This is a genomic window from Variovorax sp. PBL-E5, from assembly GCF_901827185.1.
GTDB lineage: Bacteria > Pseudomonadota > Gammaproteobacteria > Burkholderiales > Burkholderiaceae_C > Variovorax.
In genome coordinates this window covers 4,507,492-4,614,428 of the sequence record NZ_LR594671.1, presented here as the reverse complement: position 1 = coordinate 4,614,428, position 106,937 = coordinate 4,507,492, and the positions used below count along the sequence as shown (strand labels likewise).

Here is a 106,937-nt window from a genome sequence, read left to right as displayed (position 1 = left end):
CCGGATCGGGCGCGGGAACACTTCGGTCAGCATCACGATGGCCGGCACGGCCTGCAGCACGACCAGGAAGGAGAGCACCGCGACCACGCCGATCAGCACGGGGATGGACCGGTAGGCGTCCAGCAGCATGAAGCCCGGCAAGACCAGCACGGCGAGCGCCGACCGCGACCATGCGATCACGGGCTTGCGGCCGACCCGGTCCGACAGCGTGCCCGCATAGGTCGATGCCAGGACGATCACGAGCGAGGCGGTCAGGCTCGCCCACAGCGTCAGCGACAGCGGCATCTTGAGAAACTGGGTCGCGTAGGTGGCGAGGTAGAAGATCACCACATAGGTCGCCACCGTGCCGCCCAGGATCATCAGCACGCCCGACCAGACCAGCCCTGCATGGTTTCGAAAGACCTCTCCCAGTTTGCTCATCGGGCTCGATGTGTGCGCCTGCGGCCCCAGCGTCTCGTCGAGATGGCGCCGGATGTAGACCCCGAGCGGCACCATCAGCACGCCGATGGCAAACGGAATGCGCCAGCCCCAGGCATAGAGCTGGTCGTGCGACAGGGTGTTGGTCAGCAGCGTCGCGACGGCCGCACCCAGCAGCGAACTCAGGCCCTGGCTGAAGAATTGCCAGCTGCCGAAGTAGCCGCGGCTGTGGTCATCGGCGTACTCCAGCAACAGCGAGGTCGAAGCCCCGACCTCGCCGCCGAGCGCGAAGCCCTGCATGAGACGCGCCAGAACGAGCCAGATCGGCGCGAGCACGCCGATCTGCGCATGGGTGGGCGCCACGGCCACCCCGAGGGAGCCGGCCGCCATGAGGATGAGGGTCAGGGTCATGGCCGGCTTGCGGCCGGCCCGGTCGGCGTACAGGCCGAGCACCACGCCGCCGATGGGCCGCGCCAGGAAGGCGATGCCGTAGCTGCCCACGGCCAGCATCAGGCTGTCGATCGCGTCCTTGGCGGGAAAGAAGACGCTGCCGATCAGCACCGCGAAGAACGAGTAGACCGTGAAGTCGAAGAACTCGAGACCATTGCCCACCGTGATGGCCGCAATGGTGGTGAACGTTGCCTTGGGACGCGCGGCGGACGGGAGCGTCGTCATGGTGGCAGTCATGAAACTCCTTCGGGTGGGCTCGTCTCGAGGAATCATGCAGCAAATCCCGGCCGGCAGGGAAGAGGATCGCTATGAACGGGGCGCCGCTTCCTTCCGATGCCTATTGACCTTGGCGTTGGACGAGCCAGGGACCGCGCCTTAGGATGCCATTTCGTTCACCCCACGCGAGCCGTCCCATGACCGCTGAAGACACGCTGCAAGCCCTGCGTCCCCACGCCGAGGAATTCATCGGCATCCGGCGCGACATCCACCACAACCCCGAGCTGTCCTTCAAGGAGCAGCGCACCAGCGACCTGGTGGCCGAGCGCCTGCAGGACTGGGGCTACCACGTCACGCGCGGACTGGGCGACACCGGACTCGTCGGCCAGTTGCGGCGCGGCAGCGGCACGCGCGCGGTGGGCCTGCGCGCCGACATGGACGCGCTGCCGATCAAGGAAGAAACCGGGCTGAAGTACGCCAGCCGCCAGAGCGGCGTGATGCACGCCTGCGGCCACGATGGCCACACCGCGATGCTGCTCGGGGCCGCCAAGGCGCTGGCCGAGCGCGGCCGCTTCTCGGGCACGCTGAACCTGATCTTCCAGCCGGCAGAGGAATACGGCACGCGCGAAAGCGGCGCCATGCGCATGATGGAAGACGGCCTGTTCGACAACTTTCCGTGCGACGCCATCTTCGGCATGCACAACATGCCCGGCTGGCCCCAGGGCAAGCTGGTGTTTCGCGAAGGGCCGATGATGGCTTCGTCGGACAAGGTCTTCATCACCCTGAACGGGCGTGGCGGCCACGCGGCCATGCCGCATCGCGCGGCCGACCCGCTGGTGGCGGCGGCCAGCCTGGTGATGGCCTTGCAGACCGTGGTGTCGCGCAACGTCGACCCGCTGCAGACCGCGGTGGTCACGGTGGGCATGATGCAGTCGGGCATCGCCAACAACGTGATCCCGCAAAGCGCGAAGCTGGCATTGAGCGTGCGCGCGCTGGAGCAAAGCGTGCGCGACCTGCTCCAGAAGCGCATCAGCGAACTGGTCCACGCGCAGGCGCAGAGCTTCAACGTGACGGCCGAGGTCGACTATCAGCGCGGCTACTCGGCGCTGGTCAACAGCAGCGCGGAAACCGAGTTTGCGCGCCGCATCGGCATCGAGCTGGTGGGGGCCGATCAGGTCGTGCTGCAAGGCCCGGCACTGACCGGCAGCGAGGACTTCGCCTTCATGCTCGAAAAGCGCCCCGGCTGCTACCTGTTGATCGGCAACGGCGATGGCGACAGCGCGGGCGCCTGCATGGTCCACAACCCGAGCTACGACTTCAACGACGACAACGTCGTGATCGGTGCGGCCTACTGGACGCGGCTGGCCGAGCGCTATCTGAGCGAGGCGCCGTTGGCGGGCTGAAGGCGCGGGTCGGTCTTTGTCGTTGCATCCGGAATCCGGCTGGACCAGACCTGCGCCGGCAGCGCATGGCGCTTCTCTTCCTCGAAACGATCGGCCAGTGCCTCGCGCTGTCTTTCGGGGAACTCGACGACGCGCCAGGGATGGAGCCCGCCATGAAACATAACGAAGAGTGCCCGGGACAGCCCGGCCAGCCCGATCGAATGTGCATGTCTTTCAGGGTCTTTGCAGTTGCTCGGCGGCGATTCCGCAATGCCGTGCGAAAGCCCTGAGCGGGCCCGACAGCGCTTTGCGCCGGTGGTGCACGAGCGAGAAGCGCCGCGTGATCCTCGGCAAGGTGGAGGACACCACCACCAGCCGTTTTGCGCGGATCAGGTCCTGCACGACGCACAGCGACAGGCAGCTCAGGCCCATGCCTTCGGCGACGGCGTTCTTGATGGCCTCCGAACTGCCGAGCGTCATGACTTCGGACAACTGATGCAGATGGGGCAGCAGCGCATGCTCCACGGTTTCGCGCGTGCCGGAGCCCGGTTCGCGCAGCAGCCAGCGTGCCTGCCGCAACTGCCGCACGCCGAGCCGGCCGCCTTCCGCCTGTGTCAGGAGCGGGTGACGGGGCGCGGCGACGACCACCATCTCATCGTCCATCCACGGCAAGACCATGAGATCGGCGTCATGGCAGGGGCCTTCGATCAGCCCGAGGTCGGCGGCCAGCGACACCGCCTGCGCCATCACGTCCTGCGTGTTGCCGATCTGCAGTTCGACGCGCGCCTGCGGCCACGCGCGCTGGAAGCCGGCCAGCAGCGACGGCATCAGGTAGTTGCCGATGGTGGTGCTCGCCGCCAGCCGCAGGTGGATCGACGCCGCCTCGCCGGCCTGAAAGTTCTGCTCGATTTCCTCGGCGGCGTCGAGCAGCGCGCGCGCCATCGGCATCAGCATCCGGCCGTTGTCGTTGAGCATCAGGCGCTTGCCGATGCGGTCGAACAGCTGCACGTCGAGCACGCCTTCGAGTTCGCCCAATGCCGAGCTGATCGCCGACTGCGACAGCGCAACGCGCTCGGCCGCCGCAGTGGTGCTGTGGGTCTCGGCAATGGCATGGAACAGCTGGAGCTGGCGTAGCGTGAGGCGCATGGCTTATCGATCAGATAGTTCGAAGATATCAATATAACCAGTTTTACATATGAGTGCGGTGCATGCACAGTGCGGTACCTGCAAGGAGCCACCCGTGTCGTCGATGCCGCCCATTCTCCAATCCGTGCCACCTGTCCGATGGGCGCCGGCTGCCGCGCTGCGCGCCCGGCTGAGCCCGGTGCGCGCACTGCTGCCGGGGCTGCTGCTCACCGGCGCGCTGGCTGCCGCAGCGATGGGATTCGCGCAGCTCGGGTGGCTCGATCGGCATGGCATCAGCGCGCTGACGCTGGCGATCGTTCTCGGCATGGTGGTGGGCAACACCCGGCTCGGGCAGGCGATCGAGCCCGCCAGGGCAGGCGTCGATTTCTCCCGGCAGCGGCTGCTGCGCCTGGGCATCGTGCTGTACGGCATCCGGCTCACGGTGCAGGACATGGCACATGTCGGTCTGGAGGCCGTGCTGGTCGACGCGTTGATGCTGTCGAGCACTTTCGCGCTCGCGCTGCTGGCCGGCGTGCGCCTCTTGCGCATCGATCGCGACACGGCGATCCTGATCGGTGCCGGCAGCTCGATCTGCGGTGCGGCCGCGGTGATGGCCACGCAGCCGGTGCTGCGCGCGCGCGCGCAGCAGGTGGCGGTCGCAGTGGCCACGGTGGTGGTGTTCGGCACCGCGGGCCTGTTCCTCTATCCGTTGATCTACGACGCCTTGGCCTCGCTGCCGGCGCTTGCGATGTCGCCGCAGCAATACGGGGTGTTCGCCGGATCGACGATCCACGAGGTGGCCCAGGTGGTCGCGGCGGGCCGCGCCATCAGTGCCCAGGCGGCCGACACGGCCGTGGTCGCCAAGATGGGCCGCGTGATGATGCTGGCGCCTTTTCTGCTGATGCTGTCGGCGTGGCTGGCGCGCGGCTCGCGCAAGGGGCAGGCGGCCTCGGCCGCGCTCGGCTCAGGCGTCGCCGTGCCCTGGTTCGCGCTGGGCTTCGTTGCGGTCATGCTGTTCCACAGCGCGGTCGCACTGCCGCCGTCCTGGGTCGCCTTCGTCAACGCCTTCGATACCGGCGTGCTGGCGATGGCCATGGCCGGTCTGGGATTGACGACCCACGCATCGGCGATCCGGCGCGCCGGCGTGCGGCCGCTCGCAATGGCCAGCCTGCTCTTCGTCTGGCTCGTGGTCGGCGGCTTCGCAGTCAATCGATGGCTGATGGGCACGCTCGGGTAGGGCCACGCGCACTACAATTTTCAGCATGGCCACGATGCTGACGCTGAACCTGCTGCTGCGCGGCGGCGCGACGGGCGCGTTGCTGCTGATTGCGGTGGCGTTGTGGCGTGACCATCCGCGGGCGATCGCCGCGCGGCTTGGTTCGGGCTTCGCGATTTCCGTCGTGGCGGCCACGCTGGCTTCGATGCCCGGCTTCACGGTCGGGCCGGGCTTCGGGTCGGTGCTCGTGATCGCACTGGCATCGGGCAGCATGTTCGTGTTCTGGCTCTTCACCTTGGCGCTGTTCGACGACGACTTCCGCTTGCGCACCTGGCACGCAGGGGTCTGGGCCATGCTGGCAGCGGTCGGCATGCTGCACTGCGTCGGGCAAGGCACCGCGCACGCGCAGTGGGAACCTGCTGCGGGACTGGCGCTGAGCCTGATGCCCGTCGCATGGGCGCTGCTGGCAATCGGGCAGGCGGTCGCGAACTGGCGCGAAGACCTGATCGAAGGCCGGCGTCGGTTGCGCTCGCTGATCGTCGCGGCGACGGCCCTCTATACGGTCGCGCAGTTGCTGGTGGCGCTGCTGTCGGCCCTGAGCTTGAGGGAGGTGGTCGAGAGCACCGCGAACGCCGCCGGCATCGCCGGCCTGGCGCTGTTCGTCGCGTGGCGGCTGCTGCGCGAGGGCCACGACGGCCTGTTCGGCTCGGCAGTGGTCGGCGCCGAGCCGATCGAGCACCCGGCCGCGTTCGCTGCCTCTGCGCTGTCTCCGGTCGCCGACACGGCGCCGGCGCCCGACGCTCGGCAGGTCGCCGCGCTCGAGGCGCTCATGGCGGTTGACCATGTCTATCGCGAGGCGAACCTGACGATCGGCGCACTCGCCGAGCGCATGGCCTTGCCCGAGCACAAGTTGCGGCGCCTGATCAACCGGGGCCTGGGCCACCGCAATTTCAGCGCCTTCCTGAACACCTACCGCCTGGCCGACGCGCGCCGCTGGCTCGCGGACCCGGAACAGGCCGACACGCCGATCCTGACGATCGCGATGGATGCCGGCTTCCAGTCGCTCGGGCCCTTCAACCGTGCGTTCAAGGCCGACACCCGCATGACGCCCACCGAGTTTCGGCGGCAAGGCACTGCGACATCGGTCGCGCCATCGCCCCCGGGCCTCGCCGAATCCGAAATCGGCTAGCCGGACGCAGGATTCGGCGAGATCGCAGGCGCCGCAGCGCAGAAAGTGGCGAGGCCCATCCCGGCTGCCACTTCTGAACTGAACCGCCCATGCCACGTCTTCCCATCGCCGCTTCGATCCTTGCCGCCGCCGTGCTGACCGCCTGCGGTCATTTCTCGCCGGGCCGGGCGGCACCGGTCATCAGCGGCTATCTCAGCCATCAGCTCTGTTCTGCGGTGTTCGTTGCCGGCAGGAGTCCCGACCGCTACTACCGCGATGCGATCGAACCGCTCGCCGGGCCGGTCGCGTTCCTCACGCGCTTCACCGTCGACCGCGAGCACGGCGAAGTGCGGGCGACCTTCGCAGGGTTGGCCGAGAGCCGCGCGGTCTACCGGCCGCAGTTCGGATGCGTCAACGCGACCGGTCGCGCATCGGCCAGCGAGCTCTCGCCGCCCGCGCAGTCGGAGGCGACGCCACCGCTGCTCGGCGCCATCGCCGGCGCAGCGCCCGTTCAACCCGCCGAGCCCGCGCTGGTCGCGGCGCTCGATCATGCGTTCGACGAAACGACGCAGGCGCCGCACCGTTTCACCCAGGCCGTGGTGGTGATTCACAAGGATCGGATCGTCGCGGAGCGCTACGCTTCCGATGTCGGCGTGGACACGCCGCTGACCGGCTGGTCCGCGACCAAGTCGGTGACGAACGCACTGATCGGCATCCTGGTGCGGCAAGGCAAGCTCGACATCCACGCCCCCGCGCCGATCATGGCCTGGGCCGATCCCCGGGACCCGCGCCATGCCATCACGATCGACCAGTTGCTGCGCATGAACAGCGGGCTGGACATGGGGCAGTCCCTCACTTCGAGCGTGCTCACCGCATTCGACCCCTCGGCGCAGATGATTTTCGTCGATGCCGACACGGCGGCGATGGCGCAGCGCGCACCGCTGGCGTATCCGCCGGGCACGCACTGGAACTACACCAACGCGAACACACAGCTGCTGTCGCGCATCGTGCGCGACCAGGCCGGCGGCACGGCCGCGGCCACGCTCGGCTTCGCCCGCCGCGAACTGTTCGACAAACTCGGGATGCAGCACGTGACGCTCGAATTCGACGCGGCCGGAACGCCGATCGGCGCGAGCCACATGTGGGCCTCGGCGCGCGACTGGGCGCGCTTCGGTCTGCTCTATCTCCACGACGGCGTGGTCGGCGGGCAGCGCATCCTGCCGGCCGGCTGGGTCGACGACTCGGCCGCGCCGACATCCGGATCGGAGGACTTCGGCTACGGCGCAGGCTTCTGGACCAACCGCGGCCCGGGCGCAGGGGCCCGCTACCGCATCCGGCACGGCATGCCGGCCGATGCGTTCATGGCGCGAGGCAGCAACGGGCAGTACGTGGTGATCATTCCGTCGAAGGATCTGGTCATCGTGCGCCTGGGGCCCGCATGGACGCCGCGCGATGACATGGAACGGGTCGCGCAGTTCACGCGGGAGGTGATCGAGGCGTTGAAGGGCGGATGAGGGCCGTCTGTGGTGCCCTCGACAGGAATCGAACCTGGTACAGGCCTAAATAGGCCGAAATCGACAGATTCCCAGTGAAGCACGCCCCTCTGTGGGCTCTGCAGAACTACGTTGAATTCGGCCCCGCTGTCCCGGTTTTTGTCCCGGTTTCCGCTGTCTGCGCCGCGCCGAGAAATGCATCGAGCTTGCGCCGCTCGGCGCCCTTGTCGGCACCCTCGATCCAACGACTGTAGACGCGGAAGAACATCTCCGGCGCGTGCCCGAGCTGCCGCGCTACCCAGCCAGGCGCGATGCCGGCCATGAGGCAAGTCGTGGCGTAGGTGTGGCGGGTCTGCCGCGCATCGCGTTGGCGAAGGCCCGACAGCTTCATCGCGGGCTTCCACCAGTCGTCGAGCGGGCCGTCCGTGGATTCGAAGGCCGAGCCAGCATCGTTGACGAACACATGGGCACCGGCAAGCTGCGTGATCGGCCGCTGGCGCTCCAGCGCGACGCGCGCGCGGCTGGTGAGCTCCAGGGTGCGCGTTTCGCCGGTCTTCGTCCCCTTTTCCTTGCCGCGGGTGAGCGCTGTGTCCACCAGCACGGTGCCGGCGCGCAGGTCGACGTTGGACCAGCGCAGCGCGATCTGCTCGGAGGGCCGCAGGCCCGTGAAGAAGGCGAACTCGTAGTAGCTGCGCGCGCGGTCGCCCTTGAGCTTGGCCAGTAGCACGCCCGCCTCGTCCAGCGAAAACGGATCCGGCCCTGGGTGTTGCGCTCGCCGCATCTCGACATGCTCGTGCAACGGCTCCCGCAGCAGTTTCGCCTTGTGTGCGTAGGTCAGCATCTGCTTCAGCACCGACGCCACGTTGTTGAAGGTCTTGGCGTTTGCCGGCAGGCCAGCGAGCAGCGCCATCAGCCTGCGATAGTCGAAGTCGGCCATGCGCGTGCTGCGGACGCTGGCGAAGTGCAGGCTGTTGACGGTCTGGTCGTAGTGGTGGGCTGTGCTGTGCTGCACGGTGGGCCGCTTGATCTTCATCCACTCGATCGCCAGCTCGGCGAAGGTCATGCTCGGCGCATCGGTCTTGGCGCGCGGGCTGTCGGGGAAGTAGTCGGCCAGGGCGAAGGTGCCGCGCTCGATCTTGCCCAGGATTTCGTTGCGCAGCTTCTCGGCGTAGCGGATGTTCGTCGGCGTCGGCGCCAGCTCGAGGCGTTCTTTGCCGAAGCCATGCCGGCGCAGATCGATCTGAAGGTGGGCGTCGCGGACGATTACGCCGGTTGATGCTGGGGCTGGTTTTGGCATGGGGGCTCGGCCCGCTTGCGGCCGCGGTTGCTCTGGATGCTGGGACGCTTGTCGATGAAATCGTACAGCGCTTCCAGGTCCACGAGCTTGCGGCCGTCGAACCATTTCCAGACCTTGCCCTCAGGCCAGACACCCGACACGCCAGTGCGCTCGTGAAAGAACGAGGCCGGGAGGCCAGTCTCTTCTGCTGCTTTTTCGATGGTGACCCAGCGCATCATGGGTTGACCTTCCATCTGATGCCAGCGTCGACGGGCTCGGCGGCTGGCGGTTGGTCGCCGCCCATCGCCTTTTCCATCGCGGCCCGGCCGACCAGCAGCGAGCCGTCGCCGCGCCGCGTGTAGGGCACGCCCATGCGCTCAAGAAAACGCGCCTGCGCCGCCGGCTGTCTCTTTCGCGTGATGTGCAGCAGATCGGCATCGTCGAGATCGGGCCCCGCGTGCCGAATCGGCTGCTTGGCCAGCACGGCGGCCTCGATGTCGGCCGCGAACTGAAGGTAGGCCTGGCTTGGTTTCGTCCGTGGTAACGCCCGCCTCATGATCGCCTTGACCTCGTCTTCGCTCAGCAGCATTTCAGGTCTTCCCCGCTTCCGCCATGACGGCGCGGACGATGGTATTCCGGATGCTCACGCGGGCCGCCTTCGGCACTGCCAGCCACATCGCCGGATACATCGTGTCGATGTGCTCCATGACAGTGAAGGCCACCATGTCGGCGTCGATCACGCCGTTCGGCTTGGGCACCAGGCGCAGCACGCGCTTGCGAGCGGCCACGGTGTTCATGACGGTCGCCCTTCGTACCAGGCGCGCAGGCTCCGCAGCGGCGGTCGGCCCATCTCTTCGTCCGAGCCGCCGGCGAGACACATGACGTGATGGACCAGCTCAGACAGCAACTCGATGCGACCCATGATGCCGTTGAAGATGGGCCGGTCTTCTTCACCGTCCATCAGGCGTTTCACTGCTTCCGCCAGTTTGGAAATCTCGTAGTTGGCATCGCAGGCAAGATCTCTGCGAGCCTCCGGGGTATCGTCGATGTCGAAGTCGGCCTTGCGCGGCTGTTCGTGCGTTGTCTCGGGCAACAAGCGCATGAAGTCGCTGCAGCTGTCGAGCTCATCCTGCACGCCATCGATCAGTCCGTATGCTTCGCGCAGATGGTGCTCGAGGATCGAACCGCGCGCGAGGCAGATCGCTCCGTCCAACGCGGCCAATGGCTGGAACAGCTCCAACTGGATCCGTTCAGCCTCCGCTCGTGTAGGGGCGCCCTCCTTTATCAACGGATGCAGCACCTCGGGAAACATCGAGTGGTTGATCATGTCCAGCAGGATCTCGACAGAACTGCCTTCCTCGGAAGCATCGTAGGCGGCTTCAATCAAGCCGTCGGCCGCGCGCAGATCGAGCCGCATGCATTCCAGAAGCTCGGCGAATGGGAGTGATTGCGGGGCCAGCTTTTCGCCGTTGCCCTGGGGCTTGGTGGCGACGGCGCTCATGATGGTGGCCTGCGGGGGTATGGTTGCGCCGGTACGTAGGCGCGTGCTAACCTTTGGCATGTGAAGTCCTTACCTTTTGACTGGGGTGGGTTTTCATAGACGGCGAAGTGGGCTCAATCACTTCGCCGTCACCTTTTGTGCCGCTGGTGCACTCGCCGCGCGAGACGCCTCCAGCCGCACAATCACTTCGCTGGTCAGGCTGCGGCGATTCACGCTCGCTTGCTGCACCAGCCAATCTTTCAAATCCTTCGGCAAGCGAAGATTCGCCTGCTCGTCGTTGCGTGCCATTTGGTTCCTTTTAGTAAAGCACGGTGCTTATTGTAGTACGGTGCTTCATTGATTGCAAGCACGGTGCTGCAATAATCCATGCATGGCTAGAAACGACCCCCAAGTGAATTTGCGGATGTCTGCGGAGATGAAGGACAAGCTTGATGCAGCGGCGGTGAGCAACAAGCGTTCGCTCACCGCCGAGATCGTTGAGCGGCTCGATCGCAGCTTCACCGAAGGCCCGGATCTCACAATGGCGCTGACGGCGGCCCAGCTCGATGCTGCGCACCAGGCCGTGCAGGCCGACTTCCTGAAGCTCGAATTGATCTCCCTGGCGGAGATGGCAGAGGCCATGCTTGAACGCGCGGACCGAGAGAAATTTAAGGTCGTGAACGACGAAGAGCGCGTGCTGTTGTTCGATGCCTTTAAAGAGGCCGCAGAACAAAAGGCCTCCAACGGAGGGCAGATGTCCAAAGAGCTCACAGATCGCTTGCGCAGGGCGGCGGAGGCCGCCAAAGAGGCTCGATACCGATTCCTGGAATCTAGGGGCGTAAAGGGCGTGCGCCAGGCCAAGGTCTGACTTCACGCCGCCCTCCAGAGCGCGCGCAGCTGTGCGAGTAGGAACAGCGGCAACAGCACCGTGTTGACGGCGAGGCGCTTCAAGCGGCCTCCTTCTCGCAGCCCAGCAGCGGCAGCACACTCGGCGACCACTTGATCTGCTGCACCGGCACGCCGCTCCCGTGGCGCTTGCCGGTGTCGTAGATCCGGCAGAACTCCATGCCGGCTTCGGTCGCCTCCCAGGTGTCGCCGCACTTCATCTGCATGCCGGACTCGGCCAGAAGCAGGTTCACGCCGCGGGCGCTGGTGCTGATGCGCTTGCCCAACTCGGTCGGCGTGAAGAACTGCGTGTCCTGCTTCTCCGCAACGAGGTGGATCTGGCCGAGGCCAGCCATGAGGTTCACGTCGGTGAGTTGCCTCACCATCTGGTTGGCGCTAATCGCCGCGGCGTTCTTGTCGCAGCCGAGCAGGCGGGCGACGCGGAACAGCGGCGGAAATGCCTTGGCAGCGTCGTAGGCCAGACGGACAGGCGACGGCGCCGCCTTGGGTGCGGTGTAGCTGCCGGTCTTGCGGATCGAAGGCAGCACTTCGGCTGTGACCCACTTCTTGAACTTCGCCGCCTCGGGCTTGCGGCTACCAAGGATTGCGGAGTACAGGCCAGACTCGTTGATGAGGGTAATGCCTCGCCCGCCGGATGGCGAACCCAAACCGGCAATTTGCCGGTTTTGCTTTTCGTCATCGTCCAAGCGCTTGGTCATTTCGAACGCGTCGGAGTAGTCGAGCACGGCTGCGATCTCCATGGCGACGAACCAGGGCGAGCCCTCCAGATCCAGCAAACGGATCGACGAGCCCTCGAAATCGAAAGGGATTACGTTGCTCATTTCTGTTCCTCGTGCTGTGCAAGCTGCTGGTCGCGCGAATGGTCGAGGCGAAAGACGATCTCATTGGACAGCGTTCGGCGATTGTCGATTGCTTGGTGTTTCAACCAATCCTTGAGCTCACTGGGAAGGCGGATCGGCGTCGCGTTTGGTGGCGGCGCATCGGTTGTGGACATGTAATCAACCCCTTTCTATGTGTTCGGAAATATAGAACGTGTTAACAGTTAGCACAAGCTGTTTTTGTTCGCTGTTGTAGTGTTTGCGTCTAGAATGAGTTTTCTTACATACCGGAGCGGGCATGGTCGAAAAACGCAAGGGGGCGGGCGGCAAGCTGTCTAGAAGCGAGACGGTGACGGTGCGGCTGGATCCCAAGTTGCGTTACCTGGCGGAGCTGGCTGCGCGAAAACAGAGGCGCACCTTGTCGAGCTTCATCGAGTGGGCTATCGAGGACACCTTGAATCGGTTCCCGATCCGGGAGTGGGACGAAGGCGTCACCACCGTGATGAGCCAAAGTGAAAACCTCTGGGACGTTGATGACTCGGATCGCTTCGCAAAACTCGCGTTGGCATACCCTGAGCTGCTCACCCATGACGAGCAGCTCATTTGGAAACTCGTGAAGGAGTGCGGCTACCTTTGGCGCGGTGGCTACTCCAAGTCCAACAAGGAATGGACTTGGACCGTCCGCGAAGAATCTTTCCTGTTCGATCGGTTGCGGGCGCACTGGGCGGCGTTCCAAGCTGTTGCCGCCGGTGAGGTCGAAGCAAGCGCCTTGCCTAAGTGGCCTAAGACGGACCCGAAGGTCAAATCGTCGTCGGGCTTCGACGACATGGATGACGACATCCCTTTCTAGCGAGCGGTGTTTGGGAAGTGACAAGATGCTTGTAGCGATGGCAACGGCCACCGCGTAGTCCTTGATCGGTTCGCTCATTGCGCACAATCCGGCGCAGCACGATCAAGGGTGAGCGCCAGCTGTTCGACCAAGGCTGTCGAAAACGCTTGGTCCGGATGTGTGCCGTCGACGGTGCTACCTTCGACCTCCGGCCAGTTCGCGTAGGCCACGCTTTGCTCGGCAGCGATCGCGCGGATTGTCTCGGCGTAGCCGGCCCAGGCAGCCGGTGGGTTCTCTAGCCGGCTCAGACCGGTGACGATCGCGATCCGTCCTTCACCCTTGGTGATCGCGATCATGTTGCGGTAGGGCGCGTCCACCGGCAGGCCAGCGTTGATGTCGTTCACGCCGGGCTCGAGCACGATCAGCCGGCCGGTGCGCTGTTGGTTGCCGAAGGCTGCGGCGATCGCGGTCGCCGTCGCGCCTGGTACGGAGTGGTCGATCACCGTGTAGGCCGGGCGTAGGCGTTGGAGCGCCGCGGCAGGCGGCTCCTGAAGGCGGTTCAAGCCGACAGCCATGCCGTGCAGGATGCTGTCTCCGTAGAGCTCGATGCTGCAGTCGCGCGGCGCTGGTGGCGGCGCTGACGATGCTGGAGTTCCAGCGACGGGAGTCGGGAGCATCGGCGCACCAGATCCGCCGCCACCACCACCACATGCGGTCAACGTCGCAAGGGCGGACGCCGAGATGAATCGGCGACCGATGCCCGCATCGCCGCGCTCGTCGCGGCCGTGCATGTCGCCGAAGAACCAGCCGAACAGGCGGGACGAGAGGATGAGGTCGAGCATCTCAGTACCCCACCTGGTCGAGATGCGCGGCGCGCAGCTTGTAGGCGTTCCAGACCGCCGGCGAAGCGTCGACCAGGTGGCCGCGGCGGAAGCGTGCCCAGCCTTGGGGGCCGACGTGGAAGCCGGCACGGCGGCCGGTCAGCAGGAATGCGATGAATTCGGCCATCGCTCAGTACCCCAGCCAGCCCAGGACTTCGGCACCCTTGTAGGCGGCGCGGTTGCCGCAGTCCGCATCGAACTCGGCGACCGCCTCAGTGAAGCGCCATGCGTGATGTTTCTCGATCTCGCTGAGCGCCTCTTCGCGCGTCACGGTCGCTTCGATTGCCTCGTCGTAGTTCATCGTTCGCTCCATTGCCCTTGTAGGCGACGGAGCAGAGTTTAAACATCACGTTTATTAATGTCAACATGACGTTTACGACGACGCAGAAGAAGCTGCGCGCTGCACCGGGTAGAGTGCTGACGACGCAACCGCAAAGGAACCGCCATGGCGATCGAGAAGGTCTACTTCGAGGGAAAGGAACTGGTCGAGCACCTGGAGCGGATGCTTGAGCTCGCCAAGGCAGGCGCGGTCAACTGCGTCGCGTACCGCATCTTCAAGGACGATGGCACATGGGAAGACGTAGCTGCCGGCGGCACCGAAGAGCAGCGCGCGGCGATGCTGGCCAAGCTGCGCGAGCAGCATTGAGCAGTCATGAAAAAGCCCGCACGCGGCGGGCCTGGGGGAGAGAGGAGGAGGGCTAGTCTAGAGCCAGTGGAAGCCCTTAGCCATGATGCCAGCCAGCCCCAAGGCAACGACGATTAGGGCACCAAACAAGGCGCGAAAGTCCGTCCGTGCATCGCGCTTGATCTCGCGGATGTCGGTCTTGATCTCGCCGAGGTCGCGCTGGACGTACTCCATTGCGGCTTCGAGCTTGGCTACGCGGGCTTCCATATCACCATTATCAGGGGGCTGCGGCCCACCTTTCAAGGTCCTCTGTTCCAAGCGCTCAAGATATTGCTGGGCGTGGTCGGCGGGCATCCCGTGAACGTTGCCGCTGGTCATGACGCCACCTTGTCTGTCTCGTCCAAGCGCTTGAGCAGGGCTTCGCAGCGGGTTAGCACGACGCTCATGTCTCGCATCATTTGGCTTTGAATCTCAATGGGGAGGGCATCCCTCACCGTCGTCAAGGCTCGATGGGTCGCCAAGAGGGCTCCGATGATGTCGAGGATGTCGTTTCGTTGTTCTAGATTTTTGGGCATCGGGTTTACTCGCACTTGAACAGCACTTCGGCCGTCTGCGGCGTCCACCCCTGTGTTCCCCCAGACGTGGACGATTCGAGAACCATCTCCTTCTTGCCACAGAAGGCTCGGGCGCGGTCCATCAGATCCTGTTTGATCTGGCCGTCCGTCGTGAAGCCGCCGCGCACCGTCGAGGACACCATGAACCGGTCGCGCCCCACTGGCTGGATGGGCGTCATGTTCGTGCAAGCGGAGAGCACGCCGACGCAGAGGAGGGTCGTGATCAGACGCATTTGAACTGCAACTCGACTCTTGGGAAGTTCCCGAAGATGTACGGAGGTTGAGCCTCGGTCATGGAGATCGTCTCCATTTTCTGTTTGGTGGTCGCGCAGTACGTATATGCCTCACGCAAAGCCTCTGGCTTCAGGTTACCGACGCCCGAAAACCCGGACGCCGCTTGCTTCGTTATGAAGAAGGTATCGCCCCCGATCGGGACAACGCCTGAATTCGTAGCGCAGCCAGCAAGCGGCAAAAGGGCGATCAAAAGCAATTTCCTCATCCTCATCTCCTATCGTGTTTCTTGTGAATCTCGTCCATGAATCAGTCCAGCGATCTCGTCGCCGAGCGTCATCACGCACCCGCGCGCGAAGGTCGGATTCCTGAACGCCAGGCCGGCCACGTTCGTGATGTATCGGTTGTGCCGGAGCATGGCGGCGAAGGCGATGCCCTTCACGTCGCCGCTTTTCGCCCCCTCGTAGAGGACGGCGCAAGCCTCGATCACGTCGCGGCTGATGTAGTCGTGCACGAGCTTGTAAGGCATCACGACTCCTTCTTTCCCTTGGCCGGCTTGGCCGACCTCGCGCCTGCGGGATTGAAGGGCACCACGGGCGTCTGCTTCTGGTAGCCAGTCCCGCCGATGGTTGGCCCTGTGATCGGGGACGTGTGCTGACGCTGGAGGCGCTTGACGATGAGCGGCACCATGTCGGTGTTGCCGCTCGGATCGCCGATGAACGTTGCGAGCATCGTTGCCGCGCTATGGCGTGCTCCGGGGTCGCCAACGGATTCGATCGCTTCGCCGAGCTGAAAAAGCAACTGATCGAGGCTCAACGATGCCGGGCTGAGTGTCGCGCTTGCCGAGGATTTCGTGTGCGCGGGGACTGAGATCTTGGAATCGTCGTCGCCCGCACCTGCCAGGAGCCAGTTGACCGAGCAGCCGAACTCAGCTTCTGCAGCGATCGCGGCATCTTTCGACAGGCCGCGCATTTTCCAGTTAGTAAAGGCGCCCGCACTCGCGCCCATCCTCTCCCTAAGCGACGCCTGATCGACGACAGGATGCATCTCGTCGCGCGTTTTCTTGAGCGCGTAGTCGAGGAGACGTTGCATGGACGGGTGCATACGCGAATTCTCCGCTACTAAACGCCGTGTTGGTAAACGTGGTGTTTGACCCGATGATAAACATGGTGTGTAATATCGGGAATCATGAACGACGAAGACCTCATCAAGGAACTTGGCGGCCCCGCGAAGCTGGCTCAGCGTCTCGGGTACGACAAAGCTAAAGGCGGCGTCCAGCGAGTGCAGAACTGGATCACGCGGGGCATTCCCGCTCAGGTGAAGGTCGACCATCCCGACCTTTTCCTCGCAGCGCGACTCAAGACCAGAGTTCGAGCGAGCTCACATGGCCTATCTCCCTGGCCGTGCCGGACGCATTCGCCTCGAAGGCGTCACGTCGGTTGTGTGCGCATGGAAGCGCATGGCGACATCGCCGTCGACCCATCGGATCTCGAGCTTCGTGATGCGCAGCGTCACCGCCGGCCGCGCGCTGGTCGGGTCCGCGTTGGTGCTGAGAAAGGTCTGCGTGCTGGCGTGGATGAGGCCGGTGTCGGCTGGTGTTCGTGAGTTCATGGGAATCAAGTCTCAAGCCGGTGGCCTGGAAGCACCAGCAAGGCAGGCGCGGCTCGCTGCACGATCACTTGCAGCGAGCCGTGCAGATGCAAGCCCTGCAATTCAGGACGGGGCGCCTGCATGACCGAGCAAGACACTCCTGCACTGCGTGCGCGTCGGATCTCGGCCGCCGTGCTTCAGGCAGCGCAACGCGAGTCGACGCAGGCCGCGATAGCTGCGGCCATGGGCGTGTCGGAAAGCACGATCTCGCGACTCCTGAGTGATCACCTCGACAAGTTCGCCAACGTGTTGGCCTACGCGGGGCTGAAGGTCGTTGATTCGAGTTTCCGGTGCGTCGACGCACGCACCTTCCAGGCTTTTGAGGTGTTGTTCGAAAAGGCCATGCGTCAGACGACACCGACCAGGTTGATTTTCGAGGACGCAGATTGATGCGCCGCGCTGTGCTTTGGCTCTACCACTACGCCTATTGGCTCGGCGTTCACCGCAACTTCGGGCGAGCCAGGTTCTGCACTGAACACGAAATGGGAGCTTGGAAATAAGCATGCACTACCAGCAACATCCTTTGTCGGCCGCGTTCCCGTCCATGAGTGAGGCTGAATACGCAGCCTTGATTGATAGCATCACGAACATCGGTGTGCAAAACCCGATCACCATCTTCGAAGGCATGGTCCTCGACGGTTGGAATCGCTACCGTGCAGCAACCGAGCTGGGCCATGAGTGCCCCGAAGTGCTGCTCGGCGACGTGGACCCGCGCGACTTCGTGCTCGCGCAAAACAGTGCCCGGCGCAATCTCACCGCGAGTCAGCGTGCGCTCGCTGCAGCCACTTGCTACCAATGGAAACCGGTGGGCAATCCCCTATTCGGAAATATTTCCGAATTGCCGGCGCAGGGGGCGGTTGCGGCCGCTGCCAAGGTCTCCGATAGGACGTTGCGTCACGCAAAGCACGTTGTCGATCACGGGGTGGATGAAGTTAAGGAGGCTGTGCGATCCGGAGCCATGCCGGTGGACGTTGCGGCCGAGATCTCGCGCTTGCCGACGGAACAACAGGCTGCTGCCGTCGCATCCCCCAAGACCCGGAAGGCCCGCATCCACGGCAAGCCGAAGAAGGGTCCGATGGCCGATGCGCTGCGTACCGCGTTGATTGCGGCCGCCGCGAAGGACGAGGCCGCGGAAGCCGCGCTGAAGATCGCTGCACTCGAGACCGAAGTGTTTGCGCTTCGCGATCAGCTTGCCGAAGTGCAGGGGGATCTCGCTGCCGCAGTGCGAGTGCTTGATGCGAGCGATCAGACGGCGGCGGCGCTGGCCGAAGCGAAGGCTTCGCGCGACATGGTTCGCAGTCTGAAGGACCGGCAGAACAGCATGCAGTCGCAGATCGCAGACCTGACAAGACAGGTGAAGTCCTGGAAGAAGAAAGCCGAGGCCACAGCTTGACCGATCTCTTCGACACTGCCACGGGTGGCAGCTTTCCAGATCCACACCCGTTCCAACAGAGGGCCATGCTTGGGATCGCCGAGGGCATCCTTGCAGGCCACAAGAACCAGGTGGTGATGTCTCCCACCGGTTCGGGCAAGACCTACATCGGTCTGCGAATCGCTCAAAAAGCCCTCAAGCGTGGCAGGCGTGCCACCTTCCTCTGCGACCGCAGGGCCTTGATCGAGCAGACCAGCGCTGTCGCGGATAGCTACGGCTTGCACGAACACGGCGTGATCATGGGCGACCACGAGCGGAAGGACTACAGCAAGCCGCTGCAAATCGCCAGCGTTCAGACGATCGCCAGCCGGGGCTGGCATGACACCGATGTCTTGATCGTCGATGAATGCCATACCCAGCATGATGCGTGGCGCGAGTTCGCGACGAACAGTCCGGCGCACGTCATCGGTCTGTCGGCTACTCCGTTCTCTCGCGGACTGGGAAAGATTTTTAGCAACCACATCAACGCGGCCACGATGCACGACCTGACGCAGGACGGGATCCTGGTTCCGATGCGTGTCCTGTCCTGCCGCAAGCCGGACATGCAGGGCGCAAAGCTCACATCCGATGGCGAATGGTCTCCCACTGATGCAGGCGAGCGCGGGATGGAAATCATCGGTGACGTGGTCTCGGAGTGGCTGCGGCATGGGCAACGCCGCAAGACCATCGTATTTGGCTCTTCTGTCGTTCACTGCGAGGAGTTGTGCAAGCAGTTCAACGAGGTGGGCGTGATGTCCGCTACGTTCACGCACCGCACCCATGAACGGGAGCGGCCAGGCCTCCTGCGCGAGTTCCGTAAGCCCGACTCTTGCATTCGCGTCCTGATCTCGGTGGAAGCCCTGGCCAAGGGATTCGACGTGCCTGACGTGGGCTGCGTGGTCGATTGCCGCCCTCTGCGGAAATCTCTATCCACTGCTATCCAGATGTGGGGCCGCGGTCTCCGCACGTCGGCAGACACCGGCAAGACCGATTGCCTACTGCTCGATCACAGCGGCAACATCGTTCGGTTCGCTGACGACTTCACCGATGTCTTCTTCAACGGCTTGGCCTCGCTCGACAAAGGGGAAGCGCTCGATCGCGCGGTGCGCGCGGAGCCGAAGGAAGAGAGCGAGCGTAGCGGCTGCCCGAAATGCGGCTACAAGCCATTCTGTCAAAGGTGCATGTCCTGCGGGCACGAAGTTGTCAGGCAGGCGCTCGTAGTCGCAGAAGCCGGCGAGATGCACGAGGTAGTACTCAACGGTAGGACTCTGGCCGACGACAAGGTGCACTTGTGGCGCCAACTCTGCACGTTCGCCAGACAGACGGCATGGGTAAAGAGCAAGCCGGGATATGCCTACATGGCGTTCCGCGACATCTGCGGGCATCCGCCGCCAACAGGCCATTCCTTCGAGGATACCCCCAAGGTGCCTGTCTCCGATGCGCTGGCATCACGACTCAAGGGCAAGCGTCAGAGCTTTCGAATCGCTGAGCGCGCGCGCGAACGCAAGGAGGCACTGACCGCATGAACTTCATCGACTTCGCGCGTGCGCACGGGATCGAGATCCGTGACTTGCATCCGATGGACAAGATCCAGCGATGCGGGACCACCGAAAAGCCGCGCAGCAAGAACGGGGCTTACTTCTGGGATGGCCGGCGCGGCTGGGTCTTCGCCTGGGATGGCGAAGGCGTGGCGCATTGGTACGACGATCCGAACGCCGCACCCTGGACCGAAGAGGACAAGAAGGCTTGGCGCGCGCAGAAGGACTCCCAGAAGGCTAAGGCGGCGGATGCGCAGCGCAAAGCCGCGCAGAGAGCTGCGCAGATGCTCCGAACGGCCGTTCCCGGCACGCATGACTATCTCTTCCGCAAGCGCCTTCCTGATGCTCAAGGCCTGGTGTTGCCAGACGGCGGCTTGTTGGTTCCAATGCGCGATTTCTCCACGAACGAGCTGCTTGGTGCTCAAGTCATTCGTTGGACGGACACCGAGGAACAGCCAGGCGTCATGCGTTGGCAGAAGAAGATGACCTATGGCATGCGCGCGACAGGCGCCGTCCTTCGTCTTGGCCCATCAAGCGCCGCAGAAACGGTCTTATGCGAGGGATATGCCACAGGCCTGTCGATTGACGCGGCGCTTCGTCAGATGCGCCTGAATGCTTCGACGTTGGTGTGCTTCAGCGACTTCAATATGACCCATGTCGCAGGAATGCTGAAGTCCGGGCGCCGCTACGTCTTTGCCGACAACGACAAGAGCGGGGCAGGGCAGCGCGCCGCGAAACAGACGGGGCTGCATTACTGCATGTCGCCGGTCCTTGGCGAGGATGCCAACGACCTTCATGCACGCGCCGGCTTGCTCGCGGTCTGCGAGCTCCTGATGCAGGTTCGAAAGGGTGAGTCCGTGACATAGCTGGACACAACTCTGCACTTTGCTGGTGGGACATGGTTTAACCGCAGCGGCAAAGGAAGACGCCCCAACTGTGAGGAAGACGAGGAAGCAGGGGCAAGGGTGGCGAAGTTAGCGCCCGATCGTCGAACGGCTGACGGGTCTCGGTGGCAATTCTGTCCCTGGGTGAAGGCCTCCCTAAGGATGGGCTAGGTCTCTCTCCACAGGGGGAGTTTTAAGGTCTGGGGTACTAATTAGCCATCGTTGTGAATTTGAGATTAATACGGCTGTCATTTAGTTAAAGGCGTGCGAGATGAAATCTATCAATGTCAATTCGGTAAAGGTCGATCAGGTGCAGTACAGCGCCCGCCTCGATGGCGCTGCGCTGCGGCAGGTACTCGCCGAAGCAGTCGCCCGGTCTGCAGGCCTGGATCTGGGCGGGCACAACGTCAAGGTGGCGAAGTGCTTCATTCACAGCGACAACAAATCTGACGCGTTCGCGGAAGTGCTGATCACGATCGACGCGGCTTCGCAAGAGTAAAGACCTGTCTCAGATGTTGACGGAGATCATCCCAGCAGAGCGGAGGCCGAGCGCGCACAAGAAGGGCCTTGTCGAAATGGCCGCCAGCATCATCGCGGCGGCCGAGCTGCGCGCCGCAGAGCCGCCGCCAGTCATCGCTCCGCCGCCCAAAGCCGTCAGGCGAGCGAGGGGAACCGCTCCTATCGACTTCCATGTCGTGCCGTGGCATCAGCGGGACATCGACGACCGGCTGCGCAATTGGGCTGCCTGGTGCAACGGCTCGTCCGCGCCGTCGTCCGCGCCCATGTTCCGCATGGCTCCGCCGCCCACCCGTGCGCGCGCGGCCTACGGGAGCCTCACGGTTCCTCCAGTCGACCGTGCGGACGCGGTCAAGATCGCATCCGCAGTGACGGCGCTGCCCGGCCGGAACAGCGCGGCGATCCATTGGGCATACTGCAAGCCCGTGAGCCCGAACAAGGCTTGCCGGGCCATCGGCACTTCGATGGAGGGCTTGGCCCAACTGTTGCATGACGGGCGTCAGATGCTGATCAATCGAGGGTATTAAATGCGAAAGCTGTACTGTCTTCTGTGCGCGTCCCCGATCGAGGAAAGGACGGGGCGATTCGCTTGCACGGCGCTGCTTGATCCGCTTCAAGTGGAAAGCCACCACTACAGCTCGAAGCTTGGCTATTCGATCCGTCGTGCGGTGTATGGCGTCGACGCACCAACTGCACCGCCGCGAGCGCCCGAAGTCGCGCCGTATCTCTGGTGCCCGAGTTGCACCGGCGAGCTTGAGGACTACGACGACAGGGAGCGCCGGCTTCAGTGCGTGTCATGCGGCCTGCGGCTACCGGCCACCGACCAGATGGAATTGCTGGAAATTCGAAGAGGTGACGCAGATCGATCATCCGATCCGTGGTGAACTGCGACACTTGACGCAACTGGTGCTAACTCCTCTATAATTCTCGCCAACTGCTGAGCAATGGCGTAGGAGCAGCCCGTCCATGTTGGAGGCGGTGCTGCCGGTAAAGCTCAGAGTCTGAGCCCTCTGCAATGGAGGGCTTTTTCATTTCCGCCGGCCTACCCGCACGGGATGCCTCACGCCGGGCGCCGGACTGTGGGTAACCGGCAACTTCTCATAAGTCCAAAACCCCCGAATCCGGTGGAGTTGGCCAGCGGAGTTGATCGCCGCTGCTGTTCCGACCATTGGGGACTCACGCCCGATCAGCGGTTTAACACCGTGGGCGGAGATTGCGTTTCAAACGCGATCTCTCGACCCGTGACATGCAGGGGAAGTGCCTGCCTTCGTTTCCATCCCAACGCATCCCGGCAGCCTCGCCTGGGCGAGCGCGCAGCCGCTCGGGAATCATGACTCACGCACTCTGAGTTCGCGAGGCGCGAGTGCGAACCGCATCGGTCCAGCGCGCAAGCGTCAGCCGGATGGACCGCCTTCGATCTCCTCAGTTCCGAGGACATCTCATCCAGTTTGCTCGAAACCCCGGTTTGCACAAATTCGCAAGTCGGCGTTTGAGCGTCGACGCCAGTCTCCTGATTTCTCAGGACACCCCAGAGCCCGGCTCAAAACTGAGCCCGGCTCCATCGGATAAGCCCAAGGGAGCCCCGAACCATGAACGACGACACCGTACTTCTCATCATTTCGCTCGTGCTGCTTGGCATCTCGTGCTTGCCGTTGCTGTGTATCTTCTGCGACGACCGCCGCACGTCTCGGGCCTATGCCGAATACTTCCGCCAGGAGGAAGCGCGCAAGGCAACCAGAACGCCGGAGCAAAAGCGCGCCGATAAGATGTGCGCCTGCCTCCTGGTCGCTGGATTCATTCCGCAAGCTCTGCTTGAGGAGCAATCCTGATGGCCGTGGCCAAGAAGCCGGCCGCCAAGAAGGGCAGCGCAGCCAAGACGCTCGATGAGCTCGGCATCGACTGGCTCTGCGACCAGATCACCGACGGCAACACGCAGACGGAAATCTGTAGGAAGCTAAAGATCGGGATCGCGAGTCTCGGTCGCTGGGTTGGCGCTGAGCCGGATCGTTCCGCGCGTGTGCGCGAGGCTCGCATTTCTGCTGCCCGCTCGCATGCCGACAAGGCCGAGGCGGTGCTGCGTGGTGCTCGCACGCCGTTCATGCTCGCGAAGGCGAAGGAGTTGGCCCATCACTACCGGTGGCAAGCCGCGAAGGCTGACCCGGGCAGCTTCGGCGAGAAGATCGAGATCGACCAGCGCACGACGCTGACGGATCTGACGGACGAGCAGCTCGACACGAAGATGGCCGCGATCGAGGCGGCAAAGAGTGCTGACGCGCGCCCAAAAGCTTGAATGGCTCGCGCTGCATGCGGAGAAGCAGCGGCGCCGGCGGGAAAACCAGCTCAGGGAATACCGGGCCTACCCGAAACAAGCCGAGTTCCATGCTGCCGGCCGCGAATCCCGCGAGCGGCTGTTGATGGCCGGCAACCAGCTCGGCAAGACATGGAGCGCTGGCTACGAGACTGCGATGCACCTGACCGGGCGCTATCCGGATTGGTGGGTCGGACGAGAGTTCACGAAGCCGATCTCGGCCTGGGCTGCCGGCGTCACGTCCGAGTTGACGCGGGCGACCGTGCAGCGCGTGCTGTGCGGCGAATTCAATGCGATCGGAACCGGCGCGCTGCCGCGCGAGGTGATCACCGAGAAGACGATGAAGCGCGGGCTGGCCAACGCGATCGACACGCTGGTGATTCGCTGGGGCGGCGGAGGCGACATTCAGGCGACCGAGAGCCTCTTGGGCTTCAAGAGCTACGACCAGGGGCGCGAGAAGTTCCAAGGCGAAACGCTTCATTGGGTCTGGCTCGACGAAGAGCCAGATGAGGACATCTATTTCGAGGCGCTGACGCGGACCAACGCAACCGGTGGCAGCCTCGCGATGACCTTCACGCCCTTGAAGGGCATCACAGGCGTGGTCAAGAGGTTCATGATGGAAAAAGCGCCAGGCACTCACGTCACGCGGATGACGATCGACGACGCCGAGCACTACACGCCCGAGAAGCGGGCCGAGATCATTGCAGGCTATCCGGCGCATGAGCTGGAGGCTCGCACGAAGGGCATCCCATCGCTCGGTAGCGGGCGTATCTGGCCGGTCACCGACGAGTCGATCAGCGTCGAGCCGTTCGCCATCCCGGCGCACTGGGCGCAGATCAACGGCATCGATTTCGGATGGGATCACCCGAGCGCCGCCGTCAATCTGGCGTGGGACCGCGACGCCGACATCATCTACGTCACCAAAGCGTACCGGAAGAAAGAGCAGACGCCGGTGCTGTTCGCTGCCAGCGTGAAGCCTTGGGGCGAGTGGGTGCCATGGGCGTGGCCGCATGACGGCCTGCAGCACGACAAGGGCTCTGGCCAGGCGCTGCGCGATCAGTACGCGGATCAGGGCATGAAGATGCTGCCAAACAAGGCGACGCATCCGCCCGAGGCGAACGAAAAGGGCGAGGTGGTCGAAGGCAGCGGTGGCAACGGTGTTGAGGCCGGCGTGGTCGAGATCCTGGACCGCATGCAGACCGGCCGATGGAAGGTGTTTTCGCACCTCACGGAGTGGTTCGAAGAGTGCCGGATGTATCACCGCGAAGACGGAAAGATCGTGAAGCTCGATGACGACTTGCTGTCTGCCTCGCGCTACGCCTACATGATGCGCCGCTTCGCGATCACCAAGCCGGCGCCGTCGAAACCCATTGAATACAAGCGCAAACGACTGGCCTGACGGCCGCGAAAGGAAGAATCATGAATCTCAAGGACGAACTGCACGACCTGTTCAAGCGCGTGATCATGGGCCGCATGGATGCGGTCGAGCGCTTGGTCGAGTTGATCCACCCCGCGGTGCAGCATCACGCCGATCAGGCCGCTGCGGCTGCTGTCGGCGGCACCGCCTATCAGGTGGGTGGCGCGCCCGTGGCGGCGCCCGTCCCGGCGGACCCGGCAACGCATTCGCTGCCGCTGGGACCTGGCGCGATCGAGCCGGGCACCGTCACCAGCGCCACGCCCGCCGTGGTGGCCGAACCCTCCGAAGCGAAGGACTGATCACCATGGCCAAGAACACTCCCGCGGTCGCCGCGGTAGATGAGACGCGCATGGGCGAGACGCACACCTATCCCGATGGCTCGTCTGTCGTCGGCGTGCCGCCGTGGCCCGAGCTGTCGCCCATCCAGCGCGCGCAGCAGCTGTCCGAGGCCAACTCGGCCGAAGGGCCGCGCACCGTGATCCCTGAGGCATAGCAGATGGCCAAGATGGACGACGAGACCCTGCTGGCGCTCTTGATGCGCCAGGAGAGCAGCTCTGCCGATTTCGTGTGGGGCACGCTCGCGCACGAACGCAGGCGAGCCATGCGCGAGTACTTCCGTCGTCCCTACGGCAACGAAGAGGAGGGCTGGTCGCACACCGTCACCTCCGAGGTGCAGGACACCGTCGAGTGGATCCTGCCGGACCTGCTGAAGATGTTCTTGAGCAACGAGCGCGCGGTCGAGTTCGAACCCACGCAGGCCGCCGAGGCCGAAGGCGCCGAGCAGGCGACCGACACCTGCAATTACGTTTTCAAGAAGCAAAACAACGGCTTCTTGGTGCTCTACACCGCGTTCAAGGACGCGCTGACCGTCAAGAACGGGTGCATCCACTGGCGCAAGGAGACGAAGCGCGCGAAGAGTGTCATCCGCCTCGATGGCGTGTCATCGCCCGAGATTCTCCAGATGCTGATGCAGCAGCACGGCGCCGACACCATCGAACGTCAGCAGGCAGTGCAGGGTCCTCTGATCGATCCCGAGAGCGGCCTGCCGGTGATTGATCCAGCGACTGGCCAGCCGGTGATGCAGACGCTGATGAACGTGCGGCTGTCGAAGGTGGTCGAGCGCAAGACGATCAAGGTTGAGGCCTTCGATCCGAACTATCTGCGTGTGCAGCGCAATTGGACGACGCCGCTGCTGGCCGACTGCCCCTACGTGGCGCGCGACATGGAGGTGTCGCTCTCGGACCTGCACGAGATGGGCTTCACCGACGTGACGGCTGAAGAACTGGCCGCGAGTCAGATGCCCGAATCCACGAGCGATGCGGGCGATCAGCGCCATAACCGCCGCGGCGAGACGAACGACACCGATCCGAACAACACGCAGATCGCATCCGACGACGAGACGCTCACCGAAGGGTGGCTGCGCATGGAGTGGGTGCTTGTCGACTACGACGGCGATGGTGTCGCCGAGCGCCGTTGCATCTACCGGCTGAAAGACCTGATCCTCAGCAACGAAGAATGCGACGAGGTGCCGATCGCTACCGGCTCGCCGATCCTGGTGCCGCACACCTTTGATGGCATGAGCGTCGCCGAGATGATGAGCGACCTGCAGAAGATCAAGACTGATCTGACGCGCGCGGTGCTCGACAACGCTACGCTGGCCAACAACCCGCGCAAGACGGTGCTGATGGACGGCGATGAGCCGCTTGCCGACATCGACGACCTGCTCGACGGGCGGCCTGGCGGCCTCATCCGCGTCAAGAATCAGAACGCGCTCGGCGGCGACGCGACGCCATTCGTCGGCGGTCAGATGTTCCCGTTGCTCGAATACATCGACACGATGGGCGAGAAACGCACGGGCGTGAACAAGTCGCAGCAGGGGCAGGACCCGAACGCGCTGCGCCAGGACCGCACCGCCGCCGAGGCTGTGATGCTCAATGGTGCCGCGGCGAAGCGCATCGAATTGATCGGGCGCATCCTCGGCGAGATCCTGGTGGTGCCGACCTTCAAGGGCATCAACCACCTTCTGACCGAAGGCGACATGGAGCCGATCGCGTACCGCCTGCGCGGGAAGTTCGTGGAGTGCGACCCGAACGACTGGCGCGACGGCTACGAAATGACGTGCAACGTCGGCTTGGGCACCGGTGACGAAGAGAAGCTCGTCGCGGTGCTCGGCAGCGTGGCCAACCTGCAGATGCAGCTCGCGCCGTCGCCGCTCGGCGAGATGATGGTCACGCCGCAGCAGATCTACAAGACGCACGCGAAGCTCATCCAGCTGGGCGGCATCAAGAACGTCGACGACTACCTGACTGACCCGGGCAACAAGCCGCTGCCGACGAAGCCGCCGGAGCCGCCGCCCTATCAAGTCACGGTCGAGCAGATGCGGCTGCAGGCTCAGCAGTCGAGCGACCAGCAGAAGCAGGCGCTCGAAGCGCAGCAGGCCCAATTCGAGGCGCAAGCCAAGGAACGCGACCAGCAGAATCAGCTCTCGATCCAGGCGGCGAACGACGCACGCGATGCGCAGCGCGAGGCGCTCGAAGCGCAATACAAGCACGAGCTCGAGGTGCTGAGGCTGCAGCTGCAGGCCTACCAGATCGACGCCGACAACCGCACCTCGATCATCAACACGCGCATCGCGCACCCGGACACGATCCCCGAGGGCTTCGACATTGACGGCCAGACCGGCGACATCTTCGAGAAGCCGGACCCGATCGCACCGGTGATCGACCTGCTGCAGGGGCTCGTCGAGCACCAGCAGGCGCCGAAGACCATCGTGCGCGACCAGCACGGCAACGTCGCCGGCGTGCAGCACGGCAACACCTTCCGCCCCGTGGCGCGTGATCAATCCGGCCAGATCGCCGGTCTGCAATAGGAGCCACCATGGCAAACGTACTTTTCGATCCGGGCCGTGAAGGCTTCGCGGATGGCACGATCAATTGGAGCACCGGCGACATCCGCGTGATGCTGGTCAAGTCGGCCTATACCTTCAGCGCTGCGCACAAATTCCTGTCCGACATCACGTCTGGCAACGACAACGGCCGCAGCGCCTCGCTCGCATCGAAGACGCAGGCCTCTGGGGTGTGCGATGCGAACGACACTACGCTGACGGCGACCGCGGCGGTGGCCTGCAACGCGCTCGTGGTGTTCCAGCACACCGGCACCGACTCGACGGCGCGGGTCATCGCCTACATCGACACGCCGACCAGCGGTCTGCCATTCACGCCGAGCGCGGGCCAGTCTGTGCCGATCACCTGGGACAACGGCGCCAACAAAATCTTCAAGCTGTAGGCACGAGGTGCTGTGAGCGCTTTAGTCGCCGGCCAGTGCGTCGCAAAGAACAGCGGCACCGGCGGCACGACCTTCACTACGGGCGCGATGCTGGCGCCTGGTGGCGGCGCGCACTCCACCACGGCAGGCAATCCCGTCCTCGTTGCGGTCATCACCGGCTCGACCAATACATGCACCGGCATCATCGACAACAAGACCGGGAACACATACGCCGCGCTGCATGCGGCAGAGAGTTGGGCCTATCCGGGTGGTGGCGGCGACAACCAGTGGCTGCAGTTCTTTGGGTGCCCAGGACTGGCCAGCGGAGGCGCCGGGGCCGGCAGCGGTCACACGTTCACAGGCACCTTCTCGGCAGCCGCCCCCTACGCCACGATCATCGCGGTAGAAATCACGGGCGCGGCCGCATCGGCGCCCTTCGATACGGCCTGCTATACCTACGGCCAGATCACGAGCTCGCAGATTCCTGCGCCTCCGCCGTTCCTGATGACCAGCAACGCCTTCGCGCAGGCGGACGAACTGGTCTTTCTGCTCGAAGGCTCGATCGCTTCAGGGACCTCGACCTACGCAGCGACTGGCTTCACCTCCGTCGCGCAAAACGGCGACAACAGCACATGGGCGGCGGGGCTGCTCTCGAAGAACATCAGCAGCACGGCGGCGCTGTCGATCAGCGCGACCGATGGTGTGTCGTCGGCGATGTCGCTCACCGTGATCGCAGTGAAGTCCGCCACGGCGGGCGGCATTACCGGCGCCGGTCAGATTGCGAGCGGGGAGGCGTTCGGGGCTGTCGTCGTCGGAGCTGGTGTTGCGCCGGCTGGAATCGCGAGCGCGCAGGCTTTCGGTGCGCCGGTCATTTCCGCAGGCATTGCGCCTGCAGGCATTGCATCCGCTGGCGCCGTGGGAGCGCCGGCGCTGGGCGGGGGCATCACGGCGGTTGGCATCGCCTCGGCGCAGGCTCTCGGCGCGCCCACCGTGGCCGCCAGCGTCTTCGCCGCGGGGATTGCCTCAGCCGAGGCGTTTGGCGCGCCCGTGGTGGGCGGCATCGGGATTTTCGCGGCCGGCATCCCGTCTGCCGAAGTCTTTGGGCAGCCCGCGGTCGCAGCGGTGATCAGTGCGGCTGGCATCGTCTCCGAAGAGGGTGCGGGCGCGCCGACTGTCGGCACGCCAGCGCCGCCGGCAACGCGCTTCGGCGGCTTCGAGATGGCGTGCCCGCGCGAGGTGTCCTTCAAGCCGCTGTCGCAGCGCATCCTCGAGGCGCGCAATGAGCGCCGCGTGAAGCCGGCGAAGGAGAGGGCGGCCAAGCGCGCGAAGGCGATCGAGGTCGAGGCGGCATTCGTCGCGCTCGACACCGGCAACCAAGCGCGGTTTCAAACGCTGATGGCGCAGTGGCTGGCGCAGCGACCCGTGCTGCCGCCGGCGGTCGAGCCGTCGGCGCTGTTCCTGGCGCAGGTCCTGTTCCGCATCCAGCAGATGCAGGCCGAGGAAGCATTGCGCGCCCGGCTGCGCGCCCAACGAGATGAAGAGGAAGCGCTGATCGCGCTGCTACTGACATGACCGAACCTGATCGCTTCTGCGCCTCGTGTGCGCACTGCACCCAACGCATCGAGAACGGTGCCGACTGGCAGGCCTGCATGCACCAGCCCGAAGGTGCGCCCGCACCGCTCATGCCGCACCAGCAGCGCACGGCGCCCGCGGACGAGGCGGCCAACTTCTGCGGCATCGAAGGCATTTTCTGGGAGCAACGCGCATGAGCAAGTCCGATCACCAGCTCGCGCACCTCGGCGCCGAGGCGGCGCAAGTGCTGAGCAACCCGGCCTTCAGTGAGGCGCTGCGGCTGATGCGCGAGAGCGCCTATACCACCTTCAAGCGCATGCCAATCAAGGATGCCGAGGGCCTTGTGCTGGCTGCGCAAGCTGCACGTCTGACCGACGCCGTCGAATCGACGCTGCGCGGCATGCTCCAGGCCGGAAAGATGGCGCAGAGCCGAATCGATCTCAACAGCGCGCGCAGCGAATCGAAGCTGCGACGCGGCATGCGCGCCGTCACCGGCCGCTGAATTTCGGGCCTGCACCGGCCTATCTGGGCTCCGCTGAGAAGCGTCCCGTGTCTACCCCCTGGTGCCTCGTGGGGGTGGTCTTGACTGAAAGCATCACATGGACGGACAAGCCGAATCTGGCCCCGAGTCAGTAGATGACCTGGCGCAATTCCTCGTCGACAACCCTGAGGCCGACGCAAAGGATGAAGCGACCGAACGCAGAGAGCCCAGCCGCAAGGCGGACAACTCCGACGCGGATGAAAACCCGGACGATGAGTCTGGTGCAGGCCCCGCAGAGGATCCCGACGACGAGGACGCCGAGGGCGACCACGACGAGGAATCCGACGACGCCGACAAGCGGCCAAGCCTGAAATTCAAAGTCCCTGTCAAAGGCGAAGACGGGGCCGACACCACGATTGAGGTGGACGAAAAGGAATTGATCGCCGGCTACCAGCGACACGCGGATTACACCCGCAAGACGATGGAGATGGCGAACCAGTCCCGCGAGGCGGCGCAGGTTGTGACGAAGCAGCTCGAAGAGGGCCGCAGCTACTACCTGCATCAGGCGCAAATGGCACACACGCTTGTTCGAACGCTCGCGGGCCTGCGCTCCCCGCAGGAAATGGCGGCGCTCGCCCAAACCGACCCGAGCCAGTACGTGCAGGAGACCGCGCGCGAGCGTGCGATCAACGACGTGCTCGCCCAGATCGAGCAGGGCATGCATCACGAGACGCAACAAGGCGAGCAGCAGACTCAGCAGCAGATGCAGCAGGAGTTTCAGCGCGCATGGGGCGTCCTCGGTCAGCAGGGTATCGACAAGCCCAAGCTGCAGAAGATCTTCGAAGGCATCGCGAAGGAATACAGCGTTCCGAAAGAGCGCTTCGCGAAGGTCTCGGATCCTGCGCTGGTGCTGATCATGCGCGACGCCATGGCCTATCGGGAGCTGAAGACGAAGGCCGCGACGGTCAAGCCGAAGTCGGGCGATGCCCCTCGGCTACCCGCCGCGCGCCAGGCAGTGCCGGAACGAGAAAAGGTCAGCAAGACCGTGGCCGCCCGCTTCAAGAGCGGTCGCGCGAAGGTCGACGACCTGGCTGCGTTCCTTCTGACACACAAACACTGAAGGAGCCATCACCATGGCACAACCCGCAAACGTGTTCGACCGGTACGACGTGAACAACTCCGTTCGCGAAGACCTGATCGACAAGATCTACAACGTGTCGCCGGAAGAAGTTCCGGTCACGACCAACTTCGGCCGCGGCACTGCGACCAACACGCTGCACGAGTGGCAGCGCGACGCGCTCGCCGCGCCGAACAAGGACAACGCGATCATCGACGGCAATGACTTCTCGGCCGATGCCCTGGTTGGCACCGATCGGGTCGGCAACTACTGTCAGATCTTCGCGGCGCAACCCGCTGTCACTCGTCGCGCGAACATCGTCAAGAAGGCCGGCCAAGGCAAATCCATGGCCTACCAGAAGGCGAAGCGCATGAAGGAAGTGAAGCGCGACATCGAGGCAGCGGTGCTGTCGCCGAACCCTGCCGTCGGCGGCAACAGCTCGACCGCATCGAAGCTCGGCGGTCTTGGCGTGCTGATCTACAGCAACGTCTCCCACGGCGCTGGCGGTTCGACCACGGCGCACAACTCGGGCGCCCCGACCGTGGCGCCCGTCGCCGGCACGCCGCGCACCTTCACGGAAACGCTCCTGAAGACCGTGGCGCAGGCGGCCTACACTGCAAGCGGCAAGGTGCCTCCGCAGGCCGTGATGTCGCCGAACCACAAGGTGACCTTCTCGACCTTCGCAGGCATCGCGGTCAACCGCTACCAGGTCAGCAAGAAGGAGCAGGGTCGGATCATCGGCGGCGCGGACGTGTACATGTCCGACTTCGGCGAGATGGAGATCGTGCCGCACTACATCATGGTCGGCGCCAGCACCGTCTACCTGATCGACCCCGAGCACGGCGAGCTGTCCTTCCTGGATGGCTTCCGGTCGGAGGAAATGGGCAAGACCGGCGACTCGGAGAAGGTGCTGGTCACTGCCGACGTGACGCTGACCGTCGATGCCGAGAAGGCGCACGGCAAGATCGCCGACCTGACCCCGTAATCGCGCAAACGTGGGGTCGCATTTCGCTACCCCCATCGCACTTCAAAGGGCCTCCCTCACCGGAGGCCCTTTTTCATTGGGAGAACGCAATGGGCTATGAGGAAAACGTCACCGTCGACGAGGGCGTGAGCGCGCAAGGTGTGCGCACGCAACTGCATTTCGAGGGCGATTCCCTGATCGTGCAGCGCAGCTACGACGCCGAGCCGCATCTGGAATATGCGCGCCAGGCTCGAGAGGCCACCGAGGGCAAGCGCTGGGGCGAAGGCCGGCTTGTGGGCCACATCCCGGCCGCCGAATATGCGCGCTTCCTGCTGATCCGCGACAACGCGCAGCGGCACGCCGCCATCAAGACGTGGCTTCGTGAGAACAGCAAGTTCGTCATGTTCGACGCCTACCTGAAGCGCTGACATGGCATTCGCTTCCTACGTCGACCTGCAGGCCAGCGTACAGGCGTGGCTTGCGCGCAGCGACGCGCTGGTGATCAACCGGATCCCCGACTTCATCCGCCTGGGCGAAGAGCGCATCGGCCGCAAGCTGCGCGTGAGCGGCATGGTGCAGATCACGACGCTCACGATCGTTGCCGGCCAAAACTGGGTCGCACTGCCGACTGACTGGCTCGCTTTCGAGCGGATCGACAGCGCGACGCGATCGCGCATCGAGTACATGTCGCCCGACGCGCTCGCCGATCTGCCCAAGAGTGGCGACGACTCGAAGTACAGCATCGAGGGCGGCCGGCTGCTCTACGGCGTGACGCCGATCGCCGATACCGTGCTCAACGTGCGCTACTACCAGCGGCCGCCTTTCCTCGCATCGGCGAGCTCGACATGGCTGCTGACCGCCTCGCCGAGCCTGTACCTGTACGCGGCGCTGGCCGAGGCGTCGCTGTTCCTGAAGAGCCCGGACGAGGCCTCGCGCTGGGGCCAGATGTTCGAGAAGACCCTGGCCGAGATGAAGGGCGCCGACGAGGGCGCCATGATCAGCGGCAGCCGCTTGAGGATGCGCCCGCGATGACGCCGATCATGGGCTTCGCACCTGACGCGGATCCGACTGTCGCAGGCGTGCTCACGGACTGCCTGTCGCTCATCCCCTATGCCTCGGGCTACTTGGCCGCGCCGTCGCCCGTCGCGGTGAGCGCTGCGGCGCTGGCGGCCGAATGTCGCGGCGCGGTGGTGGCGACGAAGCTGGACGGCTCGCGGCGCCTGTTCGCCGGCACGCAGACGAAGCTGTACGAGCTCTCCGGTGGCACCTGGACCGATCGGAGCGCTGCCGGCAGCTATGTCGGCTCGACGGAGTCTCGTTGGAGCTACTGCCAGTTCGGCGACACCTCGATCGCTTCCAATCTGGCCGACGCCATGCAGTCGAGCGCAGCGGGCTCGTTTGCAGCCATCTCGGGCGCGCCGAAAGCAAAGATCGTCGTCAGCGCTTCGAACAACTTCGTCATCGCGTTCAACACAAACGATGCGACCTTCGGGGTGTCGCCAGACCGCTGGTGGAACTGCGCGCAGAGCGATCAGACGAATTGGACGCCGAGCGTGGCCACGGGCGCCACGACGGGACGACTGGTCGCGCGCGAAGGCCAGATCACGGCCGCGCTGCCTCTGGGCGACTACATCGTGGCCTACAAGTCCCGGGGGCTCTTTCTGGGCTCGTTCGTGGGCGCGGCGAATGGCTCATGGCAATGGCCCGTGGTGCCGGGCACCGAGTGCGGTGCGGTGGGACAGGAAGCGGTTTGCGACATCGGCGGCGTGCACTTCATCGTCGGTGAGGATGATTTTTGGCTTTTCGATGGCACGCGGCCGCAGCCATTGACCGAAGGCATCTGCAGGGACTGGTTCCGAGCCAACTCCTCGCAGACCTTTCGCTATCGCACGAAGTGCACCTATGACCGGCAACGCAACATCGTGCGCATCGCCTACCCATCGCCGGGGTCGACGGGCGCCTGCGATCGCAGTCTGGTCTACCACTGCTCGACCAAGAAATTCGGCGTCGACAACGTCGTGCAGGAAGCGGCGCTCAACTTCATCGCGCCGGGCGTGACGATCGACGGCCTGGATGCCTACGCCTCGACCATCGACGCGCTGCCGCCGATCCCCTTCGACTCGCAATACTGGCTGTCGGGCGGACGCCTCTTCGCCTACTTCGATTCGAGCCACAAGCTCGTGACGGCCACGGGACCGGCGGGCCCCTCGATGCTCACGACGGGTGACAGTGGCGACGACGACAGCGTGAGCGCGATCGACCGCTTCCGCGTGCGCTTCGCCCGCGCGCCACTCACCGCGACGGCGACAGGCCTGGTCGCAATGAACGAGGGCGAGCCGATGCTTGCCTCGGGCGCTGTGTGCGCGATGAACGAAGGCAAGTTCGATCTGCGGCAGGAAGGGCGGTTTCACCGCGTGCGCCTGGACATGACGGGCGACCTGATGGCCACCGGCTATGACATCAAGCTGAAAGCGACGGCAGGACGATGAGGCTGCCAACAGAACCGCGGATCGAGAGCGGCAGCAATTTCATGTTTTCGCTCAAGGCCTGGATGCGCAGCGTCGCGCAGCTGGTGAACCCGACGGCCGACGCGAGCGATGCCAACGCGAAGGCGATCGCGACGATCCTGGCGCAGCTCGCGCCCACCGGCAAGCTGTCGCACTTCGCGCGCGCCTCGGCGCCTGCGGGCTGGGTGGCTGGCGATGGCGGCACGATCGGCAATGTCGGCTCTGGTGCCACGCGCGCCAACGTCGACACCTTGGCGCTCTTCACGGCTTGGTGGTCGGAATACACCGATGCCCTTTTGCCGATCTTCACGAGCGCCGGCGCGGCCAGCACGCGCGGCGCGAGCGCTGCAGCCGACTGGGCCGCGCTCAAGCGCCTGACGGTTTTCGACGTGCATGAGCGCTTCATTCGCAGTTCTGGGCCGACCAGCATCAACGGCACGAAATACGCGGCGACAGAGGTCTTCGACAACTTCGGAAACGTCGGATCCGTATTGATCGCGCCGGCCACCTTGGCCGCCACCGTCAACGGCGATGGCGCCGGTGGCACCACGACTGCATGGAATCAGGTCGCGGTGGGCAGCCCCAACACCACCGCCGTCGCGACGCAAAAGGTGCGCCCCATCAACGTCGCCTTTCTCGGCTGCTTCAAGCTCTAAGGGGGAACCCAATGGCAGATCCATACAACTTCGGCATGGGCGCGAATCTGCCCACGCTGGCGACCAACCCATACCTCAATGGCAACCCGTACCTGCAGCAGCAGATCGATGCGGCCAGTGGCGACATGGTTAAGAACTTCAACCTGACTGCGCTGCCGGCCTCGAACGCCGCGCTGGTCAGGAGTGGCTCCTTCGGCAATTCGGGCTTGCAGGAATTGCAGCAGCAGGACGCCAATGTCCTGCAGAAGAACCTGGGCAACCTCTCGAACACGGCTCGATTCAACGACTACACGAACCGGCAGCAGGAATACAACTACCAGCAGGGCCAGGACCAGCAGAACCAGCAGTTCGGTCTCAACTTCGGGCGCAGCCTCAACAACGACGCCTACACCCAGAACATGGGCAACCTGCAGGCCGGCATCGGGCTGCTCGGCACGCTCGGCAGCACCAACGCCAACGACATCAGCTCCACGACGACGCAGCAGAATGCGCCGCTCAACTACTACCAGCAGTTCGCCACGACCGCCAACGGCCTCGGCGGCAACGGGCAGACCAGCACCAGCACGCAGGGCACCACGAGCAACCCGCTCGCAACTGCGCTGGGCGGCGCGCAGCTGGGATCGAAGATCTTCGGCAGCGGCTCGGGCAGTTCCTCGGGGGGCTGGAACTGGGGCGGCACCGACAGCACGGGCTACAACTCGGGTACGGGGACGTGGTGGGCATGAGCACCGATCCGATCACCCATCACTTCGGTGGCGGCGTCTACATCAAGGAATCGCTCGTGCCTGCCGGTGCGGTGCTGGTGCAGCACAAGCACGCGCACGATCATCTGAGCTATCTGGTGAGCGGCTCCGTGCTGGTGCTGGTCGACGGCGAGATGCGGCGGTTGGATGCTCCCGCATGCCTGAAGATCGTTGCCGGCAAGCACCACGGCGTGCGCGCGCTGACGGCGGCGACGTGGCTATGCATCCATGCAACTGACTGCACGGATGCGCGCGATGTCGACGAGGTGCTGATCCAGCCGAGCGACGAAGACCTGCACGCGATGGCCAGGAGCATGTTGTGAAGCGCGACGACATCCCCGACCTGGTCGAGGCGCCGGCCGGCTACGCGCCGATCAGGCTGATGTGGCAGGGGCTCAACGTCGAGCCGATGCGCGCGGCGCTCGCGGCCCATCCCGAGCTCTGGAACCAGCGCACCGAGCGCACGGCGCCCGAGGGCTCGCCGCATCACGGCCTGGATGACATTTGGCCGCGCTTCGCTGATCCGGCCACGATGCGCGAGGACGGCTCACACGATTCCGTGTGGTATCCGGCGGCCGACCTGCTTCCCGTGCGCGAGATCGTCTTCCCCCTGATGGCCGGCGTGCGCGGCGAACGCCTGGGTGGCGTGCTGATCACGCGCATCCAGCCGGGCCGAACCTGCAGGCCGCACACGGATCCGGGATGGCATGCCCGGTTCTACGAAAAGTTCGCAGTGCAGATCGAGGCCGCTCCCGAGCAGGCCTTCCACTTCGCCGGCCACACGCTGGTGACGAAGCCCGGCGATGTCTATTGGTTCGACAACGCCTACACGCACTGGGTCACCAACGACAGCCAGCGCGACCGGATCACTCTCATCGTGTGCATTCGCACGGAAAGGAAATAGCCATGCCATGGGGAGCAGCAATCGGGGCGGGCATCGGCCTCATCGGGGACTCGATGAAGTCCAACAGCAACGGCGGTGCCGGCACGCAGACCAACAGCAAAGATCCATGGGCCGCGGCGCAGCCGTGGCTGATGTCGAACATCGTGCAGGGCCAGAACCTGCAGGGCCAGTACGCGGCGCAGCCCTTCAGCCCGCAACAGACGGCCGCATACGGGAACCAATATGGGCTGAGCGACTATGAGCGCTCCCTGGTGCCGTCGCTGCTGGGCCAGCTGTCGCGCCAGCCGCTCGGCTTCGATCCGAACAACCCGAACGCGAAGTCGCAGGCCTTCGACTGGACGGGTGGCGGCCTTCTGGGCGCGAACGGCACGCCGAACCTCAACCAGAGTTCGGTGCTCGGTGCCAAGCCGCCGCCCACCGCGGCCGCGGCGCCCGCGGCGCAGCCCGCGAGCTCGTTCGTCGACCAGGGCAACAACCAGTTCACGGCCAATCGCACGGCCGACAACCCAATGGGCGTGACGATGGGCGTCGGCGGCTACGGCTCGTTCAAGTACGGCGACCCGATTCCGGCCAAGGGCACGCAGAAGTACTACGACTATCAGCAATATCTCGCCTATGGCGGCGCGGACCCCGCCAACCTCTACAACGGGGGCGTCTCCAACATGTGGGGCATCTATGGCGGCGGAGGCGGCAACAGTGGCTCGAGCGTCGGCGGCTCGCCTGCCGGTGATGGCTCCGGCGGCGGCGGCCCGGGGGTGTTCTGATGGCCGGCCTACTCGACTTCTTGACCAGCGACGACGGCGCGCTCGGGCTCGGCCTGCTCGCCGCCGGCGGCCCCACCACGGACCCGAATCGCTCGGGCTTCGGCCAGCGCCTGGCCGGCGCGGTGCAGAACGTGCAGGCAAACCGGCAGGCGCAGCTGCAGTCCAAGTACATGCAGTCGCAGATCGACGAGAACACCAGCCAGGCGCAGCTGCGCGCGCAGAACCTCGCGCTGCTCAAGCGCAAGATGGACATGCAGGCCGGCCTTCTCGGCTACCCGACCGATGGCAGCACGCCGGCAGTCGGTGGCGCTGGCGCTCCCGCCGCGCCGGCCATGGGCGGCTCCGGCGGCTTCGGCGCTGCGGCCGGTGCTGGTGGTGCGGCGCCGTCCGGTGGCGCCTCGCCCACGCCTGCAACGCCAGTCAGCACGCCGGCGGGCCCGATGTCGCTCGCGCAGATCTCGCAGCGCTACCAGATCCCGTATGAGTCGCTCGCGCTCGACCTCGTGAACAACGACGGCAAGGGTATTGCCGACATGGTGTTCAAGCGCGGCACGCCCGACATGCAGGTCGCCAACGGGTACGCTTACGACAGGAACAAGCTGCCGTCCGGCTTCATGCCGCAAGTCACCACGTCCTCCACTGGTCAGACCTCGCTCATCCTGCCGAACGCGCAGGGGACAGTCGATGTGTCGGCGCCGAATGGGGCTGTGCCGACGTTTCAGGCATATCAGGACGTGCAGGATCGCAGCCGCGCAGCGGTTTCGCCTGGTCGGCCCGTGATCGGCCCCGACGGTCGGCCGCACGGTCAGTCGCAGCTCGCCGAGGTCGGCGGCGTGCCGCCGCCGGTGACGCTACCGGGGCGCCCGTTCGGCGCTCCTGCGCCGGACATGCCGCATGCCGAACCGGGTATGACAGGAAACTTTCAGGGCGATCCGTCGCACATCATGGAGCTGATCAACAGCTCGGGTGCGAGTCCGCAGGAGAAGGCGAACGCGATCGCGGCGCTGAACCAGCAGATGCGTGCGCAGCAGCCCGGCGCCGGCCCAGCGGTGCAAGGCCCGCTATCCCTGGTGAACCCGCCTGCGGGCGCCGCGCCTGCACCATTGATCGGCCCGGGTGCGGGCGCTCCGGCCTCGAGCTCGGCCACTGGTGCGCTCGACTTCTCGCCGGCGGAGAAGGGTCAGCAGGCCGCCCAGGATGCGCTGCTCAAGGCCCAGGCGACCAGCTCCAACGCCTACAAGGATGCGCTCGACTCGCGCGTGCAGAACGGCGCCGCATTGAACATGCGCATGCAGGCTGCGGTCGACGCGCTGCAGAAGTTCCAGACCGGCGGCGGCAAGGAAACGCGCGCGGGCCTCGCGCAGACCGCGCAGGCCTTCGGCGCGCCGGAGTCGGTCGTGAACGGCATCGCCGGCGGCGACCTCGGCTCGATGCAGGAATTCCAGAAGCTCGCGGTGCAGCAGGCGATGGAAACGCTCAAGGCCTCGATGGGCGGGCAGGGCCGGATTTCGCAATCGGAGTTCCGGGTGTTCCAGGCCAACAACCCGAATCTCAACACCGACCCGAATGCGGTGCGCAAGATCTTCGACTTCAACACGCGACTGTTCAACGCCGACCTGGCCGAGCAGCAGGCCTATCAGAATTTCATCAAGACGCCGGGCAATTCGCCGGGCGACTTCCCTGGTTTCTGGGCGCGCCAGCAGCAGCAGCTCGGCATCACGAATCCGAGCCTCAATGCGCAGGCCGCGGCGACGACGACGGCCAAGGGCGGCACGGCTGCCCAGTTCGGCGGCTATGGCAGCCCGCAGGCCGCGATATCCGCGGCGCAGAACGCGCTGATGCGCGACCCGTCCAAGCGCGCCGAGGTGCAGCGGCGCCTGCAGAGCATCGGTCTTTCGCTGCCCGGAGGAAGTTGACATGGCGCTCTTCGACGACATCGGTGCAGCGCCCGCGGCGGCTCCTGCTGCGAGCGGCGGCGGCCGGCTCTTCGATGATCTGGATGCGCCCGCGCCGAAGGCCGACGATGGCTCGAGCTCGCGCTTCCTGCACGCCGCTGCGCTGATCCCTGGCATCGGCCCGCTCGCCGCGCTCGGTGTGAAGGATTCGACGGCGCTGGGCGGCCTGATCTCGGGCTTCGCGGACACCGGATCGACGCTACTGAACCAGCTCGCGAAGCCGGCGGTGCAGCGCGCGGCCGCGCTGGTGCCCGGTGTCGGCGCGCTCGCCGCGGTGAATGCACTGCGGCCGGACCTCAATTCCGCTCGGCAGGCCTCCCTCGACGCCTTCAACCAGGCGCATGAGGGCGAAACCGGCTTCACGCCTATCCGTGTTGCCGGCAACATTCTGGCGACGGCACCGGTCGGCGGGGCGCTCGGCGAAGCTGCAGGCGGCGTCGCATCCGCGGCGTCGCTGGCCGGCGGTCGAGTGCTGCCGGCGATCGGCCGCTTCCTCGCGCCGGTCGCAGACGCCACCGGCTCGGGCGGCATGACTGCCGGCGGCGTCACCGGGCTGGCCAGCGTCCCAGCGCGCATGGCCGGCGGCGCGATCAGCGGCGGCGCGCAGGCAGCGCTCGTGGACCCTGGCGACGCCAACGGCGGGGCTGCGATCGGCGCCTTGCTGCCGCCCGCGCTCGCCGGCGCCGAAAAGGCGAGTGCGGCTGTCCCGCGGCTCGTGCGCGGCGCCTTCGCGCCCACGATCGCCAAGGATGCTCGCTCGATCCTCGATGCCGGCGGCTTGCTGTCGAGCGACCTGGGACAGGTGCGCGCAGCGCTCAGCCAGCAAGGGCCGAGCATCGTGCAGGCGCCGCTCACCGTGCCCCAGATCCTGCAGAACCCCGGCATTTCGCAGTTCGCGCGCACGCTCGACAACTCGGGCGACACGGCGCTGCAGCGCGCCGCGGCCGCGCAGGAGACGGCGCGCCAGGCCGCGCTCGGTCGGATCTCGCCCGTCACCGGCACGCCGCTCGAATCGGCACAGCAGTTCGGCAACGTGGCCGGCCCGCAGATCGTGGCCGGCGATGCGGCCGCACGCGCGAAGACCGATCTGGCATTCAAGAAGATCGATCCCGACCAGGTCACCGCGTTCGAGCTGCCGATCGGCAACATGCAGGCGCAAGCGGACACCTATCTCGGGCCCGGCACCTTCGGCATGGGATCCAAGGCGCAGCAGGCGCTGTCCACGGCGCGCGAGATCGGCCAGCAGACGCTTGAGGCGCCGACCGTGGCCAAGGTCACGAAGGGGGGGCCGACGGTATTCGACGCCGTGAAGGCCGCCGGCGGCATCAACAGCGAGACGCCGGCCGGGCAGGCCTTCGCGGGCGAGTTGCGCGACCTCACCCAATCGGGGCTGCGCGGTGTGGTGAAGAAGGGCACCGGTCAGTCGCTGGACAAGCTGGCATCGCGGTTGCACGAGGCAGGATTCCTGGAAGACGACGATCCCGCGACGCTGCTCAACGCGCTGCGTGACCATGCCGCGGGCGAATCGGCTGTGTCGAACAGCGCTGACGCCGACGCGATGTTCCGCGGTCGGTTGGAAGCGTCGCAGGGCGAACCACCGAGCGCGATCACGATCCCGAAAGCGATTCCCTTCGCCCAGGTGCAGAACCTACGGTCATCGCTCAGTGCCGCGGCGCGTGGCATCGAGAACAGCTCGGCCGGCGCAAACGCCGAATCGGCAGCGCTGCGCAAGATGATCGGCGACATCGACTCGCGCGTGCAGGCGGTTGCCGACGGGCGCGGCAATTTCGGTGAAAACTTCCCGCCCGAGACGGTGCAGCAGTGGCAGGATGCGCTGCAGGCCAAGCGCGACCAGGTCCACACATTCCGAACCGGCCCACAGGCGTCGCTATTCCGCAAGGGCGGCGACAACCAGGCCGCGGTGCAGGGCGCCGAGCTCGCGCCGAAGTTCTGGAATGCGGGCGGCTCGCAGGCCGATGACCTGGCCGCATTCGGCAAGGTCGCGACACCGCAGACGACGAGCCTGCTGAAGAACTATGCCGTCACGCAGGCCGCGAACCAGACCGATCGCCTCGGAAACCTCACGAACACGAAGTTCGGCGACTGGCTCAAGGCGCACAGCATCGGCATCCCAGGCCTCTTCAACGAGGGCGAGCAGGCGACGCTGCGCGGTGTGGGCTCGAACCTCGCGACCGCGGACGCTGCTGCATCGCTCGGCATGGCGAAGGGCTCGCCCACCGCGAAGAACCTGCAGAACGCGCTGAACACCGGTGTGCTCGGCCATCCGGCGATCGGGATCGTCGCGGCCAAGCTCCCCTATGGATCGCAGGTGCTGTCGGCGCTGCAGGGCGTGGGCAAACAAGGGCGCGTCGATCGCCTGGGCGCCTTGATGGCCGACCCCGAGGCGCTCGCAAAAGCGGTCGCCGCCTACCAGGCGCTCAACCGCCCCCTGGGCCTTGCGGGCCTGTCGGACTTGAATCGTCTGGCCGTTCGGAGCGCGCCTCTGCTATCGACCGCCCAGTGATCAGCGTGTAGACGAAGTTCACGACGAAGACCACCACGACGAGTGTGATGGCTCCCCAAAGCTTGTATTCGAGGAACGGCGACATGCCGCCATCTTAGACCGCCTGACACGCACCCTCCTGCAACCCGCTTCGGCGGGTTTTTCTTTTTCTGAAAGGCTCTTCATGGCCCTCATCACGACCCTCGCGGCTTGCAACACCAATCCAGCGCTGAATGGCCCGGACGGCACGACAGATCTTCCTTCAACGCTCGACGATGCGATCCGCCTCGCGCTCAGCTTCATCGCCCAGCTGCGCGACGGCGCCGGTATCCCGACCGGCATGGTGTCGGCATTCGCCGGCTCGATAGCGCCGATCGGCTGGATTCGTATGAATGGCGCGCTGATCTCGCGCACCACCTACCCGAACCTCTTCGCTTTTGCGACCGCGCAAGGGTTGGTAAGCGAGGCGACTTGGAACGCCAACATGCAAGGGTGTTTCTCGGTTGGCGATGGCTCGACGACGTTCCGCCTGCCCGACACGCGCGGCACGATGATCCGCGATCTCGACGAGAGCCGCGGCATCGACGCTTCGCGCTTGCTCGGCAGCTACCAGGTCGATCGGAACGCGGCGCACACGCACAGTGTCAGCGACCCAACCCATACGCATGGGGTATCCGACCCGACCCACACGCATTCGATGGATGCACAGGGCAATCACCAACACAGCGTCGACCAGTTCGCCAGCGTGTTCGCAGGGAACATCTTTGCGGGCGCCGTGCCCCTGTATAGCCCTGGCGCAAGCGCCACCGGCGTCGCCGGGCTGCACGCCCACAACATTTTCGGAGCCGCCACCGGAATCTCTCTTTTCGGTGCAGCGACTGGCATCAGCGTCGTCAGCTCGGGCGGCGACGGGGTGCCCAAGAACTACGCCTTTCCCCATTTCATCAAGTACTGAGGTCCGGACATGCTTGTTCATCACTACAGCCCTTCGACCGGAGCCTATCTCGGGACGGGGCGCGCCGACGAATGCCAGCTCGAGCCTGGCGTCTTCCATGTGCCCGCCTATGCGACCGTCATCACGCCGCCCACCGGCTTCGGCGACGGTCTCTATGCGGCCTTCGACGACGCACAACAGCAATGGGTGCTGCGCGAGATCCCGCGGCCCGAGATCAACGACCAGGTGCAGGACGTGATCGCGAAGGGGGAGCCTGCATGAAGCACGAGATCAAGGACATCGTCTACGAGCTCGCAGTGCGCACCACGCCGGCGAGCTTTCTCGCATGGTGGGCCGGCATCAACTGGACCACCGTGCTCGCGATCGTGCTCGGCATGCTGCAGATCGCCTACCTGATCCGCAAATGGGTCCGCGAAGAAACCGCGTGGGGTCTGCGCCTGAAGCGCTGGGCCGAAGGTCGTTTCACCGCGCCCGGCGATCTGGAATAGGGAGTACGCCATGGACCTCGATACCCCGATGCCGCTGGCGCAAGTCATCGCGAAGATCCTCAATCCTGCACTCGCAATGCTGCCGCTGGCAATGGACAGCCCGCGTGCGCGATTGCAGCTGCTCACGCAGGGGCAGCAGGAGAGCCTTTTCAAGTACCGCCGGCAGATGGGCAACGGGCCTGCGCGCGGCTTCTGGCAGATGGAGCGCGGCGGCGGCGTGAAGGGCATCTTCAACTTCCACACGACCACCGGCATCCTGCATCAGGTGTGCGCGGCGCGTGACTGCCCGTTCGACATCCCGATGATCTGGGCGCGGCTGGAGACCGACGACATCCTTGCTGCGTGCGCGGCTCGACTGCTGTTGTGGACCGATCCCTATCCGTTGCCGGCCGTCGACGATCCGGCCACGGCCTGGGATCTCTACGTGCGCGTATGGCGGCCGGGCAAGCCGATCCGCGACACCTGGAACGGCTACCACGAGGCGGCGCGCGCAGCGCTGGGGCTCTGATGGCAGACGCATCTTCCTTCGACTGGAAAAAGCTCGTCGGCACGCTCGCGCCGGCCGTGGCCAACGCGTTCGGAACGCCCGCGCTCGGCATCGGCGTCACGATGCTGTCGAATGCGATCTTCGGCAAGCCTGATGCAAGCACGGACGACATTGCGACTGCCATCGCGAGCGGCCAGCTCACCGGCGAGCAGATCGCGGCAATCAAGGCGGCCGACAACGATTTTCAGACGAAGATGAAGGAGCTCGATGTCGACTTGGCCAAGCTCGCGGCCGACACCGACGCCGCCTACCTGAAGGACGTGCAGGACGCGCGTGCGCGCCAGGTCGCGACCAAGGACTACATGCCGCAGGTCATCTTCTTCCTGCTGCTCGGGCTCTATGCGTGCGAGTTCGCGCTGTTCTACTTCGGCAAGATGCCCACCGACGAGTTCGTGCGCGCGCTCATCACGCGGGCGTTCTCGACGGTCGAGGTGGGCTTCACCGGGGCCGTCGCGTACTTCATCGGCTCGAGCCATGGCAGCAAGACCAGTGGCGACGCGGTGCGGCGCATCGCCGAACAGCAGCCAGCGGGAGGCAGGTAGATGGGCTTGCTCGATGCGCTCTCGGATCCTGCCTTCCGTTCCGACTTCGGCGGCGGCCTGCTCGATGCGGCAAACCGCGGCGTTGTCGGCGGCCTGCTGGGGGCGCCGGTCGATGCTGCGACCGGCGTGGTGAATGCGGGCCTCATGGCTGGGGGCTATCTGGGCGGCCAGATGGGGCTGCTGTCGGCCGACCAGCTGCCGCAGCCGATCACGAACCCGGTAGGGGGCTCGGAATGGATCGGCCAGAAGCTGCAGGATGGCGGCTTCGTCTCGCCCAATCGCAACGCGCTGGCTGAGGCGCTCGCTACCGCGGCGCTGCCCGTCGCCGGCGCCAAGGTCGCGCGCGCGTTGCCCGTCATCGACGCAAACTCTGTGATCGACATGATGAACAGCGGCCCGCGGCCCGGGTCACTGGATTCACAGATCGGTGCAATCTTTCCGGCCGGCAAGGCGCGGTATCTCGCCGACATGCGCGCTCGCCAGTCGAGCGGGACATATCCCTTTGGTGACGTGACGGACGGCCAGGCGAAGCAGCTCGCGCGGTACGGCCTGACGGCGCCGAGCAATCAGGTCTTCATGACCGATGCGGCGTTCAACAAGCTGCTGGCCAAGCGCGTCGATCAGCAGAACTACACGCCTGAGGAAATGGCGGACTTCGCCGAGCGGGCGATGCAGCCGCGTGCAGGCGTCGACCTCGATCCCGCGAAGGCCTTCCAAAATCCGGCCCTGGTCAACCGCAGGCAATGGGATCCGGTCACAAAGCGGTATTACGACGCGACGATGCCGCTGGCGCCGGGCGACGCCGGGTTCGAGATCCGCAGCATCTTTCCGGATGGGCTGCCGCCCAGAAAGAAATAAGCCCCCGGGTCTTTCGATCGGGGGCCTATCTGGTCTTGTCCGCGGGGTGAGGTTGGGTACTCACTCTTGCCGAAGCGCGTCACCGCGGAAAAACACTACGGCCGGGGGTGCCGACACGGTAGAGCGATTTTACCGCTTCCATCGGCAGATGTCATCTTGCGCACCCGGGCGCCAGAAACAGCAAAGCCCCCTGATGTAGGGGGCTTTGCGGGCCAATCAGGAGGGGGTGGCGCCGATTTCCACCTCTCGTACTTTCACGGTCCGAAGACCGCCATTGACACGGCACAACCTGATGAGCACTCCCGGGGACGACGTATCGTTTGCCGCGGTGAGGGTATTTTAGGCCTCTCCGTAGCTGATATCACTCTCAAGCTTTCTGCGGCTTGGTCGGTGGCGTCAGCGTGAACTTGTAGCTAACGATTTGCTGTCGCGCGATCACCCGCGCGGCACGCTTGGCTCTCTGCTTGTCGATTCGTGCAAGGCGTCGCGGCCAATCCTCAGTAGAAAACAGGCCGCCGATGCGTTCCAAAAGTTCGCGAGTGATCGCCTGAAGGGGATCGATGTTGAACTCGTCGTAGCAGTAGGGGCCTGCTCGATACTCAGCCGCCTCCGAGACCTCGCGGCAGGCTGTCATAGCCTCGCGCATCGGTGCGATTTCCACGAGCTGGCGTAAATATGCTGCAACGATGTTGATTGCCCACTGCGCTTGCATCACACCATTGCTGTTGCGCTTTGCAGGAAGATGCGCCAAGTTCGCCAGGCGACTTTCAAGACACAGCAATGGGTGCAGGATGTAGAGGTGGACCGGGCCAACTTGAACAGGCACCGCGCGTTCAACAATGGCCTTGGGATCGAGTCCGACGAGCGATTTCAAAAAATCGATCAACACGACTCTTCCGTCTGGGCGCTTGTGAAACGCTACTGCAGTGTTGGGCGACGGATCTTCGGGCGAGGCCAACTGAAGGTCGGTGTTATCTCGGCCTAGTTGCTTGCACAACCAGATCGCAGACTCTTTTTTGCCGAACCAGTCGGTATCCTCAGTCAGTGGCTGAACGTCGCCGCTCGGAGCCAAGACCTTGAAGTAGAGCCCCCAAGCTTCGATCGCTTGGCCGCCCACCAAGACCAAGCGCGCAGGATCATTCGAGACCTTCGAGCCTACAAAAAAGAAATCGTCTCTGTTGAAAGCGTCGACACCGTGAGTGTTGACGTAGTCCCGGATCCGCAAGGCCGGCTTAGAGCTTCGGCCAGTGGCAGACTCTGATTTCGATGTCAGGGGGAACGAATCCGAACATGCTGCCACCTCCAGCCGGAGGCTTCACATGGGCAGAGGCCGACGACCGCATCGCTCTGGCCTTCACATCCTGCAGGTTGTACGCAGGCGAAGCAGAGCGCACGCCCTGCGAGGCAGCGTCAGCTGAATGTGGTTTGCGGTTCACGGGGTCTTCTCTGCGTTTCGAGGCAAAATTGCCTGCTTGCTTAACGTCAGTATATGGACTCGGTATTACCGTATCAAGCGATTGGGCTTAGCGAAAGCGCCACTTTTCGCACGTCGCGGCTGTGTCCGACGGCGTAGCTGGCTAAACATACAGCCCGGCGTTGACAACGTTCTATGCCCTCGTTTTTGTCCCGCTTGCGTCCCGAACGATATTAATTTCGTTAATAATCAATGGCTTACTGGTGCCCTCGACAGGAATCGAACCTGTATCTGAGTCTTAGGAGGACCCCGTTCTATCCATTGAACTACGAGGACGAAGGCGAACGCGACTTTACCAGTTCAGTCGTACTTGACCGTGTAGATCAGGTCGATGCCGCTTTGCTGGCCTGCCTGCGCGCGCAGCGTCAGCCGGGTGGTCAGGTCGTAGAAGATGAAGAGGGTGCCCAGGGTGCCCGACAGGCTGCGCTCGTAGGTGAGATAGAAATCCCGCGCCAGCCGCTTGCCGAGCGTGACCGCCGATTCGCGCAGATCACCGCCGCTGCCCGGCCCCTTGAAGCCGACCTCGTCGAGCCCGAAGCGGCTGGCGAGCCCGCCGCCGGAACTGCCCTTGCCGAGGCCACTGAGCAGCGCCAGCGCGGCCTGCTGCATCAGCAGCGACTCGCCGCCGCTGGCGGCCGATGCACGGCCCAGCACGACCCATGACAGCGTCTCCGCGTCCGACAGCGAAGGCTCGGAATACAAGCGCACGCGCGGCGATTGCGCGGTGCCGCTGATCTGGACGCCGGCGCGCTGCGTGATGTTGGGACGGATCGCCAGGATGTCGAGCTGCGGGTTGTCGAACGGGCCGTTGAAGCGCGCCAGGCCCGTTTCCACGTCCAGCTGCTGGCCGTAGGCGCGGTACTGGCCCTTGACGGTCTTCACCTCGCCGGTGATGCGCGGCGGCGCGTCGAGCGAGTTGCTGCGGATGTCGAGCTTGCCCTCCAGGCGCGTGGTGATGCCGCGTCCCTGCACCGCGAAATCGTCGCCGAGATCGAAGGTCACGGCGACGTCGAAGGGCTTGGCGGTCTGCGCCCTGGCCGCCTGGGTTTCGTCGCGCGCGGTCTGGCGCCGGGTTTCCTGTTCGGCTTCGCGGTCTTTCGCCGCCGAGTGCACGAAGACGTCGCTGCCGAGGCTGGGTGCGGTCTCGTCGGGCAGGATGATCACGGCGCGGTCGGTCTTGAGGTTGCCGCGCACGGTGAACTGGCCGCTCTCCAATCTGGCTTGCAGATCGCCCGAGAGCGTGACCTGGCGGTCGGTGCGCACCAGCACGCGCAACGCGCGCACCTGGGCCTGCAGGTCCATGCGCAGGCCCGAGCCGGCGCTCGCGGGCGACATCGACGCCCACGAGAGCTGGCCGCGCGCCGAGAGCGTGCCGCCGTCGCTCGCGGCTTCGCTGGCCCCGGTGCTGCGGTTGCCGCTCTGGCCCGCGATGCGGACCTGGCTGCCGGCGCCGCCCTTGAGCGTGAATTCGGTGATCTCGACATGGTCGCCCGACAGCGAGGCGCGCAGTTTCCCGTCGCGCAGGTCCAGCCCTTCGACCAGCGCGCGCAGCGCCAGCTGGTCGGCGCCCAGCGTGCCGTTCCAGCGCGGCGCAGCGCGGCTGCCCGAGAGCGTGGCGTCGGCCTGCAGCGTGCCGGCGACGCGCCAGCCGGGCGGCGCGAGGATCGACCACACGCCGAGGTTGGGCAGCCGTGCCGCGACATGGCCGGCGAGCGGCGCATCGGGCGCCCATTGCCAGCCGCCCGCATGCTGCAACACGTGCGTGCTGGCCTCCGCCTGGATGGTGCCGGCGCGTTCGCTGTCCCAGGCCAGCTTGGCACGCACCGTGTCGCCTTCGGCGTCGAGCGTCAGTTCCGCCTGGCGCAGGCCGGCCGGCGTGCTGAGGCCCTCCGACGCCGCATTCATGCTGCGTTCGCTCGCCGTGCCGGTGCCGTGGCTGGTGATGCGCGTGACCAGCGCCGCTTCGCCGGCCTGCACGCGGATGTCTCCGCTCTGGCGCGTGAGCCGGGCGCGGGCGCGCAGCGTGTCGCCGGCATCGATGTCCCAATCGCCATCGAACAGCAGGTCGCCGCTGATGCCGGCCTCGGCCAGCGCCGAGTTGCCGCCGAGCGCTTCGGCCCAGGCCATCGGCAAGCCCTGCAGGCGACCTTTCGATTGCAGGCGGAAGGCGTGGCTGGTGGCGGCGCCGCTCCGGCTGAAACGCAGCGGTTCCCAATCGATGCGGACGGTGCCGGGCGCGGGGCCGCGCAACGTCGCGGCCGCAGCGGAGGCCTCGACCTCCAGCCGAGGTGCGTTGCCGGGTACGGTGCGCACCGTGGCGCTGAGGGCGCGGCTCAGCTCCAGCGTCCAGGGGCCGGGCCGCGTGCTGTCCTGCGCCTGCACGCGCAGGCTGGCGACGGCCGCGCGCCATTGCCGGGCGCGCTCGAGGCCGCCGCTGGCCCGGGTGTCGAGCGTGATCTTCTGCGTGCCGCTCGATGCCTCGCCCTTCAGCGCCAGCGTCGCCTGGGCCAGGCTGCCCGACAGTTCCGCGTGCACGCCGTTCAACCGCAGCGCGGTCGCGGCGCCCGACGCTGGCGGCGGCAGCCGCACATCGAGTCGCGGCACCGCGAGCGTGGCCTGCAGCGTGGGCTCGGCCGCAGGGCGCGCGGCGGGCTCCGTCGCGTTCTGCAGGCGCCGCTGCACCGCCTGCCATCCGCCTTGCCAGCTGGCATCGAGCCGTGCATTGCCTTGCGCCGTCGCACCCGTGAACACATTCTCGAGGCCGGGCAGGCCTTCGACCCAGCGCTGCAGGGCGACGGCATCGTCGACCTGCGCCTTGATGTTCCCGCCGCCCGAGGCGGGTGCGATGCGGCCGTGCACCTGCGCCTTGCCGCCCGGAAGGACGAGGTTCAGGTCGCCGCTGCCGGCCTGCTCGGCCACGCGCAGCTGCAGCTTGCCGTCGAGGCTGGCGTGCGCGGCGTCGATGTGCAGCGCACGCAGGTCGAGCACCTGCTTCTCCCACTGGCCCTCGGCCACCGCGCGGTCGAGCCGCAGACCCTGCAGTGCCGCGCTGCCGGCACCGCCCTCGGCCTGGAGCGCGAGGTCGAACATCAGGGCTTCGGCGCGTTGTTCGGCGCGGATGCGGCCGTTCACCGGCGCGCCTGCGAGTTCGGTGTGGAGCGCGCCGGGACGCACGCCCTCGATCGTCGCGCGCGCCTGCCACGGTGCGGGCGCGGGACTCCACCGTCCTTCGGCCTCGATGCGTCCGCCGCCGGCCCGCACGGTGGCCTCGGGGATGTCCCAGTTCGTGCCGTCGAAGCTCGCGCGTGCCTCGACCTGTTCGATCGGGAGTTTCGCCGTGTCCCAGGGGCCGGGCAGGGCATTGCGGATGTCGGCGCTGGCCTGCCAGACCTGGGGGCCACCGGGCGTGCTGCCGGCGTCGGGGCCGGCTTCGATCTCGCCGCTCAGCAGCGTCGCGGGCGCCTGCGGCCAGAGTCGGGCGAGGTCGACGTTGCGCAGGTCGGCCTTGGCATCGATCACGGGCTGCGGCAGCCAGGGCGCGATGTTCGCCTGCAACTGCGCTTGCATCGGCGCCTCGGCGCTTTCGTCCACGGGCTTCAGTTGCGCCGTCGCCGCGAGCCGCGCCGCGGATGTGGCGAGCGTGCCCTTGAGGGTGGCCTCGGCCAGCACGTCGATGCTGCGGTCTTTCGCCAGCGGGGCGCGCACGCGCCCGTCGAGCGCTGCGTCGAGCGCCATCGGTGCCGGGCCTTGCAGCTTGACGTGCGCGGCGTAGTGGCCGTCCGCAATGTCGACGCCCGTCACGTCGAGCTGGTGCTGCGCGTCGGCGTAGCGGTAGTGTCCGGCGAGGCCGGTCGCCTGCAGCGCAGGCGGGCCGGCCCAGCGCAGTTCGTCGATGCGGAACGGCAGCTCGACCTCGACCGGCAGCACGATGGGTTCGAGCGGTTCGACGGGCTTGTCCGAGGGCGGCCCGCGGCGTTCGATGGCCACCTGGGCCGCATGCACCTCGCCGAGCTGGACCTTGCGCTGGAGCAGCGGCGCCAGCTCCCAGCCGATGCGCGCGTCGTGCACTTCGACCGCGAGGCCGGGGCCTTGCCAGCGCAGCCAGCCGATGTGGCCGCCGGCCCTCAGCGAGCCCGTCACGTCGCGGCTTTCCAGCGATTGGCCGGCGGGCAGATGGCGCGCGGCCTGTGTCAGCGCGTAGGCCAGCGACTGGTTGGAGCCCAGCCACCACCAGGCGCCGGCCGCGAGCACGAGCACCAGCGCGACCAGCCCGGCGAGACTCCAGGCAAGGGCGAGCCAGGCGCGGCGGGCACGCGAACGGCGCACCTCCGGCACAGGCGCGGGCGGCGTGGGCTTGGCAACGGCATCGTCGTTCATCGAGCCGTGCCTCAGAAGGAAAAGCCCAGGCGCAGGTGCAATCTGAAGCGCCTCGTCGCCACGCCGTAGGCCAGGTCGGCCTGCACCGGTCCCACCGGGCTGCGCCAGCGCGCGCCGATGCCGACACCCACCTTGGCCTGGAGTTCGGCCGGCTTGTCGGCCACGGCGCCGGCGTCGATGAACACGACGCTCTCCCAGTCGGTGAGCTTGCCGTGGTACACGAAGGGCCGCTGCCATTCGGCGCTGGCCACTGCAAGGTAGCGGCCGGCCTCGATCTGGCCGTCGGCCCGCACAGTGCCGATCTGCCGGTAGCTGTAGCCGCGCACCGTGGTGTCGCCACCCGTGAGGAACATCAGGGTCGACGGAATCTGCGCAGCGTCCTTGGCGAACACCGCGCCGCCCTCGGCGCGCAGCTGGATGCGGCCCTGGCGGGCCTGCGTGCCGTCGTCGCCCTGCACGCTGCCGAACGGAAAGATGCCGACCCAGCGTCCGTAGGCGCGCGTGAACGGCAGGCGTGGGCCGGTCAGCGTGTAGCCGGTGCCGAGTTCCAGCGCCAGGCCGTGGCCGTGGGTGGGCGCGGCTGCATCGTCGAAATAGCGCGCGGTCCAGTTCCAGTTGATGCTCAGCGCGGAGGCCGACGGCGGTGCGTCGATGCCGTGGTTCTGGGCGTAGTCGTACTGCAGGAAGTAGCTGCGGTCGATGTGGTCGCTGCTCCTGCCGATGCCGCCGCGCAGCCGGCCGCTGTCGACCTTGTAGCTGCCGGAGGTCTCGCTCTTCAGCAAGCCCGACACGAACGGGCGCCAGCCCTTGTCGTCGGGGATCGCATTCCAGTCGGTGCCGAGCGACTGCGTCTCGCGGTCGAGCGACAGCTTGGATACGGCGCGCCATCCGAGCAGCGGCAGCTGGTTGTGGATGTGATCGACCGACAGTCGCGGTCCGCTGTCGGTCGTGAAGCCGGCGCCGAGCACCACCTTCTGCAGCGGCGCCTCGCGCACCTGGGCGATGACGGGCGCCCACAGGGGGTTGTTGCCTTCGGTGTCGAGCGTCAGGAAGACGGAGTCGTAGTAGCCGCTGCTGGCCAGGCGCTGCTGCGCATCGAGCAGTTTCTGCTGGTCGTAGTCGGTGCCGGTGGGCACGCGCGCGATGCGGCGCGCGCCGTCGGCGTCGTAGCGCTGGCTCCCATGCACTTCCAGCGGGCCGAAGCGATAGGACGGTCCGGAGACGTAGGTGACGCCCAGCCTGGCTTCGCTGCGGTCGGCGTCGATGTCGGCGCGGCTCGACAACAGGCTGCCGGTCGGATAGCGCTTGGCCGTCAGGTTGCGCAGGGCGGCGGCCTTGGCGTTGTCCCAGGCCTGCTGGCTGAAAGGCTGGCCCGCGCGCAGCGTCCACCCGGTGCGGATGGCGTCGCGCTGCGCCTGGGAGGCCGTATCGTCGGCGATGGGACCGCTGAAGCCGATCTGCACAGTGCTCACGCGCGTCTGTTCGCCGGGTTCGACGGTGATCGTCACCTTGCGCGGCGCCTTGCCTCCGGGCGTTTCCTTCAGCTCGAGGGTGAGCGTCGGCGTGAAGTAGCCGAGCGTGCCGAGCAGCTCGCGCGCATTCGCCTCGGCGGCGACCATCAGGCGCGAAAGCTCCGATGCGCCCAGGTCGCTCAACGCGCGGTAGCGCTGGATCTCGAGGTTGCGCACCAGATAGTCGTGCACCGGAGCAGGCGCGCGCACGTCCACCGTGAAGGCATCGCCGCCGGTCTTCGGGGCGGTACCGGTGACCGGCGCCGGAACGGCATCGGCTTCTGTCGAATTCCTGGTCGGCAGCAGACTGCAGCCCTGCAAGAGAAGGCTGCCCGCAAAAAGCAACGCCGGCATCCACGCCGGCGCAAGAGAAGGTACCGCCCTGACCATGCGGCCATTCTGACAGCAAGCGCGGCCGTGTTCGGGCCGCGCGCGGTGCGCGCGATCGTCAGTGCTGGGTGAACTTCCGCGCCAGCGACCACAGCACCGGTGGCGTCACCATGCGGGCGAAGGCCTTGATCTTGTCGAGCCGGGCCGGCTGCATGAAGACCGTCAGCGCTTCGCTGTGCTGCTGGCCGGCGAACGGGCTGGTGTAGAAATACGCGGCGACCGAGCGGCGCGGTCGGTTGTCGGGCGCTTTCAGCGGCTTGGTGTGGCCGTGGAAACTGGCCGGCCCGTGCGGCAGCAGGATGGTGCGGCCGAATTCGGGTTGCACGCTGGTGACGCAGCGGCCTGCCTTCTTGTCCCACAGTTCGAGTGCCGAGCCCCACTCCGGATCCCAGCCCTTGTTGAGGTAGGTGATGAACACCATCTCGTTCTGCAGCCCGAGCGAACGGTGCCGGTTGAAATCGCGGTGCACGGCAAAGGTCGCGCCGGTGCGGCTTTCGTGCAGTCCGCCACCGCACAGCTTCGGATCCGGCAGCAGGTAGGGAACGCCCGACACGGAAGACAGCCACTCCGTGAACCAGCCCGAATTGAGGATGTCGAAATAGAGCTGCGAGGCCGGCCCCAGCGTGACGCCGGGGGCCGAACGGCGCAGCGTTTCGTAGCGGCTCTTGACGTCGACCCAGCCGTCGCTTCGAAGGTCGTCGAACTCTTCGGCCACCAGTTCGAGCAACCCCGGATGAAACAGGCCGTCCATCACGAGGTGCGGACAGGGTTTGCCGGCGAGCAGTTGCTGATGAAGGCGTTCGCGTTCCTGGGCTTCGAAGAACGAGTGGTTGACCAGTTCGGCCATCGGCAGGCGAACGCCGCGGATGCTCACGAAGTCGGCGGGTGCTTCGACCAGCGCCAGCGAAGGCGCGTCCCTCAGGGATTGCTCGTGTGCAGGAGCATCGTCAAACGAGAGCAGCGCGGACATGGCAGGGTGCCTCCTCCAGGACTCAAGTGTGAAGGGGAGTATTTATGTGAATCCTTAAGTGTTAACTGTAACGCAACGTCTTCACGAATACATACCTTTTTTTGGGTATGCAATCAGAATCTCCGGCAGAGTGAGGGCTCAAAGCAACAGGCCCGCGGGGCCTATTTCGAGAGTAGGCGCATCGCCTCTTCGAGGCCTTTGAGGGTGAGCGGGTACATCCGGTGCGATACAAGTTGTTGCATCACCGCAATGCTCTGGCGGTACTGCCAGACACCCTGCGGCTCGGGGTTGATCCACGCGAACTTGGGGAACGCATGCGTGAGGCGCTGGATCCACTCGGCCCCGGCCTCCTCGTTGTTGTATTCGACGCTGCCGCCCGGCTGCAGGATCTCGTAGGGGCTCATCGTGGCGTCGCCGACGAAGATCAGCTTGTAGTCCTTGTTGTACTTGCGCAGGATGTCCCAGGTCGCGAACTTCTCGGAGAAACGCCGGCGGTTGTTCTTCCACATGAAGTCGTAGACGCAGTTGTGGAAGTAGTAGAACTCCAGGTGCTTGAACTCCGTTTTGACGGCCGAGAACAGCTCCTCGACGCGCTGGATGTGTTCGTCCATCGTGCCGCCGACATCCATCAGCAGCAGCACCTTCACGTTGTTGTGGCGCTCCGGCCGCATCTTGATGTCGAGGTAGCCGGCGTTGGCGGCGGTCGACTGGATCGTGTGGTCGAGATCGAGCTCGTCCTCGTGGCCTTCGCGCGCGAACTTGCGCAGTCGCCGCAGTGCGATCTTGATGTTGCGCGTGCCCAGTTCCTGGTTGTCGTCGTAGTCCTTGTAGGCGCGCTGATCCCACACCTTGACCGCGCTCTTGTTCTTGCCCGCGCCGCCGATGCGAATGCCCTGCGGGTTGTAGCCGCCGTGCCCGAAGGGCGAGGTGCCGCCGGTGCCGATCCACTTGCTGCCGCCCTCGTGGCGTTCCTTCTGTTCCTCGAAGCGCTTCTTGAGCGTTTCCATGAGCTCGTCCCAGCCCATCTTCTCGATCTTGGCCTTCTCCTCGGCCGTGAATTCGCGCTCCAGCGTCTTGCGCAGCCAGTCGAGCGGCACTTCCTTGGTGAAGTCGGTCAGCGCCTCGATGCCCTTGAAGTAGGCGGCGAAGGCACGGTCGAACTTGTCGTAGTGCTTCTCGTCCTTCACCAGCGCGGTGCGCGAGAGGTAGTAGAAGTCGTCGAGACCGTAGGCGCCGTCGGAGTCGGGTCCGACCACGTCGGCCTGCAGCGCTTCCAGCAGCGTGAGGTATTCCTTGACCGAGACCGGCAGCTTGGCCGAGCGCAAGGTGTAGAAGAAGTCGATCAGCATGGCGAACTACTCCTGGGATGAACGCGGCTTGTCCAGCAGATAGAGCAATTGCGCCCGAACCTCCGGCCATTCGCCGGAGCGCAGGCTGTACATCACCGTATCGCGGATCGTGCCGTCGCGGCGCAGCGCATGGCCGCGGATCACGCCATCCTTGTGCGCACCGAGCCGTTCGATGGCGCGTTGCGAGGCATGGTTGAAGTTGTCGGTGCGCCAACCCACCACGTGGCAGCCCAGCGTGTCGAAGGCATGGGTGAGCATCAGCAGCTTGCAAGTGGTGTTGACGTGCGTGCGCTGGCAGCGTTTCGCATACCACGTGTAGCCGATCTCGACGCGCTTGAGCGACGGCACGATGTCGTGGTAGCTCGTGCAGCCGAGCACCGTGCCGCTGGCTTCGTCGGTGACCGCGAAGGCAAGACGATGGCCGGCCTCGCGCGTCTTCAGCGCGGTTTCGATGTAGGCGCGCGTTTCCTGAGGTTCGGGCACCGAGGTGACGCGCAATTGCCAGAGCTCGCCGTCGGCCGCGGCGGCGCGCAGGCCGTCCTCGTGTTCGAGCGCGAGCGGCACGAGCGCGACGCCTCGCGCGTTCAAGGTAACGGGTTCGACGAAAGCCATCCTGGTCTTCCTACGACGCTGCGGGTCTGATTCCAGAAACACCGCAGAACCGGCTTTGCCGGCCTGCTGGTGTTGCCCCCTGCAAGGGGGTTGGCGAAGCGACACGAAGTGCGCGCAGCCTGGGGGTCATCTGTTATTCCGTTGCATGAAGACCAACTTTTCGAAGAGGGTCACGTCCTGCTCGTTCTTGAGCAGCGCACCCACCAGCGGCGGCACTGCAACCTTGTCGTCCTTGCTCTGCAGCGCTTCGAGCGGAATGTCCTCGGCCACCAGCAGCTTGAGCCAGTCGAGCAATTCGGAGGTGGACGGCTTCTTCTTCAGGCCGGGCAGGTTGCGCACGTCGTAGAAGGTCTTCATCGCCGCGGTCAGAAGCGCCTGCTTGAGGCCGGGGAAGTGCACCGCCACGATGCGTTTCATCGTCTCGGCATCGGGGAACTTGATGTAGTGGAAGAAGCAGCGGCGCAGGAACGCGTCGGGCAGTTCCTTCTCGTTGTTCGAGGTGATGAAGACCACCGGCCGATGCTTGGCGCGGATCAGTTCGCGCGTCTCGTAGCAATAGAACTCCATGCGGTCGATCTCGCGCAGCAGGTCGTTCGGGAATTCGATGTCGGCCTTGTCGATCTCGTCGATCAGGAGGGCCACCGGCTGCTCCGATGTGAAGGCCTGCCACAGTACGCCCTTGACGATGTAGTTGTGAATGTCCTTCACGCGCTCGCCGCCGTCCACGTCCGCGAGCTGCGAATCGCGCAGGCGGCTCACGGCGTCGTATTCATAGAGGCCTTGCTGCGCCTTGGTGGTCGACTTGATGTGCCACTGCAGGAGCGGCAGCTCGAGCGCCTCGGCGACTTCCTCTGCGAGCATCGTCTTGCCGGTGCCCGGCTCGCCCTTGACGAGCAGTGGACGCTTGAGCGTGATGGCGGCATTGACCGCGAGCATCAGATCCTGTGTGGCGACGTAGTTGTCTGAACCCTTGAATTTCATGGAAGAGGTGGAGCAGGGGTGGATGAAAGGCACATCGATCAGCGTTGCGCGGGACTTCGAACACCCCGTGCACGGGACCGCGAAGAGCCCCCGCATATAATCAAATGTTGATCTGAAAACTGTATCTCCACGAGATTGTGCGCGCAAAATGAACAAGTTGTTGACCCTGATGTTTGCCCTCGCTGTCGCTTGCGTGACGGTCTCGGCCCAAGCCCAGAAAGTGACCGGCAATGCCGCAAACGGCGAAAAGAAAACCGCGATGTGCATGGGCTGCCACGGCATCATCGGCTACCAGTCGAGCTTTCCCGAGGTCTACAAGGTCCCCAAGATCGCCGGCCAGAGCGCGACCTACATCGTGTCGGCGCTCACCGCCTACCAGCAGGGTGACCGCAAGCACCCCACCATGCGCGCCGTCGCGGCCTCGCTCACCGAGCAGGACATCGCCGACCTCGCCGCCTTCTACAGCCAGCTCGGCCTGAAGGAAGGAGATGCGCCGCCGCCGGCCGCCGCCGGCACGCCGAGCGAGAGCCTGCAGGCGCTCATCACGCGCGACAAGGACAACAACTGCACCAAGTGCCACGGCGCGAACTTCAACACGCCCAACGACGGCACCGTGCCCAAGCTCGCGGGACAGCACGCCGACTACCTGTTCGTGGCACTGAAGTCGTACAAGTTCTCGCACCCGATCGTCGGCCGCTCCAACCCCATCATGGGCAAGGAAGCCAAGCAGTTCAGCAACGTCGAGCTCAAGGAACTGGCCAGCTACGTCAGCTCGCTGCCCGGCGACGTGAAGACGGTGCCCGAGTCGCGCTTCCACGACAAGGACTGAGCGCCGCGCCGCCCAGAACAAAGCCCGCTGAACGCGGGCTTTGTCGTTTCCGGACGGTCGATTCAGATGTCGAAGAACACGGTCTCCGACGGACCCTGCATGTGGATGTCGAAGCGGTAGGTCACCGCGCCGCCTGCTTCGCTGCGTTGTGCGACCAGCGTCTCGCGGCGTGCGGCCGGCACGCTGCCGAGCACCGCGTCCTTGGCATTGGCCTTCGCTTCGTCGCTGAAGTAGATGCGCGTGAAGGCATGCAGCAGCATGCCGCGCATCAGCACGATCACGTTGATGTGGGGTGCCTCGCCGGCACTTTCGGCGCCGGGCTTCACGGTGTGGAACACGAAGCGGTTCTGTGCATCGGTGCCCGTGCCGCAGCGGCCGAAGGCGCGAAAGCCGATCTCCCGCGCATCGTCGACCGATTGCGGATATTCGCCGGCGCCGTCGGGCTGGCTGATCTCGACCAGCGCGTCGTTGATCGCATTGCCGTCGCCGTCGATCACACGGCCTTCGAGCCGGATGCGTTCGCCGCGCGCGCCGTCGAGCGCCACCACGGCGTCGAAGGGCTGGTCGAAGTCGTAGCCGTACTGCGTGGCGGTGAGGCCGTAGGCGAAATAGGGGCCGACGGTCTGCGACGGGGTCTGGCCGAAATTGGTTTCGAGTGCGCTCATCATGGTGCGGGATCTCCTCAGCGGTTTTCGAACGGCGTCTCGTCGGCGCCGCGCAGGACGATGTCGAACACGTAGCCCAGCGCGTAGCCTTCCTCGGTGACATCGAGGCTGAAGTCGGAGATCAGCCGGTTGCGCACCTTCTCCGGCGTGCCGGTGATCATCGGGTCGTACTGCAGCAACGGGTCGCCGGGGAAATACATCTGCGTCACCAGGCGGCTGCCGAAGTGCTCGCCGAACAGCGACAGGTGGATGTGCTGCGGCCGCCATGCGTTGGGATGATTGCCCCACGGATAGGCGCCGGGTTTGATGGTGAGAAAGCGATAGCGGCCTTCGCTGTCGGTCAGGCAGCGGCCCGCGCCGAGGAAGTTCGGGTCGAGCGGCGCGTCGTGCTGGTCGACCTTGTGCACGTAGCGGCCGGAGGCGTTGGCCTGCCACAGCTCGACCAGCGTGTTGCGTACCGGGCGGCGGAGATCGTCGAGCACCTGGCCGGTGAGGATCATGCGTTCGCCCAGCGGTTCGCCGTTGCGCCGCGCATTGCGCGTGAGGTCGTGGTCCAGTTCGCCGATGCTGCTGTGGCCGTAGACCGGCTGGCGCAATTCGCCGAGCGAGGCCTTGAGCGGCACCAGCGGCTGCTGCGGCCCGCGCTTGACCGTCGAGCGATAACCCGGATAGACGTACGAGGGATGGCTGGGCCAATCGCGCGGCGCGAGCCGGGGCAGCGGGGCGCTGCGGGAGTCGGAAGAGGACATGGGCGCTTATCTCCGGATTCGTGGGAAGGATGTCCAACTCTATTCATGCGCAATGCTGATGTAAATTGAGGAATCTGCGATTTTTCATAACCATCGGTAATTCAATGACCTCCGGCTCCGAAGCCTTCCTGCGTGGCGTCCAGTTGCGGCATCTGCGCTGCCTCGTTGCCGTCGCGCAGGAGCGCCACCTGGCACGTGCCGCCGAGCGGCTCGCATTGAGCCAGCCCGCGGTGTCGAAGACCCTGGCCGAACTCGAGACCCTGGCCGGCGCGCGGCTCGTGCAGCGTGGCCATGCGGGCCGGCGCGGCATCCAGGGCCTGACCGTCGCCGGCGAGCAATTGCTGGCGCATGCGTTGCGCGTGCTGGAAGCGCTGGATGCCAGCGCGCAGGCGGTGATGCCGGCCTCCGGCGCGCGGCCGCAGCGCCTGCGCATCGGTGCCTTGCCCAGCGTCGCGCCGTCCTTGCTGCCCGCGGCCCTGGCCGCGCTGCGCGAACGGATGCCCACGCTGCGCATTCAGGTGCAGACCGCTGCCAATGGCCCCTTGCTGGACACGCTGCGTGCCGGCGAGCTCGACCTCGTTGCCGGCCGCATGAGCGATCCGCAATTGATGGTTGGGCTGACTTTCGAACTCCTCTACAACGAGCCGCTGGCGCTGATCGCGCGGGCCGGCCATCCGCTCGCCAGGGGCAGGCCGTCCGTGCAGGACGTGCTGCAGCACCCGCTCGTGATCTATGGCGAAGGCACCATCCCGCGCCACCACACCGAGAGCTTCCTGTCCGGCCTCGGCCTGCGCTTGCCGGCGCATGTGACCCAGACCCTCGACCTCTCGGTCGCGCGCGGCCTGCTGTTCCGGTCGGACGCGGTGTGGTTCACCCCCATCGGCGCTGCGCGCGACGATCTCGCAAGCGGCCAGCTCGTGCGCCTGGGCGTCGACATGGCCGGCACCGAGGAGCCCGTCGGCCTCTTGACGCGCGCCGATGCTGAAGACTCGCCGTCGCGTCAGACCCTGATCGCGCTGCTGCGCGAGACGGCGCGGCAGAAACCGGCGCGTTAGCCTCGGGTCGCACGGCGCTGCACGCAGGCGACGTAGGCATCGCCATCGGGCGGGCGGCCGGCACGCTGGCTCTCCCACATCATCTGCCCAAGGCACTCCATCGCCTCGTGGTGCGCCTCGAGCAGCGAATCGCGCCGCGCCGCGAGCAACTCGACGGCCTGGCGGATGCCGCGCGGCTGGTCGATCGAGCATTGCTCGCTGATCGACAGATGCATCGACAAGTGAAGGAAGGGGTTCTCGCGTCCGTCGCCGCCGTCGTAGACGCGCGCGACCGCCGCATCGGCATCGGCGAGCTCGGCATGGTATTCGGGGTGCTCGTCGATCCAGCGGCTCGCGATGATCTCGAGCGCTTCCATCGGCTCGCCGCGCCGGCTCTTGGCGAAGACGTCGCAGAAGAAGCGGCGCACTTCCTCTTGGGAGGGATTGAACATGCGCCGAGGGTAGCACCGGGCATCCGCCGCGGCCCGCCGCCGCTACATTGCAAAGCCATGGACCGCCTGGAAAACATCGAGACCTTCGTTCGCGTCGCGCAGACCCAGAGCTTCGCCGAGGCCGCGCGGCAGATGCGCGTGGCCAAGTCGGTGGTGACCAGCCGCGTGAAGCAGCTGGAGGACCACGTCGGCGCGCCGCTCTTCCATCGCAGCACGCGCGTGGTGCGGCTCAGCGATGTCGGCCAGGCCTTCCTGCGCGATTGCACCGAACTCGTCGGCCGGGCCAACGACATGCTCGACCAGATGCGCGACGCGCGCGCCGGCCCGACCGGCGTGCTGCGCATCCATGCGCTGACCGGCTTCGTGCTCGGGCATTTCGCCGCGCTGCTGCGCGCCTTCCAGACCAGCTATCCCGACATCCATCTGGAGCTGATCGTGAGCGACGCGGTGGTCGATCCGGTCAAGGCCGGCGTGGATTGCGCGCTGCAGATCTTTCCGGCGGCATCCACCGAGCTGGTCTCGCGCCCGCTCTTTCCGGTGCGGCGCGTGTTCTGCGCCACACCCGAGTACCTGCGCACGCACGGCGCACCCGCGAGCCCGCGCGAGCTGCACAAGCACACGCTGGGCCTCTATTCGGGCTACCCGACGCGCGACCGCTGGACATTCCACCACGGCGACGAGCAGGTGACCATGTACATGAGTCCGGCGCTCTTGACCAACAGCGTCCATCTGCTGCGCGAGTACGCGATGGAGCATGCGGGCATCGTCTGCCTGCCGACGCTGGTGGCGGGCGACGCGATCCTGCGCGGCGAGCTGCAGGTCGTGCTGCCCGAGCATGTGCTGTCGTCCTTCTCGCTGAGCGCCGTCTATGCGGGGACCTCGCGCAATGCGTTCAAGCTCAGGCTCTTCATCGAGCACATCACGGCCGCCTTCGCGCGAGTGCCGCCATGGGACGCGGCCATGATCGACCGCGGGCTGCTGCCCGCCGGGCTGATCCACGATGCCTAGGCCCCCCAGCGTGGGATGCTGCGATGATCGGCAGGCCCTGCAGTCCGCGATGCCGATCACGCCCGCGCAGGTAGTGCACCGTCTTGCATCTTCCCAACAACCACCATGCGACTGCGTCATCTGGAAGTCGTCAACGCGATCCGCGTGACAGGCACGCTCAGCGGGGCCGCGCGGCTGCTGCACATGACCCAGCCGGCGGTGACGCAGATCCTGCAGAGCGCGGAGAAGCAGCTCGGCTACCAGCTCTACCGGCGCGTGCGCGGCAGGCTGGAGCCGTCGGCGGAAGCGGCCGTGATCTTTCCCGAACTGGAGACCCTCGATCGCCAGATCGTCAAGCTGCAGCAGCTGACCAGCAACCTGCGATCGGGCGAGGCCAGCCTGCTGCGCGTGCTGTGTGCGCCTGCATTGGCACAGGCCGTGATGCCGGAAATCATCGATCGCTTCCTGAAGCAGCATGCACGTGCGCGCCTGTCGGTGCGCGCCGAGTATTCGTCCAGCGTGATCTCCGACCTGGCGCTGCGCGAGGCGGACATCGGCCTGGTCTTCGAGGGCGAACAGCACCCCGCCATCGACTTCACGGCGCTGGCCGAGATCCCGCTCGTCGCCGTGGGATCCTCGAAGTTCTTCGGCACCGGCGCGCGGCTCGGCCTGCGCGACGTCCTGGCCATGCCCTTCATCGCGCCGGACCCGGTCGACCCGATCGGCCGCATGCTTGCCAAGGCCTGTGAGGAGCATGGCTGGACACTCGAAAGCAGTGTCAGTGTGCTGCTCTACCAAGCGGCCTTGGCGACTGCCGCGACCGGCCTGGGTGTGACCATCGTCGATGCCCTGACGGCCTTCACGGCCGACCCGAGGCTGCTGCTGCAGGTGGCCGAGATCACGCCCGCACTCACGCTGCGCGTCGGCGTGGCCCGGGCCGCCACCAACCGCCAGTCGGGGCTGGCGGACGACTTCATCGGGCTGTGTCGGCGGGTGCTGTCGGAGCGCGGGATGGCGCTCGGCTAGCGGCGATCAGGCCGCATCCAGCGCGGCCTGGTCGGCCGACTGGCTGCGCACCCGGATCCTGAAGAACAGCGTGCTCAGCAGCGCGATGCCCACGGTGGCCATCACGTAGTAGGCCGGAATGAACTTGCTGCCCGTCTGCTGTGCCAGCCAAGTGCAGATCAGCAGCGACAGGCCACCGATCACCGTGAAGTTCAGGTTGTGGATCAGCGCCAGCCCCGTGGTGCGCACGGCGTTCGGGAACAGCTCGGCCAGGAAGGAAGGCATCGCGCCCTGGAACACCATCACGCAGGCGGTCAGTCCGGTGATGCAGGTCACATACACCATCAGGCTGGGCTGCGCGACCATCCAGTGGAAGGCCGGCAGGCACAGCACGCCGGTCAGCAGGGTGCCGCACACGATCATTTGCAAGCGCCCGACGCGGTCGGACATCGCGCCGAACAGCGGCGGCAGCAGGATCTGGGCCGCCGAATAGCCGATCGCGCCCCACATCGAGTCCGACGCGGACATGCCCAACTCGCGCTGCGCATAGAGCGGGATGAACACGCCCAGCAGATAGTTCGTCGAGGCAGCCAGCGAATAGACGCCGATGGCGGCGCAGATGCGTGCCTTCGACGACATCAGCGTGGTCGCGACCGGGTTGGCCACCTTGGCGCTCTTCACGAATTCCGGCGTCTCGTCGAGCTGGCTGCGCAGCCAGTAGCCGAAGGGAACGATCAGCAGCCCGACGACGAAGGGCAGGCGCCATCCCCATTCGACGATGGCGACCGGGTCCAGCGAGCGATTGAGCATCAGGCTGACGATGCTGGCCATGCCGGTCGCAAGCCCGATGCCGACCACCTGAAAGCTCGCGAAATAGCCGCGCCGGTGGCGCGGCGCATGCTCCGTCACGAAGGACACGGAGGTGCCGAACTCGCCGCCGGCCGAGAAGCCCTGCAGCAGCTTGCCTGCCACCAGCATCAGCGTCCCGCCGATGCCGGCCGTTGCGTAGCCCGGCGCGAACGCCATCATCGCGGTGCCGAGGCCCATGGCCCAGATCGTGAGCATCATCCCGGCCTTGCGGCCGCGGCGGTCCGAATAGCTGCCGATGCAGATCGCACCCAGCGGGCGCACGAAATAGCTGACCCCGAAAGTGCCCAGCGCCACCAGCAGCGAGGTGTAGGTGTCGCCGGTCGGAAAGAAGACCTTCGCGATGTAGACGGCGAGAAAGCCGTAGATGAAGAGGTCGTAGAACTCCAGCATGTTGCCCACCAGGGCCGATGCGATCACCCGGCGAAAGTAGCGCCGTTTCTCAGGCGTCAGTTGGTCCCGCGATTCCATGTCTGTCTCCTTCAGTTGTTGTGGGTCAGGAAGAACGCACCGCTCATGCCCAGGCCAATGGCGATGACCACGGCGCGAACGACTCGGAGCGGCAGTGCCTTGGCCGCTGCTGCGCCGACATAGCCGCCGACGGTCGAGAAGGCCATCATCAAAATCGCCTCCCGCCAATGCACGAGCCCGGCCCACGCGAAGGTGAGCACCGAGATCGCCGAGAGCAGGAAGGACATGAGGTTCTTCAGGCCGTTGACGGCATTGAGGTTTCCGATGCCGGCCAGCGACAGCACAGCCATCAGCAGAATCCCGAGGCCGCCGTTGAAATAGCCGCCGTAGACAGCCACCGCGGCGAGCGCTGGCAGGCGCCATGGCAGGCTGCGCCCCGGGGCATCGCTGCGCGCGCCGGTGCCGAGGCCTCCGGCGGCGAACAGCAGGGTCGCGAAGAGCAGCAGCCAGGGCACGATGGCGCGGAAGGTCTGGTTGGAGGTCACCATGAGCAAGCCCGCGCCGGCCAGCCCGCCGGCCAGCCCGACGATCGATGCCTGCAGCAGCAGACGGCGGTCGATGGCCGCGAGTTCGCCGCGAAATCCCAGCGCGCCGCCCAGGTAGCCGGGAAACACGGCCACCGTGCTGGTCGCGTTGGCAGCCACCGGCGGAACCCCGAGCAGCACCAGCGCCGGCAAGGTGAGGAAGGTGCCGCCGCCGGCGACCGTGTTGAGCACGCCCGCGCCGAGGGCGGCCGCACAGAGAAGTGCGTCGTGCAGCATGTCGTGCCGATGCGGGCCGGCTCAGTGCGCGCCGAGGAAATCGAAGGCCGTCAGCGCGTAGATCCTGCCCAGTGCGCGCAACTCGTCGACGAAGACATGCTCGTCGGCGGCGCCCATGTTGCAGGCCGTCAGGCCGCACACCACCGTCGGAATGCCGGCGGCGCGGTACAGCCGCGCATCCGAGGCGCCGACGCGCATGTTGACCACCGGCTGCCGGCCCAGCACGGCTTCGCAGTTGGCGGCCAGCGTGGTGATGACCTCGTGGCCCGGCGCGGTCCAGCTCGGTTCATAGCGGCGCAGGATCTCCAGGCTCAGGTCCCCATGCGGCGCGAGCAGTTCGCGGATGCGCGCTTCCACCGCAGCGGTATCGAGCCCTACCGGGATGCGCACGTCGACGGTGGCTTCGGCTGCATCGGCGATCAGGTTCGAGAGGCGCCCGCCCTGCATCGTGCCGAAAGTCAGCGTGACGCCTCGCAGCACCGCGCTCTCGCCGGCGCCGGACAGGGATTCCGACACGGCGGCGGAGCGCTCGATGGCGCGCAGTACCTCGGCGGGCGCGTCCACCGCCATCTGCCGGACGGCCGTCAGGCTCTGCATCGCCGCGAGTAGCTTCTCGATCGCGCAGTCGCCGTGATGCACGTGGGCCGCATGGGCTGACTTGCCGCTCGCACGCAGGCGCATCCACAGCATGCCCTTCTCGCCGAAGCGCAGTACGCGGGTCGATCCGGTGTCGGCGCTGATCATCGCGTCGCCGCGCGCGGCCTCGACATGCGTCAGCAGGTGTTGCGTGCCGTCGGTGCCCATGGACTCCTCGTCGCCCACGAGCGTGGCGACCACCTCGCCGGCGAACGCGTTGCGCACGCCCGAGAGCTGCGCCATCGCGAACAGGATGGCGGCGATGCCGCCCTTCATGTCGGACACGCCGAGGCCATAGAGCTTGCCGTCGCGCATCTCGCCCGACGGGTCGGCCGTCCAGTCGGCGCGGTTCACCAGCGGAAAGGTATCCATGTGGCCGTTGAACACCAGGCGGCGGCCGCTTACCGCGCCGCGCAGGCGAAGCACCAGGTTCGCGACATGCGGCAAGGTGTCGTGGCGCTCGACCTCGAGGCCCGGGATGTCGCGGGCGATGGCCTCGACGGCGCGTGCCATCGCATGGGTGTTGCCGGGCGGGTAGTGGCTGGGAACGCCGACCAGCCTGCGCGCCATCTCGGGCACGCGGCAGCTTTGGTTCTCGAGGGTGCTGGCAAGGGACGCGCGGGCAGAAAGCGAACGGTCGTCGGTCCGGAAGGTGGCAGTGTTGTTCGTCATGGATCGAATGCTGAAACGCAGGTCGATCGCCGTCCAATTAGCAGAACGCGGGTGGTCATAAGCGCGCCGGGGAGGGGTAAACCCTGTCGATTGACCGGATCCGCCGAACAATGCGGCCCGCAATCAAGGCCTACCGCAGGCGCCCTTCGTTTCCTAAAGTCCACCCATCGCAGCACCTTGCTGCATCGCGGACCCAGGAGACAAACCCATGCCAGCGACCGCCTACCAGACCCGATTCGGATCCCTCCAGCACTACGAGAAAGGCCACGTCGAGCCGATCGACGACGACGTGCGCCACTACGCGTTCTCCAATTGCTTCGAGATCGCGAACAAGAGCCGGCCCTACGAAAAGGTCGTGTTCGGCCAGAACCAGATCTACGTGCTGGAGACGCTGCGCGCCGAGGGCGTATCGCCCTGGTACACCTGCGCGCATGACGAGTTCGCGCTGGTGATGGATGGCGAGGTCGAGGTGCACCTGGTCACGCTCGATGCCGGCCAGGTGGTCGGCGACGAGAACAAGAATGGCGCCGTGCTCGTGCAGGGCGAACCCAAGGGCCAGAAGATGGGCTGGATGAAGCTGTTGCGTGGCCACCAGGGGCTGCTGCCGAAGAACACCGCCTACCAGTTCCGCACGCCGGGTGCGCCCGGCGTGATCGTGCTGCAGACCTGCAAGGGCGATCTCAGCGTCGAAAAGTGGGCCGACATCTGCCAGACGCATTGACCGAGGAGAAAGAAATGAACGCACCCGCTGAACTCGCCAAGGTCATCGCGTCGCAGCCCGACGCCACGCTCGGCTACAAGGACTTCTCGCTCGGCAGCTTCGGCTTCCGGCGCGACGAATACTTCGCCCACATCACCTGGAAGACACGCGACGGCCGGCCGATGAGCCACACGCTGGACATCGGCAACTACCTGCGCGCGCTGATGCGCGACGTCGCCTGGGGCTTCTTCTACGGCTGGGTCAACTTCGACGACGTGGTCGGCACCGTCAACCACTACCAGTCGGTCGACCTCTATGCCGGCAGCTTCAACGGCACCATGAAGGCCGCGGGCATCGACCTGCTCGAGAACTTTCCCACCGCCCAGATCCGCGCCACCTTCGAGGCCATGCTCGACGACTGGACCAACGAGAGCTTCGACCCCTTCAGCGCGCCGCAGGAAACCGGCTCACCCTATGGCCGCAAGAACGGCAACAACACCGCGAAGATCACGCGGGCGCGCGAACTCGCCACGCGCTGCGTGGGCCTCAAGGGCGACCTGAACCTGCGCAGCGACGCCAGCGGCGCACCGATCAACCGCGCCTTCGCCGACGTGCCGCAGGCCCAGCCCGAACTGCATCCCGAGCCCGGCTTCGAGAACGAGGTGCACGGCTTCAATCTCTTCGGCTTCCTGTCGCGCTCGCAGGTCACGTGGAACCCGAGCTTCACCTCGGTGGTGAAGCACAGCTTCATGTGCCCGACGACCGAGGAACACATCCTGCCGATCATCCACGGCAACGACCGCGTCGAGTGGTTCTTCCAGATGACCGACGAGATCCATTGGGACTGCGGCGACAAGAACACGGGCAAGCCGATGGCGCGCGTGATCATGAAGGCCGGCGACATGGCCGCCATGCCCGCCTACTGCCGGCACCAGGGCTTCAGTCCCAAGCGCTCGATGCTGCTGGTGTGGGAGAACGGGTCGCCGAGCCTGGTCTATGAAATCCAGAAGGGCGAGTCGCCCGAGATCCCCGTCCAGTTCTGATCTGTCTTTCTCCCTCCCCCTCTGGGGGAGGGCCGGGGTGGGGGCCCGCACGCCCGCACCCTGTCGAAGCGCCCCCACCCCAACCCTCTCCCCCAAAGGGGAGGGAGAGGAATGCACCATGCCTGACTTCGCCATTCGCCACCAACTCTTCATCGACGGCCGTTTCGTCGACGCCGAATCCGGCGAGACGCTCGCCACGCTCAACCCGCACGACAACGCGACCCTCGCCGACGTCGCATTGGCCGGCAAGGCCGACGTCGACCGCGCGGTGGCCGCGGCGCAGCGCGCCTTCCCGGCCTGGAGCCGCATGGCCGCCGCCGACCGCGGGCGCATCCTGCTGAAGCTCGCCGACCTGATCGACGCCCACACCGAAGAGCTCGCCCAACTCGAATCGCTCGACACCGGCCATCCGATCCGCGACACGCGCCGGCTCGACGTGCCGCGCACCGCGGGATGCTTTCGCTACTTCGGCGGCATGGCCGACAAGTTCCAGGGCGAGACCATTCCCGTCGAGGCCGGCTTCCTCAACTACACGCTGCGCGAGCCCGTCGGCGTCGTCGGCCAGATCGTGCCCTGGAACTTCCCGCTGATGTTCACCAGCTGGAAGATGGCGCCCGCGCTCGCGGCCGGCAACTGCATCGTGATGAAGCCGTCCGAGATCACGCCGCTGAGTTCGCTGCGCATCGCCGAGCTGATGGCCGAGGCCGGCCTGCCGCCCGGCGTGGTCAACATGGTGCCGGGCCTGGGCCACGTCGTCGGCCAGTACATCGCCGAGCATCCAGGCATCGCCAAGGTCGCGTTCACCGGCAGCACCGCGACCGGCCGGCGCATCGTGCAGGCCAGCGCCGGCAACCTGAAGAAGGTGCAGCTCGAACTCGGCGGCAAGGGCGCCAACATCGTGTTCGACGATGCCTTCCTGCCGGCCGCCATCCATGGCAGCGCCTTCGCGATCTTCCACAACCAGGGGCAGGCCTGCATCGCGGGCTCGCGGCTGATGCTTCACGAGAAGATCGCCGATGCCTTCCTCGAGCAGTTCATTCCGCTCGCGCAATCGATCCGCCTGGGCAACCCGCTCGACGATGCGACCGAGATGGGTCCGCTCACCAGCGCGCTGCACCGCGAGCGCGTGCTGAACTACGTCGAGATCGCAAAGGGCGAGGGCGGCGAGTTGCTCGCGGGCGGCAAGTCGCCGAGCGGCGAGTTGGCCCACGGCTGCTATGTCGAGCCGACCGTGGTGCGCGCCAAGTCCTGGCGCGACCGTGTGGCGCAGGAGGAAGTGTTCGGCCCCTTCGTCACCGTGCTCACCTTCAAGGACGACGAAGAGGCGATGCAGATCGCCAACGGCACCGACTACGGCCTGGGCAGTGGCCTGTGGACGCGCGACCTGCAGCGCGCGCACAAGGTCGCGCGCGAACTGCACGCGGGCATGGTCTGGATCAACAGCTACAAGCGCGTGAATCCCGGCTCGCCCTTCGGCGGCGTCGGCCAGAGCGGCTACGGCCGCGAGATGGGCTTCGATGCGATGCGCGAGTACACGCAGGTCAAGAGCGTCTGGGTCAACGTCGATGCGCAGGTCCCGCCTCACTTCGTGCGTTGAGCTGTTTGTGCAAGAAGACTAACGAGAAGGAGACACCATGGCATTCAATCGCAGGCAGTTCACCCAGGCCGCGGCCGCGCTCGCTGCCGGCGGCGCCATGCCGCTCGTCTTTGCGGCCGACACGCTCAAGATCGGCTACGTCTCGCCGCAGACCGGTCCGCTCGCGCCCTTCGGCGAGGCCGACAAATGGGTCATCGACCAGATGAAGACCGCCTTCAAGGACGGTATCGCCGTCGGCGGCCGGAAGTACGCGGTGCAGATCGTGCTGAAGGACAGCCAGTCCAATCCGAATCGCGCCGGCGAGGTCGCCAACGACCTGATCCTGAAGGAGAAGGTCGCCCTCGTGCTCACCGCCGGCACGCCCGAGACCGCCAACCCGGTCAGCGATGCCTGCGAGCTCAACGAAGTGCCCTGCGTGTCGAGCGTGGTGCCGTGGCAGCCCTGGTTCTTCGGCCGCAAGGGCGATCCGGCCAAGGGCTTCGACTGGACGTACCACATGTTCTGGGGCCTGGAGGACGTCATCGCCAACTACACCAACGGCTGGAAGACGCTCGCCACCAACAAGAAGGTCGGCGGCCTGTTTCCCAACGACGGCGACGGCAATGCCTGGGGCGACAAGGAGCTTGGCTTTCCGAAGCCGCTCGCGCAGATGGGCTTCACGCTCACCGACCCCGGCCGCTACCAGGACGGCACGCAGGATTTCAGCGCGCAGATCGCGGCCTTCAAGCGCGACGGCGTGGAGATCGTGACCGGCGTGGTGATCCCGCCGGATGCCAAGACCTTCCTCACCCAGGCGCGGCAGCAGGGTTTCCGGCCCAAGATCATCACGCTCGGCAAGGCGCTGCTGTTCCCCGGCGCGATCGAGGCGCTCGGCGATCTCGGCGACGGCCTGTCGACCGAGGTGTGGTGGAGTCCTTCGCATCCGTTCGCATCCAGCCTCACGAAGCAGAGCGCGAAGGCGCTGGCCGATGCCTACGAGGCCGGCGCGAAGAAGCAGTGGACGCAGCCGATCGGCTTCGCGCATGCGCTGTTCGAAGTCGCTTCCAGCGCGTTGTCGCGCGCCAAGTCGACCAAGGCCGCCGACGTGCGCGATGCCGTCGCCGCGACCGCGATCGATACCGTGGTGGGCCCGGTGAAGTGGGGCGGGCAGGGGCCGTTCAAGAACGTCAGCAAGACGCCGCTGGTGCTCGGGCAGTGGGGCAAGGGCAAGAAGTACAAGGTCGAGCTGACCATCGTCAATGACGAAGCGGCGAAAAATATTCCGACCGGCGGCACCCTGAAGCCGATCCCGGCCTGAGCGATGACCCTTCTGGCGTTGCACGCGGTCAGCAAGTCCTATGGCGCGCTCAAGGTCACCGACGACATCACGCTCGCGGTGACCGAGGGCGAGACGCTGGGTATCCTCGGGCCGAACGGCGCGGGCAAGACCACGCTGTTCAACCTGATCTCGGGCGACGTGCGCGTCGATGCCGGCCGCGTCGAATACGAGGGACGCGACGTGACCGCGCTCAAGCCGCACCAGCGCTGCCATGCAGGCATCGGCCGCAGCTACCAGGTGCCGCAGCCCTTCGGCCACATGAGCGTGTTCGAGAACCTCGTGACCGCTGCCTGCTTCGGCGCCGGCCAGCCGGAACAGGAAGCCTGGCAGACCGCGCACGAGGTGCTGGAACAGACCGGCCTGATGCCGCATGCCAACAAGCCGGCCGGCGGCCTCACGCTGCTCGACCGCAAGCGGCTCGAGCTTGCGCGCGCGCTGGCGACGCGGCCGAAGCTGCTCCTGCTGGACGAGATCGCGGGCGGCCTGACCGAGCACGAGGCCAGGCAATTGGTGGCGGAGCTGCAGCGCATCAAGTCGCGCGGCGTGACCATGATCTGGATCGAGCACGTGGTGCACGCGCTGCTGTCGCTGGCCGACCGGCTGTTCGTCATCAACTTCGGCCAGAAGCTGGCCGAGGGCGAGCCGCGTGCCGTCATGAACGATGCCGAGGTGCGGCGCGTGTACATGGGGATGGAAGCATGAGCGGCGCCTTGCCATGCGGGGAGAGGACGGCATGACCGCTCTGCTCGCGGCCAGGGACTTGCGCGCGTTCTACGGCGATGCGCAGGCCTTGTTCGGCATCGACTTCACGCTCGACCCCGGCGAGCTGGTCGCCATCATCGGCGCCAACGGCGCGGGCAAGTCGACGCTGCTCAAGTGCCTGACCGGCCTGGTGCGCGCGCCGCGCGAGGCGGTGCACTTCAAGGGCGAAGCGATCGGCGGCCTGCCGCCCGGCGAGATCGTGCGGCGCGGCCTCGCGATGGTGCCCGAGGGACGGCGGCTGTTCCCGAGCCTCAGCGTCGAAGAGAACCTGTTGATGGGCGGCCTCACGCGGCGCCCCGGGCCGTGGAACCTGCGGCGTCTCTACACGCTGTTCCCGATCCTGGCCGACAAGCGCAAGGATCCGGCGACCTCGCTGTCCGGCGGCCAGCAGCAGATGGTGGCGCTGGGCCGTGCGCTGATGAGCAACCCCGAGCTGCTGCTGTGCGACGAGCTGTCGCTGGGCCTGGCGCCGATCGTGATCCGCGAGATCTACGCTGCCATGCCGGCCATCACGGGCGAGGGCATGACGGTGGTGATCGTCGAGCAGGACGTGACGATGGCGCAGCGCGTCTCGCGGCGCATCTACTGCCTGCAGGAGGGGCGGGTGTCGCTGCAGGGCCGCTCGGATGCGTTGTCGCGCGAGCAGATCTCACGTGCCTACTTCGGCATGTGAGCGGGAGCCATGCGTTGATCGAGACACTTCTTCAAGGCCTCCTGCTCGGCGGCCTCTACACGCTGTTCGCGCTCGGCCAGTCGCTGATGTTCGGCGTCATGCGCCTGACCAACACCGCGCAGGGCGACTTCATCGTGCTGGCCGCCTTCGCCGTCATCGCGGGCATCGGGCTGCTGGGCGATGCGCCCTTTCTGATCGCGCTCGCAGTGCTGCCGCTGGCCTTCGGCTTCGGCTATGCGCTGCAGCGCTGGGTGCTCAACGGCACGCTCGGCAAGGACCCGCTGCCTTCGCTGGTCGTGACCTTCGGCCTTTCGATCGTGATCCAGAACCTGCTGCTGGAAATCTTCTCGGCCGACCCGCGCTCGATCGAGATCGGCGGTCTCGCCACGCAGGGGCTGCGCATCGGCGAATCGCTGTCGATCGGCGTGCTGCCGCTGGTCGTGCTGGCGGTCGCGCTCGCGGCCACGGCGGCGCTGCAATGGCTGTTCGCGGGCACGGCGCTGGGCCGCTCCTTCCGCGCCGTTTCGGACGATCGCGAAATTGCCGAGCTGATGGGCCTGAACGCGAAGAAGGTCTATGCGCTGGCCACGGCCATCGCCTTCGTGCTGATCGCCATCGCCGGCGCGCTGCAGGGCATGCGTACCACGGTGTCGCCATCGGACGGTCCGCTGTTGCTGCTGTTCGCGTTCGAGGCCGTGATCATCGGCGGCATGGGCTCCTTCTGGGGCACGCTGGCCGGCGCGATGATCCTCGGCCTCACGCAGCAGATCGGCTTCCGGCTCGACCCGGGCTGGGGCATCTGGTTCGGCCATATCGTGTTCCTGCTGGTGCTCGTGCTGCGGCCGCAGGGGCTTTTTCCGAAGACCCGTTGAGTCCGCCATGTCCCGATCTTCTTCCCGGCCCCTGCGCAACGTGCTGTTCATCATGTGCGACCAGTTGCGCGCCGACTATCTGTCCTGCTATGGCCATCCGCGGCTGCACACGCCTCACATCGATGCGCTCGCTGCGCGCGGCATGCGTTTTCGTCAGGCCTACGTGCAGGGCTCGGTGTGCGGCGCGTCGCGCATGTCGATCTACACCGGCCGCTATGTCAGTAGCCACGGTGCGATGTGGAATTTCGTGCCGCTCTCGGTCGGGCAGAAGACCCTGGGCGAGCACTTGCGGCCGCATGGCGTGCGCTGCGCGCTGGTCGGCAAGACCCACGTCGAGCCCGATCGGGAAGGCGCACGCCGCCTGGGCCTGGACATCACGCAGGGCGAAGGGCGGCTCGCGATGGAAGGCGGTTTCGAACCTTACGCGCGCGACGACGGCATCTGGCCGCCGGGCTTCAAGGTCAGCGGCAACGCGTACTGCGACTGGCTGCGCGAGCATGGCCTGGTTTCCGACAACCCCTGGCACGACTTCGCGAACTCGGGGCGCGGCCCGCAAGGCGAGATCCTGAGCGGCTGGCAGATGCGCTGGGCCCGGTCGCCGGCGGCGATCGCCGAGCCGTTCAGCGAGACGCCCTACACCACCGATCGCGCGATCGACTTCATGCGCGAGGCCGGCGACGCGCCCTGGGTGCTGCACCTGTCCTACATCAAGCCGCACTGGCCCTACGTGGCGCCTGCGCCCTACCACGCGATGTACGGACCCGCAGACGTGCTGCCCGCGGTGCGCAGCGAGGCGGAGCGTGCCGGTGCGCATCCGGTGCTCGAAGGCTTCCGCCGCGAGGAGGCGAGCCGGAACTTCAGCCGCGACGAGGTGCGCGACACGGTGATTCCGACCTACATGGGGCTGGTTCGCCAGGTCGACGACCAGCTGGGCCGGCTGTTCGCCTTCATGGCCGAGCAGGGCCTGGACCGCGAGACGCTGGTGATCTTCACGAGCGACCATGGCGACTACCTCGGCGACCACTGGCTCGGCGAGAAGGAGCTGTTCCACGACCCGATCGTGCGCGTGCCGCTGATCGTGGCCGACCCGCGTGCCGAGGCCGACGCGGCGCGCGGCTCGGCGAGCGACGCGCTCGTCGAGTGCATCGACATCCTGCCGACGGTGCTCGATGCGCTGGGACTCGCGCAGCCCGCCGAATGGCTGGAGGGCGAGACGCTGCTGCCCCTGGTCCACGGCCGCGGCGCGGCGGCGGGCAAGGACTTCGTGGTCTGCGAGAACAGCTACGCCTTTCGCGACGCAGTGCGGCTGCCGCTCGGGCAGCCGGTCGAGCGCTGCCACATGACCATGCTGCGCACGCAGCGCTGGAAGTTCGTCCACTTCGAAGACCTGCCGCCGCTGCTGTTCGATCTGGAGACCGATCCGCAGGAGCTCACGGACCTCGGTCGCGACCCGGCCCATGCCGCCGTGCGCGAACGGATGCTGGGCCACATGTTCGACTGGCTGCGCGCGCGCAGCCGCTTCCCCACCATCGCGCCCGCGGCGATCGAAGCCTGGAACCGGCGCGAGCGCGAGGCCGGCATTCTCATCGGAGCCTGGTAGCTGCGCCGGCCCGCCTCGCCCATCCATTCATTCGTTCATTCGTTCATTCATTCATCGATTCCCAGGAGATCCCATGCGCATGCCGTTGTTGAAGTCGTTTCTCGCCGCCGTCGCCCTGGCCGTGCTGTTGCCGTCCGGTGCATCGGCCGCCGATGCCGCCTGGCCCACGAAGCCGGTGCGCCTGGTGGTGGCCTTTCCGGCAGGTGCGCCCGGCGACATCATCTCGCGGCTGATTCAGCCGGCCCTGCAGAAGGCGCTCGGCCAGCCCGTGATCGTCGACAACAAGCCCGGCGCCGGCGGCAACATCGGCATGCAGGAGGTAGTGCGCGCCAGCGATGGACATACGGTGCTGGTCGGCCCCGACACCATGCTCACGATCAATCCGCATCTCTACAGGAAGCTGAGCTTCAAGCCGATGGAGGATCTGCGGCCGGTCACCCAGCTTGCGAGCTTCAGCCAGGAACTGGTCTGCAACCCCGCGGCCGGCGTGAAGACGCTGCCCGAGCTGCTCGCCGCGGCGAAGAAGACGCCGATGAGCTACGCCTCCGGCGGCCCCGGCGTGCCCGGCCACATGGCGATGGAGCTGCTGCTGGCAGACACCGGCGCGCAGATGCAGCACGTGCCTTACCGCGGCCCGAGCCCGGCGATGCAGGACGTGCTGGGCGGCAGCGTGCCCTGCGGCTTCCTGGCCTCGCCGGTCGTGGGTCCGATGATCAAGGAAGGCAAGCTGGTGCCGATCATGGTGTCCGGCACGCGCCGGCTCGCCAGCCAGCCGGCGGTGCCGACGGCGGCCGAAGCCGGGGTCAAGGGCTACGACGCGAGCTTCGCGGAAATGATGGCCATGCCCCGCGCCACACCGGATGCGGTGGTCGACAGGCTCCAGTCCGAAGTCGCGAAAGCGATGGCGGCGCCCGAAGTGCGCGAGCGTCTCGCGACCCTGGACCTCGAGCCGCTGGCCAACACGCCCGACGAGGCCGCACGTCGCCTGCGCACGGAGAACCAGCGCTGGGCCCAGGTGGCCGGGCGCATCCATCTTCAGCTCGACTGAATCGGCATGGCCGCATCGGGCTTCACCGTCGAACGTGCCACCGCGGCGAGCCGCGCGGCCGGCGTCGCCGGCATCGCGTTGGTGCTCGTCGCCGCCAGCCTGCCTTTCTGGGGCGAGTCGAGCTGGATGCGCGAGTTCGTCGAGATCGCGTGCTACTTCATCTTCGCGATGATGTGGAACCTGCTCGCGGGCTATGGCGGCATGGTGAGCATCGGGCAGCAGGCCTTCTTCGGCTTCGGTGGCTATGTGATGCTGATGCTCGGCAACTTCGCAGGAATCAATCCCTTCGTTGCGATTCCGCTGGGCGCATTGGCTGCGGGACTGATCGCGGTGCCGGTGTCCTTCGCGGCCTTTCGGCTGTCGGGCGGCTACTTCGCGGTCGGCACCTGGGTGATCGCCGAGGTGTTCCGGCTCAGCTTCGCGAATGTCTCGGCCGTGGGCGGCGGCTCGGGCACCACGCTCACCGCGCTGCGCGGCATCGACAAATCGACGCGCGAGAGCGTGACCTACTGGATGGCGCTGGCCTGCGTGGTCGCGGCGATCGCGCTGGTCTACCTGTTCCTGCGCAGCAAGCGCGGCCTCGCGCTGCTTGCGATCCGCGACAACGAGGTGGCGGCCGAGTCGCAGGGCGTGCCGGTGGCGCGCATGAAGCTCGCGGTGTACGTGGTCGCGGCCTTCGGCGCAGGCCTCGCGGGCGCGCTCTACTTCGTCGGCAACCTGCGCATCAGCCCCGATGCGGCCTTCAGCGTCAACTGGTCGGCCTTCGCGATTTTCATGGTGGTGATCGGCGGGCTCGGTCGCATCGAAGGGCCGCTGGTGGGTGCGCTCATCTTCTGGGCGCTCAACAAGTTCCTGAGCGACTATGGCACCTGGTATCTGCTTGGGCTCGGGCTGCTCGCGATCCTCGTCACGCTGTTCTTCAAGCAGGGCCTGTGGGGCTATGCGCAGCAGCGCTGGGGCTGGTCGCTGTTCCCGACGCAGCGCCGGCATGCCGCGGCGCGCACGCCGATCATTCGGCCGTGATGAACGCGCGGCTCAGAAGCTGAGGGTGGCAGCGCCTTCCATCAGCCGTGCGTGAACGGCACTGGCACCGGTGATGACGACACCTTCGATCAGATCCTCCTGCACATAGCCGCGCGATGCGACGCAAGGCGGGCAGGCCCAGACGGTGCCGCCGCGTGCCATGAAATCATCGATCAGGGCCTTGAGCGGTGCCAGCGGCGGGACGTGTGTCAGGTCCACCGCGCGCTTGCGCACGAGATCGATGGCGGCGCTGGTCAGAAAGAGATAGGGCTTGAGCCCCGAAGTGATCGCACCGCAGGCGATCGTCAGGGCCACCGATGAAAGCTCATGGTCCGTGCCGCGGGTCACGAGGACGACGAGTTCGCGCGAGTTCTCTGTCATGGCGGCTCCAGTCGATCAAGAAAAAGAGGCAGGCTCTATGATGGCCGGGCGCCTTGCCGCTGCCTTGCCCGTTCGTCCGCACTTGTTGTCCGAAACGCCGCGGCCTACAGAGATCGGAGCTTTTCATGGATGTGCTGTCCAGTCTTCTGAGCACGATTCGACTCAATGGCGCACTGTTCCTCAACGCCGACATGCATGCGCCATGGTGCGTGAACATACCCACGGGCGCCGAGCTGGCCAGGCTGTTGCAGCCCGAGGCGCATCGCCTCGCGGTCTGCCATCTGCTGCTGGAGGGACGGTGCTGGATACGGCTGGAGGATGGCGATCCGATCGAACTGGTGGCGGGCGACGTCGTGACGTTCCCGCGCGCCGACGCTCATGTGGTGGGCAGCGATCTCCAGTACTCGGCCGTGCAGGTGGACCATGTGGTCCAGCCCAGGGTTCCGGAGCTGAACCGCATTCGCTACGGCGGCGATGGCGAAAAGAGCGTCGTCGTCTGCGGTTGGTTCGCCTACGACGGTGATGGCTCGAATCCCCTGACCGACGCGCTGCCGCGGATTTTCCGGACCGGGTTGCGCCATCGCGCCGCGGGGCCCTGGATCGAGCAGTCGATCCGCTTCGCGTTGGCCGAAGCCGCGTCTGCCGGACCGGGCGTCGATGCGCTGGTCAGCAGGGCCGCCGAGGTGCTCTTCCTGGAAGCCCTGCGCGCCTACATCGAGACGATTCCGCCCGAGCAGTCGGGATGGCTCGCCGGCCTCAAGGATGCCGTGGTGGGACGCTGTCTCGGCTTGATGCATGAATCGCCCGGGCACGAATGGACGGTCGATGCGTTGGCGCAAGTGCTCAACCTGTCGCGCAGCGCGCTCGCGGAACGCTTCACGAAATACGTCGGCGTGCCGCCGATGCAATACCTGACCCGCTGGCGCATGGTGGTGGCGGCCGGCCAGCTGCGTGAACGACGCGGCGATCTGGCGCGTGTCGCGGCCTCGGTGGGCTATGAGTCCGAGGCTGCATTCAACCGCGCCTTCAAGCGCGAGTTCGGCACGACCCCCGGGCAATGGAAGCGGCGGAACCAGGCGGCGAGGCCGGCCGAGTCCGCGTCAGAGCCGCATTGAGCGCATGTGCTCAGGCGCCTGCGGGGGCGAGCTCGATCGCCGCGTCCTGCACGATGTAGCCCACGTAGCGGAAGTCGCGAATGGATGCCACGCGATCGGCCGACCACGTGAGTTCGATGAAGTAAGCGGGCCCTTCGGCGAGCGGATCGCTCATCACCGCCAGCACCTCGCGGTCATCGAGCCACGCAGGCTGCAGCCGCCAGCCCTCGGTACGGTCGTAGTTGCCGAAATAGACGCCGACCTCGCGCCGCCCCGCCGCCTTGCGCCGCGAGACCAGGTCCAGCCGCACGTCGTCGGCGAGCATCGCGCGCACGCCGTCCCAGTCGTGGGCGTTGAAGAGGCTCGCGTACTGCGCCAGCGCCGGCGAGACCGCGCGCGGCGACGGGCCGGCCGTCGAGGCCGGTGCCGAGGCCAGCGTGCGCAGCAGGGTCCGTCCGCGGTGCAGCGCGGCCTTCACGGCGGGCAGGCTCAGATCGAGTTCGGCCGCGATCTCTTCCAGCGAATGGTCGAGCAGGTCTTTGAGGATCACGCAGCCGCGCTGCGCCGGCGCGAGTTCGAGGAAGCACGAGATCGCCGCGTTCACGGCCTGCCGGCGGGCCAGTGCGCTGTCGGGTTCGCGGCCGCGGTCGTCGGCGATCTCGAGCGCGGCATCGAGCGGCTCGCTGCGGCGATAGGCCTCGCGCCGCAGGTGGTCGATGGCGCGGTTGTGCGCGATGCGAAAGAGCCAGGGCCTGAGCGGCGGCAGTTCCTTGAACTCCGACAGCTCGTAGTAGGCGCGCGCCAGCGTGTCCTGCACCACATCCTCGCCGTCGGCGACCGAGCCGGTCATGCGCGTGCAGTAGCGGTGCAGGTCCGGCCGCACATGCGCCACCAGCGCAAGGAATTGACGCCGGCCCTCTTCCAGCGCGGAGATGACGCCGGCGGCGTCAGTCGCCGAAGAATCCATAGGATCCGATCTCGTGCAGCTGCGTGCTGACCGGCGGCTCCTCGCAGCGGTCGCGGATGCCGGCGACGAAGGCCTTGAAGGCCGGCAGCGCGGTCAGCGCGTTGCTGCCGTCCGCGGCCTCGTGCGAGACGATGTGGACGAAGCTCACCCCGTCGTCGAGCCGGAAGGTGGCATAGCGCAGCCCCGGCGGCCGCAGCCGGTGGAGTTCGTCATAGACCGCGCGCGCGAAGCCTTCGTTCTCGGCCACGCGGTCGGCCTTGAGTCGGTAGCGAATCATTTGCTTCATGATGATGACAGCCTTTCTCTGGCAATGGTCGGTGGGGAGAAGGAATCTTCGGGGCTTGCATGGCAAGAACGAACGGGCAGCGCCAAAGGATGCGGTGCCGCGCGCATCGTGTGCCTTTTTCCACGGCATGGTCACCCGGGCTTGCCGGCAGCCCGGTGCGGCTGGCCTACCATGGCGCCCTGTCCGAACCGCGCGCACCCCTACAGGAATCGACATGACCCCGATCCAGCCCTCCAGTGCAGAAACCCCGAAGGCGACGGCCGCATCCGCGGGGGGCCGGGGTGCGGAATTCGCCTGGCCCAATCCTCCGTATGCGAAGGAGGTCGCGGCCGCGACGCCGCTCGAGCCGCAGCCCTGCGAGGTCGTCGGCCTGAATGCCAAGCGCGTGACTGGCCGCATGACGCATTTCTCGGCCGTCAACGAAGTGGTCCACGTGCAGCTGCCGCAGGCGCGCACGCGGGTCACGGTGCGCTTCGACCAGTTCCGTACGCTGACGCTGATCGCGCCGCTGGCGCCTTTTGCCGTGTCCGGCCCGCGCAAGGTCTCCGGCTACCGGGTGCTGCTGAACGATGGCGACGAGCTGACCGGCGAGACCCTGGGCCATGTCGAGACCGGCTTCGGGCTGTTCCTGTTCCCGCCGGCCGGCGACGATGGCTCGGTCTGGCGCCTGTTCGTGCCGCGCGCCAGCCTGCAGCGCTTCGAGGTCGGCAAGGGCGCGGCCGCGCCGAAGGCCGCCGAAGGCCCGGGCGAGGCAGAGGCGCACAACATCGGCGAACTGCTGTCGTCGACGCAGGTGAGCTCGCGCGAGCAATTGCTCGAAGCCATCGAACGGCAGGCCCGCATGCCGATCGTTCGCATCGGCGAGGCACTGACTTCGCTCGGCATGATCACCGAGCGCGAACTCGGCGATGCGCTGGCGCAGCAGCAGCTCGACCGCAGCGTGCCGCTGGGCGAAGTGCTGGTGCGCATGGGCATCGTCACGCGGCCCGATCTGCAGACCGCGCTGGCGCGCAAGATGGGCTACCCGCTGGTGAACCTGGACGCCTTTCCGACCGAGGCCGATGCGCTGCGCAAGATCGGCCATGCGGTCGCCGAGCGCCTGCAGGTCATGCCGCTCCTGATCCACGACGGACGGTTGATCCTGGCGATGGACGACCCGATCAACCGCCATGCGGCCATCGACGAGGCCGAGTTCAGCGCGCAGATGAAGGTGGTCGCGGTGCTCGGCCAGACCGCCGACCTCGACGGCGTGCAACGCGCGGCCTACGAGAAGATCGGCTCGGTCGAAGGCCGCTCGCGCTCGTTGGAAACACAGGGCTCGATCGACTTCCAGCTCACCGACACCAGCGAGCTGATCGAAACGCTGGAGAAGGAAGGCCAGAACCCTTCCGACGACGATGCGCCCATCGAGCAGTCGGACAACTCGCTGGTGCGCCTGATCAACCGCATGATCCTCGAGGCGCACCGCGAAGGCGTGTCCGACATCCACATCGAGAGCTACCCGGGCCGCGAGAAGATCCGCATCCGCTTTCGCAAGGACGGCCGGCTGCGCACCTACCTCGAGCTGCCGCCGAACTACCGCAACGCGATGATCGCGCGCGTCAAGATCATGTGCGACCTCGACATCAGCGAGAAGCGCAAGCCCCAGGACGGCAAGATCAACTTCGCCAAGTTCTCGCCGCAGCACCGCATCGAGCTGCGCGTTGCGACCATCCCGACCAACAACGGCCTGGAGGACGTGGTGATGCGGATCCTGGCCTCGGCCAAGCCGATCGCGCTCGACCGTCTCGGGCTCTCGCCCTACAACCTGGAGCACCTCAAGCGCGCCATCAACCGACCCTACGGCATGGTGCTGTGCGTCGGCCCGACCGGCTCGGGCAAGACCACCACGCTGCACTCGGCGCTGATGCAGATCAACGTGCCGGAGCGCAAGATCTGGACCGCCGAGGATCCGGTCGAAATCACCCAGGCCGGCCTGCGCCAGGTGCAGGTCAACCCGCGCATCGAGTGGACCTTCGCCAAGGCGCTGCGCGCCTTCCTGCGCGCCGACCCGGACGTGATCATGGTCGGCGAGATCCGCGACGAGGAAACTGCCAAGACCGCGATCGAGGCATCGCTGACGGGCCACTTGGTGCTGTCGACGCTGCACACCAACAGCGCACCCGAGACCGTGACGCGCCTGCTCGACATGGGCATGGACCCGTTCAACTTCGCCGACTCGCTGCTCGGCGTGCTGGCGCAGCGCCTGGTGCGGCGGCTGTGTTCGCAGTGCATCGAGAGCCGGCCGGCGACGCCCGAGGAAGTCGAGGAGCTGATGTCCGACTACATGCACGTCTTCGGCGCCGGCGACACACCGGCTGCGCGCGAGGCGCTGCATGCCGAGTGGGTGGAACGCCATGGCCGCGAGGGCCGGCTGCAGCGCTACACCAGCGTCGGTTGCCCGGCCTGCGACAAGACCGGCTACAAGGGCCGTGTCGGCGTGCACGAGCTGATGGTGATGACGCGCGAGCTGCGCCACCTGGTACAGACCGGCTCGCGCGCCGAGCTGCTGCAGGAGACCGCGCTGCGCGAAGGCATGCGCACGCTGCGCCAGGACGGCATCGAGAAGGTGCTGGCGGGGCAGACCAGCATCGACGAAGTGCGCGCGACGAGCAACGTCTGACGCGCGGCCGCCGCGTGCGGCTCAGTCGTCTTCGTGCACCTGATGCTGGCCGACCAGCGTCTGTTGCACCGTCGGCGGCACGGCCTCGTAGTGCGACAGCGAGATGGTGTAGCGCCCCTGCCCGCTGGTCATCGCGTTGAGCCGCGACTGGTAGCCCGACAGTTCGGACATCGGCGCCTGCCCGTGGATCAGCACCGTGCCCGCCGTCACGTTGGAGGTGCCGCTGACCAGGCCGCGCCGCACCGACAGGTCGCCGGTGACGTCGCCGATCGCATGGTCGGGCGCGGCGATGTCGATCCGGACCACCGGCTCCAGCACGATCGGCCGCGCGCCGCGGATCGCCGCCATGAAGGCCTTGCGGCCGGCGGTGGCGAAAGCGATGTCCTTGCTGTCGACGCTGTGGTGTTTGCCGTCGTAGACCACCACGCGCACGTCGACCACCGGATAGCCGGCGATCGCGCCATGCACCAGCACTTCGCGCACACCCTTCTCGACCGCGGGAATGAACTGGCCCGGGATGGTGCCGCCGCGCACCTCGTCGACGAACTCGAAGCCGGCGCCGCGCGCCAGCGGCTCGATGCGCAGGTAGACCTCGCCGAACTGGCCGGCGCCGCCGGTCTGCTTCTTGTGGCGGTGATGGCCTTCGGCCGGCGCCGTCACCGTCTCGCGGTAGGCGATGCGCGGCGGCCGCGTGTTGACCTCGAAGCGGTAGACCTCGCGCAGCCGGTCGAGCAGCACGCGCAGGTGCAGCTCGCCCAGGCCGTAGACGATGGTCTCGTTGGTGACGCTGGCGTGCTCCAGCCGCAGGCACGGGTCCTCGGCGACCAGCTTGCCGAGGATCTCCCAGGCGCGCTGCTCGTCGCCGTGCCGCTTGGGCTCGATCGCCAGGCCGTGCACCGGGATCGGGAAGTCCAGCGGAGCGAGGTGCACGTGATCGTCCTCGGCCGCGTCGTGCAGCACCGCGTCGAACTGGATCTCGTCGACCTTGGCCACTGCCACGATGTCGCCCGGCAGCGCGCGCTGCACCTCGACATGGTCCTTGCCTTGCAGCATGAACAGGTGGCCGACCTTGAAGGGCTTGCGGCCATCGCCGACATAGAGCTGGCTGTCGCGCGTGAGCGTGCCCTGGTAGACGCGGAAGATGCCCAGCTTGCCGACATACGGATCGACCGTGACCTTGAACACGTGCGCCAGCACGTGCAGCGAGGGGTCCGGCAATGCGCGCAGCGGCTGCGCGTCGGCGCCCTCGCCGACGAGGAAGTCGGGCGGGTTGGCCTCGGTCGGATCGGGCAGCAGCTTGACGATCACGTCCAGCAGCTCGGCCACGCCGGCACCGGTGCGCGCCGAGACGAAGCACACCGGGATCAGATGGCCTTCGCGCAGCGCCTGTTCGAGCGGCACATGCAGCTCGGCCGGATCGACGTCGCCGTCCTCGAGGTAGCGGTCGACGAAGGCGGCATCGACCTCGACCACCTGCTCGACCAGCGCGCGGTGGGCCGCATCGACGGCGCCGATGTCGGAATGGCCCTCGCGGTTGTAGAAGCAGTCCACCACCTGCGTGCCGCCGGCGTCCGGCAGATTGAGCGGCAGGCATTCGCGGCCGAAGGCGGTCTGGATCTGCGCCAGCAGGCCCGCCAGATCGACGCCCTGGGCGTCGATCTTGTTGACGATGACCATGCGGGTCAGATGGCGCGAGGCCGCGTACGTCATCATGCGCAGCGCCATTGGTTCGATGCCGATCGCGGCATTGATGACGATGGCCGCGGTCTCCACCGCCTCCAGCGCCGGCAGGCTCTGGCCGAGGAAATCGGGGCCGCCGGGGGTATCGATGAAATGGATCCGCGTGCCGGCATGCACGAGGTTCAGCACCGAGGCATTGAGCGAATGCTGCATGCGGCGCTCAAGCGGATCGTGGTCGCTGACGGTGCTGCCGCGCTCGATGCTGCCCGGCGCGCCGATGGCGCCCGAGCGGTACAGCAGCGCTTCGGCCAGCGTGGTCTTGCCGCTGGCCGAGGCACCGACGAGCGCCAGTGTGCGCACAGCTTCCATTTCGGCCGCGAGGCCGTTCGATCGGCTTGGCATGGGCGGGTCTCCTTCAGCCCGGAGGCGGACCGGACTGCCTGGTTGGGATCGCGTGCACCGCCTTGACGGCAAACCAGCGTACGGGATCGGGCAGTTCGGCGCAAGCCGAGGAAGTGCGGGTCCGGGACCCCGCCCGCGGATGTGCGCTTTCAGCGACGCCCGCGGGCGCTGCGGGCCGTCGGGCGCGTGCGCTTTTGCACGAAACGGCGGATCGGTTGAGGCTGCCGTCCCAAACGTGACTTCTGCGCTTCCGTGCGGAAGGGGAAGCGCGTTAAATGAAGTCTTTGGTATTCAAGTCGAGGACTGCCATGATCACCGCCCTGAGGACTTCGTCCGCGCGTGCCCTGCACTGGCTGTCGGCCGCGCGTCGCGCCCGGATCGTGCGGCAAACCCGCCTGCGCCGCCGCCGGCGGCAGACCGTGTTCGCGCAGGCCCATGGGCAGATCATGCTGCTCGATTGCCAGCGGCACCTCGGCTGGTGGTCGGGCGTGGTGAAGATCCGCGACGCCTCGCAGGACCGCGTCGTCCACGTGTGCTGCGAGCTGCGGGCTTCGATGCAGGATGCGCTGGGCGACGCCGAGCAGGATGCGCAGCGCCTGGCGCTGATGTTCGCGCAGTAGCCGCCGCCACCGTCATGAGCACCGACACCGTCGAACTGGTGGTCGACGAACCGTCCGCCGGCCATTTCTACTGGATCCTGCAAAAGCATGAGGAAAGCTGTGGCGAGGCCGTCGTCATCGAGACGGCCGAGGGTCCGATGCCCTCGTATGGCGCGGCCATGATGGCCGGCATCGCAGCGCTGCAGCGGCGCGCCGATGCGCGCGGCGCCGGCGAGCCGAGTCCGATCGTCACCGTGTTCGTCGATCCGCAGGACGGCTTCGGCGCCGTGAAGGGGCGCTGACGAAGCATTTGGTTGACTTGCGTGGGGCGCGTCCGTCGCGTAACGTTCTGTAACGTTCATTCACTTTGTCAAAGCTGCTTCCTCATGATCTCCAAACGCCGCCTGCTCCAGACCCTTGCCGCCTCGCTCTGCACGCCGGCCGCCTGGGCCCAGGAGCTCTCGCCATCCGCGCGTACGCGCGCCCTGCGTTCTTCCGCGCCGGGCAACTGGCCGAGCAAGCCGGTGCGTCTGCTGGTCGGCTTTCCGGCCGGCGCCTCGCCCGACCTCGCGGCACGCGCCATCGCCGAACCGTTGTCCAGGCTGCTGGGTCAGCCGGTGGTGGTCGAGAACAAGCCCGGCGCCAGCGGCAACCTCGCTGCCGACCAGGTGGCCAAGTCGCAGGACGAGCACACCCTCGGCGCGCTGATCAACGGCAATCTCACGATCGCCAGGCTGCTCAATCCCAACACGCCCTTCGATCCCGAGAAGGACTTCGCGCCGGTCGGCATGATCGGCACGGCGCCGCTGGTGCTGGCGGCACCGGCCGACGCGGTCGGCAAGAACGCCACCGAACTGCTGCTGTGGGCACGCAACCTCGGCGACCGCGGCAAATACGGCTCGCCCGGCGTTGGCACGGTGGGCCACCTCGGCATGGAGCTGCTGAAGACGCGCACCAGCATTGCGGTGCAGCACGTACCGTTCACCGGCAATCCGCAGGTCATCACCGCGATGCTGGCCGGCAAGATCCAGCTGGCGCTGCTGCCGCCCGGCCTGGCCAAGCCGCACGTGAAGTCGGGCAAGCTCAAGGCCATCGGCGTCACCTCGCCCGAGCGCAGCCCGCTGTTCGCCGAGCTGCCGACCTTGCGCGAGGCCAGCGTGCGCGGCGCGGACCTCGAGATCTGGACCGCGATCGCTGCGCCGGCCAGCCTGCCGTCGCCGGCGATCGTCAAGCTCAATGCGGCGCTGGTGGAGGTGCTTCGCGCGCCCGAAGTGCAGCAGCGGCTGTTGACCGCCGGCTGGCGAGCGCAGCCCGGTACGCCGCACGACCTGGACTACCGCATGCGCAGCGACACCACCCAGCTGGGCGGCGTGATCCTGATGCGCGGCATCCACTCCGAGGCCTGAGCCGGCGACCGAGGCTGCCGCTTCAGAGCAGTCCGGAAATCTCCCGCGCCGATGCCAGCAGCGCGGGCAGCATCGTGTCCTGCATCATCTTGGCGCCGGTGCGGTTGGCCTGGCCGCTGATGTTGAGCGCGGCCACCGTGCGCCCCGCGCGGTCGACGATCGGCGCGGCGATCGAGACCAGGCCTTCCTCCAGCTCCTGGTTGATCAGGCACCAGCCCTGGCGCCGCGCCTGCATCACCTTGGCGAACAGCGCGTCGGCATCGGTCACGGTCGACTTCGTGAAAGCCTCGCGCGCCGTCGCCTCGATGCGCGCGCGGATCTCCTCGTCGGCCAGGTCGGCCAGCAGCAGCCGGCCCATCGACGTGCACCAGGCCGGCAGGCGCGAGCCGACGCCGAGGCTGATGCGCATGATCTTGTGCGTGGGCACGCGCATCACGTAGACGATGTCGGCGGCGTCGAGCACGGCGGCCGAACACGATTCGTGCACCTGGCGCACCAGCGCCTCCATCACCGGCTCGGCACGGTTCCAGATCGGCATTGACGACAGATAGGCGAAGCCGAGGTCGAGGATGCGCGGCGTGAGGGCGAACAGCTTGCCGTCGCTGGCGACGTAGCCCAGCGTCTGCAGCGTGAGCAGGATGCGGCGCGCGCCCGCACGTGTCAGTCCGGTCGCAGCGGCCACCTCGCTCAGGGTCTGGCGCGGCGCGCTGGCGCTGAACGACCGGATCACCTGCAGCCCGCGCGCGAAGGACTGCACGTAACTGTCGCCGGGCGCGGGTGCAACCGCTTGTTTCGGGTGGGTTGCCATGGTCGAGGATTCTCCTTAGAATTCATTATACGAACAAGTGTTCGATATACGAACAATCGGCAAATCCTTCCGAACGGGTTACAGGCGCAAAATCGTTCGGCCTTCCTTCACCCCGGAGACGACTTCCATGATCAACAAGATCGCACGCTCCGTCGCAGATGCCATGGCCGGCATCCCCGACGGTGCCACCGTGCTGATCGGCGGCTTCGGCACCGCCGGCATTCCCAACGAGCTCATCGACGGCCTGATCGAGCAGGGCGCGAAAGACCTCACGGTCGTCAACAACAACGCCGGCAACGCAGAGGTCGGCCTGGCCGCGCTGCTCAAGGCCGGCCGCGTGCGCAAGGTGATTTGCAGCTTTCCGCGCCAGGCCGACAGCCAGGTGTTCGACGGCCTCTACCGCTCCGGCAAGCTCGAGCTCGAACTGGTGCCGCAGGGCAACCTGGCCGAGCGCATCCGCGCCGCCGGCGCCGGCATCGGCGCCTTCTTCTGCCCCACGGGCTACGGCACGCAGCTCGCGGGCGATCGCGAAACGCGCGAGATCGACGGCAAGCCCTACGTGCTCGAGTACCCGATCCATGGCGACGTGGCGCTCATCAAGGCCGAGCGCGGCGACCGCTGGGGCAACCTCATCTACCGCAAGGCCGCGCGCAATTTCGGCCCCGTGATGGCCATGGCCTCCGACCGCACCATCGCGACCGTGCACGAGATCGTCGAACTCGGCGAGATGGATCCCGAGACCATCGTCACCCCCGGCATCTTCGTCCACCGGATCGTCAAGATCGACCGTGTCGCCACGCAAGCCGGCGGTTTCAAGAAGGCAGCATGACCATGAGCAACTACCAACGCCGCACCAAGGATCAGCTGGCCGCGCGCGTCGCGCAGGACATCTTCGACGGCGCCGTCGTCAACCTCGGCATCGGCCAGCCGACGCTGGTCGCCAACCACCTGCCGGCGGGCCGCGAGGTGATCCTGCACAGCGAGAACGGCATCCTCGGCATGGGCCCCGCGCCGGCCGCGGGCAGCGAGGACTACGACCTCATCAACGCCGGCAAGCAGCCGGTGACGCTGCTGCCGGGCGGTGCCTTCTTCCACCATGCCGACAGCTTCGCGATGATGCGCGGCGGCCATCTCGACATCTGCGTGCTCGGCGCCTTCCAGGTCTCGGCCACCGGCGACCTCGCCAACTGGAGCACCGGCGAGCCGGGCGCCATTCCCGCGGTCGGCGGCGCGATGGACCTGGCCATCGGCGCCAAGCAGACCTGGGTCATGATGGACCTCCTGACCAAGAAGGGCGAAAGCAAGATCGTGCAGCAATGCAGCTATCCGCTGACCGGCATCGGCTGCGTCAAGCGCGTGTACTCCGACCTGGCCACCCTCGCATGCACGCCCGCGGGCCTGAAGCTGATCGACAAGGTCGACGGCCTCGACCATGCCGAGCTCGAAAAGCTGGTGGGCCTGCCCATCGCCGCCTGAAACCGACACCGAAAGAGACCGACACCATGACCCAGCAAGCCTTCATCTGCGACGCCGTTCGCACCCCCTTCGGCCGCTACGGCGGCGCCCTCGCGAGCGTGCGCACCGACGACCTCGGCGCGGTGCCGCTGCGCGCGCTGATGGAACGCAACAAGAACGTCGACTGGCAGGCCGTGAGCGACGTGCTCTACGGCTGCGCCAACCAGGCCGGCGAGGACAACCGCAACGTGGCGCGCATGTCGGCGCTGCTCGCGGGCCTGCCGCTCGAACTCGGTGGCGCGACCATCAACCGCCTGTGCGGCTCCGGCCTCGATGCCGTCGGCAGCGCCGCGCGCGCCATCAAGGCGGGCGAGGCCGGCCTGATGATCGCCGGCGGCGTCGAGAGCATGAGCCGCGCCCCCTTCGTCATGCCCAAGGCCGAGAGCGCCTTCAGCCGCGCCAACGCGGTCTACGACACCACCATCGGCTGGCGCTTCGTCAACAAGCTCATGAAGGCGCAATACGGCGTCGATTCGATGCCCGAGACGGCCGAGAACGTGGCCACCGACTACAAGATCGAGCGCGAGGCGCAGGACCGCATGGCGCTGGCCTCGCAGCAGCGCGCGGTCGCGTCGCAGAAGTCCGGCTTCTTCGATGCCGAGATCGTGCCCGTCAGCGTGGCGCAGAAGAAGGGTGACCCGATCGTCGTCGCCAAGGACGAGCATCCGCGCGACACCAGCCTTGAAGCGCTGGCCAAGCTGAAGGGCGTCGTGCGTCCCGATGGCACCGTGACCGCCGGCAACGCGAGCGGCGTGAACGACGGTGCGGCCGCGCTGCTGCTCGCCGACGAAGCCAGCGCCGCCAAGTACGGCCTGACGCCGCGTGCCCGCGTGGTCGGCATGGCCACGGCCGGCGTGCCGCCGCGCGTGATGGGCATCGGCCCGGCGCCGGCGACGCAGAAGGTGCTGGCACTGACCGGCCTCACGCTCGACCAGCTCGACGTGATCGAACTCAACGAAGCCTTCGCCGCGCAAGGCCTCGCGGTGCTGCGCCTGCTCGGCCTGAAGGACGACGACGCGCGCGTCAACATCAACGGCGGCGCGATCGCGCTGGGCCATCCGCTGGGCGCCAGCGGTGCGCGGCTCGCGACCACGGCCGTCAACCAGCTGCACAAGAGCAAGGGCCGCTATGCGCTGTGCACGATGTGCATCGGCGTGGGGCAGGGCATCGCGGTCATCCTCGAGCGCGTCTGATGCGAAGCCGCATGCGCCGCGCCCTGTTGCTGGGCGCGGTGGGCTCGGTGGCTGCGTCCGCGTGGGCCGAGGCGGAGTCGAAGCCGATCCGGATCGTCGTGCCCTTCACGCCCGGCGGCGGCAACGACGTCTTCGCGCGCCAGATGGCCAGGAGCCTCGGCGAGCTGCGCAACCGGAGCGTGGTGGTCGAGAACCGGCCCGGCGCCGGCGGCAACCTGGGCACCGAGTTCGTGGTGCGCAGCGCGGCCGACGGCAGCACGCTGCTGCTGGGGCACTCGGGCACGGTGTCGATCAATCCGGCGCTCTACCACGGCCTCAAGTACGACACGCAGAAGGACCTGGTGCCGATTGCCATGTTCGCTTCTTCGGCCCTGGTGCTGGTGGTGCCCGAGAACTCGCCGGTGAAGACGGTGGCCGACCTGGTCGCGCTCGCGAAGGCGCGGCCCGGCACGCTCAACTACGCGTCGAGCGGCAGCGGCACCGGCGGCCATCTCACCGGCGAGCTGTTCCAGCAGAAGATCGGCAGCAAGATCAATCACATTCCGTACAAGGGCACCGGCCCCGGCCTGACCGACCTCGTCGGCGGCCAGGTGCAGATGATGTTCAGCGTCATCCCGCCGGCGCTCGCGCTGGTGAAGAGCGGGCGGTTGCGCGCGCTGGCCGTCACCGGCAGCCGGCGGCTGCCCTCGCTGCCGCAGGTGCCGACCATCGCCGAGTCCGGCGTGCCGAGCCTGGCGGGATTCGAGAGCACACTGACCTACGGCATCCTCGCGCCGCGCGGCACGCCCGATGCGGTGGTGAAGGAACTGTCGGCGCAGATGCTGAAGGTCGCGGCCACGCCCGAGTTCCAGTCGCGGCTGGAGGTGGAGGGCGCGGTGCCGCTCCTGGGCGGCAGCGCCGAGTACGCTGCGCTGATCCGAAAGGAAAGCGCGCAGTGGGCCGAGATCGTCAAGATCTCCGGCGCCACGGCCGACTGAGGCATCAGGCGGCGCCGGCGCGCCACACCAGCGTCGCCGCCGCAAGGTCTTCCAGCGCGCTGCCGACCGCCTTGAAGACCGTGCGCTCGGCCGCGTCGCGCCGCCCCGGTCGCTCGCCGCTGCACAGCTGTGCGAGCGTGGCCTGTACGCCGTTCGCCTGCAGTGTCCCGGCCGCGATCGCGCCGAGCAGATCGCCGGCCTTCTGCAAGGCCTCCCCGGTATCGACGAAGGTGCGCGCGCCGGCGAAGCAGGCCGGGTCGGCCTCGCGCATCGCGGGCGTGAAACTGCCGATCAGGTCCAGGTGCGATCCGGCTGCGAGCCATTCGCCGCGCACCAGCGGTGCTTCGGCCAGCGTGGCGCAGCTCACGATGTCGGCGCCGCGCGCGGCGGCGGCCAGATCGGTGCTCGCGCGCGCATTCCATCCCCCTGCGCGCCATTCGGCGGCCAGCGCTTCGGCGCCTTCGGGACGGTGGTTCCAGACCACCACCTCGTCGATCGCGCGCACGCTCGCATGCGCGGCCGGCAGCAGCCGCGCGACGCGGCCGGTGCCGACCATGCACATGGCGCGCGGGCACGCTGGCGGGGCTCGCGAAGGCGGCACGCAGCGCCGGTACCGGCCGCTCGAAGGCCAGGTGGGCGCAGGTGGCTTCGGCATCGAAGATCTTCATGGTCCGCAGTATGGCGGCCCGCTTTCAATGGCCCGCGCGGAAAACTGATTTCCGCGCGGGCCGTTGAGCGCCGGCGGCAAGTTCACGATACTGATCGCCCACAAGGAACGCCCATGCCCGTGCCAGCCTTCGTCCATGCCACCTACCCGCAGCGCGTGGTCTTCGGCGCCGGATCGTCCGCGCGCCTGGCCGCCGAACTCGATCTGCTGGGCGCCGCCCGTGCGCTGGTGCTGTGCACGCCGCGCCAGCGCGCCGAGGCCGAACGCATCGCCGGCCCGCTCGGCGACCGGATGGCGGGCATCTTCGACCAGGCGGTGATGCATGTGCCGATCGAGTCGGCGCGCGAGGCGCGCGCGGTGGCCGAGCGGCTGGGCGCCGACTGCGCGGTGGCCATCGGCGGCGGCTCGACGACCGGCCTGGGCAAGGCCATCGCGCTCGATTCGGGACTGCCGATCATCGCCGTGCCGACCACCTACGCCGGCTCCGAGATGACGCCGATCTACGGCATCACCGAAGGCGGCCTGAAGAAGACCGGCAAGGACCCGCGCGTGCTGCCGCGCACCGTGATCTACGACCCCGAGCTCACGCTCGGCCTGCCCGCGGCGTTGAGCGTGACCAGCGGCATCAACGCGATCGCCCATGCGGCCGAGGGCCTGTATGCGGCCGACGCCAATCCGATCATGGTGCTGATGGCCGAGCAGGGCATCGCAGCCCTGGGGCGCGCGCTGCCCGCGATCCGCGCCGACGCAGCCGATGCGGATGCACGCAGCGATGCGCTCTACGGCGCCTGGCTGTGCGGCAGCGTGCTCGGCCATGTCGGCATGGGGTTGCACCACAAGCTGTGCCACACGCTCGGCGGCAGCTTCAACCTGCCGCATGCGGAAACCCACACCATCGTGCTGCCCCATGCGCTGGCCTACAACGCAGCGGCCGCGCCCGAGGCCATGCGCCGCATCGCGCAGGCGCTCGGCGCGCCGGCTGCGCCGCAGGCGGTCTACGACCTGGCGCGCGACAACGGCGCGCCGATTGCCTTGCGCGACATCGGCATGAAGGCCGCCGACCTCGACCTCGCCTGCGAGCGCGCACTGCAGGCCCGGTACCCGAACCCGCGTCCGCTGGAGCGCGGCGCGATCCGCGCGCTGCTGCAGGCGGCGTGGGAAGGCGCGCGGCCGCCCGCCGGCTGAGCTGAGCGGACGCGCCTTCCGCGCGCTGCACATCGGCCACGTCCGGCCGCTCAGCGCGCGCCGAAGCGCGCCGTCCATTTGCGCTCGTAGTCCATGCGCGCAAAGTGCGCCGCGATGAAGTCGATGAAGCTGCGCACCTTGGCCGACAGGTGCTTGCGGCTCGGATAGGCGAGGTTGATGGTCAGGCGCGGCAGATCCCAGTCGTCGAGCGTCGGCACCAGCCGGCCGGCGACGATGTCCTCGTAGAGGATGTAGGTCGGCTGCACCAGGATGCCCATGCCGTCGAGCGCGGCGGCGCGCAGCACCTGGCCGTCGTTCGATTCCAGCAGCCCCTTGACGGACAGCGTCTCGGCATGGCCGTCCTTCGTGAAGCTCAGCGTGTTCGGGTTGTTCGCGTAGGTGTAGATCAGGAGCTGGTGCCGCTGCAGTTCGTCGAGCGTCTTCGGAAAGCCGTGGCGCGCGAAGTAGCGCGGCGAAGCCGCGAGGATGCGGCGCGTCTGGCCGAGACGGCGGATGCTGACGTTGGAATCGGGCTCGAACTCGCGCGTGCGAATCGCCACGTCGATGTTGTTGTCGATCAGGTCGAAGTAGCGGTTGGCCGCTTCCACGTGCACCGTCACCTCGGGATAGCGCTCGGTGTATTCGCGCAGCAGCGGCGCGATGTGGTGGATCGCGAAGGACAGCGATGCCGTCACGCGCAACGTGCCGGTGGGCTGCAGCGCGGTCGCATTGGCAGCCGACTCGGCGTCCTCCAGATCGGCCAGGATGGTCTTCGCGCGCGCGCAGAACGCCCGGCCGGTGTCGGTGAGATAGAGCCGCCGCGTGTTGCGCTCGACCAGGCGCGCGCCCAGCCGCGCCTCGAGCGCGCTCAGGTGTCGGCTCGCGGCCGCGTTCGACAGGCCGAGCGACTCGGCGGCGCGGCTCAGGCTGCCGGCCTCGGCGATCTGAACGAAGAGCGCGATTTCTGTCCAGCGGTCCATCGTGTCGGTGTCTCCTTTCGGCGGCCGCCTGCGTCGCAGGGCGGCCGCGGGCATTGTGGCGCAGCCGCCCGCCGACCGTTCCGCCGGCCGGAAAAATCATTTGCAGCGGCGCGCTTCACTTGCGGGCCTTCAAGGCCTAGAGTCGCACGGACAGAGAAAGAAGGCCACGGCCGCGAACCCAGGAGACACCCCATGCGCAACGTCGATCAGGACAACATCACCCAGGCCGTCATCGCACGCTTTGCCGATACGCCCGACCCGCGGCTGCGCGAGATCATGACCAGCCTGGTGCAGCACCTGCATGCCTTCGCGCGCGACGTTCGCCTCACCGAGGCCGAGTGGTTCCAGGGCATCCAGTTCCTCACCGCGACCGGCCACAAGTGCGACGACAAGCGGCAGGAGTTCATCCTCGCCTCGGACGTGCTCGGCCTGTCGATGCTGGTGGTCGCGATGAACAACGACAAGCCCGCCGGCTGCACCGAGTCGACGGTGTTCGGGCCGTTCTATGTCGAAGGTGCGCCGCACTACGCGCACGGCGACGACGTGGCGAACGGCGCGCCCGGCGAGCCCTGCCAGGTCACGGGCACGGTGCGCGGCATCGACGGCGAGCCGATCGCCGACGCGGTCATCAACGTCTGGCAGGCCGACTCGGAAGGCCACTACGACGTGCAGAACCCGGCGCTCACGCACGCCCAGGGCCGCGGCCAGCTGCGCAGCGGGCCGCGCGGCGAGTTCCATTTCCGCAGCGTGCTGGCCGAGGCCTACCCGATCCCGACCGACGGCCCGGTCGGCGAGATGCTGCGCGCGACGAAGCGCCATCCGTGGCGGCCGGCCCATCTGCACTTCATGATCGAGGCGCCCGGCTATGAAACCCTGATCACCCATGTGTTCCGCGACGGCGATGCGTACCTTGATTCGGATGCCGTGTTCGGTGTGCGCGAATCGCTGGTCGCGCCGTGGACGAAGAGCGCCGACGGCGGCTGGCGACTTCAGTACGACTTCGTGCTGAACTCTATGAAGGCGCCTGCATAGGGCGCCGCGCCGGCAGCTGCCGGCCTCAGTCGAGTTGCAGGCCGATGCGCTTGACCACGGCGCCCCAGGTCCTGGCGTCGGCCGCGAGACGTGCGGCGCTGTCGCCCGGCGAGTCGGCGACCACGGCCTGGTCGCTCTGGCGCAGCCGCTCGGCGACGCCCGGATCCTTCAACGCCGCATCGAGTGCCTTGAACATCGTGTCGACGATGGGCTTCGGCGTGCCCTTCGGCGCGAAGAGGACCAGCGAGAAGGTCGCATCGAAGCGGGGGTAGCCGGCCTCGGCGACCGTGGGCACGTCGGGCAACAAGGGCGAGCGCTGCGCGCCCGAGACCGCCAGCGCCACCAGTTTGCCGGCGCGCACTTGCGGCAGCACGGTCGGGCCGGCGAGGAAGCCGCAGTCGACCTGGCCGCCCATCACGTCCTGCATGGCAGGGGCGGGGCCCTTGTACGGGATGTGGGTCATCTCGATGCCGGCGACGTTCTTGAACAACTCGCTGCTGAGGTGCCCTGGCGACCCGGCACCCCCGGAGGCGTAGCTCATGGGCCGGGACTTCGCCCGCCGCACGAGATCGGCCACCGTTTTCAGGCCGAGCCCGGGGTTGCACACCAGCGTCTGGCTGAAGGCACTGGCGCGCATCACGGGCACCAGATCCTCGGGCTTGAAGCCGAGCTTCGGATAGACGTTCGGGTTCACGGTCAGCAGCGTGTCGGTCGTCCACAGCCACGTCTGGCCGTCGGGTGCTGCGCGAGCGACCTCGATGGCGCCGAGGTTGCCCGCCGCGCCCGGCTTGTTGTCGACGATCAGCGGCTGCTTCAGGATCGGCTGCATCTTCTCGATGGCGCTGCGCAGCACGATGTCGCTGGGGCCGCCCGGCGGCTGAGGCACGACGATGTGTACCGGCCTTTCGGGCCAGCTGCCTTGTGCGTGCGGAGCCTGCGCGGCCGCCAGGGCGAGGCCCAGCGCAAACAACAAGTGGATGGGTTTCATTGCAAGTCGTCTCCTCTGGTGTCGGGCCGATTGTCCTCCCGAGCCGATGGCCGGGAGTGCGAGATCATCCGCACCCATGGATCCACATCCCGCGCCCCGCTGGCGCTGGCTGCCCGTCGAGGGCGGCTGGCGCTACCACCTTCTGCTGGCGGCCACGGGCATGCTCGTGCTGGGGCCGCTGGCCGGCGTGACCGCGGCCTACATGAACTTCTCGCTCGGCTTCTTCGTCGGCGGCCAGGTGCTCGCGGGCCTGCTCGGCTCCGCCGTCACCGCGGGCTACGGCGCGAGCGGGCGCCACGGCGCCAACTACATCCAGACGGCCGCCGCCTCGGTCGCCAGCATGAGCGGGCTCGGCGTGCTGCTGCAGGCCATGGCGTGGATGGGCTTGCCGCAGCCGCCGGCCTGGCGGATGGTCCTGTACCTCGCGTGCGTCGGCATGCTCGGCGTCGGCGTGGGCATGCTCTACACGCCGGTGCTGGTCGACCGCATGCGGCTGGCCTTCCCTTCCGGCCTGGCCGTCGCGAACATCCTGCGCGCATTGACCGACCCTTCGTTGCTGCGGCGTTCGGTGCGCCAGCTCGGCGGCGGCATCGCGCTCGGCCTGATGACGGGACTGGGCGCCGCGCGATGGCCCTTGCTCGGCACGAGCGGGTTCTCGGCATCCACCTTCGGCGCGGGCCTCGTCGTCGGCGCGCGCATCGGCATCCCCGCGGCCATCGCGGGCCTGATCGGCGTCGCGCTGCATCCCTACTTCGTCGCGATCGGCTGGCTGCAGGCGGCCGACCCGCCGCGCAAGATCATGTTCCTCATCGCGCTCGGAACCATCATGGGCGCGGCGCTGGTGGACATGGCGCTGATCTTCGTGCGCGCGCTGTCGGGCATGAAGCGGCGGGCGGCCGCGGCCGCTGCGCCGCTGGCGGCCGTCGAAGAAGACGGCTGGCGGCGCATCAACAGCACGCGCCTCGTGCTGTGGGTGCTGTGCTGGTCGGCCGCCACCGTGGCCTGCGGCCATTGGCTGCTGGGACAGCCCGTCTTCTATCTCGTGGTGGCGGTGGGGCTGGTCTTCGTCTTCGCGCTGGTCAACGGCATCTCGGTCGGCGTCAGCGACTCGAACCCGATCTCGTCCGCCTTCGTCGTGACCGTCGTCATCCTCGCCGCCCTCGGCCTGCGCGACCCCGGCGTGGGCCTGATGGCCGGCGCCGTGCTGCTGGTGGCGACCAGCGTGGCCTGCGACATGCAGCAGGATCGATCGACCGGGTGGCGGCTCGGCACATCGCGCGTCGTGCAGTTTCGCTACCAGGTGCTCGGCATCGTCGTGGGCGCGATGCTGGCGGTGGTTTTCGCGCGGCTGTTCATGGCGGCCTACCCGGTGCTGCTGCAGGACCAGACGGTGCTGAGCGCCGACCGGCAGCCGGCCGAATGGGGATCGGCGATGACGTACAAGTTCGTCGGCGTGCTGCGCAGCCTGACGGATGACTTGCCGTATCAGCGGACGGCCATTGCCGTGGGCATTGCGGTGGGGCTGGTGATCGAAGTGCTGCGCAAGTGGGTGCGGCCGCGCGGGTTCGTGCTCGATGCGATCTTGTTGCCTTCGCCTTATGCGTTGTCGTTTGGCGGGTTTGTGGGGTTGGGGACTTCGATGTGGTTTGCGGCCGGTGGGATTGCGAGCAGCCTTTGGGGAATGCGTGCGCCCGAGCGGGATGATGTGCCGGAAGGGATGAGTGGGGGTGCGCTGTTCGGCGGAGGGCTGATTGCGGGGGATGCGTTGGCGGCTGTGGGGATCGGAGTTGTCAGTTTGGTGGCGGTGGTGGGTTGAGCGCAGTGAAGCGTTGGGACTTGCATTCACGAGGCCTTGGGGGCTGTGGGCCAAGAGGTGCGGGTTGCGGATCCGCAAGCCACAGACAACGCTCAAGTTCATGCTGCGGCTTGCGTCGCAGAGGTGCTGGCGGGAGACCAATCCCGGTCGCGCCGGGGGCGTGACGGGCGGAATATAGCGAGCGGGCAGTACCAGGAGAGGTTTGTTCGGCGGGGCACGAGCGCAACGATCCCGGCTCCGTGCTCGACGAATGCGCGCTGAGGTCCTGAAGCCGGGAACGCAGCGTGTCCAGCCGGTCGTCCTTGGTCGCTCATGTTCACAGTCTCGGCCACGAAGCGGCCATCGAACCTTCGCGGCGGCCACTACGCCACCGGCCGGTCTGAAAGGTACTGCTGACTCTTAACGGCCGATTGTGTTGAAAAACTATCCTAAACCCTAGAACTGCCGCGTCGCTTTCGCGTCCTATCTTCATCGATGGAGGTACGCGTCATGATGGGCCAGAGCACCGTTCAAGATCAGCTGTTCTACGCATTCAACCTCGAAAATCACGTTCCAGGCGATCACCTGCGTCGAGGCGTTGATCGCTTCCTCGACCTTGGCGAGTTGCGCCAACATCTGGCACCGTTCTACAGCCACACCGGCCGGCCCTCGATCGATCCCGAACTCATGATCCGCATGCTCGTGATCGGCTAAACGTCGATGACGGCGAAGCCCGCATCGACGCATGCGAACCGGATCAACTCGGACAGCTTGGATGGGTCGTACATCGGGATCTCCGTTACGGTCGGGCGTTTGAAGAATGCGCGGCGTGCGAAGGGAAATCCACGGCTGATCCACCGTTTTCTACCCCGCCCCGAGGGCAGCAACTGGCGAACGCTACGCCAGCCCGGCCGCGTCCATCTGCGAGGCCCGCGCCAGTGCCTGCGTGTCGATGTACTCGCGGATGCTCGTCAACCGGCCATCCCGGACCGTGATGGCGAAGATCCAGTCGTCCTCGAACGTCTTGTTCGTTGCTTTGATCTTGCCCCTGGCGAAGCCGACGACCAGGACTCTATCTCCTTGCGCTACGAACTCCCGGGGTTCCGTGGACGTTTCTATCGACTTGGATGCGGTCTCAAGCAAATCCGCCAGCCCCGCGTGTCCGTGGCGCGTTCCGGCCAATGGCCAGTCCTCGCCCGGGATGACCCACTCGATGTCTTCGGCGACAAGCGCCAGCAGACGTTCCCTGTCGCCGCGACCGATCGCGGCGAAGAAATCCTTCACCGTCTGGACATTCGCTTCGATGCTCATCGTGCTCTCCGTTTCCATGCCATCGGACCTCATCCAATCTCACCGCATAGGTTGCGGACCTGCCGCCCAGAACGTGGTGGCTGCCATTCGGCTGAGATCGAGATTCGAGGCGATAACTGGTGACTCATCAGTCGAACTTGACCAAGTCCTTAAAGATCAGTTGACCCCAGCTATTTCCGCGCGCCTGGACTAGCAGCCCACCTTCGGAAAGCCCGCCCAGTTGGATCGGCGAGAAGCCGAGATTTTCCGCAAGCGCAGCAATCTCCGCTGCTGCGCCGTCATCGTCACTCGCCAGGAACACGACTCTCTTGCCACCATGGACGGCCGGATCCTGGCCAAGGACGGCAGCGACCAAATGGTTGAAGCCTTTGACCAGTCTTCCGCCAGTGAAGGCCTGCGCGACGGCCTTGGCAGAGGACCGGTCTACCAGTTCATCAGGGGACACGCCGTAGGCGTTGGTCACATCGACGATGGTCTTTCCCTTCCAGGTCGGCAGCGCCTTCGCGACGTCCCGGTGCGACTCGAAACGGACCGCCAAAAAGACGATGTCCGCCTTCACGGCTTCCGCCAATGTTTTGGGAATGATCCCGGGGCCGATCGCGGCCGCATCGGACGCAAAGCTTTCCGGGTCGCGCGTGGTTGCAACGGATACTTCGATGCCGTTGCGGGCAAACGCCTTGGCCAGGGCCTGGCCGATCTTGCCGAAGCCGATGATTGCGTAGCTCATAAAAACTTCTCCATTTGTTGCATCGGATCGTGTCCGATCTATTTCATTGCCTTGACTGTCGTTCCGCGCATCGCACGTACGCATTCAGCGAAGTTCACAGGAGGCGCGTGTCGGCCGGCGCATGCTTCAGGTCGTCGTGACGGCCGTCGTTGAATTTCAACGACTTGGCGAGTTGATCGGCGTCTTGCTCGATACCGTCCAGCGCGGCGATGGATACTGCGTAAAACTTGGCTCCGTTTCCCTCCGCGAAGGTGCGGACACCACAGGTCTTGCAGAAGCGATAGCGCAGGTGGGACTCGGATTTGCGAGGCGGAATCCACGAGTAATCGGACAGCTGGTCTTCGCCTTTTTCGACTTTGAAATCTTCAGGCGGCACGATCGCGAACCAAAAGCGCGACTTGGTGCAAATCGAGCAATTGCAGCGCGTCGTTCCTTTGTCGAAGTCAATCCTGGCCTCAAAGGCGACCGCACCGCAGTGGCACGAGCCGTGGTATGTTTTCTTCGTCATCGTGTTTCCTTGGTCCGCTGTGAGTAGAGAAGGGGAAAGGCCCATGTCAGAGCCTCACCCACATGAAATTCGCCGGAGCGCCCGATCTGGCTCAGCGCGTCAGAGTTGCGCCAGGCCGCCGTCGACGGCAACCTCACTGGCGGTCATGAAGCTGCTGTCCGACGACGCGAGGAAGGCGGCCGCCGCTGCGATCTCGGAAGGATCGGCCATGCGCTGGAGCGGCGTCATCGAGGCGTAGACCTTCTGGCCCTCCTCGCCCAGCGCTGCCTTCGCGAGTTCGGTTGCCGTCGGCCCGGGCGACAGCACGTTGACCCGGATGCCGGTGCCCTTCAGGTCCTCCGCCCAGGTCCGCGCGAGGTTGCGCACTGCCGCTTTGCTCGCGCTGTAGGCGCTCATTGCCGGGGCGCCCGTGGTGCCGGCGCTCGATCCGGTCAGGATGATCGAACCACCCTTGCCCATCAGCGGCAGCGCCTTCTGGACCGTGAAGATCGTGCCCTTCACATTGGTGTCGAAGGTTTCGTCGATGTGCTTGGCGGTGATCTGGCCGAGCGGAAGCGGGCTTCCCGCGCCGGCATTGGCGAAGACGATGTCGAGGGTTCCGCGCTCGGCCTTCACCGCCGCGTAGAGTCGGTCGAGGTCGGCCGGATCGGAGACCGAGCCCTTCACCGCGCGGGCATTGGGCCCGAGGTCGGCCACAGCGGCGTCGAGTGCTTCCTGCCGGCGGCCGAAGATGAAGACGAAGGCGCCTTCCTCGATGAAGCGCTTTGCTGCGGCGCGGCCAATGCCGGTAGCGCCACCGGTGATCACGGCGGTCTTTCCATTCAGTCTGGTCATGTCATGCATCCTTGGTTGGAGTTGTAAGTAAGCAGGGAGCTGCTTACTTGAGGACAGATGCATCTCTGATAACCTAAGGACAAGTATGCACTTTTAGGTAAGTACCAAAAATGACGACACCCTCTGAAATCTGCGATACCGGCTGCGGGCTCAACGCCACGCTCCGCATCATCTCGGGCAGGTGGAAACCACTGGTCCTGTTTTTCCTGCGCGACGGCCCGAAGCGCTACGGCGAGCTCAAGCGCCTGGTCCAGGGCGTCAGCGACAAGGTGCTGATCCAGCAATTGAAGGATCTGGAGGCCGATCGCGTGCTGGCGCGGACCGACTACAAGGAAGTGCCGCCGCGTGTGGACTACGCGCTGACCCCGCTCGGTCGCAGTCTGGCCGACGCGATCGTCCCGTTGTGCACATGGGGAACCGAGAACGCGGCGGAAATGGCAAGCATCTTCGCCAAGCGTGACACGTTGGCCTAGCATCCGTACGGAGACCGCCGCTTCTGCGCCTGTCGCATACATCGTTTCGACCATCGCAGCCTCCAAGCCAAACGACTCGTGACCGGAAGATAGGACGAACCCAGCCGGTCGTCTGTGCGACAGCGAACGCTTCGGCAAAGCTCGGTGCTTAAGGAAGGCGGCGAGCCATGTGGGCATCAGCCTCCTCGCTGCATCGATAGCCGGCACCCCGCTGTCGCCCCGACCAGCGCCTTGATGAGAACGACCTGAGAGATGAATTGCTCCCAGCGATGCTGTGGAACTGCCGGCGAGGACATGGTGTCGGTGGTTCAGCGGATATCGACGTTCAAGGCGATGTCCCAGCTGCCAGCGCCGTTTTTGGCCAGGCCGATCATCATCAGGCCGAGCGCCTCGAGCGTCTGGGCCATGTGCAGACCGCCGACATCGAGCGGACGCAGCCCGAGACTCGCGATGAAGGTAGAGACGCGCGCCTTGGCCTCCGCATCATCGGTTGCGATGAACGCGTCGAAGCGTCCACCCTTGGCAAGTACGTGGCCGAAGATGGTGTTGAACGCCTTCACGACATGTGCGCCGGCAGGGAGGCCCTTGGCGGTCTCCTGCGCACCAGAACTGCCGTGGGGGGTGACGAGGCCCGTGAGGTCGGGGGAGACCGGGTTGGTGACGTCGATGATCACCTTGCCGTCGAGCGCGTCGCCGTAATCGGCCACCACCGCTGCCGCACTGGTGTACGGCACGGCGAGGATGACGATGTCGCCCGCCGGCGCGGCGCCGTACGTCCCTGTGGTCGCTCCGGCTGCGAGCTGGTCGGCCAGCGCCCGCGCCTTGGCGGGGTCGCGACTGACCACCTCGACGGTGTGGCCAGCCTTGGCGACACGACCGGCGATCGCGGTGGCCATCGTGCCCGAGCCGATGATGCTGATGGTACTCATGAGAAATCTCCTTGTTTATTGCGGTTTCGCTCGCTGCTCCAGGCGGAGTCAAGCGGCAGGGAAGTAATGGCCGTTGTCCATGTCCTCGAACAGGCCGGGATGGACAGGCGCCCAGCCGAGCGCCTGGCGCGTGATGGCGTTCGACGCCACGAAGTCGCCGGTGACCACCGCCGACAGACCGTCGAAATAACCCGGCACCATCATTTCATCGGCGGGAATGCTCGTGGCGGGCAGGCCGATGCGCTTGGCGACGGCCTCCGCGATCTCCCGGAAAGGGATGCCCTCGTCACCCACCGCGTGCCAGGTCCTGCCGGCAGCACCCTTTTCGAGTGCGAGACGGAACAAGGATGCCAGGTCACGTGCATGTACAGCGGGCCACCGGTTCGCGCCGGTTCCGGGATAGGCGACGAAGCCTTTCTGCTTCGCGAGCCCCGCCAACCGCAAGACAAAGCCCGCACGATCGGTCGGGCTGTGCACGATGAGGGAAATCCGGACGACCGAAGACCGCACACCCTTTTCGGCGAAGCCGAGCACGGTGGCTTCCACGACATTGCGAGACAGCAGAGTGCCTTCGTCCAGGGGGCCGCTCGGTAAAGCAGGGTCATCCTCCGTTGCCGGTCGGTCGAGGCTGATCGGTGCACCGATGCGGCCCGCACGGCCTACGTTCGACGGCGCGCCGATGCTGCCCGCCACGACCAGCGGCTTATTCGTGCCGGCCAATGCATCGCCCAATGCCAGCACGATCGCGAGCTCGGAATCGCGCAGGGCGGTGAGCCCTCCGGAGCGGAGGAGGTCGACCCTGTAGCCGAGGTGGATGACGCCGTCTGATTCCGCGGCCGCCGCCTTCAGCGCATCGAGATCGGCGAGGTCGCCACGACGCACCTTGGCACCGAGCGCGGACACCGCAGCGGCAGACTTGTCCGATCGCGCCAGACCGGTGACCTCGTGGCCGGCCGCGATGAGTTCCGGGATGACGTACGAGCCGGCGTGGCCGGAGGGGCCGGTGACGAAGACGTGCATGGTGATGCTCCTTGTGAAAATGGGTTATGAGCGCACACAGCTTTTCGTCACATCATCGATCGGCGGGGAAGTAATGGCCGTTGTCCAAATCGGCGAAGAGGCCGGGCTGAGTTGGTTCCCAGCCGAGGGTCTGGCGCGTGATGTCGTTCAACGCCGGGGTGTCCAGCTTGACCAGATTCGCAAGGAACCCGAAATATCCTGGCAGCATGAGCACATCCGGGGGAATAGGCACCGCGGGCAGGTTCAGTCGGCTGCCGATGGCCTCGGCGATCTGGCGATATGGGACGGACCCTTCGGCAACGGCGTGCCAGTTTCTGCCGGCGGCGCCTTTCTCCAGCGCCAGGCGGAACACGGTGGCGAGGTCACGGGCATGCACGGCGCCCCACCGATTCGATCCGTCGCCCGGATACCCGACGATGCCTTTCGCCTTCGCCAGTCCGATCAGCAGCGGGAGGAAGCCGGCGTTATCGGTCGTGCTGTGCATGATCTCAGGAATCCGCACGACAGAAGATCGCACACCCTTTGCGGCAAGGCCAATGACCGTGGTCTCCACGACGTTGCGAACCCGGAGGGTGTTGCTGTACGGATCACCGCCGGTAAGCGGGGGATCCTCCTCGGTGGCCGGCCGGCCCAGGCCTTCCCACCCGGGCGAGCCGATGCTCCCCGATGTGACTAGCGGCTTATTGCTCCCCGCTAGTGCTTCGCCATACGCAAGCATGATCTGCAGCTCCGCGGCCGCCACGGCGTTGATCCCGCCTGTTGGAATGAGGTCTTGCCTGTGCGCAACGTGGATGACGCCGTCTGCGGCGGCGGCCGCCTGCTTGAGGCCGTCGAGATCCTCGAGGCTGCCGCGACGCACCTCAGCGCCGAGAGCGGACACCGCCGCCGCGGCCGCGTCCGACCGAGCGAGGGCAGTGACCTCGTGGCCTGCGGCAATGAGATCCGAGATGATGTACGGACCGGCATGGCCGGTGCCGCCAGTGACAAAAACGTGCATGTTGGTGATCCTTGGGTGATGTGAAGTTGCGGAAAACGTCAGCTCAGAAGGCTGACGCCGATGGCGAAGTTGGTGTGCTTGACGGAGTGGGTCATCAGACCCAGTGACAGCAGGCAGACGTGCTCCAGCGTTTTCGCCATCTGCAGCGATCCGAAGTCCATCGGACGCAGTCCGAGGCCCTCGATGAACGCCGAGACGCGTGCTTTCGCCGGCGCGTCGTCCCCCGCGAGGAACACGTCCAACGGACGGCCTTCGACTGGACCGGCCGCCAGCACATGGGAGAACAGTGTGTTGAACGCCTTGATGACGATCGCATCGGCCGGGGCGGCCTTGACGATCTCCCGCGCGCCGAAACTGCCCTCGGGCGTCACGAAGCTCGTGTGGTCGGGGGCGACCGGGTTGGTGATGTCGACGAGGAGCTTGCCCGCCAGTGATGGGCCGTAGCGCGTCACCACGTCGAGAACGACCGCGTAAGGAACCGCCAAGATGACAATGTTGCCTGCCGGGGTGGCGCCAAACGTCCCGATCATCGCGCTGGCACCGAGTTGCCCTGCCAACGCCCGCGCATTGGCGGGGTCGCGACTGATGATCTCGACGGGATGTCCTGCCTTGGCGGCGAGGCCGCCGATCGCGGCGGCCATGCCCCCCGATCCGACGATGCTGATCGTGCTCATGCTGTCTGTTTCCTCGGTTGGACCGCGCTCCTGCCATCAAGCAGCGCGGTGTGCGGTATGATGTGGACCGCTGATCCAAATATACGGATCACTGAACCACTTGTCAAGGCCGAGCATGCGAGCCGACGCTAAAAAGAATTACAGCCATCTCCTCGTGGTCGCTCGGGACGTCGTCACCGAGCAGGGTGTCAACGCGTCCATGCGCGACATTGCTCGCAGGGCCGACGTCGGGCTGGCAACGCTGCTTCGACATTTCCCGACGCGGGAAGCCCTCTTCGAAGCGTTGCTGTGCACGGATCTGGACGCACTGAAGCAGAAGGCCGATGAACTCGAAGAGTCAGGTTCGGCCGGGGAAGCACTCGTGTCTTGGTTTCGCGAATGGATGGCGTTCGCGCAAAGCCACAAGGGCGTCGTCGCCATGATGGCGGCAGCCCACACGAACTCGGACTCCGCCCTTTATGCGTCGTGCGCTGCGGTGCATTCAGCGAGTGCGCGACTGTTGCATCGCGCGCAGGCCAATGGTCAGGCGCGTGCCGACATGACGGGGGACGACTTGTTCGGCCTGATGTCGGCGCTCGGGTGGCTCGTCGACCTGCCGTCGTTCTCACCACGTACCGCTCATCTCTCTCACATCGTCGCGGGCGCCATCCTGACGGCCATGCCAAGTCCCGATGTCACCAAGAAAGGTGGCAAGTCGATTCGTTGAGACACGAGCGAGTATCGTGACGGTCGCAGATTCGGCGAGCGGCGACGCGCAAGGCGACTTGCCGCCGGTTATTCGTCGTCCCGAACCGACGTCGACCGTGAACGAGCGCCAAGTCGACCCGAGCGGGTCGATCTGCGCAGCCCGTGCCATGGCCTGCGTGTCGATGTACTCCCGGTACTGCCGCGCGTGGACTACGCGCCGACCCCGCTCGGTCGCAGCTTGGCCGAGGCAATCGTCCCGCTGTGCACCTGGGGAACTGAGAATGCGGCGCAGATGGCAAGCATTTTTGGGCAACGTGACGCACCGACCGTAGCGGCAAACTGAATGACAGGTTTCGAGCGCCGAGGCTGGCAAGGCGAATGTCGGAGATGGGTCGGAAGTGCCCGTTGGTTCCGCCCCCGACCTGACATTCACGACCAGACCATGACCGCGCCACCTTGAGTACCCGGCCTCGGGGGCGCTGCGGTCATACGAGCCGCTGCCCGCCGAAAGTCCGGTGATGATCGCAGCGACCGCTTGGGCCACCGAGCACGAATGACTTAGATCAGTCTTAACCAGGCACTGGAACTTGTGGTATCGGTGTTCGCGGCCGGCTCCTGCCAGACGACGTGCTTCAACGAAACCCGGTGCTGCACGCGATCCGCCGCGCAGCCGGCGATGGCCGCAGCGGCCAGCAGCATGCAGGCCACGCGGCGCCAGCGCACCGTCGCAGGAGACGATGCCGCACCCGGTTGCACTGCCCACGGCCGCACCGTCCACGACGCCCGCGAAGGGGTTGCAGACGCGCACGGTGTTCGTGCCCGCGAAGCGGGCCACGCCATGGCGTCCGGCGACGAAGCCGTTGTAGTGGGCGCGATAGGTCTGGTGCGATGCGCCGTACGCGGGTGTTCGCCCTGAGCGGGTCTGACAAAACCCTGACCCGCACAAATCCAGCCCGCCGGAACGCCCTCGAACAGCGCCCACGACCGCCGATGTAAGGCAAAGCTCTACGATTGCCGCCATCCTCTCGCGTGGGCAGAATTTCGGCATGTCCGATCCGTTG

119 protein-coding genes, 1 tRNA gene and 2 pseudogenes (2 of these 122 only partly in view) are annotated in these 106,937 nt (G+C 66.5%); 72 read left to right on the top strand and 50 right to left on the bottom strand.

The window, feature by feature from the left end; genetic code table 11:
• Positions 1 to 1,104 carry the 5' portion of an MFS transporter gene (locus WDLP6_RS22600; protein ID WP_162594162.1) on the bottom strand. It extends 189 nt beyond the left edge of the window, so only the first 1,104 of its 1,293 coding nucleotides appear in the window; its start codon is at positions 1,102 to 1,104; its stop codon lies off the left edge, out of view.
• 176 nt (positions 1,105 to 1,280) lie between these two features.
• Between WDLP6_RS22600 and WDLP6_RS22595 the strand changes: the two genes are divergently transcribed.
• Positions 1,281 to 2,486, top strand: coding sequence for a M20 aminoacylase family protein (locus tag WDLP6_RS22595; protein WP_162594161.1), 1,206 nt, complete (start codon positions 1,281 to 1,283; stop codon positions 2,484 to 2,486).
• Between the two features lie 213 nt (positions 2,487 to 2,699).
• Here the strand turns inward: WDLP6_RS22595 and WDLP6_RS22590 are convergent, their stop codons facing one another.
• Complete coding sequence (locus tag WDLP6_RS22590; RefSeq protein WP_162594160.1) at positions 2,700 to 3,611, bottom strand: LysR family transcriptional regulator; 912 nt, start codon at positions 3,609 to 3,611, stop codon at positions 2,700 to 2,702.
• A 103-nt stretch (positions 3,612 to 3,714) separates the two neighbouring features.
• On the opposite strand from WDLP6_RS22590, the gene WDLP6_RS22585 reads away from it, so the two are divergent.
• The 3 genes from WDLP6_RS22585 to WDLP6_RS22575 all read left to right on the top strand — a co-directional run bounded on the left by WDLP6_RS22585 (position 3,715) and on the right by WDLP6_RS22575 (position 7,488).
• Positions 3,715 to 4,827 carry a YeiH family protein gene (locus WDLP6_RS22585; protein ID WP_162595213.1) on the top strand — a complete coding sequence of 371 codons (1,113 nt, stop codon included), beginning with the start codon at positions 3,715 to 3,717 and terminating at the stop codon, positions 4,825 to 4,827.
• A gap of 25 nt (positions 4,828 to 4,852) precedes the next feature.
• Complete coding sequence (locus tag WDLP6_RS22580) at positions 4,853 to 5,995, top strand: AraC family transcriptional regulator (RefSeq protein ID WP_162594159.1); 1,143 nt, start codon at positions 4,853 to 4,855, stop codon at positions 5,993 to 5,995.
• An 89-nt stretch (positions 5,996 to 6,084) separates the two neighbouring features.
• Positions 6,085 to 7,488: a serine hydrolase domain-containing protein gene (locus tag WDLP6_RS22575; protein WP_162594158.1), complete on the top strand. Its 1,404-nt coding sequence runs from the start codon at positions 6,085 to 6,087 to the stop codon at positions 7,486 to 7,488.
• 106 nt (positions 7,489 to 7,594) lie between these two features.
• Here the strand turns inward: WDLP6_RS22575 and WDLP6_RS22570 are convergent, their stop codons facing one another.
• The 6 genes from WDLP6_RS22570 to WDLP6_RS22545 form a co-directional block, all read right to left on the bottom strand.
• Positions 7,595 to 8,764, bottom strand: a complete 1,170-nt coding sequence (locus WDLP6_RS22570; protein ID WP_162594157.1) for a tyrosine-type recombinase/integrase — start codon at positions 8,762 to 8,764, stop codon at positions 7,595 to 7,597.
• On the bottom strand, positions 8,731 to 8,982 hold the full coding sequence (locus tag WDLP6_RS22565) for a hypothetical protein (protein ID WP_162594156.1): 252 nt from the start codon (positions 8,980 to 8,982) through the stop codon (positions 8,731 to 8,733). The genes WDLP6_RS22570 and WDLP6_RS22565 overlap by 34 nt, the downstream gene beginning before the upstream one ends.
• Entirely contained in the window at positions 8,979 to 9,332 is a 354-nt protein-coding gene (locus tag WDLP6_RS22560; RefSeq protein WP_162594155.1) for a DUF4224 domain-containing protein, read from the bottom strand. The genes WDLP6_RS22565 and WDLP6_RS22560 overlap by 4 nt, the downstream gene beginning before the upstream one ends.
• 1 nt (position 9,333) lies before the next feature.
• Positions 9,334 to 9,540, bottom strand: a complete 207-nt coding sequence (locus tag WDLP6_RS22555) for a hypothetical protein (protein ID WP_162594154.1) — start codon at positions 9,538 to 9,540, stop codon at positions 9,334 to 9,336.
• Positions 9,537 to 10,244, bottom strand: coding sequence for a hypothetical protein (locus WDLP6_RS22550; protein ID WP_162594153.1), 708 nt, complete (start codon positions 10,242 to 10,244; stop codon positions 9,537 to 9,539). The genes WDLP6_RS22555 and WDLP6_RS22550 overlap by 4 nt, the downstream gene beginning before the upstream one ends.
• Positions 10,245 to 10,361: 117 nt before the next feature.
• Positions 10,362 to 10,532, bottom strand: a complete 171-nt coding sequence (locus WDLP6_RS22545; protein ID WP_162594152.1) for an Arc family DNA-binding protein — start codon at positions 10,530 to 10,532, stop codon at positions 10,362 to 10,364.
• A gap of 82 nt (positions 10,533 to 10,614) precedes the next feature.
• Between WDLP6_RS22545 and WDLP6_RS22540 the strand changes: the two genes are divergently transcribed.
• Entirely contained in the window at positions 10,615 to 11,091 is a 477-nt protein-coding gene (locus WDLP6_RS22540; RefSeq protein WP_162594151.1) for an Arc family DNA-binding protein, read from the top strand.
• A 79-nt stretch (positions 11,092 to 11,170) separates the two neighbouring features.
• Here the strand turns inward: WDLP6_RS22540 and WDLP6_RS22535 are convergent, their stop codons facing one another.
• Both WDLP6_RS22535 and WDLP6_RS22530 read right to left on the bottom strand, forming a co-directional pair.
• On the bottom strand, positions 11,171 to 11,950 hold the full coding sequence (locus WDLP6_RS22535; RefSeq protein ID WP_162594150.1) for a BRO-N domain-containing protein: 780 nt from the start codon (positions 11,948 to 11,950) through the stop codon (positions 11,171 to 11,173).
• A complete protein-coding gene (locus tag WDLP6_RS22530) occupies positions 11,947 to 12,123 on the bottom strand; it encodes a hypothetical protein (RefSeq protein WP_174259893.1) in 177 nt (58 codons plus the stop codon). Before WDLP6_RS22530 ends, WDLP6_RS22535 begins: the two co-directional genes overlap by 4 nt.
• Positions 12,124 to 12,245: 122 nt before the next feature.
• Here WDLP6_RS22530 and WDLP6_RS22525 point away from each other — a divergent pair, with 122 nt between their 5' ends.
• Complete coding sequence (locus tag WDLP6_RS22525) at positions 12,246 to 12,797, top strand: hypothetical protein (RefSeq protein WP_197910188.1); 552 nt, start codon at positions 12,246 to 12,248, stop codon at positions 12,795 to 12,797.
• A 74-nt stretch (positions 12,798 to 12,871) separates the two neighbouring features.
• On the opposite strand, the gene WDLP6_RS22520 is transcribed toward WDLP6_RS22525, so the two are convergent.
• Genes WDLP6_RS22520 through WDLP6_RS22510 form a run of 3 tightly spaced genes read right to left on the bottom strand, consistent with a single transcriptional unit; the run spans position 12,872 to position 13,958 of the window.
• Entirely contained in the window at positions 12,872 to 13,618 is a 747-nt protein-coding gene (locus WDLP6_RS22520; protein WP_162594149.1) for an SGNH/GDSL hydrolase family protein, read from the bottom strand.
• Position 13,619: 1 nt separating this feature from the next.
• Entirely contained in the window at positions 13,620 to 13,784 is a 165-nt protein-coding gene (locus tag WDLP6_RS22515; protein WP_162594148.1) for a hypothetical protein, read from the bottom strand.
• Between the two features lie 3 nt (positions 13,785 to 13,787).
• On the bottom strand, positions 13,788 to 13,958 hold the full coding sequence (locus tag WDLP6_RS22510) for a hypothetical protein (protein ID WP_174259892.1): 171 nt from the start codon (positions 13,956 to 13,958) through the stop codon (positions 13,788 to 13,790).
• Between the two features lie 144 nt (positions 13,959 to 14,102).
• Between WDLP6_RS22510 and WDLP6_RS22505 the strand changes: the two genes are divergently transcribed.
• Complete coding sequence (locus tag WDLP6_RS22505; RefSeq protein ID WP_162594147.1) at positions 14,103 to 14,303, top strand: hypothetical protein; 201 nt, start codon at positions 14,103 to 14,105, stop codon at positions 14,301 to 14,303.
• A 57-nt stretch (positions 14,304 to 14,360) separates the two neighbouring features.
• Here the strand turns inward: WDLP6_RS22505 and WDLP6_RS35160 are convergent, their stop codons facing one another.
• From WDLP6_RS35160 to WDLP6_RS22475, 6 genes are all read right to left on the bottom strand, one after another.
• A complete protein-coding gene (locus WDLP6_RS35160) occupies positions 14,361 to 14,660 on the bottom strand; it encodes a hypothetical protein (RefSeq protein WP_232077220.1) in 300 nt (99 codons plus the stop codon).
• Positions 14,661 to 14,862: 202 nt separating this feature from the next.
• Positions 14,863 to 15,129, bottom strand: a complete 267-nt coding sequence (locus WDLP6_RS22495) for a hypothetical protein (protein WP_162594146.1) — start codon at positions 15,127 to 15,129, stop codon at positions 14,863 to 14,865.
• Positions 15,120 to 15,395 carry a hypothetical protein gene (locus tag WDLP6_RS22490; RefSeq protein WP_197910187.1) on the bottom strand — a complete coding sequence of 92 codons (276 nt, stop codon included), beginning with the start codon at positions 15,393 to 15,395 and terminating at the stop codon, positions 15,120 to 15,122. The genes WDLP6_RS22495 and WDLP6_RS22490 overlap by 10 nt, the downstream gene beginning before the upstream one ends.
• A gap of 9 nt (positions 15,396 to 15,404) precedes the next feature.
• Positions 15,405 to 15,656, bottom strand: coding sequence for a hypothetical protein (locus tag WDLP6_RS22485; protein WP_162594145.1), 252 nt, complete (start codon positions 15,654 to 15,656; stop codon positions 15,405 to 15,407).
• Positions 15,656 to 16,219: a hypothetical protein gene (locus WDLP6_RS22480; RefSeq protein WP_162594144.1), complete on the bottom strand. Its 564-nt coding sequence runs from the start codon at positions 16,217 to 16,219 to the stop codon at positions 15,656 to 15,658. The genes WDLP6_RS22485 and WDLP6_RS22480 overlap by 1 nt, the downstream gene beginning before the upstream one ends.
• A 297-nt stretch (positions 16,220 to 16,516) precedes the next feature.
• On the bottom strand, positions 16,517 to 16,738 hold the full coding sequence (locus WDLP6_RS22475) for a hypothetical protein (RefSeq protein WP_162594143.1): 222 nt from the start codon (positions 16,736 to 16,738) through the stop codon (positions 16,517 to 16,519).
• A 120-nt stretch (positions 16,739 to 16,858) separates the two neighbouring features.
• Between WDLP6_RS22475 and WDLP6_RS22470 the strand changes: the two genes are divergently transcribed.
• From WDLP6_RS22470 to WDLP6_RS22300, 35 genes are all read left to right on the top strand, one after another.
• Positions 16,859 to 17,167, top strand: a complete 309-nt coding sequence (locus WDLP6_RS22470) for a CII family transcriptional regulator (RefSeq protein ID WP_162594142.1) — start codon at positions 16,859 to 16,861, stop codon at positions 17,165 to 17,167.
• Positions 17,168 to 17,279: 112 nt separating this feature from the next.
• Positions 17,280 to 18,170 carry a ParB/RepB/Spo0J family partition protein gene (locus tag WDLP6_RS22465; protein ID WP_162594141.1) on the top strand — a complete coding sequence of 297 codons (891 nt, stop codon included), beginning with the start codon at positions 17,280 to 17,282 and terminating at the stop codon, positions 18,168 to 18,170.
• Positions 18,167 to 19,714 (top strand): DEAD/DEAH box helicase, encoded by a 1,548-nt coding sequence (locus WDLP6_RS22460; RefSeq protein ID WP_232077217.1) that lies wholly within the window; start codon positions 18,167 to 18,169, stop codon positions 19,712 to 19,714. The genes WDLP6_RS22465 and WDLP6_RS22460 overlap by 4 nt, the downstream gene beginning before the upstream one ends.
• Positions 19,711 to 20,592, top strand: coding sequence for a toprim domain-containing protein (locus WDLP6_RS22455; RefSeq protein WP_162594140.1), 882 nt, complete (start codon positions 19,711 to 19,713; stop codon positions 20,590 to 20,592). The genes WDLP6_RS22460 and WDLP6_RS22455 overlap by 4 nt, the downstream gene beginning before the upstream one ends.
• Positions 20,593 to 20,881: 289 nt before the next feature.
• A complete protein-coding gene (locus tag WDLP6_RS22450; RefSeq protein ID WP_162594139.1) occupies positions 20,882 to 21,109 on the top strand; it encodes a hypothetical protein in 228 nt (75 codons plus the stop codon).
• 13 nt (positions 21,110 to 21,122) lie between these two features.
• Positions 21,123 to 21,653, top strand: coding sequence for a hypothetical protein (locus tag WDLP6_RS22445; protein ID WP_162594138.1), 531 nt, complete (start codon positions 21,123 to 21,125; stop codon positions 21,651 to 21,653).
• Positions 21,654 to 22,010, top strand: coding sequence for a hypothetical protein (locus tag WDLP6_RS22440; RefSeq protein ID WP_162594137.1), 357 nt, complete (start codon positions 21,654 to 21,656; stop codon positions 22,008 to 22,010).
• A gap of 705 nt (positions 22,011 to 22,715) precedes the next feature.
• Positions 22,716 to 22,955 carry a hypothetical protein gene (locus WDLP6_RS22435; RefSeq protein ID WP_162594136.1) on the top strand — a complete coding sequence of 80 codons (240 nt, stop codon included), beginning with the start codon at positions 22,716 to 22,718 and terminating at the stop codon, positions 22,953 to 22,955.
• A complete protein-coding gene (locus WDLP6_RS22430; RefSeq protein WP_162594135.1) occupies positions 22,955 to 23,416 on the top strand; it encodes a hypothetical protein in 462 nt (153 codons plus the stop codon). Before WDLP6_RS22435 ends, WDLP6_RS22430 begins: the two co-directional genes overlap by 1 nt.
• Positions 23,391 to 24,833 (top strand): terminase large subunit domain-containing protein, encoded by a 1,443-nt coding sequence (locus tag WDLP6_RS22425; protein ID WP_162594134.1) that lies wholly within the window; start codon positions 23,391 to 23,393, stop codon positions 24,831 to 24,833. Before WDLP6_RS22430 ends, WDLP6_RS22425 begins: the two co-directional genes overlap by 26 nt.
• A 20-nt stretch (positions 24,834 to 24,853) precedes the next feature.
• Entirely contained in the window at positions 24,854 to 25,150 is a 297-nt protein-coding gene (locus WDLP6_RS22420; RefSeq protein WP_162594133.1) for a hypothetical protein, read from the top strand.
• A gap of 5 nt (positions 25,151 to 25,155) precedes the next feature.
• Entirely contained in the window at positions 25,156 to 25,344 is a 189-nt protein-coding gene (locus WDLP6_RS22415) for a hypothetical protein (RefSeq protein ID WP_162594132.1), read from the top strand.
• Positions 25,345 to 25,347: 3 nt separating this feature from the next.
• The gene (locus WDLP6_RS22410) at positions 25,348 to 27,720 is read left to right on the top strand and encodes a portal protein (protein ID WP_162594131.1); all 2,373 of its coding nucleotides are present in this window, start codon (positions 25,348 to 25,350) and stop codon (positions 27,718 to 27,720) included.
• An 8-nt stretch (positions 27,721 to 27,728) separates the two neighbouring features.
• Positions 27,729 to 28,136 carry a hypothetical protein gene (locus tag WDLP6_RS22405; protein WP_162594130.1) on the top strand — a complete coding sequence of 136 codons (408 nt, stop codon included), beginning with the start codon at positions 27,729 to 27,731 and terminating at the stop codon, positions 28,134 to 28,136.
• A gap of 87 nt (positions 28,137 to 28,223) precedes the next feature.
• Positions 28,224 to 29,687 carry a hypothetical protein gene (locus tag WDLP6_RS22400; RefSeq protein WP_162594129.1) on the top strand — a complete coding sequence of 488 codons (1,464 nt, stop codon included), beginning with the start codon at positions 28,224 to 28,226 and terminating at the stop codon, positions 29,685 to 29,687.
• Positions 29,684 to 29,884 carry a hypothetical protein gene (locus WDLP6_RS22395; RefSeq protein WP_162594128.1) on the top strand — a complete coding sequence of 67 codons (201 nt, stop codon included), beginning with the start codon at positions 29,684 to 29,686 and terminating at the stop codon, positions 29,882 to 29,884. The genes WDLP6_RS22400 and WDLP6_RS22395 overlap by 4 nt, the downstream gene beginning before the upstream one ends.
• On the top strand, positions 29,881 to 30,189 hold the full coding sequence (locus WDLP6_RS22390; protein WP_162594127.1) for a hypothetical protein: 309 nt from the start codon (positions 29,881 to 29,883) through the stop codon (positions 30,187 to 30,189). The genes WDLP6_RS22395 and WDLP6_RS22390 overlap by 4 nt, the downstream gene beginning before the upstream one ends.
• 97 nt (positions 30,190 to 30,286) lie before the next feature.
• Complete coding sequence (locus tag WDLP6_RS22385; RefSeq protein WP_162594126.1) at positions 30,287 to 31,288, top strand: hypothetical protein; 1,002 nt, start codon at positions 30,287 to 30,289, stop codon at positions 31,286 to 31,288.
• A gap of 13 nt (positions 31,289 to 31,301) precedes the next feature.
• On the top strand, positions 31,302 to 32,270 hold the full coding sequence (locus WDLP6_RS22380; protein WP_162594125.1) for an SU10 major capsid protein: 969 nt from the start codon (positions 31,302 to 31,304) through the stop codon (positions 32,268 to 32,270).
• 89 nt (positions 32,271 to 32,359) lie between these two features.
• Positions 32,360 to 32,677 carry a hypothetical protein gene (locus tag WDLP6_RS22375; RefSeq protein ID WP_162594124.1) on the top strand — a complete coding sequence of 106 codons (318 nt, stop codon included), beginning with the start codon at positions 32,360 to 32,362 and terminating at the stop codon, positions 32,675 to 32,677.
• Position 32,678: 1 nt separating this feature from the next.
• Entirely contained in the window at positions 32,679 to 33,281 is a 603-nt protein-coding gene (locus WDLP6_RS22370; RefSeq protein ID WP_162594123.1) for a phage adaptor protein, read from the top strand.
• On the top strand, positions 33,278 to 34,738 hold the full coding sequence (locus tag WDLP6_RS22365) for a hypothetical protein (RefSeq protein ID WP_162594122.1): 1,461 nt from the start codon (positions 33,278 to 33,280) through the stop codon (positions 34,736 to 34,738). The genes WDLP6_RS22370 and WDLP6_RS22365 overlap by 4 nt, the downstream gene beginning before the upstream one ends.
• 41 nt (positions 34,739 to 34,779) lie before the next feature.
• The gene (locus WDLP6_RS22360; protein ID WP_162594121.1) at positions 34,780 to 35,412 is read left to right on the top strand and encodes a hypothetical protein; all 633 of its coding nucleotides are present in this window, start codon (positions 34,780 to 34,782) and stop codon (positions 35,410 to 35,412) included.
• An 11-nt stretch (positions 35,413 to 35,423) separates the two neighbouring features.
• Positions 35,424 to 36,137, top strand: coding sequence for a hypothetical protein (locus WDLP6_RS22355; RefSeq protein WP_162594120.1), 714 nt, complete (start codon positions 35,424 to 35,426; stop codon positions 36,135 to 36,137).
• Positions 36,134 to 36,478 (top strand): cupin domain-containing protein, encoded by a 345-nt coding sequence (locus WDLP6_RS22350; protein ID WP_162594119.1) that lies wholly within the window; start codon positions 36,134 to 36,136, stop codon positions 36,476 to 36,478. Before WDLP6_RS22355 ends, WDLP6_RS22350 begins: the two co-directional genes overlap by 4 nt.
• The gene (locus tag WDLP6_RS22345; protein ID WP_162594118.1) at positions 36,475 to 37,059 is read left to right on the top strand and encodes an aspartyl/asparaginyl beta-hydroxylase domain-containing protein; all 585 of its coding nucleotides are present in this window, start codon (positions 36,475 to 36,477) and stop codon (positions 37,057 to 37,059) included. The genes WDLP6_RS22350 and WDLP6_RS22345 overlap by 4 nt, the downstream gene beginning before the upstream one ends.
• Before the next feature lie 2 nt (positions 37,060 to 37,061).
• Entirely contained in the window at positions 37,062 to 37,823 is a 762-nt protein-coding gene (locus WDLP6_RS22340) for a hypothetical protein (RefSeq protein WP_162594117.1), read from the top strand.
• On the top strand, positions 37,823 to 39,739 hold the full coding sequence (locus WDLP6_RS22335; protein WP_232077536.1) for a hypothetical protein: 1,917 nt from the start codon (positions 37,823 to 37,825) through the stop codon (positions 39,737 to 39,739). Before WDLP6_RS22340 ends, WDLP6_RS22335 begins: the two co-directional genes overlap by 1 nt.
• Position 39,740: 1 nt before the next feature.
• Positions 39,741 to 42,302 carry a hypothetical protein gene (locus WDLP6_RS22330; protein WP_162594115.1) on the top strand — a complete coding sequence of 854 codons (2,562 nt, stop codon included), beginning with the start codon at positions 39,741 to 39,743 and terminating at the stop codon, positions 42,300 to 42,302.
• A 163-nt stretch (positions 42,303 to 42,465) separates the two neighbouring features.
• Positions 42,466 to 43,236 (top strand): tail fiber protein, encoded by a 771-nt coding sequence (locus WDLP6_RS22325; protein ID WP_162594114.1) that lies wholly within the window; start codon positions 42,466 to 42,468, stop codon positions 43,234 to 43,236.
• Positions 43,237 to 43,245: 9 nt separating this feature from the next.
• On the top strand, positions 43,246 to 43,497 hold the full coding sequence (locus WDLP6_RS22320) for a hypothetical protein (protein ID WP_162594113.1): 252 nt from the start codon (positions 43,246 to 43,248) through the stop codon (positions 43,495 to 43,497).
• Complete coding sequence (locus WDLP6_RS22315; protein ID WP_162594112.1) at positions 43,494 to 43,724, top strand: hypothetical protein; 231 nt, start codon at positions 43,494 to 43,496, stop codon at positions 43,722 to 43,724. Before WDLP6_RS22320 ends, WDLP6_RS22315 begins: the two co-directional genes overlap by 4 nt.
• Before the next feature lie 10 nt (positions 43,725 to 43,734).
• A complete protein-coding gene (locus WDLP6_RS22310) occupies positions 43,735 to 44,232 on the top strand; it encodes a hypothetical protein (protein WP_232077215.1) in 498 nt (165 codons plus the stop codon).
• On the top strand, positions 44,232 to 44,813 hold the full coding sequence (locus WDLP6_RS22305; RefSeq protein ID WP_162594111.1) for a hypothetical protein: 582 nt from the start codon (positions 44,232 to 44,234) through the stop codon (positions 44,811 to 44,813). The genes WDLP6_RS22310 and WDLP6_RS22305 overlap by 1 nt, the downstream gene beginning before the upstream one ends.
• Positions 44,814 to 45,671 carry a hypothetical protein gene (locus WDLP6_RS22300; RefSeq protein ID WP_162594110.1) on the top strand — a complete coding sequence of 286 codons (858 nt, stop codon included), beginning with the start codon at positions 44,814 to 44,816 and terminating at the stop codon, positions 45,669 to 45,671.
• A gap of 367 nt (positions 45,672 to 46,038) precedes the next feature.
• Here WDLP6_RS22300 and WDLP6_RS22295 read toward each other — a convergent pair whose 3' ends face one another.
• The 8 genes from WDLP6_RS22295 to WDLP6_RS22260 all read right to left on the bottom strand — a co-directional run bounded on the left by WDLP6_RS22295 (position 46,039) and on the right by WDLP6_RS22260 (position 57,335).
• On the bottom strand, positions 46,039 to 46,896 hold the full coding sequence (locus WDLP6_RS22295; RefSeq protein ID WP_162594109.1) for a hypothetical protein: 858 nt from the start codon (positions 46,894 to 46,896) through the stop codon (positions 46,039 to 46,041).
• 450 nt (positions 46,897 to 47,346) lie between these two features.
• A tRNA-Arg gene (locus WDLP6_RS22290) sits at positions 47,347 to 47,421 on the bottom strand.
• Between the two features lie 24 nt (positions 47,422 to 47,445).
• On the bottom strand, positions 47,446 to 51,522 hold the full coding sequence (locus tag WDLP6_RS22285; RefSeq protein ID WP_162594108.1) for a translocation/assembly module TamB domain-containing protein: 4,077 nt from the start codon (positions 51,520 to 51,522) through the stop codon (positions 47,446 to 47,448).
• An 11-nt stretch (positions 51,523 to 51,533) separates the two neighbouring features.
• The gene (locus WDLP6_RS22280) at positions 51,534 to 53,423 is read right to left on the bottom strand and encodes an autotransporter assembly complex protein TamA (protein ID WP_162594107.1); all 1,890 of its coding nucleotides are present in this window, start codon (positions 53,421 to 53,423) and stop codon (positions 51,534 to 51,536) included.
• Positions 53,424 to 53,481: 58 nt separating this feature from the next.
• Positions 53,482 to 54,393, bottom strand: a complete 912-nt coding sequence (locus WDLP6_RS22275; protein ID WP_162594106.1) for a 2OG-Fe(II) oxygenase — start codon at positions 54,391 to 54,393, stop codon at positions 53,482 to 53,484.
• Positions 54,394 to 54,554: 161 nt separating this feature from the next.
• Positions 54,555 to 55,742: a vWA domain-containing protein gene (locus WDLP6_RS22270; protein ID WP_162594105.1), complete on the bottom strand. Its 1,188-nt coding sequence runs from the start codon at positions 55,740 to 55,742 to the stop codon at positions 54,555 to 54,557.
• A 6-nt stretch (positions 55,743 to 55,748) separates the two neighbouring features.
• Positions 55,749 to 56,354, bottom strand: a complete 606-nt coding sequence (locus tag WDLP6_RS22265) for a GNAT family N-acetyltransferase (protein ID WP_162594104.1) — start codon at positions 56,352 to 56,354, stop codon at positions 55,749 to 55,751.
• Positions 56,355 to 56,480: 126 nt separating this feature from the next.
• A complete protein-coding gene (locus WDLP6_RS22260; RefSeq protein ID WP_162569350.1) occupies positions 56,481 to 57,335 on the bottom strand; it encodes an AAA family ATPase in 855 nt (284 codons plus the stop codon).
• Between the two features lie 148 nt (positions 57,336 to 57,483).
• Here WDLP6_RS22260 and WDLP6_RS22255 point away from each other — a divergent pair, with 148 nt between their 5' ends.
• The gene (locus WDLP6_RS22255; RefSeq protein WP_162569349.1) at positions 57,484 to 58,164 is read left to right on the top strand and encodes a c-type cytochrome; all 681 of its coding nucleotides are present in this window, start codon (positions 57,484 to 57,486) and stop codon (positions 58,162 to 58,164) included.
• A 62-nt stretch (positions 58,165 to 58,226) separates the two neighbouring features.
• Here WDLP6_RS22255 and pcaG read toward each other — a convergent pair whose 3' ends face one another.
• Both pcaG and pcaH read right to left on the bottom strand, forming a co-directional pair.
• Positions 58,227 to 58,832, bottom strand: a complete 606-nt coding sequence (gene pcaG, locus WDLP6_RS22250) for a protocatechuate 3,4-dioxygenase subunit alpha (protein WP_162594103.1) — start codon at positions 58,830 to 58,832, stop codon at positions 58,227 to 58,229.
• A gap of 14 nt (positions 58,833 to 58,846) precedes the next feature.
• A complete protein-coding gene (pcaH, locus tag WDLP6_RS22245; RefSeq protein ID WP_162594102.1) occupies positions 58,847 to 59,578 on the bottom strand; it encodes a protocatechuate 3,4-dioxygenase subunit beta in 732 nt (243 codons plus the stop codon).
• Between the two features lie 104 nt (positions 59,579 to 59,682).
• Here pcaH and WDLP6_RS22240 point away from each other — a divergent pair, with 104 nt between their 5' ends.
• Positions 59,683 to 60,633, top strand: a complete 951-nt coding sequence (locus tag WDLP6_RS22240) for a LysR substrate-binding domain-containing protein (protein ID WP_162594101.1) — start codon at positions 59,683 to 59,685, stop codon at positions 60,631 to 60,633.
• Here the strand turns inward: WDLP6_RS22240 and WDLP6_RS22235 are convergent.
• A complete protein-coding gene (locus WDLP6_RS22235; RefSeq protein ID WP_162594100.1) occupies positions 60,630 to 61,064 on the bottom strand; it encodes a DUF1841 family protein in 435 nt (144 codons plus the stop codon). The genes WDLP6_RS22240 and WDLP6_RS22235 overlap by 4 nt on opposite strands.
• Before the next feature lie 57 nt (positions 61,065 to 61,121).
• Here WDLP6_RS22235 and WDLP6_RS22230 point away from each other — a divergent pair, with 57 nt between their 5' ends.
• Positions 61,122 to 62,072: a LysR family transcriptional regulator gene (locus WDLP6_RS22230; protein ID WP_162569344.1), complete on the top strand. Its 951-nt coding sequence runs from the start codon at positions 61,122 to 61,124 to the stop codon at positions 62,070 to 62,072.
• A gap of 105 nt (positions 62,073 to 62,177) precedes the next feature.
• Positions 62,178 to 63,077 (top strand): LysR family transcriptional regulator, encoded by a 900-nt coding sequence (locus WDLP6_RS22225; protein ID WP_162594099.1) that lies wholly within the window; start codon positions 62,178 to 62,180, stop codon positions 63,075 to 63,077.
• 6 nt (positions 63,078 to 63,083) lie between these two features.
• Here the strand turns inward: WDLP6_RS22225 and WDLP6_RS22220 are convergent, their stop codons facing one another.
• The 3 genes from WDLP6_RS22220 to WDLP6_RS22210 are packed head-to-tail and all read right to left on the bottom strand — an operon-like array spanning position 63,084 to position 66,463.
• Complete coding sequence (locus tag WDLP6_RS22220; RefSeq protein ID WP_162594098.1) at positions 63,084 to 64,394, bottom strand: MFS transporter; 1,311 nt, start codon at positions 64,392 to 64,394, stop codon at positions 63,084 to 63,086.
• Positions 64,395 to 64,405: 11 nt separating this feature from the next.
• On the bottom strand, positions 64,406 to 65,155 hold the full coding sequence (locus WDLP6_RS22215; protein WP_162569341.1) for a sulfite exporter TauE/SafE family protein: 750 nt from the start codon (positions 65,153 to 65,155) through the stop codon (positions 64,406 to 64,408).
• A gap of 21 nt (positions 65,156 to 65,176) precedes the next feature.
• Positions 65,177 to 66,463, bottom strand: coding sequence for a M20/M25/M40 family metallo-hydrolase (locus WDLP6_RS22210; protein WP_162594097.1), 1,287 nt, complete (start codon positions 66,461 to 66,463; stop codon positions 65,177 to 65,179).
• A 208-nt stretch (positions 66,464 to 66,671) separates the two neighbouring features.
• On the opposite strand from WDLP6_RS22210, the gene WDLP6_RS22205 reads away from it, so the two are divergent.
• From WDLP6_RS22205 to WDLP6_RS22160, 10 genes are all read left to right on the top strand, one after another.
• Complete coding sequence (locus WDLP6_RS22205) at positions 66,672 to 67,184, top strand: hydroxyquinol 1,2-dioxygenase (RefSeq protein WP_162594096.1); 513 nt, start codon at positions 66,672 to 66,674, stop codon at positions 67,182 to 67,184.
• A gap of 14 nt (positions 67,185 to 67,198) precedes the next feature.
• Positions 67,199 to 68,206: a hydroxyquinol 1,2-dioxygenase gene (locus tag WDLP6_RS22200; protein WP_162569338.1), complete on the top strand. Its 1,008-nt coding sequence runs from the start codon at positions 67,199 to 67,201 to the stop codon at positions 68,204 to 68,206.
• 133 nt (positions 68,207 to 68,339) lie between these two features.
• Entirely contained in the window at positions 68,340 to 69,803 is a 1,464-nt protein-coding gene (locus tag WDLP6_RS22195; RefSeq protein WP_162595208.1) for an aldehyde dehydrogenase family protein, read from the top strand.
• 37 nt (positions 69,804 to 69,840) lie between these two features.
• Positions 69,841 to 71,100, top strand: a complete 1,260-nt coding sequence (locus WDLP6_RS22190; protein ID WP_162594095.1) for an ABC transporter substrate-binding protein — start codon at positions 69,841 to 69,843, stop codon at positions 71,098 to 71,100.
• Positions 71,101 to 71,103: 3 nt separating this feature from the next.
• Positions 71,104 to 71,823: an ABC transporter ATP-binding protein gene (locus WDLP6_RS22185; protein ID WP_162594094.1), complete on the top strand. Its 720-nt coding sequence runs from the start codon at positions 71,104 to 71,106 to the stop codon at positions 71,821 to 71,823.
• Positions 71,824 to 71,854: 31 nt separating this feature from the next.
• Positions 71,855 to 72,556, top strand: coding sequence for an ABC transporter ATP-binding protein (locus WDLP6_RS22180; RefSeq protein WP_162594093.1), 702 nt, complete (start codon positions 71,855 to 71,857; stop codon positions 72,554 to 72,556).
• A 14-nt stretch (positions 72,557 to 72,570) separates the two neighbouring features.
• On the top strand, positions 72,571 to 73,428 hold the full coding sequence (locus WDLP6_RS22175) for a branched-chain amino acid ABC transporter permease (RefSeq protein WP_162594092.1): 858 nt from the start codon (positions 72,571 to 72,573) through the stop codon (positions 73,426 to 73,428).
• A gap of 7 nt (positions 73,429 to 73,435) precedes the next feature.
• Complete coding sequence (locus WDLP6_RS22170; RefSeq protein ID WP_162594091.1) at positions 73,436 to 75,028, top strand: alkaline phosphatase family protein; 1,593 nt, start codon at positions 73,436 to 73,438, stop codon at positions 75,026 to 75,028.
• Between the two features lie 73 nt (positions 75,029 to 75,101).
• Complete coding sequence (locus WDLP6_RS22165) at positions 75,102 to 76,076, top strand: Bug family tripartite tricarboxylate transporter substrate binding protein (protein WP_162594090.1); 975 nt, start codon at positions 75,102 to 75,104, stop codon at positions 76,074 to 76,076.
• A 6-nt stretch (positions 76,077 to 76,082) separates the two neighbouring features.
• Entirely contained in the window at positions 76,083 to 77,099 is a 1,017-nt protein-coding gene (locus WDLP6_RS22160) for a branched-chain amino acid ABC transporter permease (protein WP_162594089.1), read from the top strand.
• 12 nt (positions 77,100 to 77,111) lie between these two features.
• Here the strand turns inward: WDLP6_RS22160 and WDLP6_RS22155 are convergent, their stop codons facing one another.
• Entirely contained in the window at positions 77,112 to 77,480 is a 369-nt protein-coding gene (locus WDLP6_RS22155) for a DsrE family protein (protein ID WP_162569332.1), read from the bottom strand.
• Between the two features lie 125 nt (positions 77,481 to 77,605).
• Between WDLP6_RS22155 and WDLP6_RS22150 the strand changes: the two genes are divergently transcribed.
• Positions 77,606 to 78,595 carry an AraC family transcriptional regulator gene (locus WDLP6_RS22150; protein ID WP_162594088.1) on the top strand — a complete coding sequence of 330 codons (990 nt, stop codon included), beginning with the start codon at positions 77,606 to 77,608 and terminating at the stop codon, positions 78,593 to 78,595.
• Positions 78,596 to 78,605: 10 nt separating this feature from the next.
• On the opposite strand, the gene WDLP6_RS22145 is transcribed toward WDLP6_RS22150, so the two are convergent.
• Entirely contained in the window at positions 78,606 to 79,541 is a 936-nt protein-coding gene (locus WDLP6_RS22145) for an RNA polymerase sigma factor (protein WP_162594087.1), read from the bottom strand.
• Positions 79,522 to 79,827: a hypothetical protein gene (locus WDLP6_RS22140; protein ID WP_162594086.1), complete on the bottom strand. Its 306-nt coding sequence runs from the start codon at positions 79,825 to 79,827 to the stop codon at positions 79,522 to 79,524. The genes WDLP6_RS22145 and WDLP6_RS22140 overlap by 20 nt, the downstream gene beginning before the upstream one ends.
• Before the next feature lie 778 nt (positions 79,828 to 80,605).
• On the opposite strand from WDLP6_RS22140, the gene WDLP6_RS22135 reads away from it, so the two are divergent.
• Complete coding sequence (locus WDLP6_RS22135; RefSeq protein WP_162595207.1) at positions 80,606 to 82,489, top strand: GspE/PulE family protein; 1,884 nt, start codon at positions 80,606 to 80,608, stop codon at positions 82,487 to 82,489.
• A gap of 21 nt (positions 82,490 to 82,510) precedes the next feature.
• On the opposite strand, the gene fusA is transcribed toward WDLP6_RS22135, so the two are convergent.
• A complete protein-coding gene (fusA, locus tag WDLP6_RS22130) occupies positions 82,511 to 84,571 on the bottom strand; it encodes an elongation factor G (RefSeq protein ID WP_162594085.1) in 2,061 nt (686 codons plus the stop codon).
• A 308-nt stretch (positions 84,572 to 84,879) separates the two neighbouring features.
• Between fusA and WDLP6_RS22125 the strand changes: the two genes are divergently transcribed.
• The 3 genes from WDLP6_RS22125 to WDLP6_RS22115 all read left to right on the top strand — a co-directional run bounded on the left by WDLP6_RS22125 (position 84,880) and on the right by WDLP6_RS22115 (position 86,576).
• Complete coding sequence (locus WDLP6_RS22125) at positions 84,880 to 85,191, top strand: hypothetical protein (RefSeq protein ID WP_162569325.1); 312 nt, start codon at positions 84,880 to 84,882, stop codon at positions 85,189 to 85,191.
• A gap of 14 nt (positions 85,192 to 85,205) precedes the next feature.
• The gene (locus tag WDLP6_RS22120; RefSeq protein WP_162569324.1) at positions 85,206 to 85,472 is read left to right on the top strand and encodes a hypothetical protein; all 267 of its coding nucleotides are present in this window, start codon (positions 85,206 to 85,208) and stop codon (positions 85,470 to 85,472) included.
• Positions 85,473 to 85,556: 84 nt separating this feature from the next.
• Complete coding sequence (locus tag WDLP6_RS22115) at positions 85,557 to 86,576, top strand: Bug family tripartite tricarboxylate transporter substrate binding protein (RefSeq protein WP_162594084.1); 1,020 nt, start codon at positions 85,557 to 85,559, stop codon at positions 86,574 to 86,576.
• A gap of 22 nt (positions 86,577 to 86,598) precedes the next feature.
• On the opposite strand, the gene WDLP6_RS22110 is transcribed toward WDLP6_RS22115, so the two are convergent.
• Complete coding sequence (locus WDLP6_RS22110; RefSeq protein WP_162594083.1) at positions 86,599 to 87,384, bottom strand: IclR family transcriptional regulator domain-containing protein; 786 nt, start codon at positions 87,382 to 87,384, stop codon at positions 86,599 to 86,601.
• Between the two features lie 127 nt (positions 87,385 to 87,511).
• Between WDLP6_RS22110 and WDLP6_RS22105 the strand changes: the two genes are divergently transcribed.
• Genes WDLP6_RS22105 through WDLP6_RS22090 form a run of 4 tightly spaced genes read left to right on the top strand, consistent with a single transcriptional unit; the run spans position 87,512 to position 91,069 of the window.
• On the top strand, positions 87,512 to 88,213 hold the full coding sequence (locus tag WDLP6_RS22105) for a 3-oxoacid CoA-transferase subunit A (protein ID WP_162569321.1): 702 nt from the start codon (positions 87,512 to 87,514) through the stop codon (positions 88,211 to 88,213).
• A gap of 2 nt (positions 88,214 to 88,215) precedes the next feature.
• Positions 88,216 to 88,860, top strand: coding sequence for a 3-oxoacid CoA-transferase subunit B (locus tag WDLP6_RS22100; protein ID WP_174259890.1), 645 nt, complete (start codon positions 88,216 to 88,218; stop codon positions 88,858 to 88,860).
• A gap of 26 nt (positions 88,861 to 88,886) precedes the next feature.
• The gene (gene pcaF / locus WDLP6_RS22095; protein ID WP_162594081.1) at positions 88,887 to 90,092 is read left to right on the top strand and encodes a 3-oxoadipyl-CoA thiolase; all 1,206 of its coding nucleotides are present in this window, start codon (positions 88,887 to 88,889) and stop codon (positions 90,090 to 90,092) included.
• An 11-nt stretch (positions 90,093 to 90,103) separates the two neighbouring features.
• Positions 90,104 to 91,069 (top strand): Bug family tripartite tricarboxylate transporter substrate binding protein, encoded by a 966-nt coding sequence (locus WDLP6_RS22090; protein WP_232077213.1) that lies wholly within the window; start codon positions 90,104 to 90,106, stop codon positions 91,067 to 91,069.
• A 4-nt stretch (positions 91,070 to 91,073) separates the two neighbouring features.
• On the opposite strand, the pseudogene WDLP6_RS22085 reads toward WDLP6_RS22090, so the two are convergent.
• Positions 91,074 to 91,637 (bottom strand): annotated as a pseudogene (locus WDLP6_RS22085) (ornithine cyclodeaminase family protein); the annotation flags it as partial.
• A 213-nt stretch (positions 91,638 to 91,850) separates the two neighbouring features.
• Here WDLP6_RS22085 and WDLP6_RS22080 point away from each other — a divergent pair.
• Positions 91,851 to 92,921 (top strand): maleylacetate reductase, encoded by a 1,071-nt coding sequence (locus WDLP6_RS22080; protein WP_162569317.1) that lies wholly within the window; start codon positions 91,851 to 91,853, stop codon positions 92,919 to 92,921.
• Positions 92,922 to 92,971: 50 nt separating this feature from the next.
• On the opposite strand, the gene WDLP6_RS22075 is transcribed toward WDLP6_RS22080, so the two are convergent.
• The gene (locus WDLP6_RS22075) at positions 92,972 to 93,901 is read right to left on the bottom strand and encodes a LysR family transcriptional regulator (protein ID WP_162594079.1); all 930 of its coding nucleotides are present in this window, start codon (positions 93,899 to 93,901) and stop codon (positions 92,972 to 92,974) included.
• Positions 93,902 to 94,093: 192 nt separating this feature from the next.
• Between WDLP6_RS22075 and WDLP6_RS22070 the strand changes: the two genes are divergently transcribed.
• On the top strand, positions 94,094 to 94,933 hold the full coding sequence (locus tag WDLP6_RS22070) for an intradiol ring-cleavage dioxygenase (RefSeq protein ID WP_162594078.1): 840 nt from the start codon (positions 94,094 to 94,096) through the stop codon (positions 94,931 to 94,933).
• 25 nt (positions 94,934 to 94,958) lie between these two features.
• Here the strand turns inward: WDLP6_RS22070 and WDLP6_RS22065 are convergent, their stop codons facing one another.
• Positions 94,959 to 95,921 (bottom strand): Bug family tripartite tricarboxylate transporter substrate binding protein, encoded by a 963-nt coding sequence (locus tag WDLP6_RS22065; RefSeq protein ID WP_162594077.1) that lies wholly within the window; start codon positions 95,919 to 95,921, stop codon positions 94,959 to 94,961.
• Between the two features lie 76 nt (positions 95,922 to 95,997).
• Here WDLP6_RS22065 and WDLP6_RS22060 point away from each other — a divergent pair, with 76 nt between their 5' ends.
• Both WDLP6_RS22060 and WDLP6_RS22055 read left to right on the top strand, forming a co-directional pair.
• Entirely contained in the window at positions 95,998 to 97,737 is a 1,740-nt protein-coding gene (locus WDLP6_RS22060; RefSeq protein WP_232077211.1) for an OPT/YSL family transporter, read from the top strand.
• 489 nt (positions 97,738 to 98,226) lie between these two features.
• Positions 98,227 to 98,427, top strand: a pseudogene (locus WDLP6_RS22055) (IS5/IS1182 family transposase); the annotation flags it as partial.
• Positions 98,428 to 98,613: 186 nt separating this feature from the next.
• Here the strand turns inward: WDLP6_RS22055 and WDLP6_RS22050 are convergent.
• The 4 genes from WDLP6_RS22050 to WDLP6_RS22035 form a co-directional block, all read right to left on the bottom strand.
• Entirely contained in the window at positions 98,614 to 99,027 is a 414-nt protein-coding gene (locus tag WDLP6_RS22050) for a nuclear transport factor 2 family protein (RefSeq protein ID WP_162594076.1), read from the bottom strand.
• Between the two features lie 127 nt (positions 99,028 to 99,154).
• Positions 99,155 to 99,754: an NADPH-dependent F420 reductase gene (locus WDLP6_RS22045; RefSeq protein ID WP_162594075.1), complete on the bottom strand. Its 600-nt coding sequence runs from the start codon at positions 99,752 to 99,754 to the stop codon at positions 99,155 to 99,157.
• Between the two features lie 94 nt (positions 99,755 to 99,848).
• Positions 99,849 to 100,262: a GFA family protein gene (locus WDLP6_RS22040; RefSeq protein ID WP_162594074.1), complete on the bottom strand. Its 414-nt coding sequence runs from the start codon at positions 100,260 to 100,262 to the stop codon at positions 99,849 to 99,851.
• A 99-nt stretch (positions 100,263 to 100,361) separates the two neighbouring features.
• The gene (locus WDLP6_RS22035) at positions 100,362 to 101,096 is read right to left on the bottom strand and encodes an SDR family NAD(P)-dependent oxidoreductase (RefSeq protein ID WP_162594073.1); all 735 of its coding nucleotides are present in this window, start codon (positions 101,094 to 101,096) and stop codon (positions 100,362 to 100,364) included.
• A 110-nt stretch (positions 101,097 to 101,206) separates the two neighbouring features.
• On the opposite strand from WDLP6_RS22035, the gene WDLP6_RS22030 reads away from it, so the two are divergent.
• Positions 101,207 to 101,569 (top strand): winged helix-turn-helix transcriptional regulator, encoded by a 363-nt coding sequence (locus WDLP6_RS22030; RefSeq protein ID WP_162594072.1) that lies wholly within the window; start codon positions 101,207 to 101,209, stop codon positions 101,567 to 101,569.
• A gap of 308 nt (positions 101,570 to 101,877) precedes the next feature.
• Here the strand turns inward: WDLP6_RS22030 and WDLP6_RS22025 are convergent, their stop codons facing one another.
• The 4 genes from WDLP6_RS22025 to WDLP6_RS22010 are packed head-to-tail and all read right to left on the bottom strand — an operon-like array spanning position 101,878 to position 105,189.
• A complete protein-coding gene (locus WDLP6_RS22025; RefSeq protein ID WP_162594071.1) occupies positions 101,878 to 102,498 on the bottom strand; it encodes an NADPH-dependent F420 reductase in 621 nt (206 codons plus the stop codon).
• Positions 102,499 to 102,546: 48 nt separating this feature from the next.
• A complete protein-coding gene (locus WDLP6_RS22020) occupies positions 102,547 to 103,518 on the bottom strand; it encodes an SDR family oxidoreductase (protein WP_162594070.1) in 972 nt (323 codons plus the stop codon).
• Positions 103,519 to 103,570: 52 nt separating this feature from the next.
• Positions 103,571 to 104,515, bottom strand: coding sequence for an SDR family oxidoreductase (locus WDLP6_RS22015; RefSeq protein ID WP_162594069.1), 945 nt, complete (start codon positions 104,513 to 104,515; stop codon positions 103,571 to 103,573).
• Positions 104,516 to 104,553: 38 nt separating this feature from the next.
• A complete protein-coding gene (locus WDLP6_RS22010) occupies positions 104,554 to 105,189 on the bottom strand; it encodes an NADPH-dependent F420 reductase (protein WP_162594068.1) in 636 nt (211 codons plus the stop codon).
• Positions 105,190 to 105,304: 115 nt separating this feature from the next.
• Between WDLP6_RS22010 and WDLP6_RS22005 the strand changes: the two genes are divergently transcribed.
• The gene (locus tag WDLP6_RS22005) at positions 105,305 to 105,895 is read left to right on the top strand and encodes a TetR/AcrR family transcriptional regulator (RefSeq protein WP_162594067.1); all 591 of its coding nucleotides are present in this window, start codon (positions 105,305 to 105,307) and stop codon (positions 105,893 to 105,895) included.
• A 539-nt stretch (positions 105,896 to 106,434) separates the two neighbouring features.
• Here WDLP6_RS22005 and WDLP6_RS22000 read toward each other — a convergent pair.
• Entirely contained in the window at positions 106,435 to 106,575 is a 141-nt protein-coding gene (locus WDLP6_RS22000; protein WP_162594066.1) for a hypothetical protein, read from the bottom strand.
• 347 nt (positions 106,576 to 106,922) lie between these two features.
• Here WDLP6_RS22000 and WDLP6_RS21995 point away from each other — a divergent pair, with 347 nt between their 5' ends.
• Positions 106,923 to 106,937: the 5' portion of a hypothetical protein gene (locus WDLP6_RS21995; protein ID WP_162594065.1), read on the top strand. Its footprint extends 207 nt past the window's final position; the window shows 15 of its 222 coding nt (coding positions 1-15); it begins with the start codon at positions 106,923 to 106,925; the stop codon falls past the right edge of the window.

What these genes read in the sequence shown, in the direction of transcription:
- WDLP6_RS22395 (WP_162594128.1), top strand. Translation starts at nt 29,684, where the DNA reads ATGACCGAACCTGATCGCTTCTGCGCCTCGTGTGCGCACTGCACCCAA.
- pcaG (WP_162594103.1), bottom strand. Translation starts at nt 58,832, where the DNA reads ATGATGAGCGCACTCGAAACCAATTTCGGCCAGACCCCGTCGCAGACC.
- WDLP6_RS22330 (WP_162594115.1), top strand. Translation starts at nt 39,741, where the DNA reads ATGGCGCTCTTCGACGACATCGGTGCAGCGCCCGCGGCGGCTCCTGCT.
- WDLP6_RS22370 (WP_162594123.1), top strand. Translation starts at nt 32,679, where the DNA reads ATGGCATTCGCTTCCTACGTCGACCTGCAGGCCAGCGTACAGGCGTGG.
- WDLP6_RS22415 (WP_162594132.1), top strand. Translation starts at nt 25,156, where the DNA reads ATGGCCAAGAACACTCCCGCGGTCGCCGCGGTAGATGAGACGCGCATG.
- WDLP6_RS22535 (WP_162594150.1), bottom strand. Translation starts at nt 11,950, where the DNA reads ATGAGCAACGTAATCCCTTTCGATTTCGAGGGCTCGTCGATCCGTTTG.
- WDLP6_RS22235 (WP_162594100.1), bottom strand. Translation starts at nt 61,064, where the DNA reads ATGTTCAATCCCTCCCAAGAGGAAGTGCGCCGCTTCTTCTGCGACGTC.
- WDLP6_RS22555 (WP_162594154.1), bottom strand. Translation starts at nt 9,540, where the DNA reads ATGAACACCGTGGCCGCTCGCAAGCGCGTGCTGCGCCTGGTGCCCAAG.
- WDLP6_RS22455 (WP_162594140.1), top strand. Translation starts at nt 19,711, where the DNA reads ATGAACTTCATCGACTTCGCGCGTGCGCACGGGATCGAGATCCGTGAC.
- WDLP6_RS22365 (WP_162594122.1), top strand. Translation starts at nt 33,278, where the DNA reads ATGACGCCGATCATGGGCTTCGCACCTGACGCGGATCCGACTGTCGCA.
- WDLP6_RS22180 (WP_162594093.1), top strand. Translation starts at nt 71,855, where the DNA reads ATGACCGCTCTGCTCGCGGCCAGGGACTTGCGCGCGTTCTACGGCGAT.
- WDLP6_RS22400 (WP_162594129.1), top strand. Translation starts at nt 28,224, where the DNA reads ATGCTGGCGCCTGGTGGCGGCGCGCACTCCACCACGGCAGGCAATCCC.
- WDLP6_RS22570 (WP_162594157.1), bottom strand. Translation starts at nt 8,764, where the DNA reads ATGCCAAAACCAGCCCCAGCATCAACCGGCGTAATCGTCCGCGACGCC.
- WDLP6_RS22490 (WP_197910187.1), bottom strand. Translation starts at nt 15,395, where the DNA reads ATGAGGAAATTGCTTTTGATCGCCCTTTTGCCGCTTGCTGGCTGCGCT.
- WDLP6_RS22090 (WP_232077213.1), top strand. Translation starts at nt 90,104, where the DNA reads ATGCGCCGCGCCCTGTTGCTGGGCGCGGTGGGCTCGGTGGCTGCGTCC.
- WDLP6_RS22025 (WP_162594071.1), bottom strand. Translation starts at nt 102,498, where the DNA reads ATGAGTACCATCAGCATCATCGGCTCGGGCACGATGGCCACCGCGATC.
- WDLP6_RS22440 (WP_162594137.1), top strand. Translation starts at nt 21,654, where the DNA reads ATGCGAAAGCTGTACTGTCTTCTGTGCGCGTCCCCGATCGAGGAAAGG.
- WDLP6_RS22430 (WP_162594135.1), top strand. Translation starts at nt 22,955, where the DNA reads ATGGCCGTGGCCAAGAAGCCGGCCGCCAAGAAGGGCAGCGCAGCCAAG.
- WDLP6_RS22525 (WP_197910188.1), top strand. Translation starts at nt 12,246, where the DNA reads ATGGTCGAAAAACGCAAGGGGGCGGGCGGCAAGCTGTCTAGAAGCGAG.
- WDLP6_RS22270 (WP_162594105.1), bottom strand. Translation starts at nt 55,742, where the DNA reads ATGCTGATCGACTTCTTCTACACCTTGCGCTCGGCCAAGCTGCCGGTC.
- WDLP6_RS22565 (WP_162594156.1), bottom strand. Translation starts at nt 8,982, where the DNA reads ATGATGCGCTGGGTCACCATCGAAAAAGCAGCAGAAGAGACTGGCCTC.
- fusA (WP_162594085.1), bottom strand. Translation starts at nt 84,571, where the DNA reads ATGCCAAGCCGATCGAACGGCCTCGCGGCCGAAATGGAAGCTGTGCGC.
- WDLP6_RS22075 (WP_162594079.1), bottom strand. Translation starts at nt 93,901, where the DNA reads ATGGACCGCTGGACAGAAATCGCGCTCTTCGTTCAGATCGCCGAGGCC.
- WDLP6_RS22040 (WP_162594074.1), bottom strand. Translation starts at nt 100,262, where the DNA reads ATGACGAAGAAAACATACCACGGCTCGTGCCACTGCGGTGCGGTCGCC.
- WDLP6_RS22265 (WP_162594104.1), bottom strand. Translation starts at nt 56,354, where the DNA reads ATGGCTTTCGTCGAACCCGTTACCTTGAACGCGCGAGGCGTCGCGCTC.
- WDLP6_RS22540 (WP_162594151.1), top strand. Translation starts at nt 10,615, where the DNA reads ATGGCTAGAAACGACCCCCAAGTGAATTTGCGGATGTCTGCGGAGATG.
- WDLP6_RS22485 (WP_162594145.1), bottom strand. Translation starts at nt 15,656, where the DNA reads ATGCCTTACAAGCTCGTGCACGACTACATCAGCCGCGACGTGATCGAG.
- WDLP6_RS22285 (WP_162594108.1), bottom strand. Translation starts at nt 51,522, where the DNA reads ATGAACGACGATGCCGTTGCCAAGCCCACGCCGCCCGCGCCTGTGCCG.
- WDLP6_RS22070 (WP_162594078.1), top strand. Translation starts at nt 94,094, where the DNA reads ATGCGCAACGTCGATCAGGACAACATCACCCAGGCCGTCATCGCACGC.
- WDLP6_RS22100 (WP_174259890.1), top strand. Translation starts at nt 88,216, where the DNA reads ATGAGCAACTACCAACGCCGCACCAAGGATCAGCTGGCCGCGCGCGTC.
- WDLP6_RS22515 (WP_162594148.1), bottom strand. Translation starts at nt 13,784, where the DNA reads ATGGCCGAATTCATCGCATTCCTGCTGACCGGCCGCCGTGCCGGCTTC.
- WDLP6_RS22140 (WP_162594086.1), bottom strand. Translation starts at nt 79,827, where the DNA reads ATGAAGCAAATGATTCGCTACCGACTCAAGGCCGACCGCGTGGCCGAG.
- WDLP6_RS22155 (WP_162569332.1), bottom strand. Translation starts at nt 77,480, where the DNA reads ATGACAGAGAACTCGCGCGAACTCGTCGTCCTCGTGACCCGCGGCACG.
- WDLP6_RS22505 (WP_162594147.1), top strand. Translation starts at nt 14,103, where the DNA reads ATGGCGATCGAGAAGGTCTACTTCGAGGGAAAGGAACTGGTCGAGCAC.
- WDLP6_RS22205 (WP_162594096.1), top strand. Translation starts at nt 66,672, where the DNA reads ATGCCAGCGACCGCCTACCAGACCCGATTCGGATCCCTCCAGCACTAC.
- WDLP6_RS22385 (WP_162594126.1), top strand. Translation starts at nt 30,287, where the DNA reads ATGGACGGACAAGCCGAATCTGGCCCCGAGTCAGTAGATGACCTGGCG.
- WDLP6_RS22480 (WP_162594144.1), bottom strand. Translation starts at nt 16,219, where the DNA reads ATGCAACGTCTCCTCGACTACGCGCTCAAGAAAACGCGCGACGAGATG.
- WDLP6_RS22335 (WP_232077536.1), top strand. Translation starts at nt 37,823, where the DNA reads ATGGCCGGCCTACTCGACTTCTTGACCAGCGACGACGGCGCGCTCGGG.
- WDLP6_RS22030 (WP_162594072.1), top strand. Translation starts at nt 101,207, where the DNA reads ATGACGACACCCTCTGAAATCTGCGATACCGGCTGCGGGCTCAACGCC.
- WDLP6_RS22300 (WP_162594110.1), top strand. Translation starts at nt 44,814, where the DNA reads ATGGGCTTGCTCGATGCGCTCTCGGATCCTGCCTTCCGTTCCGACTTC.
- WDLP6_RS22010 (WP_162594068.1), bottom strand. Translation starts at nt 105,189, where the DNA reads ATGAGCACGATCAGCATCGTCGGATCGGGGGGCATGGCCGCCGCGATC.
- WDLP6_RS22445 (WP_162594138.1), top strand. Translation starts at nt 21,123, where the DNA reads ATGTTGACGGAGATCATCCCAGCAGAGCGGAGGCCGAGCGCGCACAAG.
- WDLP6_RS22545 (WP_162594152.1), bottom strand. Translation starts at nt 10,532, where the DNA reads ATGGCACGCAACGACGAGCAGGCGAATCTTCGCTTGCCGAAGGATTTG.
- WDLP6_RS22145 (WP_162594087.1), bottom strand. Translation starts at nt 79,541, where the DNA reads ATGGATTCTTCGGCGACTGACGCCGCCGGCGTCATCTCCGCGCTGGAA.
- WDLP6_RS22215 (WP_162569341.1), bottom strand. Translation starts at nt 65,155, where the DNA reads ATGCTGCACGACGCACTTCTCTGTGCGGCCGCCCTCGGCGCGGGCGTG.
- WDLP6_RS22375 (WP_162594124.1), top strand. Translation starts at nt 32,360, where the DNA reads ATGGGCTATGAGGAAAACGTCACCGTCGACGAGGGCGTGAGCGCGCAA.
- WDLP6_RS22080 (WP_162569317.1), top strand. Translation starts at nt 91,851, where the DNA reads ATGCCCGTGCCAGCCTTCGTCCATGCCACCTACCCGCAGCGCGTGGTC.
- WDLP6_RS22255 (WP_162569349.1), top strand. Translation starts at nt 57,484, where the DNA reads ATGAACAAGTTGTTGACCCTGATGTTTGCCCTCGCTGTCGCTTGCGTG.
- WDLP6_RS22260 (WP_162569350.1), bottom strand. Translation starts at nt 57,335, where the DNA reads ATGAAATTCAAGGGTTCAGACAACTACGTCGCCACACAGGATCTGATG.
- WDLP6_RS22060 (WP_232077211.1), top strand. Translation starts at nt 95,998, where the DNA reads ATGGATCCACATCCCGCGCCCCGCTGGCGCTGGCTGCCCGTCGAGGGC.
- WDLP6_RS22170 (WP_162594091.1), top strand. Translation starts at nt 73,436, where the DNA reads ATGTCCCGATCTTCTTCCCGGCCCCTGCGCAACGTGCTGTTCATCATG.
- WDLP6_RS22200 (WP_162569338.1), top strand. Translation starts at nt 67,199, where the DNA reads ATGAACGCACCCGCTGAACTCGCCAAGGTCATCGCGTCGCAGCCCGAC.
- WDLP6_RS22560 (WP_162594155.1), bottom strand. Translation starts at nt 9,332, where the DNA reads ATGCTGCTGAGCGAAGACGAGGTCAAGGCGATCATGAGGCGGGCGTTA.
- WDLP6_RS22595 (WP_162594161.1), top strand. Translation starts at nt 1,281, where the DNA reads ATGACCGCTGAAGACACGCTGCAAGCCCTGCGTCCCCACGCCGAGGAA.
- WDLP6_RS22420 (WP_162594133.1), top strand. Translation starts at nt 24,854, where the DNA reads ATGAATCTCAAGGACGAACTGCACGACCTGTTCAAGCGCGTGATCATG.
- WDLP6_RS22410 (WP_162594131.1), top strand. Translation starts at nt 25,348, where the DNA reads ATGGCCAAGATGGACGACGAGACCCTGCTGGCGCTCTTGATGCGCCAG.
- WDLP6_RS22000 (WP_162594066.1), bottom strand. Translation starts at nt 106,575, where the DNA reads ATGCTGCTGGCCGCTGCGGCCATCGCCGGCTGCGCGGCGGATCGCGTG.
- pcaF (WP_162594081.1), top strand. Translation starts at nt 88,887, where the DNA reads ATGACCCAGCAAGCCTTCATCTGCGACGCCGTTCGCACCCCCTTCGGC.
- WDLP6_RS22590 (WP_162594160.1), bottom strand. Translation starts at nt 3,611, where the DNA reads ATGCGCCTCACGCTACGCCAGCTCCAGCTGTTCCATGCCATTGCCGAG.
- WDLP6_RS22275 (WP_162594106.1), bottom strand. Translation starts at nt 54,393, where the DNA reads ATGTCCGCGCTGCTCTCGTTTGACGATGCTCCTGCACACGAGCAATCC.
- WDLP6_RS22110 (WP_162594083.1), bottom strand. Translation starts at nt 87,384, where the DNA reads ATGGCAACCCACCCGAAACAAGCGGTTGCACCCGCGCCCGGCGACAGT.
- WDLP6_RS22185 (WP_162594094.1), top strand. Translation starts at nt 71,104, where the DNA reads ATGACCCTTCTGGCGTTGCACGCGGTCAGCAAGTCCTATGGCGCGCTC.
- WDLP6_RS22405 (WP_162594130.1), top strand. Translation starts at nt 27,729, where the DNA reads ATGGCAAACGTACTTTTCGATCCGGGCCGTGAAGGCTTCGCGGATGGC.
- WDLP6_RS22120 (WP_162569324.1), top strand. Translation starts at nt 85,206, where the DNA reads ATGAGCACCGACACCGTCGAACTGGTGGTCGACGAACCGTCCGCCGGC.
- WDLP6_RS22020 (WP_162594070.1), bottom strand. Translation starts at nt 103,518, where the DNA reads ATGCACGTCTTCGTCACCGGCCCCTCCGGCCACGCCGGCTCGTACGTC.
- WDLP6_RS22005 (WP_162594067.1), top strand. Translation starts at nt 105,305, where the DNA reads ATGCGAGCCGACGCTAAAAAGAATTACAGCCATCTCCTCGTGGTCGCT.
- pcaH (WP_162594102.1), bottom strand. Translation starts at nt 59,578, where the DNA reads ATGTCCTCTTCCGACTCCCGCAGCGCCCCGCTGCCCCGGCTCGCGCCG.
- WDLP6_RS22340 (WP_162594117.1), top strand. Translation starts at nt 37,062, where the DNA reads ATGCCATGGGGAGCAGCAATCGGGGCGGGCATCGGCCTCATCGGGGAC.
- WDLP6_RS22475 (WP_162594143.1), bottom strand. Translation starts at nt 16,738, where the DNA reads ATGAACTCACGAACACCAGCCGACACCGGCCTCATCCACGCCAGCACG.
- WDLP6_RS22125 (WP_162569325.1), top strand. Translation starts at nt 84,880, where the DNA reads ATGATCACCGCCCTGAGGACTTCGTCCGCGCGTGCCCTGCACTGGCTG.
- WDLP6_RS22320 (WP_162594113.1), top strand. Translation starts at nt 43,246, where the DNA reads ATGCTTGTTCATCACTACAGCCCTTCGACCGGAGCCTATCTCGGGACG.
- WDLP6_RS22165 (WP_162594090.1), top strand. Translation starts at nt 75,102, where the DNA reads ATGCGCATGCCGTTGTTGAAGTCGTTTCTCGCCGCCGTCGCCCTGGCC.
- WDLP6_RS22105 (WP_162569321.1), top strand. Translation starts at nt 87,512, where the DNA reads ATGATCAACAAGATCGCACGCTCCGTCGCAGATGCCATGGCCGGCATC.
- WDLP6_RS22360 (WP_162594121.1), top strand. Translation starts at nt 34,780, where the DNA reads ATGTTTTCGCTCAAGGCCTGGATGCGCAGCGTCGCGCAGCTGGTGAAC.
- WDLP6_RS22510 (WP_174259892.1), bottom strand. Translation starts at nt 13,958, where the DNA reads ATGAACTACGACGAGGCAATCGAAGCGACCGTGACGCGCGAAGAGGCG.
- WDLP6_RS22470 (WP_162594142.1), top strand. Translation starts at nt 16,859, where the DNA reads ATGACCGAGCAAGACACTCCTGCACTGCGTGCGCGTCGGATCTCGGCC.
- WDLP6_RS22495 (WP_162594146.1), bottom strand. Translation starts at nt 15,129, where the DNA reads ATGCGTCTGATCACGACCCTCCTCTGCGTCGGCGTGCTCTCCGCTTGC.
- WDLP6_RS35160 (WP_232077220.1), bottom strand. Translation starts at nt 14,660, where the DNA reads ATGACCAGCGGCAACGTTCACGGGATGCCCGCCGACCACGCCCAGCAA.
- WDLP6_RS22280 (WP_162594107.1), bottom strand. Translation starts at nt 53,423, where the DNA reads ATGGTCAGGGCGGTACCTTCTCTTGCGCCGGCGTGGATGCCGGCGTTG.
- WDLP6_RS22325 (WP_162594114.1), top strand. Translation starts at nt 42,466, where the DNA reads ATGGCCCTCATCACGACCCTCGCGGCTTGCAACACCAATCCAGCGCTG.
- WDLP6_RS22315 (WP_162594112.1), top strand. Translation starts at nt 43,494, where the DNA reads ATGAAGCACGAGATCAAGGACATCGTCTACGAGCTCGCAGTGCGCACC.
- WDLP6_RS22160 (WP_162594089.1), top strand. Translation starts at nt 76,083, where the DNA reads ATGGCCGCATCGGGCTTCACCGTCGAACGTGCCACCGCGGCGAGCCGC.
- WDLP6_RS22305 (WP_162594111.1), top strand. Translation starts at nt 44,232, where the DNA reads ATGGCAGACGCATCTTCCTTCGACTGGAAAAAGCTCGTCGGCACGCTC.
- WDLP6_RS22380 (WP_162594125.1), top strand. Translation starts at nt 31,302, where the DNA reads ATGGCACAACCCGCAAACGTGTTCGACCGGTACGACGTGAACAACTCC.
- WDLP6_RS22530 (WP_174259893.1), bottom strand. Translation starts at nt 12,123, where the DNA reads ATGTCCACAACCGATGCGCCGCCACCAAACGCGACGCCGATCCGCCTT.
- WDLP6_RS22520 (WP_162594149.1), bottom strand. Translation starts at nt 13,618, where the DNA reads ATGCTCGACCTCATCCTCTCGTCCCGCCTGTTCGGCTGGTTCTTCGGC.
- WDLP6_RS22115 (WP_162594084.1), top strand. Translation starts at nt 85,557, where the DNA reads ATGATCTCCAAACGCCGCCTGCTCCAGACCCTTGCCGCCTCGCTCTGC.
- WDLP6_RS22550 (WP_162594153.1), bottom strand. Translation starts at nt 10,244, where the DNA reads ATGAGCGCCGTCGCCACCAAGCCCCAGGGCAACGGCGAAAAGCTGGCC.
- WDLP6_RS22585 (WP_162595213.1), top strand. Translation starts at nt 3,715, where the DNA reads ATGCCGCCCATTCTCCAATCCGTGCCACCTGTCCGATGGGCGCCGGCT.
- WDLP6_RS22065 (WP_162594077.1), bottom strand. Translation starts at nt 95,921, where the DNA reads ATGAAACCCATCCACTTGTTGTTTGCGCTGGGCCTCGCCCTGGCGGCC.
- WDLP6_RS22220 (WP_162594098.1), bottom strand. Translation starts at nt 64,394, where the DNA reads ATGGAATCGCGGGACCAACTGACGCCTGAGAAACGGCGCTACTTTCGC.
- WDLP6_RS22015 (WP_162594069.1), bottom strand. Translation starts at nt 104,515, where the DNA reads ATGCACGTTTTTGTCACTGGCGGCACCGGCCATGCCGGTCCGTACATC.
- WDLP6_RS22310 (WP_232077215.1), top strand. Translation starts at nt 43,735, where the DNA reads ATGGACCTCGATACCCCGATGCCGCTGGCGCAAGTCATCGCGAAGATC.
- WDLP6_RS22045 (WP_162594075.1), bottom strand. Translation starts at nt 99,754, where the DNA reads ATGAGCTACGCAATCATCGGCTTCGGCAAGATCGGCCAGGCCCTGGCC.
- WDLP6_RS22390 (WP_162594127.1), top strand. Translation starts at nt 29,881, where the DNA reads ATGAGCAAGTCCGATCACCAGCTCGCGCACCTCGGCGCCGAGGCGGCG.
- WDLP6_RS22350 (WP_162594119.1), top strand. Translation starts at nt 36,134, where the DNA reads ATGAGCACCGATCCGATCACCCATCACTTCGGTGGCGGCGTCTACATC.
- WDLP6_RS22450 (WP_162594139.1), top strand. Translation starts at nt 20,882, where the DNA reads ATGAAATCTATCAATGTCAATTCGGTAAAGGTCGATCAGGTGCAGTAC.
- WDLP6_RS22240 (WP_162594101.1), top strand. Translation starts at nt 59,683, where the DNA reads ATGACCTCCGGCTCCGAAGCCTTCCTGCGTGGCGTCCAGTTGCGGCAT.
- WDLP6_RS22355 (WP_162594120.1), top strand. Translation starts at nt 35,424, where the DNA reads ATGGCAGATCCATACAACTTCGGCATGGGCGCGAATCTGCCCACGCTG.
- WDLP6_RS22210 (WP_162594097.1), bottom strand. Translation starts at nt 66,463, where the DNA reads ATGACGAACAACACTGCCACCTTCCGGACCGACGACCGTTCGCTTTCT.
- WDLP6_RS22190 (WP_162594095.1), top strand. Translation starts at nt 69,841, where the DNA reads ATGGCATTCAATCGCAGGCAGTTCACCCAGGCCGCGGCCGCGCTCGCT.
- WDLP6_RS22575 (WP_162594158.1), top strand. Translation starts at nt 6,085, where the DNA reads ATGCCACGTCTTCCCATCGCCGCTTCGATCCTTGCCGCCGCCGTGCTG.
- WDLP6_RS22580 (WP_162594159.1), top strand. Translation starts at nt 4,853, where the DNA reads ATGGCCACGATGCTGACGCTGAACCTGCTGCTGCGCGGCGGCGCGACG.
- WDLP6_RS22225 (WP_162594099.1), top strand. Translation starts at nt 62,178, where the DNA reads ATGCGACTGCGTCATCTGGAAGTCGTCAACGCGATCCGCGTGACAGGC.
- WDLP6_RS22035 (WP_162594073.1), bottom strand. Translation starts at nt 101,096, where the DNA reads ATGACCAGACTGAATGGAAAGACCGCCGTGATCACCGGTGGCGCTACC.
- WDLP6_RS22465 (WP_162594141.1), top strand. Translation starts at nt 17,280, where the DNA reads ATGCACTACCAGCAACATCCTTTGTCGGCCGCGTTCCCGTCCATGAGT.
- WDLP6_RS22230 (WP_162569344.1), top strand. Translation starts at nt 61,122, where the DNA reads ATGGACCGCCTGGAAAACATCGAGACCTTCGTTCGCGTCGCGCAGACC.
- WDLP6_RS22150 (WP_162594088.1), top strand. Translation starts at nt 77,606, where the DNA reads ATGGATGTGCTGTCCAGTCTTCTGAGCACGATTCGACTCAATGGCGCA.
- WDLP6_RS22050 (WP_162594076.1), bottom strand. Translation starts at nt 99,027, where the DNA reads ATGAGCATCGAAGCGAATGTCCAGACGGTGAAGGATTTCTTCGCCGCG.
- WDLP6_RS22435 (WP_162594136.1), top strand. Translation starts at nt 22,716, where the DNA reads ATGAACGACGACACCGTACTTCTCATCATTTCGCTCGTGCTGCTTGGC.